This is a genomic window from Bradyrhizobium sp. IC4059 (genome assembly GCF_020193615.1).
Classification (GTDB): Bacteria; Pseudomonadota; Alphaproteobacteria; order Rhizobiales; family Xanthobacteraceae; genus Bradyrhizobium; species Bradyrhizobium yuanmingense.
The window spans coordinates 1-115,343 of record NZ_JADYVH010000017.1 but is presented as its reverse complement, the minus strand read 5'-3'; the positions used below and the strand labels follow the sequence as shown (position 1 = coordinate 115,343).

The 115,343-nt window shown below is 61.9% G+C and carries 97 protein-coding genes and 1 pseudogene; 54 read left to right on the top strand and 44 right to left on the bottom strand.

The genetic code is table 11. The features are described from left to right. The first annotated feature begins 1,855 nt into the window (after window positions 1–1,855). Window positions 1,856–2,800, top strand: coding sequence for an acyltransferase (locus I6F12_RS34440; RefSeq protein ID WP_225158300.1), 945 nt, complete (start codon window positions 1,856–1,858; stop codon window positions 2,798–2,800). Between the two features lie 239 nt (window positions 2,801–3,039). Beyond that, a complete protein-coding gene (locus I6F12_RS34435; protein ID WP_225158299.1) occupies window positions 3,040–4,389 on the top strand; it encodes an NAD(P)-binding protein in 1,350 nt (449 codons plus the stop codon). Window positions 4,390–4,875: 486 nt separating this feature from the next. Here I6F12_RS34435 and I6F12_RS34430 read toward each other — a convergent pair whose 3' ends face one another. The 8 genes from I6F12_RS34430 to I6F12_RS34395 all read right to left on the bottom strand — a co-directional run bounded on the left by I6F12_RS34430 (window position 4,876) and on the right by I6F12_RS34395 (window position 17,337). Further along, window positions 4,876–5,568 (bottom strand): sugar transferase, encoded by a 693-nt coding sequence (locus I6F12_RS34430; RefSeq protein WP_225158298.1) that lies wholly within the window; start codon window positions 5,566–5,568, stop codon window positions 4,876–4,878. A 223-nt stretch (window positions 5,569–5,791) separates the two neighbouring features. Then, complete coding sequence (locus I6F12_RS34425; protein WP_225158297.1) at window positions 5,792–8,011, bottom strand: AAA family ATPase; 2,220 nt, start codon at window positions 8,009–8,011, stop codon at window positions 5,792–5,794. A 153-nt stretch (window positions 8,012–8,164) separates the two neighbouring features. Then, window positions 8,165–9,322, bottom strand: coding sequence for a glycosyltransferase (locus tag I6F12_RS34420; RefSeq protein ID WP_225158296.1), 1,158 nt, complete (start codon window positions 9,320–9,322; stop codon window positions 8,165–8,167). Between the two features lie 72 nt (window positions 9,323–9,394). Then, window positions 9,395–10,270, bottom strand: a complete 876-nt coding sequence (locus tag I6F12_RS34415; protein WP_225128182.1) for a glycoside hydrolase family 16 protein — start codon at window positions 10,268–10,270, stop codon at window positions 9,395–9,397. Between the two features lie 37 nt (window positions 10,271–10,307). Then, a complete protein-coding gene (locus I6F12_RS34410; RefSeq protein WP_225158295.1) occupies window positions 10,308–11,729 on the bottom strand; it encodes an oligosaccharide flippase family protein in 1,422 nt (473 codons plus the stop codon). A 73-nt stretch (window positions 11,730–11,802) separates the two neighbouring features. Beyond that, window positions 11,803–13,854, bottom strand: a complete 2,052-nt coding sequence (locus tag I6F12_RS34405; protein ID WP_225158294.1) for a glycosyltransferase — start codon at window positions 13,852–13,854, stop codon at window positions 11,803–11,805. Then, complete coding sequence (locus I6F12_RS34400; RefSeq protein ID WP_225158293.1) at window positions 13,851–15,257, bottom strand: hypothetical protein; 1,407 nt, start codon at window positions 15,255–15,257, stop codon at window positions 13,851–13,853. Before I6F12_RS34400 ends, I6F12_RS34405 begins: the two co-directional genes overlap by 4 nt. A gap of 118 nt (window positions 15,258–15,375) precedes the next feature. After that, window positions 15,376–17,337: a hydrolase gene (locus I6F12_RS34395; RefSeq protein WP_225158292.1), complete on the bottom strand. Its 1,962-nt coding sequence runs from the start codon at window positions 17,335–17,337 to the stop codon at window positions 15,376–15,378. Between the two features lie 234 nt (window positions 17,338–17,571). On the opposite strand from I6F12_RS34395, the gene I6F12_RS34390 reads away from it, so the two are divergent. From I6F12_RS34390 to I6F12_RS34380, 3 genes are read left to right on the top strand one after another with little or no spacing between them, the layout of a single operon-like run. Further along, window positions 17,572–18,456, top strand: a complete 885-nt coding sequence (locus I6F12_RS34390; protein WP_345944203.1) for an FkbM family methyltransferase — start codon at window positions 17,572–17,574, stop codon at window positions 18,454–18,456. A gap of 60 nt (window positions 18,457–18,516) precedes the next feature. Next, window positions 18,517–19,767: a glycosyltransferase family 4 protein gene (locus tag I6F12_RS34385; RefSeq protein ID WP_225158291.1), complete on the top strand. Its 1,251-nt coding sequence runs from the start codon at window positions 18,517–18,519 to the stop codon at window positions 19,765–19,767. A gap of 58 nt (window positions 19,768–19,825) precedes the next feature. Continuing rightward, complete coding sequence (locus I6F12_RS34380) at window positions 19,826–20,518, top strand: class I SAM-dependent methyltransferase (RefSeq protein WP_225158290.1); 693 nt, start codon at window positions 19,826–19,828, stop codon at window positions 20,516–20,518. 57 nt (window positions 20,519–20,575) lie between these two features. Here the strand turns inward: I6F12_RS34380 and I6F12_RS34375 are convergent, their stop codons facing one another. Then, complete coding sequence (locus I6F12_RS34375; RefSeq protein WP_225158289.1) at window positions 20,576–20,887, bottom strand: hypothetical protein; 312 nt, start codon at window positions 20,885–20,887, stop codon at window positions 20,576–20,578. Window positions 20,888–21,379: 492 nt separating this feature from the next. Between I6F12_RS34375 and I6F12_RS34370 the strand changes: the two genes are divergently transcribed. Beyond that, entirely contained in the window at window positions 21,380–22,450 is a 1,071-nt protein-coding gene (locus I6F12_RS34370; RefSeq protein ID WP_225158288.1) for a glycosyltransferase family 4 protein, read from the top strand. Then, entirely contained in the window at window positions 22,437–23,510 is a 1,074-nt protein-coding gene (locus I6F12_RS34365; protein WP_225158287.1) for a glycosyltransferase family 2 protein, read from the top strand. The genes I6F12_RS34370 and I6F12_RS34365 overlap by 14 nt, the downstream gene beginning before the upstream one ends. A 102-nt stretch (window positions 23,511–23,612) precedes the next feature. Here I6F12_RS34365 and I6F12_RS34360 read toward each other — a convergent pair whose 3' ends face one another. From I6F12_RS34360 to I6F12_RS34345, 4 genes are all read right to left on the bottom strand, one after another. After that, window positions 23,613–25,682: a carbohydrate-binding domain-containing protein gene (locus I6F12_RS34360; RefSeq protein ID WP_225158286.1), complete on the bottom strand. Its 2,070-nt coding sequence runs from the start codon at window positions 25,680–25,682 to the stop codon at window positions 23,613–23,615. Between the two features lie 464 nt (window positions 25,683–26,146). After that, the gene (locus I6F12_RS34355; protein WP_225128170.1) at window positions 26,147–26,710 is read right to left on the bottom strand and encodes a transglutaminase-like cysteine peptidase; all 564 of its coding nucleotides are present in this window, start codon (window positions 26,708–26,710) and stop codon (window positions 26,147–26,149) included. 448 nt (window positions 26,711–27,158) lie between these two features. Next, window positions 27,159–27,518 (bottom strand): VanZ family protein, encoded by a 360-nt coding sequence (locus I6F12_RS34350; protein WP_225128168.1) that lies wholly within the window; start codon window positions 27,516–27,518, stop codon window positions 27,159–27,161. A 190-nt stretch (window positions 27,519–27,708) separates the two neighbouring features. Continuing rightward, window positions 27,709–28,041, bottom strand: a complete 333-nt coding sequence (locus I6F12_RS34345) for a hypothetical protein (RefSeq protein ID WP_225128166.1) — start codon at window positions 28,039–28,041, stop codon at window positions 27,709–27,711. A 235-nt stretch (window positions 28,042–28,276) separates the two neighbouring features. Between I6F12_RS34345 and I6F12_RS34340 the strand changes: the two genes are divergently transcribed. Together I6F12_RS34340 and I6F12_RS34335 are read left to right on the top strand one after the other, a co-directional pair. Beyond that, window positions 28,277–28,495 (top strand): hypothetical protein, encoded by a 219-nt coding sequence (locus I6F12_RS34340; RefSeq protein ID WP_225128165.1) that lies wholly within the window; start codon window positions 28,277–28,279, stop codon window positions 28,493–28,495. A 47-nt stretch (window positions 28,496–28,542) separates the two neighbouring features. Beyond that, a complete protein-coding gene (locus I6F12_RS34335; protein WP_225158285.1) occupies window positions 28,543–28,719 on the top strand; it encodes a hypothetical protein in 177 nt (58 codons plus the stop codon). A gap of 332 nt (window positions 28,720–29,051) precedes the next feature. On the opposite strand, the gene I6F12_RS34330 is transcribed toward I6F12_RS34335, so the two are convergent. Beyond that, window positions 29,052–29,564, bottom strand: coding sequence for a helix-turn-helix domain-containing protein (locus I6F12_RS34330; RefSeq protein WP_225128164.1), 513 nt, complete (start codon window positions 29,562–29,564; stop codon window positions 29,052–29,054). A 198-nt stretch (window positions 29,565–29,762) separates the two neighbouring features. Between I6F12_RS34330 and I6F12_RS34325 the strand changes: the two genes are divergently transcribed. From I6F12_RS34325 to I6F12_RS34285, 9 genes are all read left to right on the top strand, one after another. After that, window positions 29,763–30,401 carry a 2-hydroxychromene-2-carboxylate isomerase gene (locus I6F12_RS34325; RefSeq protein WP_225158284.1) on the top strand — a complete coding sequence of 213 codons (639 nt, stop codon included), beginning with the start codon at window positions 29,763–29,765 and terminating at the stop codon, window positions 30,399–30,401. An 88-nt stretch (window positions 30,402–30,489) separates the two neighbouring features. Beyond that, the gene (locus I6F12_RS34320; RefSeq protein ID WP_345944201.1) at window positions 30,490–32,010 is read left to right on the top strand and encodes an AMP-binding protein; all 1,521 of its coding nucleotides are present in this window, start codon (window positions 30,490–30,492) and stop codon (window positions 32,008–32,010) included. Between the two features lie 44 nt (window positions 32,011–32,054). Next, the gene (locus I6F12_RS34315) at window positions 32,055–32,792 is read left to right on the top strand and encodes an SDR family oxidoreductase (RefSeq protein ID WP_225158283.1); all 738 of its coding nucleotides are present in this window, start codon (window positions 32,055–32,057) and stop codon (window positions 32,790–32,792) included. A gap of 12 nt (window positions 32,793–32,804) precedes the next feature. Next, complete coding sequence (locus tag I6F12_RS34310) at window positions 32,805–33,986, top strand: acyl-CoA dehydrogenase family protein (RefSeq protein ID WP_225158282.1); 1,182 nt, start codon at window positions 32,805–32,807, stop codon at window positions 33,984–33,986. Between the two features lie 22 nt (window positions 33,987–34,008). Next, the gene (locus I6F12_RS34305) at window positions 34,009–35,139 is read left to right on the top strand and encodes an acyl-CoA dehydrogenase family protein (RefSeq protein ID WP_225128160.1); all 1,131 of its coding nucleotides are present in this window, start codon (window positions 34,009–34,011) and stop codon (window positions 35,137–35,139) included. A gap of 15 nt (window positions 35,140–35,154) precedes the next feature. Further along, window positions 35,155–36,342: an acetyl-CoA C-acyltransferase gene (locus tag I6F12_RS34300; RefSeq protein ID WP_225158281.1), complete on the top strand. Its 1,188-nt coding sequence runs from the start codon at window positions 35,155–35,157 to the stop codon at window positions 36,340–36,342. Window positions 36,343–36,365: 23 nt separating this feature from the next. After that, complete coding sequence (locus I6F12_RS34295) at window positions 36,366–37,376, top strand: nitronate monooxygenase family protein (RefSeq protein ID WP_225158280.1); 1,011 nt, start codon at window positions 36,366–36,368, stop codon at window positions 37,374–37,376. Between the two features lie 71 nt (window positions 37,377–37,447). Continuing rightward, on the top strand, window positions 37,448–38,149 hold the full coding sequence (locus tag I6F12_RS34290) for an SDR family NAD(P)-dependent oxidoreductase (RefSeq protein WP_225128156.1): 702 nt from the start codon (window positions 37,448–37,450) through the stop codon (window positions 38,147–38,149). A gap of 55 nt (window positions 38,150–38,204) precedes the next feature. Next, window positions 38,205–39,407: an ABC transporter substrate-binding protein gene (locus I6F12_RS34285; protein ID WP_225158279.1), complete on the top strand. Its 1,203-nt coding sequence runs from the start codon at window positions 38,205–38,207 to the stop codon at window positions 39,405–39,407. Between the two features lie 145 nt (window positions 39,408–39,552). Here I6F12_RS34285 and I6F12_RS34280 read toward each other — a convergent pair. Both I6F12_RS34280 and I6F12_RS34275 read right to left on the bottom strand, forming a co-directional pair. Continuing rightward, a pseudogene (locus tag I6F12_RS34280) lies at window positions 39,553–39,751 on the bottom strand (hypothetical protein); the annotation flags it as partial. 75 nt (window positions 39,752–39,826) lie between these two features. Continuing rightward, window positions 39,827–40,036, bottom strand: coding sequence for a hypothetical protein (locus tag I6F12_RS34275; protein WP_225158278.1), 210 nt, complete (start codon window positions 40,034–40,036; stop codon window positions 39,827–39,829). Window positions 40,037–40,722: 686 nt separating this feature from the next. Here I6F12_RS34275 and I6F12_RS34270 point away from each other — a divergent pair. Beyond that, window positions 40,723–41,001 (top strand): hypothetical protein, encoded by a 279-nt coding sequence (locus I6F12_RS34270; RefSeq protein ID WP_036013999.1) that lies wholly within the window; start codon window positions 40,723–40,725, stop codon window positions 40,999–41,001. A 66-nt stretch (window positions 41,002–41,067) separates the two neighbouring features. Here the strand turns inward: I6F12_RS34270 and I6F12_RS34265 are convergent, their stop codons facing one another. Further along, the gene (locus I6F12_RS34265) at window positions 41,068–41,805 is read right to left on the bottom strand and encodes a metallophosphoesterase (RefSeq protein ID WP_225128149.1); all 738 of its coding nucleotides are present in this window, start codon (window positions 41,803–41,805) and stop codon (window positions 41,068–41,070) included. A gap of 613 nt (window positions 41,806–42,418) precedes the next feature. Here I6F12_RS34265 and I6F12_RS34260 point away from each other — a divergent pair. After that, on the top strand, window positions 42,419–43,849 hold the full coding sequence (locus I6F12_RS34260) for an undecaprenyl-phosphate glucose phosphotransferase (RefSeq protein WP_225158277.1): 1,431 nt from the start codon (window positions 42,419–42,421) through the stop codon (window positions 43,847–43,849). A gap of 41 nt (window positions 43,850–43,890) precedes the next feature. Here I6F12_RS34260 and I6F12_RS34255 read toward each other — a convergent pair whose 3' ends face one another. From I6F12_RS34255 to I6F12_RS34245, 3 genes are all read right to left on the bottom strand, one after another. Next, on the bottom strand, window positions 43,891–44,178 hold the full coding sequence (locus tag I6F12_RS34255; protein ID WP_036013954.1) for a hypothetical protein: 288 nt from the start codon (window positions 44,176–44,178) through the stop codon (window positions 43,891–43,893). Between the two features lie 393 nt (window positions 44,179–44,571). Beyond that, window positions 44,572–46,803, bottom strand: a complete 2,232-nt coding sequence (locus I6F12_RS34250) for a Wzz/FepE/Etk N-terminal domain-containing protein (RefSeq protein ID WP_225158276.1) — start codon at window positions 46,801–46,803, stop codon at window positions 44,572–44,574. 31 nt (window positions 46,804–46,834) lie between these two features. Further along, window positions 46,835–47,347 (bottom strand): hypothetical protein, encoded by a 513-nt coding sequence (locus tag I6F12_RS34245; protein WP_225148852.1) that lies wholly within the window; start codon window positions 47,345–47,347, stop codon window positions 46,835–46,837. Between the two features lie 625 nt (window positions 47,348–47,972). Here I6F12_RS34245 and I6F12_RS34240 point away from each other — a divergent pair. The 4 genes from I6F12_RS34240 to I6F12_RS34225 are packed head-to-tail and all read left to right on the top strand — an operon-like array spanning window position 47,973 to window position 52,757. Next, window positions 47,973–49,208, top strand: a complete 1,236-nt coding sequence (locus I6F12_RS34240; RefSeq protein WP_225158275.1) for an acyltransferase — start codon at window positions 47,973–47,975, stop codon at window positions 49,206–49,208. 7 nt (window positions 49,209–49,215) lie between these two features. Further along, window positions 49,216–50,553 (top strand): hypothetical protein, encoded by a 1,338-nt coding sequence (locus tag I6F12_RS34235; RefSeq protein WP_225158274.1) that lies wholly within the window; start codon window positions 49,216–49,218, stop codon window positions 50,551–50,553. 9 nt (window positions 50,554–50,562) lie between these two features. Further along, window positions 50,563–51,669: an acyltransferase gene (locus tag I6F12_RS34230; protein ID WP_126260563.1), complete on the top strand. Its 1,107-nt coding sequence runs from the start codon at window positions 50,563–50,565 to the stop codon at window positions 51,667–51,669. After that, window positions 51,666–52,757, top strand: coding sequence for an acyltransferase (locus tag I6F12_RS34225; protein ID WP_225151646.1), 1,092 nt, complete (start codon window positions 51,666–51,668; stop codon window positions 52,755–52,757). Before I6F12_RS34230 ends, I6F12_RS34225 begins: the two co-directional genes overlap by 4 nt. Before the next feature lie 17 nt (window positions 52,758–52,774). On the opposite strand, the gene I6F12_RS34220 is transcribed toward I6F12_RS34225, so the two are convergent. After that, entirely contained in the window at window positions 52,775–53,890 is a 1,116-nt protein-coding gene (locus I6F12_RS34220; RefSeq protein ID WP_225158273.1) for a glycosyltransferase, read from the bottom strand. 1 nt (window position 53,891) lies between these two features. Beyond that, entirely contained in the window at window positions 53,892–54,725 is an 834-nt protein-coding gene (locus tag I6F12_RS34215) for a polysaccharide pyruvyl transferase family protein (RefSeq protein WP_157286757.1), read from the bottom strand. Between the two features lie 124 nt (window positions 54,726–54,849). Between I6F12_RS34215 and I6F12_RS34210 the strand changes: the two genes are divergently transcribed. Then, window positions 54,850–56,316: a lipopolysaccharide biosynthesis protein gene (locus tag I6F12_RS34210; RefSeq protein WP_051057156.1), complete on the top strand. Its 1,467-nt coding sequence runs from the start codon at window positions 54,850–54,852 to the stop codon at window positions 56,314–56,316. A gap of 25 nt (window positions 56,317–56,341) precedes the next feature. On the opposite strand, the gene I6F12_RS34205 is transcribed toward I6F12_RS34210, so the two are convergent. The 7 genes from I6F12_RS34205 to I6F12_RS34175 form a co-directional block, all read right to left on the bottom strand. Beyond that, window positions 56,342–57,553, bottom strand: a complete 1,212-nt coding sequence (locus I6F12_RS34205) for an acyltransferase (RefSeq protein WP_225158272.1) — start codon at window positions 57,551–57,553, stop codon at window positions 56,342–56,344. 163 nt (window positions 57,554–57,716) lie between these two features. Then, the gene (locus I6F12_RS34200; protein ID WP_225158271.1) at window positions 57,717–61,625 is read right to left on the bottom strand and encodes an RHS repeat protein; all 3,909 of its coding nucleotides are present in this window, start codon (window positions 61,623–61,625) and stop codon (window positions 57,717–57,719) included. 538 nt (window positions 61,626–62,163) lie between these two features. After that, a complete protein-coding gene (locus tag I6F12_RS34195) occupies window positions 62,164–63,555 on the bottom strand; it encodes a hypothetical protein (protein ID WP_225128136.1) in 1,392 nt (463 codons plus the stop codon). Further along, window positions 63,552–64,820: a glycosyltransferase family 4 protein gene (locus tag I6F12_RS34190; RefSeq protein ID WP_036013938.1), complete on the bottom strand. Its 1,269-nt coding sequence runs from the start codon at window positions 64,818–64,820 to the stop codon at window positions 63,552–63,554. The genes I6F12_RS34195 and I6F12_RS34190 overlap by 4 nt, the downstream gene beginning before the upstream one ends. A 30-nt stretch (window positions 64,821–64,850) precedes the next feature. After that, window positions 64,851–66,191 (bottom strand): hypothetical protein, encoded by a 1,341-nt coding sequence (locus tag I6F12_RS34185; protein ID WP_225158270.1) that lies wholly within the window; start codon window positions 66,189–66,191, stop codon window positions 64,851–64,853. Further along, window positions 66,191–67,330 carry a glycosyltransferase gene (locus I6F12_RS34180; RefSeq protein ID WP_225128132.1) on the bottom strand — a complete coding sequence of 380 codons (1,140 nt, stop codon included), beginning with the start codon at window positions 67,328–67,330 and terminating at the stop codon, window positions 66,191–66,193. Before I6F12_RS34180 ends, I6F12_RS34185 begins: the two co-directional genes overlap by 1 nt. A gap of 250 nt (window positions 67,331–67,580) precedes the next feature. Beyond that, the gene (locus tag I6F12_RS34175; RefSeq protein ID WP_225158302.1) at window positions 67,581–68,684 is read right to left on the bottom strand and encodes a glycosyltransferase family 1 protein; all 1,104 of its coding nucleotides are present in this window, start codon (window positions 68,682–68,684) and stop codon (window positions 67,581–67,583) included. Between the two features lie 181 nt (window positions 68,685–68,865). Here I6F12_RS34175 and I6F12_RS34170 point away from each other — a divergent pair, with 181 nt between their 5' ends. Next, window positions 68,866–69,753, top strand: coding sequence for an aldose 1-epimerase family protein (locus tag I6F12_RS34170; RefSeq protein WP_225158269.1), 888 nt, complete (start codon window positions 68,866–68,868; stop codon window positions 69,751–69,753). A gap of 125 nt (window positions 69,754–69,878) precedes the next feature. Here the strand turns inward: I6F12_RS34170 and I6F12_RS34165 are convergent, their stop codons facing one another. After that, window positions 69,879–70,610, bottom strand: coding sequence for an MBL fold metallo-hydrolase (locus I6F12_RS34165; protein WP_249787135.1), 732 nt, complete (start codon window positions 70,608–70,610; stop codon window positions 69,879–69,881). 361 nt (window positions 70,611–70,971) lie between these two features. On the opposite strand from I6F12_RS34165, the gene I6F12_RS34160 reads away from it, so the two are divergent. Beyond that, window positions 70,972–71,775: a response regulator transcription factor gene (locus I6F12_RS34160; RefSeq protein WP_225158267.1), complete on the top strand. Its 804-nt coding sequence runs from the start codon at window positions 70,972–70,974 to the stop codon at window positions 71,773–71,775. A 68-nt stretch (window positions 71,776–71,843) separates the two neighbouring features. Here the strand turns inward: I6F12_RS34160 and I6F12_RS34155 are convergent, their stop codons facing one another. Continuing rightward, window positions 71,844–72,614, bottom strand: a complete 771-nt coding sequence (locus I6F12_RS34155) for a transglycosylase SLT domain-containing protein (RefSeq protein ID WP_074448115.1) — start codon at window positions 72,612–72,614, stop codon at window positions 71,844–71,846. Between the two features lie 52 nt (window positions 72,615–72,666). Then, the gene (locus I6F12_RS34150) at window positions 72,667–73,803 is read right to left on the bottom strand and encodes a CocE/NonD family hydrolase (RefSeq protein WP_225158266.1); all 1,137 of its coding nucleotides are present in this window, start codon (window positions 73,801–73,803) and stop codon (window positions 72,667–72,669) included. A 164-nt stretch (window positions 73,804–73,967) separates the two neighbouring features. On the opposite strand from I6F12_RS34150, the gene pgm reads away from it, so the two are divergent. The 4 genes from pgm (at window position 73,968) to I6F12_RS34130 (ending at window position 78,607) form a co-directional block, all read left to right on the top strand. After that, entirely contained in the window at window positions 73,968–75,614 is a 1,647-nt protein-coding gene (pgm, locus tag I6F12_RS34145) for a phosphoglucomutase (alpha-D-glucose-1,6-bisphosphate-dependent) (protein ID WP_225158265.1), read from the top strand. Window positions 75,615–75,809: 195 nt separating this feature from the next. After that, window positions 75,810–76,859: an aromatic ring-hydroxylating dioxygenase subunit alpha gene (locus I6F12_RS34140; protein WP_109145038.1), complete on the top strand. Its 1,050-nt coding sequence runs from the start codon at window positions 75,810–75,812 to the stop codon at window positions 76,857–76,859. 3 nt (window positions 76,860–76,862) lie between these two features. Further along, a complete protein-coding gene (locus I6F12_RS34135; RefSeq protein ID WP_225138974.1) occupies window positions 76,863–77,615 on the top strand; it encodes a GntR family transcriptional regulator in 753 nt (250 codons plus the stop codon). A gap of 11 nt (window positions 77,616–77,626) precedes the next feature. Then, window positions 77,627–78,607 (top strand): PDR/VanB family oxidoreductase, encoded by a 981-nt coding sequence (locus I6F12_RS34130; RefSeq protein ID WP_225138973.1) that lies wholly within the window; start codon window positions 77,627–77,629, stop codon window positions 78,605–78,607. Between the two features lie 232 nt (window positions 78,608–78,839). Here I6F12_RS34130 and I6F12_RS34125 read toward each other — a convergent pair whose 3' ends face one another. From I6F12_RS34125 to I6F12_RS34115, 3 genes are all read right to left on the bottom strand, one after another. Continuing rightward, entirely contained in the window at window positions 78,840–80,801 is a 1,962-nt protein-coding gene (locus tag I6F12_RS34125) for an EAL domain-containing protein (RefSeq protein ID WP_225158264.1), read from the bottom strand. Between the two features lie 171 nt (window positions 80,802–80,972). Continuing rightward, complete coding sequence (locus I6F12_RS34120; protein WP_225128121.1) at window positions 80,973–81,833, bottom strand: EamA family transporter; 861 nt, start codon at window positions 81,831–81,833, stop codon at window positions 80,973–80,975. A 72-nt stretch (window positions 81,834–81,905) separates the two neighbouring features. Further along, window positions 81,906–82,520, bottom strand: a complete 615-nt coding sequence (locus tag I6F12_RS34115; protein WP_225112431.1) for a TetR/AcrR family transcriptional regulator — start codon at window positions 82,518–82,520, stop codon at window positions 81,906–81,908. A gap of 150 nt (window positions 82,521–82,670) precedes the next feature. Here I6F12_RS34115 and I6F12_RS34110 point away from each other — a divergent pair, with 150 nt between their 5' ends. Then, a complete protein-coding gene (locus I6F12_RS34110; protein ID WP_225158263.1) occupies window positions 82,671–83,681 on the top strand; it encodes a hypothetical protein in 1,011 nt (336 codons plus the stop codon). A gap of 12 nt (window positions 83,682–83,693) precedes the next feature. Here the strand turns inward: I6F12_RS34110 and I6F12_RS34105 are convergent, their stop codons facing one another. Further along, window positions 83,694–84,059 (bottom strand): nuclear transport factor 2 family protein, encoded by a 366-nt coding sequence (locus I6F12_RS34105; RefSeq protein WP_225158262.1) that lies wholly within the window; start codon window positions 84,057–84,059, stop codon window positions 83,694–83,696. Between the two features lie 101 nt (window positions 84,060–84,160). Between I6F12_RS34105 and I6F12_RS34100 the strand changes: the two genes are divergently transcribed. The 3 genes from I6F12_RS34100 to hemC are packed head-to-tail and all read left to right on the top strand — an operon-like array spanning window position 84,161 to window position 87,436. Beyond that, the gene (locus tag I6F12_RS34100; protein ID WP_225147046.1) at window positions 84,161–84,751 is read left to right on the top strand and encodes a TetR/AcrR family transcriptional regulator; all 591 of its coding nucleotides are present in this window, start codon (window positions 84,161–84,163) and stop codon (window positions 84,749–84,751) included. Window positions 84,752–84,804: 53 nt separating this feature from the next. Beyond that, window positions 84,805–86,430, top strand: a complete 1,626-nt coding sequence (locus tag I6F12_RS34095) for a choline dehydrogenase (RefSeq protein WP_225158261.1) — start codon at window positions 84,805–84,807, stop codon at window positions 86,428–86,430. 25 nt (window positions 86,431–86,455) lie between these two features. Continuing rightward, window positions 86,456–87,436 (top strand): hydroxymethylbilane synthase, encoded by a 981-nt coding sequence (hemC, locus tag I6F12_RS34090; RefSeq protein ID WP_036024752.1) that lies wholly within the window; start codon window positions 86,456–86,458, stop codon window positions 87,434–87,436. A gap of 264 nt (window positions 87,437–87,700) precedes the next feature. Here hemC and hemE read toward each other — a convergent pair whose 3' ends face one another. Further along, the gene (hemE, locus tag I6F12_RS34085; RefSeq protein WP_074448117.1) at window positions 87,701–88,735 is read right to left on the bottom strand and encodes a uroporphyrinogen decarboxylase; all 1,035 of its coding nucleotides are present in this window, start codon (window positions 88,733–88,735) and stop codon (window positions 87,701–87,703) included. 106 nt (window positions 88,736–88,841) lie between these two features. Here hemE and I6F12_RS34080 point away from each other — a divergent pair, with 106 nt between their 5' ends. Together I6F12_RS34080 and I6F12_RS34075 are read left to right on the top strand one after the other, a co-directional pair. Beyond that, entirely contained in the window at window positions 88,842–89,057 is a 216-nt protein-coding gene (locus I6F12_RS34080; protein WP_036013926.1) for a hypothetical protein, read from the top strand. A gap of 175 nt (window positions 89,058–89,232) precedes the next feature. Then, complete coding sequence (locus I6F12_RS34075) at window positions 89,233–91,134, top strand: diguanylate cyclase (RefSeq protein WP_225158260.1); 1,902 nt, start codon at window positions 89,233–89,235, stop codon at window positions 91,132–91,134. 6 nt (window positions 91,135–91,140) lie between these two features. On the opposite strand, the gene I6F12_RS34070 is transcribed toward I6F12_RS34075, so the two are convergent. After that, on the bottom strand, window positions 91,141–91,359 hold the full coding sequence (locus tag I6F12_RS34070; RefSeq protein WP_036024763.1) for a SlyX family protein: 219 nt from the start codon (window positions 91,357–91,359) through the stop codon (window positions 91,141–91,143). Then, window positions 91,349–92,116 (bottom strand): rhodanese-related sulfurtransferase, encoded by a 768-nt coding sequence (locus I6F12_RS34065; protein WP_225158259.1) that lies wholly within the window; start codon window positions 92,114–92,116, stop codon window positions 91,349–91,351. Before I6F12_RS34065 ends, I6F12_RS34070 begins: the two co-directional genes overlap by 11 nt. 196 nt (window positions 92,117–92,312) lie before the next feature. Here I6F12_RS34065 and ggt point away from each other — a divergent pair, with 196 nt between their 5' ends. The 5 genes from ggt (at window position 92,313) to I6F12_RS34040 (ending at window position 98,523) form a co-directional block, all read left to right on the top strand. Beyond that, window positions 92,313–93,899 (top strand): gamma-glutamyltransferase, encoded by a 1,587-nt coding sequence (ggt, locus tag I6F12_RS34060; protein ID WP_225158258.1) that lies wholly within the window; start codon window positions 92,313–92,315, stop codon window positions 93,897–93,899. A 167-nt stretch (window positions 93,900–94,066) separates the two neighbouring features. Then, window positions 94,067–94,681 carry a (2Fe-2S)-binding protein gene (locus I6F12_RS34055; protein ID WP_225158257.1) on the top strand — a complete coding sequence of 205 codons (615 nt, stop codon included), beginning with the start codon at window positions 94,067–94,069 and terminating at the stop codon, window positions 94,679–94,681. A 4-nt stretch (window positions 94,682–94,685) separates the two neighbouring features. Continuing rightward, window positions 94,686–95,702 (top strand): xanthine dehydrogenase family protein subunit M, encoded by a 1,017-nt coding sequence (locus I6F12_RS34050; protein WP_225158256.1) that lies wholly within the window; start codon window positions 94,686–94,688, stop codon window positions 95,700–95,702. A gap of 2 nt (window positions 95,703–95,704) precedes the next feature. After that, the gene (locus I6F12_RS34045) at window positions 95,705–97,996 is read left to right on the top strand and encodes a xanthine dehydrogenase family protein molybdopterin-binding subunit (protein WP_225158255.1); all 2,292 of its coding nucleotides are present in this window, start codon (window positions 95,705–95,707) and stop codon (window positions 97,994–97,996) included. Between the two features lie 62 nt (window positions 97,997–98,058). Beyond that, window positions 98,059–98,523: an FKBP-type peptidyl-prolyl cis-trans isomerase gene (locus tag I6F12_RS34040; protein ID WP_036024769.1), complete on the top strand. Its 465-nt coding sequence runs from the start codon at window positions 98,059–98,061 to the stop codon at window positions 98,521–98,523. Window positions 98,524–98,731: 208 nt separating this feature from the next. On the opposite strand, the gene I6F12_RS34035 is transcribed toward I6F12_RS34040, so the two are convergent. After that, window positions 98,732–98,950, bottom strand: a complete 219-nt coding sequence (locus I6F12_RS34035; protein ID WP_036013900.1) for a CsbD family protein — start codon at window positions 98,948–98,950, stop codon at window positions 98,732–98,734. A gap of 128 nt (window positions 98,951–99,078) precedes the next feature. On the opposite strand from I6F12_RS34035, the gene I6F12_RS34030 reads away from it, so the two are divergent. The 3 genes from I6F12_RS34030 (at window position 99,079) to I6F12_RS34020 (ending at window position 100,678) form a co-directional block, all read left to right on the top strand. Further along, a complete protein-coding gene (locus I6F12_RS34030) occupies window positions 99,079–99,597 on the top strand; it encodes a cupin domain-containing protein (RefSeq protein ID WP_225158254.1) in 519 nt (172 codons plus the stop codon). 129 nt (window positions 99,598–99,726) lie between these two features. Beyond that, entirely contained in the window at window positions 99,727–100,155 is a 429-nt protein-coding gene (locus I6F12_RS34025) for a VOC family protein (RefSeq protein WP_225112441.1), read from the top strand. 34 nt (window positions 100,156–100,189) lie between these two features. Then, window positions 100,190–100,678, top strand: coding sequence for a VOC family protein (locus I6F12_RS34020; RefSeq protein WP_225136298.1), 489 nt, complete (start codon window positions 100,190–100,192; stop codon window positions 100,676–100,678). Between the two features lie 145 nt (window positions 100,679–100,823). Here I6F12_RS34020 and I6F12_RS34015 read toward each other — a convergent pair whose 3' ends face one another. Both I6F12_RS34015 and I6F12_RS34010 read right to left on the bottom strand, forming a co-directional pair. After that, a complete protein-coding gene (locus I6F12_RS34015; RefSeq protein ID WP_192893325.1) occupies window positions 100,824–102,008 on the bottom strand; it encodes a hypothetical protein in 1,185 nt (394 codons plus the stop codon). Window positions 102,009–102,010: 2 nt separating this feature from the next. Next, window positions 102,011–102,712, bottom strand: a complete 702-nt coding sequence (locus tag I6F12_RS34010; protein ID WP_192893324.1) for a FecR domain-containing protein — start codon at window positions 102,710–102,712, stop codon at window positions 102,011–102,013. Between the two features lie 191 nt (window positions 102,713–102,903). Here I6F12_RS34010 and I6F12_RS34005 point away from each other — a divergent pair, with 191 nt between their 5' ends. Then, on the top strand, window positions 102,904–104,193 hold the full coding sequence (locus tag I6F12_RS34005) for a glycosyltransferase family 39 protein (protein ID WP_225158253.1): 1,290 nt from the start codon (window positions 102,904–102,906) through the stop codon (window positions 104,191–104,193). A gap of 55 nt (window positions 104,194–104,248) precedes the next feature. Here I6F12_RS34005 and I6F12_RS34000 read toward each other — a convergent pair whose 3' ends face one another. After that, entirely contained in the window at window positions 104,249–104,890 is a 642-nt protein-coding gene (locus tag I6F12_RS34000) for an OmpA family protein (RefSeq protein WP_225158252.1), read from the bottom strand. 372 nt (window positions 104,891–105,262) lie between these two features. On the opposite strand from I6F12_RS34000, the gene I6F12_RS33995 reads away from it, so the two are divergent. From I6F12_RS33995 to I6F12_RS33985, 3 genes are all read left to right on the top strand, one after another. Further along, the gene (locus tag I6F12_RS33995; RefSeq protein WP_036013890.1) at window positions 105,263–105,499 is read left to right on the top strand and encodes a hypothetical protein; all 237 of its coding nucleotides are present in this window, start codon (window positions 105,263–105,265) and stop codon (window positions 105,497–105,499) included. 118 nt (window positions 105,500–105,617) lie between these two features. Beyond that, the gene (locus I6F12_RS33990) at window positions 105,618–105,866 is read left to right on the top strand and encodes a hypothetical protein (protein WP_036013887.1); all 249 of its coding nucleotides are present in this window, start codon (window positions 105,618–105,620) and stop codon (window positions 105,864–105,866) included. Between the two features lie 111 nt (window positions 105,867–105,977). Further along, window positions 105,978–107,138, top strand: a complete 1,161-nt coding sequence (locus tag I6F12_RS33985) for a crosslink repair DNA glycosylase YcaQ family protein (RefSeq protein WP_225128112.1) — start codon at window positions 105,978–105,980, stop codon at window positions 107,136–107,138. Between the two features lie 83 nt (window positions 107,139–107,221). On the opposite strand, the gene I6F12_RS33980 is transcribed toward I6F12_RS33985, so the two are convergent. Beyond that, window positions 107,222–107,665, bottom strand: a complete 444-nt coding sequence (locus I6F12_RS33980) for a DUF2809 domain-containing protein (protein WP_225115082.1) — start codon at window positions 107,663–107,665, stop codon at window positions 107,222–107,224. Between the two features lie 79 nt (window positions 107,666–107,744). Here I6F12_RS33980 and I6F12_RS33975 point away from each other — a divergent pair, with 79 nt between their 5' ends. The 5 genes from I6F12_RS33975 to I6F12_RS33955 all read left to right on the top strand — a co-directional run bounded on the left by I6F12_RS33975 (window position 107,745) and on the right by I6F12_RS33955 (window position 115,194). Continuing rightward, the gene (locus tag I6F12_RS33975) at window positions 107,745–109,076 is read left to right on the top strand and encodes an MFS transporter (RefSeq protein ID WP_225158251.1); all 1,332 of its coding nucleotides are present in this window, start codon (window positions 107,745–107,747) and stop codon (window positions 109,074–109,076) included. 218 nt (window positions 109,077–109,294) lie between these two features. Beyond that, the gene (locus I6F12_RS33970; RefSeq protein ID WP_036024781.1) at window positions 109,295–110,401 is read left to right on the top strand and encodes an efflux RND transporter periplasmic adaptor subunit; all 1,107 of its coding nucleotides are present in this window, start codon (window positions 109,295–109,297) and stop codon (window positions 110,399–110,401) included. 222 nt (window positions 110,402–110,623) lie between these two features. After that, a complete protein-coding gene (locus tag I6F12_RS33965) occupies window positions 110,624–113,761 on the top strand; it encodes an efflux RND transporter permease subunit (protein ID WP_057026238.1) in 3,138 nt (1,045 codons plus the stop codon). Window positions 113,762–113,794: 33 nt separating this feature from the next. Beyond that, window positions 113,795–114,394, top strand: a complete 600-nt coding sequence (locus I6F12_RS33960) for a TetR/AcrR family transcriptional regulator (RefSeq protein WP_036013870.1) — start codon at window positions 113,795–113,797, stop codon at window positions 114,392–114,394. 176 nt (window positions 114,395–114,570) lie between these two features. After that, window positions 114,571–115,194 (top strand): flavin reductase family protein, encoded by a 624-nt coding sequence (locus I6F12_RS33955; protein ID WP_036024785.1) that lies wholly within the window; start codon window positions 114,571–114,573, stop codon window positions 115,192–115,194. Window positions 115,195–115,343 lie beyond the last annotated feature (149 nt).

Genomic DNA, 115,343 nt, shown 5'->3' with positions numbered 1-115,343 from the left:
ATTGCGGCCACAACTTCTCCGAGAGTGCAAGTTGACGCTGGAGGATGCTTTGCCGCTTCTTCCGGGAGTTTAGCCTGTCTGCATAATCTCATGGAGGGAGATCAGTCGATCTGAGCTACGTACTTTAGTAAAATTGCTCCGACGTGGCGCTTTGAGGCGAACGAGTTCAAATGGGATGGATATATCAGCCGCGAGGGACCACGCCCATTGATCGCCATGCCGATTGCGTCGTAGATCGGAGCGGGGTGGAGGCGAGCCGAAGGAACGGCTGATGCCAACTACTCTCCAAGAACAACTGGACCAGGTCGAACGCGACATAAAGTTATACATGGAGTTTGATGCAAACGAGAAAGGCCGTTTCAATCGCGAGTCTTACTTGTGGACTGCAGAGGATCGCATCGAGTGGCAGGAGATACAATCTGACAATGCTCAAAGACTCCGAGAACTGCTCGAGGAGCGTGACCATTTGCGCAGCCGGTTGGGCCTATGAAACGACGGTCAGATGATTGCCGTAGATCGCAAGTGCGAAAGATCGCAGCTGCTTCGACATTTCCTTCAAAAACTCAAATGCTCAGCTCGAAAATATCAGTTCGCCGAGACTGAAGAAGCGTCTATGACCGCGTTCACTCTCTTGGCAATTTGCTTAGCGACCGCGCCGTAACATGCATTCCCAAATAGCGGAACCATCTGGTTGGACACACTGAACCAATTGTTTTCATGACAGAAGCAATCCGCACCCGGGCGATATGGGAGGTTTGTAACCGCAAATGATCGCGGGCGAGTTCTTCGTCAAAAAACGGGTGGTGCGGGGTCATCGTTTATGCTGCCGTCAGTTTATCGAAGCCATCGTCGTAGCCGGGCAGCTTACCAAGCGGCCTAACCGGGCCTGATTGAATCCGAATATTAGGGCATGCCGATCGCTATCAAAAAGGCTTGGGGTGGAAATAGATTGCGGTCGTTTGGATCAGCAACGTAAATCTTATCAAAAGTAAGAAGTGCGCGCTTCAGTTCATGAGAGGAATTCGGGCATTCGGTAGGCGCTAAAAATGCATCGTAAATCATGTTGCAGCGTCCGTACTACGGGTCCGAAAGGCTTTAATATCGGTTCGCAAAATTCCCGGTCATTCTGACCTTCCGCAACCAAAAGTCGAACCCGGTCCGCTCCTCAGGGAACTTCGGTCAGCGTCCCTTCAAGTAGAGGCTTATCCGAACCTTTGACTTGGACGACGCCGAGAGCCAAGCCGAGCGGTTGAAAGGCCAAGCTGATAGAGCCGCCGCCGCACGGCGTTTTCAGTTCGGCAGAGGGTCGCGGCGATTTCTAGGATGGACTGGCCCTTGATGATTGCCGATCTCAGCGCGCTATCATCTTCCGGGGTCCACGTGCGACTTGAGTTTACGCTATTCATAACTGGGAATGTCTTTTTTGGTCCAAAGTGCGCAGCCAACCACAGCCTGAAATGACTGTCCACTCCCTCATCCCTTTCAGTGCGCAGTCGTTATGCGGTCGGAGCAAGAAGGAGGGCTGCTTGTTACGGGGGGCAGCAGCGTGGTGTCTGGACCACCGCAGAGGAGATGGTTCAATTTTGTGCGTGAGCGCCTACTATATCGCGTGGCCCCTTCGGGGGAGCGGATGCATACTGTCCGAGTTGAAGATGCCTTCTTGACCCCGACGTCGGGTCTCACGCTGCCTCGATTTTAATCGCTTAATTCCGTTAATTGACCGCGGGCGCGCATAGTCACGCAAAATACTTAGGTGTCGATTGACAGAAGAGAGGTTTGAAGTGCTAGACGCGCTTCGCGGCTTCGCCGCCATTGGCGTCCTGTTCTTTCACCTTTCAATCGTCGGTGCGCGCAGTTGGCACCTCATGGCTATCTGGCGGTGGATTTCTTCTTCATGCTTAGCGGGTTCGTACTTTCGCACTCGTATGCGATGCGTCTTCAGTCTGGCAGGCTAACAGTTGCCAAATTCCTGCAAATTCGCATGAAGAGGTTATTGCCGCTTAGTCTGTTGGGACTCTTATTGGGAACAGGGTATTTCTTACTCCGTTTGGCGCTTCAGAAACATTCGCAATACGCACTTTCTGACATCCTCGGCGGGACGGCCTTCAACGCGACTTTGCTGCCTAAGCCCTGGGTAAGTCAGGCTCCTACAGACACGACATTCCCCACCAACACCCCGATGTGGTCGTTGTCATTTGAAATCGCCGTCAACTTACTTTGGGCGGCGCTGATATTGCGGGTAGATACGAAGTGCGCCTGGGTGATCACCGCTGTCACTGGTGGACTCCTTGCCCTAACGATCCTTAAACACGGTACCGCCGATCTTGGGGCTACGTGGACTACTTTTTTCGGAGGTGCTGTTCGCACCCTGTTCGGCTTCTTTACCGGCGTTCTGGTTTGGCATTACCGCCCCAAACCATTCCTGCCCACACTTCTACTTTGGCCAATGATCCTTCTGCTCGCGACCGTCTTTTGCCTTCCGATCCGAAGCTCTGTTTTCGATGTTGTCTCGATCGTCCTTATCTTTCCACTCCTATTGTATCTGTCCGTCGCTTGCCATCTCCAGCAAAAGCAGCGTCTTCTTAGTGTGCTGGGCCGCCTTTATCCACTCTACATCGTTCACGTTCCAATCCTTGTGACGACGGTCGGTCTGCTAAAGGCAACTCATCTTGAGCAGGCACCCTCTTGTTACCTCTTTGCACTAGTACCAATTTGCATTCTGCTGGCGATCGGTCTGGACAAGTATTACGATTCCCCGATCACATCGGTTCTTGCAAAGCACAGGGTCAGGTCTCTGTAGCTTCAGAGCCTGCCAGCGCCACCGGGCAACCCGAAAGTGCGCGTCATATTCTAGGCACTCGCTGCACAAACCTAAGTCAGCTTCTCTGAGAACCTTTGTCGCGAAAACCGAGCGAGCTGCACTTGCGCCGAGCAGGCGGCACCAGGAGCTTCTGCTCGCGACGCGTCTAATTTGCTAGTCGCGCTTTCAGAAATGCGCTTCAATAATCCAATACATACCGGGTCACTGGATGGTCGCTGATGACGAACAGCCTTGACGAGGCGCGGTACGATGCAGTGGTGTTGGGCGCTGGAATCAGCGGCCTTGTGGCGACATCGATCTTGCTGCGCGACGGCGCGAGGAACGTCCTTGTCGTCGACGAGTACGCCTGGAGCGGTGGAAACCACATCGATTGCAAGGTCGGCGACTACACCTTCGATGTCGGCAGCTACATCTTTCAGGACGATTCGCCGTTATTGGCGCACTTTCCCGAGTTATTACCGCTCTATATTCAAATCTACCCGTCGTGGGGGCGTCTCACTCCGCAAGGCGCAGTAAGTCACTATCCGCTATCCATCAAGGACGATCTGCTTTCAGCCGGTCCGTTGGAATGGCTTTGGATGGTGAGCTCGATCATCTTTGCCCGAACCTTCCGCCGCAGGATCCGAAGTGCCAAGGACTTTGCAACTTTTTGGATTGGAAGGCGGTTACTGGAGCGCACAGGGCTCGGCCATTATCTGAGCCGGTTCTACGGATTTCCCGCCGATCAGGTCGACGTCAAGTTTGCAGAGAAAAGGATGCTTTGGATTAGGGAGCACGCGACGCTGCGAAACCTTGTTGGGCGGGCCTTTCGTCGTGCCCCCAATGTGGCTCCCAATCAACAACTCGTTCGACCGCGGGAGGGCTTCGGATTCCTGTATCGCAAGGCAATGGAGCGGCTCGAAGGCCAAGGCGCGGGCTTTGTGCTGGGGACCAAGATAGCTCGCGTTCAAAGGCAGAACGGTGAGTTTTCGATTGTCCTGGCGAACGACCGTGCGATCGTCGGCCGTCGCCTGGTCTCGACCATTCCCCTAGCACGCATCCAAGATCTGTGTGGTCTGCAAACGCATCGAGAGCTGAAAACCGTGACGTTGCTGACGTTGTTCTATAGCTTTTCCGGTGAGAGAGGCTTCAAGCAACCGATCCTGTACAATTTTTCAAGCGAAGGGGCGTGGAAGCGCCTCACGATTCATTCCGATTTTTACGGCAGGTGCCACGGCCGAGAATTCTTCTCCGTCGAAGTCAATGCTGAGCACGTGGCGCACGACATTAGTACGGCAGATAGCGATTTTAGAACTCACACCTGCGACAACAGGCTGTTTTTGGGCGACCTTCGGCTTGAGGGCGCGCATATGCTTGACAATGCCTACCCGATCTACACCGACCAGGCCGACGAACACGCGGCAAGCACGGTGGCCGCACTGCGCAAGTTAGGCATCGAATCGATTGGACGGCAAGGCAGATTTGACTATCAACCGACCGCTCGCGACTCCACCTTAAAAGCCGAAGCGGCGCTTCGTTCGGATCAGCCCGGTCAGACCTGGTCTAGATCAGATGCGAGCGCGCCCTAGACTTCATCAAGTAGATTGCAACACTTTGTACAGGGCCTGTTGAAGACGCGGTCAACGGGTGCTCGGGCAACAAAGGAGCCTTCGAAGTGGAAATTGGGCGTCACTCAGTGGCGGTCGAGCAGGGTGGGGGTGGAGGTGCGGGCGGGCTCATTCGCCATCTTCCTGACCGCGCCAATGAGGCCGCGCAAGCGACCGCAGTTCGTGCAAAAAACTGGCGTGTCATCGAGGGCTCCGTCAGCACACTGAAACGTAACCGCCAGGGTCGCGCAGTTCGAGCAAACGGATTCGAAAGCTGTGGCCTGGGTCGAGCTCGCTCTCATCATCATCCCTTAATGGTTCGATCGATCTCACAACTCGAGAGTGTCGCAACGGCTTAAAGTCGGATCCCATCGAGCGGTGATCAAATCTTCGGTTCGAATGGTTTTCTGTGCTCGCAGAGGTACCAGGCCTCCTGTCTTCAGAGATGTCTGGTCGGCGAGTCGACTTTCAATATGCTGCATCCTCGAATAGAGCCGGGATGGTAGCCAGCATGATCTTGGTGTCGAGTACCATGGACCAATTGCGCGCGTAGAATGCATCGCAGGCAACGCGCCGGCGGTAAGTGGTTGTACTGCGACCGCTCACCTGCCAAAGGCCGGTAATTCCAGGACGGCAGGCGAGGTAGGCGTCGACCTTGTACGCGTACCGCGCCAGTTCTTCTTCAGTGACCGGCCGAGGTCCGACTATGCTCATGTCACCGCGAATGACATTGAACAACTGAGGCAATTCGTCGAGGCTGGAGCGACGCAGCGCTGCGCCTAACAGCGTGACGCGAGGGTCTGCGCGTAACTTGCGAGTGGCCTTCCACTCGGCGGCGGCCGAAGGATCCGACTCCAACAACCGTTGCAGCCGCTCCGTTGCGTCAGGGGCCATGGTACGGAACTTCAGACAGTCGAAGGTCTGACCATTAAAGCCAACTCGTCTATGACGAAACAGCACCGGTCCTGGCGAGAACAAAATCAAGGCCGAGCAACAGAGCAACAGCAAAGGAGAGAGCAGCAGAATGCCAAAAGCCGCCAATACGAGATCAACCGATCTCTTTACGACTGTACCCACGGGACGCGGTGCTACGTGGGCGGGAGAACGTCTCTTTGCGGAAATGAAAGGCAACTCGCCGCGTGTATCGACCACATTGGCCATTGCGGGAACTCCATAAAACAAAACCTAAAAAGCCTTCGAACTCGTCCCCTCTTTTCTTGCGGTCTCATCGCCCCCAATGCGAGCACATTAAATTCTGACGCGGTGCAAAATTAATACAAGTTTAAAGTTTCGGCAGAGGCAGCGGATTTTTTCAGCGTTGTATCAATTGGGCTCGTGATGACTTGCGATTTGAAAAAGGCGGTAGCAGCGCCGTTACCTTCCTTCAGTTTTGATAATAGGAATAGCGCCGATCAGAATAACCCTCAAAGCGACGCATAAACGCTTCGTCGGTTTTGTTGAGCACGGTGCCAAGCAATCGCTCCGAAACAAGCGGCGATGACTGGATTGCCTTGAGGACCTCGTTGGTGGACGTGCCCCATTCGACCACCATCACAAAGGCGTCAAACAGGCTTGCGACCGCTCTGACGTCAGCTATCGGCAAGATCGGCGGCAAATCGCAAATGATGTAGTCGTAGTCCTCGCGAGCTCGCTCCAGTCCCAGCCTGACCGGTGGCGCACAAAGCACATCCGAGCTGTTCGAGGGCGGTGCCCCAGATGGCGAGGGGACGACATCGAAGTTGAAATTGAGGTCGTTGATGATCACGTCTTTGAGACGCAACCGGTCGACTACCATCCGTTGCAGCCCCAACCGGCGCTCGTAGCCAAGCATTTTGGATAAGGCCGGCTTACGCAAATCCGAATCAATCAGAAGCGTGCGGGCTCCGCTTCTCGCAAGAAATGCGGCAAGCGCCGCGGTGGCGGTTGTCTTCCCTTCACCGGGAAGCGCCGACGTGATGCCGATCACTTTTGGCTTCGCCGGATGCAGGTCGATAGCGACCTTGATGTAACGCAACGCCTCGGCCGTAGCCGAAAAAGGAGCGGCTTTGTTGATCTGCTGGAAGGCGCTGGCGTGACCGCCGCGCCATCGCGTCCGCAGCTTTGAAACAGCTGGGAAAGCGGCCAGGCAGGGCGTGCTCAACAGCTTCTCGAGCTGGTCACGTGTGTGGACCCTTCGGTACATGAATTGCTCTCGGGCTATTGCTGCGAGCGTGCCCAGGCCGAGCCCGCACATCGCTGCGAAAGCCAAGGCGATGGCGAGCTTGGGCGAGCTTGGCTTTGTAGGTGCCGACGCTTCCGTCACCACGCGGGCCTCGGTCGACGGAAACGACTGCTGTTGCACCGACTGGGTGAATCGAGACAGGAAAGCCTCGTAGATGCCACGATAGGTGTTTGCACCCGTTTCCAGCTCCCGCAGGTGAACCTGAGCTTGCCGCGTTGCCCCGGATTGCTGGAAGATCTCGATCATTCGCGTATCGATCGCCTCCTCCTGCGACTTCGCAATCTGGAGTTCGCTCTTATAGCTCTCCGCGATACGAGAGATTTCATCCCACATCGACCGTTGCAGCGCTGCCATTTCGGATCGCAGATTCCTGGCGGCCTCATGCTCGGCCCCATAGCGCGCGCTCCATTCGGCTTGCTTGTTTTGGTTCTCCAGGTATTTCTGACGTAGCTTGGTAATCACCGGACTGTTAAGCGCATCGGTGACAACCGGATCTGGGATCGTGAAGTTCTCCTTCTCAGGTCGTTGTTCGAGAATGCGTTGTATACGCTCGAGCTTGGCGCGAGCTTGGCTGGTGTCGGCGCGAGCTTTGGCCAGTGCGACGCCGAGCTGATCGAGCTCAACCTCGCTCGCCAATTTGCCTTCGACGCCAATGATAATGCCGTTTTCGGCCTTGAAGTCCTGCACGGCTTTGTAGGCATTGCTGGCCTGCTGGCGGAGTTCGCTGATCCGCTGTTCCAGCCAAACGCTGGCGCGTCGGGTAGCCTCGTACTTTGCCTGCAGCCGGTATTCGATATAGGCATCGGCGAAAGCATTGGCGATCCGTGCAGCCTTGTCCGGGTCAAGCGAGGTATAGGCGATCTGCTCGACGTAGCTGCGGCCCAAACGGGTAACGCGCAGATTGTCCTTGAGAACGCCAAGCGCGCGTCGCTCCAGCTCGGCAGACGAAGGCCTTTCTTCGGACGGTTTCGTTAGCCGCAACCATCGGGCCAAGCGGCTTGTGATTGCATTGCCCGAGGCGACGAACTCTGGATCATCCGTGAGACGCAACTTGTTTATGACCGCTTTGCCGACCTTTTCTGACCTAGTGGTCTCGATCTCACTCTCCACAACAGCGTCGTCTACGCCTTGATGTTCCTGGGAATTCTCACTTCGTGGCGAAGTGATTCCCTTGGTATCAACGAACATGTCAGCCTGCGCCGTGAACTTGCGAGGCGCCATCCCGACGTAGAGCGAGCCAAGCGCCAACGAGGCGGCCGTCATGAAGGCAATAAGACGCCATTCGCGACGTAAGAAGTCGCGTAGCAGAAGCAGAGATCTTGCCTGATCAGGGGCGGCTTCTGTCGCCGTCGCATAGGGCCGAAATTCGCCGGCGATGTTCATTCCACGCCCTCAACTCAACTCGTTTTATGAACGCGTACAGTCCAAAAGGAGCGGCTCGCATCTGCTCGCACAAACAAGAATTGGCATTTAAACAAAAAGCAGTATCGCCCATTAAATTGATGTTACAGAGCCCAAATGCCATGCAGGCTGTGCTCAAGAAACAGTCAATTGAGGGTTGAGCTCATGCCGAGCGCTTCCTTGCTTTGCTGTCTCCGATCTGGCGCGTTGGGCGAAAAGGGAATCGATATGCGAACGCATTTTGCGGATGAATGGCTCGCGGCCAAACTGCTGGGCGTGAGCAACGATAGCGTCGGGCTCAAAGGTCATTCGCTCGAATCGGGCAATGCTATTGCTGATGGCATCAATGGTCTGCTCGTCGAAGAAGAGACCAGTCAGGTCGTTTGCGACTGTTTCGGTGGCACCCCCCCGCCCGAAAGCGATCACCGGACGTCCGCTCGCCATGGCCTCTACCGGGACCATGCCGAAGTCTTCTTCTCCAGGGAAGATGAGCGCGCGACAGCGCGCGTAATGGTGCTTGAGTGCCTCGAACGGCTGCGGTCCGAGCACGGAAACGGTCGGGCCGGCGAGGCGGCGAATCTCGGATAACATCTCGCCGCCGCCGATGACTACCAGCTTCAGTTTCAATTCGTTAAACGCGCGTACCGCAAGGTCGGGCCGCTTGTAGGACACGAGTTCGCCGGCCATCAGATAGTAGTCGCCGAGTTCGGAGGAGGGGCACGGCGAGAATGCTGCAGTATCCACTGGAGGATGAATCACGTTGGCGTCGAGACCGTAGTAGCGGCGGATACGGCCGGCGACGGTTGCGGAATTGGCAACGAAGCTATCGACCCGTGCGGCGGAAGCGACATCCCACAGTCTTAGATAGTGCGCAAGCGAGGGCATGGCCAGCCGCGCGAGCGAACCGGCGCTGGCTCGGTAATCGTGAAACATATTCCAGATGTAGCGCATGGGTGTGTGGCAATAGCAGACGTGGAGGGCGTGAGGAGGAGCAATGACGCCTTTTGCCGGTCCGGATTCGCTGCTGAGAATCAGATCATAGTCGCGCAAATCTAGCTGCTCCAGAGCGAGCGGCATGAGCGGGAGATAGGTCTTGTACATGCGTGGAGCGCGCGGTAGCCGATTGATAAAGGTCGAAACAACGCGGTGTTTGCGAATAGTTTCGGAAACCACTTCTGGAACATAGACGTGCGTATAGATGTCCGCCTCGGGATACATCTCGCAAAGAGCTTCGAGGACTTTCTCGCCCCCGCGCATCCCCACAAGCCAATAGTGAATGATCGCGACTTTCATGCAGTCAATCCTTCGCGAATTGATCAAAGATGTGCTGTGATTGCGCATTGGGATCGCGCGGACATCTATGCTTCAGCGTGGTAGGACTTCAGGGGCAGGCGGACAGCCTTCGGCCGGACCAGGCCCGCGCCCGTACACGTGGACATAGTCGACCAACAGCGTGGAAGGATTGGGTGTCTGATCGATCGGCCAACCACCGCCGAGGGCAAGGTTCACAAGAGGGTAGAGTGGACCGTCGAGTTCAGGTGGGGTTGGTTGGCTCCAGACCGGGGTTCTGTCGAAGAAGAACACAACGGCCTGGGGCGAGATATCTACGCCGAAAGTGTGGAAGTCTTGCACGAGCGCATCGTTCGGTACCGTGACCTTCTGCCCCTCGCCCCGGGTCTTCTGCGGTTGTTGCTTGTACCAGATGTGCGTGGCGGCCTGATAAGCGGATGTGAACTGCCCATAATATTCGATGACATCAAGTTCGACGTTTCCTTCCGTCACCGTGGCGGGCTTCAGAGCGGCAAGCCAGAATGCGGGCCACGTTCCCGGACCGGGCGGCATCTTCATACGTGCTTCGAAATAGCCGTACCGGGTTCCGGTCCCGGCGCCGGAAGCATCGGCCGCAGCCAGAAGACCCGACGTCCACTTGCCGTTCCGATCCTTCGAAGCGGTGATGGTGAGAACTCCGTCTTCCACCTTGAATGGCCCCCGCGGTCCCGGATTGGCAAATGCAGCGTCGCCGAAATCGCCCGACCAAGGGGTGTGTGCGGTCCAACGGGCAGCGCCCAGGCGGGTCGCTGAGACACTGAGGTCGTTGAAGTCTTCAAGCAAGACGGGATGAAGTTCACAGGATGCAGGCTGCTCAGCTGCGATCGCAGAACTGAGTGAAATCCCGACCGTGAGCACGACCGACGTGGCTGCCCAGGTCGAGCGTTTTGTTGCATGCCCCTTCTCGGTCATCTCGCTCTCCTTGATCCTGCATCGTGCACTTCGACTATCACACCGCCCCTGCGCGGCTGGTGACCCGAACACCAAAGCCATACAGCGCGCCGACATACACACTGGCGCCGAACAGAGAGATCACTCCCAGTTCAAAAAAGGCAGCCAGATGGATTTCAGGCAGCTTGTATCGCAGGCCCATCACCAGAAGGGTCATCACCGCAGATGCGGCGGCGATTGGCCATAGATTGGCCGCCTCCGAGGCGACGCTTGTTCCGACCAATCGCCGGGCTCCCATCAAGGAGAGGACGAACATGATGAACGAAACCGCGGCCCGTGCCGCCACCACGCCTGCAAGCGAATAGAAGTAGAAACCCAAACACATAAGCAGGATCTTGGCGCACAGCTCGACCATTGTTAGGCGAAACACCAGATGGGTTCGATTGGTGGCCAGCGCCAACGAATGCAGAGGCTGATAGAACGCGCTGAGGACGGTCGATAATGCGAGCCACCGCAAGTAGATTGCAGCCTCGCCCCACTGCGGGCCGAGCAAGACCTCGGCGATCAAGTCCGAGGTCAATGACATTCCGATGCAAGCCGGCGCGGCAAGTGACATCGTAAGTCGGGACGCCTTCGAATAGGCGTGACGAAGCCGGTCCTGGTTTTGGTTGATCTGCGACAGTGCGGCCATGAGAGGCTGCATCGCCGGGCCTATCAGGCTCTGGGTTGGCATCACCGATAGATCGCTGGCGATGGTGTATTGACCCAATGTGGCCTTGCTCGATGAATAGCCAAGCAGGATTCGATCAAACTGCCAGCTCAGGGCGATGATGATCTGGGCGCCGCTGAGCCAACCGAGAAAGCCCGAGAACTCCCGAAACTTCGACAGCGAGAGGTTTGGTCTGTAAGGGGCCAACAGGTAAGACATTGATGTGGCCCCCGCGGACGCTGCGACGCCGCTGGCGACAATGGCCCAGTAGCCAGCGCCAAGTTCCACTGCTGTCGCGGCAATGATCGCCGCGGCGACCTTGCCAAAGATCTCGGCAACAAAGACCGGCCTGAAAGCCAGGCGGCGGGTGTATTCGACCATTCCCGGACTGTACAGGCTGCGAGCTGAGGGTCCGATGGCGCCTACGATGATCAAGCTGGCCAGGCGGGAATCCTGGTAAATCTGCGCAAACGGCCACGCCACCAGCAAAAGCACCAATGTCAAGACGAGGCCTCGGAGAGCGCTCAAGGTGAAGGCAGTATCCAAGTGTGACTTCGTTACGCTTGGCAAGCGCGTCAGGGCCTGCAGCGTTGGTACCTCCAGCACCATATCCGCGATGATCGTCACGGTCGCGGCGAGGGCGGTGAGGCCGAAGTCAGCGGGCGTCAGGATGCGTGCGAGGACCAAAAGCGTGACGAAATCGATAGCCCGGGCTGTTAGCCTGGACGATACAGTCCAAGCGGCGCCCAAGAGGGTTTTGCGGGCAAGCACGATTCAATGCCCGAACATTGCGACGAGGCATTGCCTGGTCGTCGATGCAGAAAGAGTGCCGGTTCGCGCGGCTTTATGAGGCAGTGGCGTCATCGCGAGTGCCTCTGCTTGGAGTTGCTGGTCGCGGGCCGGAGCTCTTGTCGTTCGGCATGATGGTTGCTGCGCGCTCGGGTTCAAGACGGCCCCTCAGAACGTCGGCGAAACCGAGCACGTTGCCGTGAAGTCGGCCCCGCCGATCGATGAAAGGTTCAGGTCTGGCGGCGCGCGCCAGGTTGATGGCGACGTTCCGAACGATCTGCATGGTTGCTTGCCGAGGCGTCATCGTGCCTTTGCGCAGCAAGTAGATTGGATTGACGACTTGGGAATAGCCCAGTCGGTCTCCGGCAACACGGCCCACCTTCTGGCCCATATGCACGCCGCGGGCGCGGGGAGATTTGATCAGGCGGCCGCCTCGCTTCGCAAGCGCCGCGCCAAAATCCCGGTCTTCCTGCCATCCATAGAGGACGAGCCGCTCATCAAAGGTTATGTTGCCGATCGCAGACATGCGGAAAGCCATGTTGCAGCCGTACGGACTGAATGGTTCGATGCGTGGTGCTTCGGGCGACAGCGTGCTTTCCGTCAAGATGCGCAGCGCTTCATCAAAGCTGAGACCCGGTCCGAGGATGCCGTCAGCATAGAGATAGCCAGTGAAGCCGACGACCTCTGGCTCGTCTCGAAACGTTTGCGCGGCCGCGGCCAACCAATCGGGATCCGCCAAAAAATCATCGTCAAAGAACACGATCACGTCGGCCTCATTACTGAGCGCGGCCAACGCGGTATTTCGCTGAGCCGGCAAGCCGCCCGGGCCGGTGACGAGCCGAACGCCGGACAGCTTGGCGGCATCGCCCGCATCCTCACGGTTGACGCAAGACACGATGACGGCGTCCGGCTTGAGGGTCTGGGTCTGCAGCAAGTGAGTCAGGGTAGCCGTCACCGTTTGGGGTCGTCCTCGTGTCGCGATTGCTACCGCCACTCTGGGCAGGCGTCCAACGGTGGTCTCACGCGCTCTCAGAGCCGATGTAGGCTCTCGCATCAGCTCGACATATCCAGCCGCAGTGCGCGCCCAGGAGAACATCTTAATGCGCTCGCGGCCACGCCCGACCAGTTCATCGCGCTGATCGCCGGATGTCGAGAGTTGCCGAATGCACTGCACCCATCGCCGTGGATTGTCGGGCGGAGCGAGCAAAGCGGCATCGCCGCACACTTCACTCATGCTGGCGCGATCCGAGGCAACGACAGGACAACCACGCGCCATGGCTTCGACGATTGGAAGCCCAAAGCCTTCTGTCCACGATGGAAAGATCAAGCACAAGGCGCGATCCATGAGATAGGCGAGATCGTCATCCGTGACGCGGCCGAGCAGGGTCAGGCCGCGAGCGTCCGTTAGACGTTCAGGCGAAAATATGTCCGCGCCGCCACCGGCGACGATCACGCCGATGTTCATTGCGGCGAGTTCCGGCGCGATGGTGCTAACCAGCTGCAGGTTCTTATGCGGAGCGCGCGATCCGAGCGCCAGCACGAACCGAGTGCCGGCCGCAACCTGGCAATCCTTGCGCGCAAGGCTGGGGTCCCAGGCCAAGGCGTGCTCGTGTCCATTTGGAAGCACGGCAATGTCCCCGTCGCGTAGCGGCAGGTGCCGGGCAAGTTGTCGGGCCGAATAGGCTGAAACGGTGGTGATTCTTGCAGCGCGCTTCGCCAACAGCGGTTGCAGGGTGCGATAGATCGCGCGAAACGCTGGTCGATAGCTCTCCGGTGCGTCGAACACGTTGGCGTCGTGGATACACACGACCTGATCCGGTTTGACGGCCGGCGCTGTGTTGCCAAGATTGAGCAACGGTCCGGGCCACCGCCCGGGAAGAACCAATTGCTCCCAGAGGTGTCCGCCGAGATGCCCCGCCGGGATAAGCGGCATAGCTTCAAGCCGAGGATCGGGAGCGGCCTTGGGGGCAATGATCGGAACGATTGCGCCAGACCCGACGAGTGCCTGGTTCATTGCCGCCGTGACGCACTGGGCGTAGCGCTGCACGCCGCTGGTGGGCTGAGTCAGATAGCGGCCATTGACCGCAAAACTGCTGGATGCATTCATGCTTTGGCTCCCGAGGGTTCGGACGGCGTGAGCAACACTCCTTCGAGGTGATCCCGCGGTGAAGCGCAAGCCAGCGCGGCGAGGGCGTAGAACAGCAGACCTTGCTCCACGGATGGAGCCGCCAACGTGTCGCCGATGATGAGAGCAAAACATGCATTGCGCGCTGCTAGGCGAGCGTCGGTCTCATAAGTACGCGGACCATTCAATGGTGCGAACAGGGCTGTTGCCGCGAAAAGGAGGTAGAAGGCAGTTCCCGGAATACCAACGTTGGCAAGCAGTGCGATCGGAAAACTCGATGTGCGGATAGTTCCGAGCCCAACGCCGAAACCAAAGGAGTCAAAGAAGTTCTGCAGGGCAGCCGCGTTCCACTGGCTGCGCTCGACGGCCGAGGTCGAAGAGGATTTGTTGAGAATCAACGTATCGACATAGCTACGCGCCGTTTCGCTGGCTCGCTCGTCGAGGAGCACGCCCAAGATCACGATGACCAAGAGGATCGGCGTACATAGCACGGCCGCGGAACTGAGCGGACGGTTCGGTTGAAAGCCCGATCGCCGCAGAAGGCCGGCGTAGAGGATCAAGCCGACCAGTGGAGCCCCAGCAAATCCTGTCGAGGAGGTTGACAGAACGACCAGCGCCAGCGATGCAAGCGCCATCGGGCCGGTGAGCATTGGCATCCTGCCGCTCAGAAAGAGGGTGCCGGTGAACGCGAACGCTCCGAGAGTGGCGCGCGCGAATGCGGAAGCTTCGGGAAATGAACCGACGATCCGCTTTACACCGTTGACCTGATCATCGGCGTGCATTGTGTACCGGGCGTTCCGCATGAAATCGAGGAGACTTTGGGTGCCCGTCGCATACGTTCCGATGTCCAGCACGGCGAGCAGGACGTTTCCGGCGCAATAGCCGAGTACTGCGGCGACAACGGCGCGAAAACCGGCATGAGTCGTTGCGATCGCGGCCGTGATCCCGAAGCAGGCAAGATCCGCTGCCATGTAGACGGACTGAGTAAAATTGCTGGACACGGGCCCAAGCGGGACGGTTGAGCCGGTGTCGGCGTATTCCGACGCGCCAAGAGGAACGATCTGCGTTGCGCCAGCCAGTAAGCGCGGCATCAGGACAGCAGAGCCGACGCCAAAGATAACCAAGCACAACAGCCAGAATCCGGGTTGGCCGAAGCTCATGGCTCGCATCGCAGCGGCAGCCTCGTGGCGCCGAGCGAGCACTGCCGCCATGGCAAAACTTAAGAACAGGTGTGCCGGTTGAATGTTTGCGCCGCCGACGAGGATGGCGGCGGCCGCGCCAAACAGGGCAGTGCCCATCAGCACGCCGAAAGTGGCGCGATAACCGAGCGGCAGGCAGAGCAACCCGAGTAGGATGGTCAAAATCCCGATCGGTTCTAGCGACATGGCGCACCGCCGGGGTTTGACTCGAGTACGCTGCGACACGTCATAGCCGGAGTCGCGGAGCCAGCGCGGCTGACCGGAGATGGCACGTGAAGTGCTGCTGGATTCGGCATCGGCATTTTCAATGCTGGCGAGCCATCATGCCCCTGATAGAATGTATGGAATCAAGCATCGGTAGCAGAGCGTGCTTAAGAATGGGGAATTGCCGAGCTATTGCGCCCTCACGCCAGAGTTCAAATCGCAGCGATGCCAGCCTGCTCAACACCGGCTGGGGTTGCTCGGCGCGCAATGCCTGCAGCACATCGGGTCTGCCAAAGTCGACGGATCGGCCCGGCACTTCGAGGCATCGCAATTCGCCGGCGGTAGGCCGCGTAATGGCCCGCTTGAGCCGAACCCAGGCGGCATCGGCATCGCGTAATGCCGCTGCCCCGCCGTCGATCGGAAGGCTGTCTACGTAACTGAGCGCGCCGGACAGCAATTCGTTTCCGAGGCTGGAATCGCTGATCCCAAACCGGATGTCGCCGCAATTGGCCGCGACATCCTCTCCCTCGTCGACAAAAGAAGTGACCGAGGGGATCCTTGGCTCGAACAGGCTCTCAATCAGATGCCAATACCGCAGGACTGAGGAACGGACGTCGAGCGGACTATAGCGATTGCGCTCAAGCAAGAGACCGAAAACCTGCTTGAAATGTTCTTCGCTGTGTCCCTTATAGTTTGATCGGGCAAACTGAATGGTTTCAATTTGTAGCGCCGGAAAGGCACTGGCCAATAGCCGCTGCGTGCTTCCGTAGAGACCGGTATCGCACAGCAGAATTCGGCGAGCATCGCCTCGGAGTTTGGCAAAGTGCCGCTCGAATAACGCGTTCTGCACGCGGATGTCAGACAAAACCGCCTTCGCGCGATCGTCGAACAACATGGTCAAGAATAGGTCTGCACGAAATGGCTGCTTCCATTCCTCTGACAGCTCGTAGCGTCCTCCACCAAGGGCACGAGCTACATCCAGAAACGAGCGGCCGCGAAACTCACGGGCAATCTCCTCGAGCGCGGAAGCGCTGCGAACCAACACCGCAGCGCGCGCCGCAACGAGGCGTGAGACCATGAAGTTCTGCCGTGGCATGCCGAGCGGCAGCGAAAGCCGAGCGATGACTCGTTCGAAGACTTCCCTTATTCCAACACCGCCCCGGGCGCAAAACAGCAAGGTCGCCTTGTCGCATGCGTTCACTTCGGCGGCGTATAGCCAAATCAGCAAACAAAACTGAGTGACGATGGGCCCAAGGACAACACGTCCAAACGCGTACGCATTTTCGGGTGGCTCCGCTGAGCATTTGCCGCGCTTTGGTCGCGACAATGCGGCCCGAGCAGCAACCAAACCGCCATTCGCCTTGCGCAAATAGCTGAACCAGACCGGCCGGGGTGTATGAATGACAGTTAATCCATGTGCCGAGGCGCGACGGACGTCGGCATGCGGATCATCGCCGATGTGCAGAATTCGTCCTAAGGACACCCCTTCTGCTTCGGCGACCAGGGCAAACAGGGCACCGTCACGCTTGGTGCATCTCTGATCGGCGCTGCTGTAGATCTGATCAACAATATCGTGCCCATGAAAATGCGAGATTAGTCCATCGAGGTCAGCAGACGACAGCATGGTGTCGCTGACGGCGACAACGCGGCTGCCCGCCGCTCGGCGTGCGCGCAGAAATCCGGCCAAGGTCCGGTTTGCAACGAGCGAGGTCTTCTCGATGTCGAGTTCAATTGCCAATCGCGCAACGCTCAAGGAATCCGGAAGACCCAGCAAGCGAAGTTGCCGATGGATCACGTCGGGCAGTCGGACTTCACCGGAACCGCGCACGGCGAGCGCTCGGAAGGCAATTCGCTCGGCTTCTTGTCTGGCTCTCGCCAGCAGAACAGGTTCGATTTGCCAACCGCGCGCCCGAAGAAGGTTGCTGAATAAATGCTCACCTTGCACAATACGTGAGCGAGCGGAGCGCACGGTTCGCAGCAGAAGCGTATCAAAGACGTCGACGGATATCAGATCGATTCCATCGGCGGCTCTGACGCGCTCGGCTAGCCTATGTGATTTCATAAATTACCAAACTCCAACGCACCGAATGACGCAAAACACGCGTAACGGTCGCAAATTGATTTGTGCTAGGCGGGCTCCGCAATTAGATGTTGCTCAGATCAATAAATTGCTTGTAGCATTTTGCGTGCCAACTCTGAGGGGCGTTCATATTTAAGAATTATATGGACCGGCGAATTACCAGCCGAATTCTCACGATCTCAGCTGACCGTTCCAGCGAGGGGTATTTAGAGAATAATGATGCGATCGCTTACTAAGCATGGGATTTCCGCGCTCGCTTCTGTTGCCTCCAGGGCCGCACAAAGCGCGTCGTTGCGCAGGATGATCTTCAATGGCATCCGCTTGCGGCGCCCTGAAGTGGAACGTTTTGGTCGGATGGACGAGATCCGCTTCTTGGCCTATTGCTTTCTGAATCGCGATCGATCGCGATCGCAAATACTTCAAGACCTGTGGGTCAGCTACGAGCTCGGAGAGAAGCAGGGCGGATTCTTTGTTGAGTTTGGTGCAACCAACGGCGTTACGAATAGCAACACCTGGCTATTGGAAAAGGAATACGGCTGGCAAGGAATTCTAGCTGAGCCGAATCCAATCTGGCACGACGCGCTCGCACAGAACCGGACTTCGCGCAAGGATCGTCGGTGCATCAGCTCTAGCTCAGGCAAGAAGGTGCGTTTCTTGGTAACGAACGAAGTGGATCCGGAGCTCAGCGGGGTAGCCGAGTTCGCTTCGGGTGACCACTTTGCAGCTGTGCGTTCTGCCGGCCAAGAGATCGAAGTTGAGACGGTTTCGCTGAACCAGCTTCTGGCGGACTGCAATGCCCCTCGCAGGATTGACTACATGTCGATCGATACCGAGGGGAGCGAGTACGACATTCTAAAGAGCTTCGATTTCTCCCGCTACAGCATCGATTTACTCAGCGTGGAGCAGAATCGGCAAACGGAAGCTGCGATTCAGGCGCTTCTTGCGACGCACGGATACAAGCGAGTCTTCGCGGAGTTCTCGCAGTGGGACGGTTGGTATGTCCATTCGGAGCGCATGACCACTCGGCGTGGCACGAATCTTGACCGGCGCTTTGGTGCAAGCCCCGTTCAGGTGACGTTGGTCGAGAAAACGAATGGCTGACCAAACCCGGACTGAGCTTTGAATGAAAGAGTTTTCAGCACGAGCAAGAATGCCGAACACATGTCATCGTTAGAGCCCGCGGCTGAAGCAAAGCGCATCAATGTCGCGATGCTGCTCAGCTGCAGTTCCTTCGAAGGGTTTTTTGGGTGGGTGCAGGGTCAGACGCGCGCCAGTTATCTCGAGCGCTATCGAAACGACTGGGCGTGGTACTATGCTCGCGGTTTGAGCCGAAACGGGATTAGGCCGATGCTCTATATCCCCTCGCTGCGGGAGTCAGGAAAATTCGCTACCGATGTTGGGATCGACGTTCGATTTCTGCCGCTCGAGAACTGGTACCAGCTGATCGAACAGGTGTGGGTCAAGCGCGTGTCGCGCCGTTCGCGCTGGTCCTTATATGCTGAGGAACGGCTGAACACGATTGCATTTATGCGGCCGCTTCGGAAAGCGCTGGCAGCGGACAAAATTGATCTGCTGTACGTTCAGGAATATTGGAGCGGCAGGTTCGATCACCTCGCAGGTCGAATTGATCTGCCAATCGTAGGTGCAGATCATGGTGGCCTATCGGATCGTGTCGTGAAGCTGTTCAAACGCGATAGCTTTTGCAGGGCGGCGTTGCTCTATGGTCAAACCGAGCAGGAGTGTCGCATCGTTAGTCGATATGGCGGTCGATCCCGTCTCCAGCCGAACGGCTGCGACGTATCGGAGTTCTTTCCAGACGCGGCCGCGAGCCGTTCCAAGACAATCCTGACGATCACGCGTTTGACCAACAGGCAAAAACGCACGACCGACCTAATTCGCGCGCTCGCCAACCTGCCAGAGGAATGGACGCTGGATATCGTTGGCACGGGGCCCGACAAGGACCTGATGCGGGGGCTCGTGGCCAAACTCGGCTTGTCGCATCGGGTGCGATTTCATGGATTTGTCGACCGGTCCGAGGTGCGCGCGTTGCTGTGCCGGTGCGGCGTATACGTGATGCCCTCGGCGAACGAGGCGGTGGCACTTGCTGTACTGGAGGCAATGGCTTGTGGTGCGGCGGTGGTTCTGAGCCGCATACGGGCGTTTGAGCAATTGGTCACGCACGGAGTTAATGGAGTGCTGTTTCCCGTCGGTGACGTCAGAGGTCTATCCGCTGCTATCCTAGATGCCTGGCGCGATCGCCAATCACTTGGCCGAGCAGCAAGCAAAACCGTCCACGAAAGCTACAATGCGGAGAAGTTGTACGCGGAGCTTGCAGATAGTTTGCGAAGATCCGCTCACCACACTGTAGCTACCACGGCGGAATCAAGCTTGAACTTGGAGGCTTTGTCTTAGCGGCATGAGGCGGGAAATTATAGGCGACGGCTCCCTCATCTTTGAGAAGGTTTGCGCAATGAAGGAATTATACGAGGGTGATGCTTACGGAAAGAACAATCCGACGTGGCACGAGGAGGATGCGCCGTGGAAGGCCAGTCACGTCGCGCAGATGATCCGGCGAAACAATATCCCAACCCAGCGCATATGCGAGATTGGCTGCGGGACTGGCGAGATCTTGTTGAACCTGGAAAGGACATTTCCGGATGCGCGGTTATCGGGGTACGAAATCTCGCCCGATGCGTTCAGGCGCGCAGCAGCAAAAAGTACTCAACGCACAAAGTTTCACCTAAGCAACCTTCTGGGCGAACACGATTTGGAATTTGATGTTATCCTCGCAATTGACGTGATCGAACACGTTGAGGACTATATTTCATTTATAAAGCAGTTGCGTCGGTTCGGAACATTTAAGATCTTTCACATCCCGTTGGATCTCTCCGCGCAATCCATCCTGCGGGCCTGGCCGATTGCCGACCTCAGACGCAATGTCGGACATATTCACTACTTCTTCAAACAGTCGGCGTTGGCCACGCTCGAGGATTGCGGCTACACGATTGTCGATCATTGTTACACCGCCAGCCGGTTGGAATTGCCCAATCAGGCATTCACAAGTCGTCTCATGCGACTGCCTCGCCGCTTGATGTTTGCGTTCAATGCGGATCTCGCGGTGCGCTTGCTAGGCGGCTACTCGCTGCTGGTCGTCGCAAAATGAGGACCGATCGGAAAGTCGGCTGGGAATGCGGTCATAGGCTGAGCCCGGTGATCGGCCTCAGTTGGAAGCGATCGATTCTGAATTGGACCTTCGCTTATCCGCTGCAGCCAGCTGGTCTGGCGCAATCAGCTTGCGCGGATAGGCGCGATACAGCGCGCGGATAGTGACCCCGACAAAGTAACCGCCTTGCAAGATGGCTTGGGTGGCCAGAACTGCAAGCACGGTTTCAAGCCCGCCGAGACGCTGATTAAGTGTCAGGAAGATCGTGACAAACAGGACAAGCAAGGCAAAGGGGAGCAATGCCCGAAATCGGAAGCGCAGCCCCAATACCGCTCCGAAAATTGCTAGTCCAATCGCCGCGTATTCCATTCCAATGCCCTGCGATGCGCGAAGTCCCTTCGGGAGAGCTGAGCTGAACCAACGTCCTTGCGAGCGGTTTCGTGCCCCTCACGCCGCTTGGGGCCGGAGTTCGATACCTTGCCTCGCTTCCACTGACGACCTGTTGCGAGAACGTAAACTCGTAGTGTGGCAAGATCTTGTGGCGGTGCAGCACTCACCGGGCGCCAAACCGGTTTGGTGCATTCGAACAATAACTTAGGCCTGCTTGTCAGGCCAAGCCCTGTGGAAGCCACCGACGAGCCAGAATAGCAAGCAGAGGAACCAGATCAAGTTGGAGGTTCCCCCCGTCAACGGATTTTTTCGCCACAGGGTTTGGTGTTTCGACCGATGGCACCTTGGCAGGGTATTTGCAGCGCAAGCACCGTTGTTTGTATTTTAGCTGAGGTCAATCATCCCGGTGAACGCGCTGGACCAAGGACTGGGGTCTGTTGCCTCTTCCCTGGCTATCTGCCGCAGGTGTGCATGCGTATTGTACAATTACTCAATCATACACGCCGGCTGAATGGTCATGTGCATGCGGCCGTGGACCTCGCCTGTGCGCAGGTGAAACTCGGCCATAAAGTCGCAATCGTGAGTGGCGGCGGCGATTTTGATGCCCTGCTCGCGGACAACAACGTCGAAACCATCCGCATCGGTTTGGAGCGTCGACCGAAGCAGCTGCTGCAGGCCACGCTGTCGCTCTATCGGCTTATGCGCGATTGGCGGGCGGAGGTGGTTCATGCCCATATGATGACCAGCGCCGTCATTGCCTGGCCAATTTGCAAGTTGCTCGGAATCCCGCTCATCACGACCGTTCACAATGAATTCGAGCGAAGCGCAGTCCTCATGGGCCTCGGAGCGAGAGTGATCGCGGTTAGTGCAGCCGTTGGCAAGTCAATGCGAAGACGAGGCATCCCACAGTCGAGGATCCGCGTGGTTCTGAATGGGACAATCGGTGCAGCGCGTTTCGAGCAAAAGGACCGCACGCCAGCCTCCCTTCAATCACCGGCGATCGTGTTCGTTGGCGGACTGCATCCGCGAAAAGGGCTATCGGACCTCTTTTCAGCGTTCGATATGGTTTACGCTGCGCTCGGAGCAGGACGCCTATATATTGTCGGAGACGGTCCGCACCGCGAGCAATATGCCGTCCAGGTCAGCTCGATGGCATGTGCGTCAGCGGTGACCTTCTTGGGCGCTCAAGATAATCCGTTTCCGTTCCTGTCAGGAGCGGACGTATTCGTGTTGCCCTCGCATGCTGATCCCGCTCCGCTGGTGCTGTCGGAAGCGCGGGAAGCTGGCTGCGCCATCGTGGCGACTGAGGTCGACGGAATTCCTGAATTGCTTGAACAGGGAAAAGCAGGCGTTCTCGTTCCCGTGGGCGACCCGCAAAGACTTGCTGAAGTATTGCGCTGTTTACTCCAGGACCGACAAGCCGTGCTGGAATGGAAAAAGAAAAGTCAGTTCAATGTAGAGTTTCTTACAATTGAGCGAGTCGCTCGGCAAACGCTCGCGATTTACGAAGAGGCGTCTGGTCACATTCATGCTCACGCCTGAAGCAAGCAATGTCAGTGACCCAGCTCCAGCGACGGCGTGCTCGAGAATAGAGGCAATCGATGCTCCTAAGCTCGCTGTCATCATCACCTGCTTCAATTACGAGGCTTACATTGAGCGAGCGATCAAGAGCGTCTTAGACCAGAACTGCGATGCCTGCGAACTCCTGGTGGTGGACGATGGCTCAACTGACGGCTCCTGGGAGACGATTACCCGCTGCGCGGTGACTGCATTCAAGATCGAAAACCGAGGGCAGCTAGGGGCGTGCCTGTTTGGGCTAGAAAAGACCCAAGCAAGATTCATCTTGTTCCTCGACGCCGACGATGAGCTCAAGCCAGGTTCACTGGCCAGAATCTTGGCGGAATTGGACGAGCGGGTTGCAAAACTTCAATTTGGTCTGACGCTCATCGATGCCGAAAGCAGGCCTATCGGATCGTTTTCGTCGCTCGAATCGTTTCGGGAGCGCGACCGATTGGTCAATGAGGTGCTCAAACGCGGCGTCTACAAGACGCCACCGACGTCTGGGAACGTATTTCGTCGGGATGTCTGCGAGCTGCTGCGCGAAGTGGATTATGACAAGGCCGTTGACGGGGTGGTTTTGTTTGTTGCTCCGTTCCTTGGGGACGTCGTCAGCCTTTCCGAAGAGCTGGGAAACTACCGCGTGCACGGCCTCAACGATTCGCAGCTCGGTCAGCTTCCAAGCGCTTCGTTGCTACAGCGCGATATCAAGAGGTTTGTGGCGCGTACAGAGCATTTGCGCACGATTCTCGCTCGAGTGGCTCCGGGCCGAAGATTGGTTGAGCCGCAGGGCGCCTTTTACTATCGCGAGCGCAGCTTCTGCCTCCAGATTGTATCGGGAAGCAGCTCACGCGCTTCGATGCTGCCGAAACTGATGGCCAGTGTTGGCTCTGAGCCTTTCCCAATCGTTCAAAAAATTGCACTGGTTGCTTTCTTTGCGCTTGCGGCCATGCTGCCTCGCGAACCAGCCAGAGCACTGATGGCCTACAGGTCTCGAAACCGGAGACGATCGGGACTTCTCCGATTGCTTCGCGGCGCTAGATAGGGCGCTGCTACTGGCCCGGTAGCGGCCCCCTCTCGATGCCGCTGTTTAGGGCGTCGGACCGGTTGCCGCCACGTGCCGAGCTATCGGTGTTCCACCCAACTATCAAACTAGATCATGGAAGCTGAAGAGTTGGCCGAGCACGTTTCCGATGGCGCCTTGCGGAAGGTTCGCTCCGTTGAAGCTGACGGAGTCCACGTAAAGATTGCGGTCGGTATTCGGGGTGCCATCCCAGCGGTCGTTGAGGAGGTGAACCAGGACAGTGTGATCGCCGGGTCCCCAATCCCCGTGCACGGCAATGGTGTCGGATTGACCGGCCGCATGCGATGCATGGGCGGTCAATGTCCCGCCGATCTGGTTGCCATCGACCGAGATGGTGTAGAGCGCGTCTCCAAGATAGGCATCTTCGCTGATCTCGAACACGAGTTGATCCGGACCGGCGCCGATGGATGTTGATGAGCCGTTTTGTGTTTTTGAAGGCGTGCCGGTTGAATTTGTCGGCGGTGGGGGCGTTATCACCGGCGTGGTCGGGTCGGCCGATGCAGCATCATGGAAGCTGAAGGTCTGTCCGAGCACGTTTCCGATGGCGCCTTGCGGAAGGTTCGCTCCGTTGAAGCTGACGGAGTCCACGTAAAGATTGCGGTCGGTATCCCAGGTGCCGTCCCAGCGGTCGTTAAGGAGGTGAACCAGGACAGTGTGATCGCCGGGTCCCCAATCCCCGTGCACGGCAATGGTGTCGGATTGACCGGCCGCATGCGATGCATGGGCGGTCAATATCCCGCCGATCTGGTTGCCATCGACCGAGATGGTGTAGAGCGCGTCTCCAAGATAGGCATCTTCGCTGATCTTGAAGATGAGTTGATCCGGACCGGCACCGATCGATAGTGATGAGCCGTTTTGTGGTTGTGAAGGCGTACCGGTCGAATTTGTCGGCGGTGGGGGCGTTATCACCGGCGTGGTCGGGTCGGCCGATGCAGCATCATGGAAGCTGAAGGTCTGTCCGAGTACGTTTCCGATGGCGCCTTGCGGAAGGTTCGCTCCGTTGAAGCTGACGGAGTCCACGTAAAGATTACGGTCGGTATTCGGGGTGCCATCCCAGCGGTCGTTAAGGAAGTGAACCAGGACGGTGTGATCGCCGGGTCCCCAATCCCCGTGCACGGCAACGATGTCGGACTGACCGGCCACATGCGATGCATGGGCCGTCAGTGTCCCGCCGACCTGGTTGCCATCGACTGAGATGGTGTAGAGCGCGTCTCCAAGATAGGCATCTTCGCTGATCTTGAAGACGAGTCGATCGGGACCGGCGCCGATCGATGTTGATGTCGGCGTTGCTTGGGGTGTGCTCGACGCAGTTACAGCACCGTAGGTCCCGGGATCATCACCCGCGGGAGATGAGACTGGCTCTAGAGAAACGGCTGTGGCCGACGGGTCGGCAGAATAAACGCGGATGTAATCGATCTTAATGGTGATAGGTACCTGCGCGAGGCTGGCGGGCTCTTGCGTAGCCAGATTCGCCAGAAGGTACATTGGTTGATGCATGTCGCTCGGCGTTGCGCGACTCCCAACCAGCTGGCCATCGACATAGAAACTGATCTGCTCATTCTGCCAATTCACGCCATAGGTATGATAGCCACCAGGATTTGGCAATTCGCTGTAGACCTGGAGCTGCGTCTGCCAGTTTTCATTCAGCACTGGGTCGGTTGTGTGAATGGTGCTGTATACCCCTTTGCTCCAGATGCCATAGTGCTCAACCACATCGAGTTCTTGCCACCGCCCGAGCCCGTTCGGGTCAGGAAGATTTTTCACGGGCAGCAGCCAAAATGCGTCCCAAGCACCCGGTGAGGACGAGAACTCTGCCCGTATCTCGAAGTAGCCGTACTGTTGCGAGAAACTTCCCTGGGTTGTTATCAGTCCGGACTCCCAGCTTCCCGGAACTCCGAATGGAGTACGATCCGGAACAGCGGTAATCGCAAGCGCTCCTTGGGAAACAGAGAAAGGATCGTATCCCGAGCTGGGGTCGACGAACGAGCTGGTGCCGAAGCCAACGTCGGACGCCGCATCGCCCCGCCATTCGGCTCTGGTGTCCGCCCACTTCGTGCCGACGCCAGTAAGTGAAATGCTCCTGGAATTGAATTCATCGTCGAAAGTCAGCTTGTAGCCGCTAAGATCGATCATCGAAAATCTCCGCGAGTAAAGCCCTGAGCGGTACGAACGAAATATCTACGCGAGAAACGAATGCTTCGAAGTTGCTGCGGTTAAACGTGCGAGAGACTTGATCGCGATGCGTTGTTCGTTCGACGGCTCGGAGTATCAAACTTGCGTCAGTACACAGTTCACACGAATCGGATCGTCAGTGTCGGCATGTGAGGGCCTGACATACCGCACGCCCTTCGAGAGCGAACTTAATGGACCGGATTCACCGCGATCTCTCTCGACTATACGCCCGTTAAGCCTGGAAGTGCATGGTGACGGAAGCGCATCCCTGCACCAATTTTAGGCGATTGCCCCGGCGCGGACGCTGACCACGCGGTACCATGTCAATCGTCTTGAATCGTCATAGACGCTGAGCAGTGGCTTGGGCCGAGTCAGTGAGCTGCGGCAGAACTCCGCCACGCTCCAAGTCAGGCAATTCCATGGAGCTACGATACGGTAAGCCTGCGTATCCAGAGTTGCGGGTCGTGGTTCGATTGTATGCGCAGAAAGGCGTATTGGTCGAAAGCTTCGTTGACGTTGAGAATGGCCGTACTCAGATTGTCGAGAACCAAAATAGCCCTGCCTTCTCGTACAAGCAGAACCAGGTGGTGTTCTCCGGTTGTCCGAATGCCAACCTCCGCAAGGAGAAGAGACGAACTTGGCCAACCTGCTCGCAGCAGAAGATGGCGCTTTGTCACAGCATAGTCCGCGCAGTTTCCCTCGCTGGGAAAGATCTGCCAGTCATGGTCATTCCGGCTTGCCGCTAACGCCTTCGGCATGATGCTTAAATTGACCATGGAATTGATCTGGTTGAGCTGTCGCCATCGCTGACTACGAGAACGGAAATCTGTGATGCGCAGATCGCCATGTTGCTGGCAATCTTCGGGATATCGGACGCAGAACAGCGCGAACGAAAGGGGAGCGGCGACTTGCTGTTCAAAACCGCAATAGGCCGGTTGGCCGCACATCCAATACATTATTGCAAGTGTGCTTGCAGCATATCGGATCATCACTTGGGTGCCTGACAGAAACGACTACACCATCGCTCCATATTGCAGGCGCAAAAATGGGAACGCCATATCAATTATGGGGCAACTGATGCCTAGCCTTGAAGCGTCGCTGCCGCAGCTGTTTGCCTAACCAACAACGCGGCGCTGGCGCGCGAACGTGGGGCGCAAGGACGCAATCACCGCTCCAGAGAAACGGGGCAGACTTCCCCCTGAAAAATTGGCTTCGCTGTCCAGAAACCTGCTTAGTGCACTGAGGGCGCCAGCGTGGTTTCGAGCAGCCGCCGGCCCAATTTGCGGTGCCCATCGCGGCGGTTGTTGGACCCGCATAATCAAGCCGAGCGACAACATAGCTGCGATTAGCCAGAGATCGTCATGACGGGCTAGCCTTGTTATTCGTGCCGCCTGAGCTTGTAGCGGTCGCTAGGAGCAGACGGTAGAGCCGAGCCGGTCATCCGCGTGATACGATCTTAGTCATTGCCTGAGTGATACCGACGCGCGCCAGAGTGACGACCGAGATCCCGCAGACACCTCCAGCCACTTTGACCAGCCCATCCATGAGGTCACCATGCCTATCAGCAGTCAGCAGCTGCAAGGCCTCCAGGATAACTGCGCTGCCGACGACGATTAGAGTTATGAGGATAGTGCGATTTGAGTAGGCCAGCACGAGCACGAGGCCGAGGATGAAGAATCCGGCAAAGCGCTCGAACTGAGGGGGCGCGATCATGGGACGATCGTGAATGGGAGCGAGCGTCACAAAAATCACGAGGGCGAGAGCCAACCATCCCGCCGCGAGATACAGTTTGGCCATGTCTGTTTTCTAGAGTTCGAGATCGGTGAATGAGCCGAGGTGCGAACATTTGGCCTTGTGTCGTGAGGATTATCAAGCTTGTTCGACGATCAAAAGATAAGCAGATCGCAGCACAGTCGGTCGGCAGAGCCTGCTGCTCCTGCTCATCATCCCGTCCTGCCGTTTATTGAAATAACCTAGCGGGGCCTCGTCAGTAAGACCTCTCCGTAGAAAGGTAGTTGTCGCCTGGCCGATTTGTGCGCCCACCAATATCGGAAAGCTTTGACATTCTCGACCGTCGAATGTTGCTGCTTTCCTTCAGCAACATCAAGCGCCGAAGTTGTGCTCCGTTCAGGAGCGGGTCGAACAGGACGAGGATCTCCCGCGCTTGGACGTACACCTCCATACTGATGGCGTGTTGATCGAAACCGTACGATCGAAGGCGGGCTTCGATGTCAAGCGCAGCAGCGCCGTCCAGTTGCCAATCCAGGGCGTTGTTGATGGTATAGATTTCGGCGACGTCCTGGAATTCTGGCGAAGCCAATGGAGTTCGGTACCCCCTCTTGAGGAGCCAACTTGCGCTCGCTCGCCCGCTCGGAACTCCGCTCGACTCCGAGGCTGATGCGGTAAATCGGATCGGCACAAGCATCGTCTTACGTATTAAAACAACTTTCAGATAGATGTACGCAAATATCCGTACGGCCAGAACAGTTATTGATCGCAGCGCCGATTGCGCCGAACCTTGACGCCGACTGGGGCCAAAGCCGAGGGAGCGGCTGATGCCAGAAACTCTCCAAGAGCAACTAGATCACGTTGAGCGCGAGATTGAACAGTACATTGAATTCGAAAAGGCAGAAAGAACTCGCTTCAATCATGAGTCTCCCTTATGGACCGCGGAGGATCGGATCGAATGGCAGGAGACACAATCTGACATTGCCCAAAGACTTCGCGAACTCTTCGAAATACGAGACGCATTGCGCGGCCAGCTAGACCAGTAAAGCCGCAGTCGGATGTTGCTCCAAAAAGGAACAAGAGAAAGCTTTGATTGAGAAACAACCTGTGGCTCGGTCGCATCCGCCAAGCCCGCCAGGACATGCTTATTGCATTGATGGAATGTCCGAATACGAGGCTGGCGAAGCGTCTTGCTGGATTGAAGCGCTATGAGAGACCGATTCCGGCCGCACAACGGCGGGTCCTGAAGCGCTGGCTGAAGCAGGAATGACAATGAGGGGGAAGGGCAACAGCAAACGTTGGCGTTTTGAGAGCTCGTCAAAGTCCAGCTCTGTCGGAGGAATCTTGCGGCTTTTCAGGTGGCCGTCGGAGCACATTGTCATCCGAGAGAAGCCAGGCAGTAGGCCAAGCCAAAAATTCTCCTACTAGTCGATCGATAGCTGCTCTTCTCGGGGCTCGCATGGCGGAGTCGGCTCACGTACCGGAAGCGGCCCGAGCAAGGCAAATGGACTAAGGCAGCCTGGACAGAAGCGGATGAGCCCACGCACGGATATCGCTGGGGCTACCGCGCTCGTCTAAGCCGACGTGGAGTCATGCCATGCCTCAAGCCCGCTCTCGACCGCTCTTGGTTCGTTGCTGTGCTTCTGCATGAACCGGTGAAGCTTGGCGGGCACCAGGTCCCGGATGCACATGCACAGCCTTGGCCGCCAGCGGTTCACCGCATTCAGAGCAGACCATCACGGGATCGAACATCCTCTTGCAGCTCTTGTGCTCGTGCAGCATCGGCCGTCCGCGCGAATCGACCATGTGCACGTTGCCCCAGTGCACGATCGACATGATGATTGGGTACAGATCCAGGCCCTTCTGCGTCAGGATGTATTCGTAACGCTTTGGTGCGTCCTGATAAGGAATTTTCCGCAGCACGCCGAAGCGCACCAGCTTCTTCAGCCTGTCGGCGAGCAGATGGCGGGTAATCCCTAGCGACGCCTGGAAGTCGTCAAACCGTCGGATGCGAAGAAAGCACTCGCGAAGGACAAGCAGACTCCAACGATCGCCGATCACAGCGACGGTGCGGGCCAGGGAGCACGGCTCCTCTTCAAGCGCATCCCATTTCATCAAATTCCTCCACTTTTCCGACTGCCGTAAAATAAATTCTAAAACAGAACTTATATGATTTCAATAGGATACCTTCTCGAGCGGTATTGGATGACGAATATCATATTGACAGTTCTATAACAGAACTTATCGTTCGGGGCCGGGTCAGAACGAGGCGGCAGTCGAACGAACCGCCAGTATCGAAGGGAAGAGCGCTCCATGGTTGCTGCGTTGAAGGCTGAGTTTCACTTCGATTTCGGGAGCCCAAACGCCTATCTGGCCGAGCTCGCATTGCCGGATATCGAGACGCGCACCGGGATCAGGTTTGACTATGTCCCGGTCCTTCTTGGCGGCGTCTACAAGGCGACGGGCAACATGTCTCCGGCGGACTCACTTCGCGGGATCAAGAACAAGCCGGAATACAATGCGCTCGAGACCGCGCGCTTCCTGCGCCGCCACAACGTCACGAAGTTCACGCCGAATCCGTTCTTTCCGGTGAACACGTTGAGCCTGATGCGCGGTGTCGTCGCGGCGGAATTTGAGGGCCTGTTCGAGCCCTATTTCCGCGCCGCCTATCATCATATGTGGGTGGAGCCGAAGAAGATGGACGACCCGCAGGTATTTCGCGCGGCTTTCCTGTCCTCCGGTCTCGATATTGACCGCATCATCGCGCGCGCCCAGCAGGATGACGTCAAGAAGAAGCTGATCGAGAACACCACGCGCGCCGTGCAGCGCGGCAGCTTCGGCTCTCCGACCTTCTTCGTCGGCGACGAAATCTATTTCGGCAAGGACAGTCTGCGCGACGTCGAAGAGGAAATCCTCGCGCAGCTCGCCAGCGCCCGGCGCAAGACGGCGTGATCATAACATCTAGGCAAAACTAACAGGCAAAAAGCCGTTTCTCAGGGAGGGTGCCGTGGTCTCATTGACCCAGGAGACAGTCGGGAGCGTGGACGGTCTGCCGAGCCGGATCCATCACGTGATGGCGCCGCATGTCGCAGCAACGCCGGATCGCGTGGCACTGGTCGACGACACGGCGACGCTGACCTATCGTGAACTTGATGCGGCGGTTCAGGCCACGGCTGACAAGCTGCGTGCGCTTGGCATCCGCGCCGGCGACCGCATGATGATCGTCAGCGAGAATTCGATTCCACTCGCCTGTCTGCTGCTCGCCGCGAGCTTGCTCGATGCCTGGGCGATCGTCGTCAATCCGCGGCTGTCCCCGCGCGAGGTCGACCAGATCCGGGATCACAGCGGCGCAAGGCGGGTGTTCTTCACTGCCGGGGTGTCGCAGGAAGCCGCCACCCATGCTGCACGGTGCGATGCGCCGGTGCAGGAGCTTGGGCCGCTGCGCGATATCGGCGTGACCGCGCTGAACACGGACACGGCGGCGGAGCCGGTTGACGCCGATGGCGCCAAACAAGTCGCAGTTCTCATCTATACCTCTGGCACTACGGGCACGCCCAAGGGCGTAATGCTGACCCACCGCAACCTCCTATTCAGTGCGCGCGGCACCGCCGCCTGGCGCAGGATGACCGCGGCTGACGTGCAATATTGCGTGCTGCCGATCTCGCACATCGTGGGCATCTCGCTACTCACCATGACCTTAATGGTCGGCGCCAGGGTGCGCCTGGTAGCAAAATACGATCCGGCAGCCCTGGTGAAGGCGATGGCGGAGGAGGGCATCACCATCCTCAACGGTGTGCCTGCGACCTATCAGCGCCTGCTGGAGTACCGCCGCAATGCTGGCCTGCCAAAGCTCGATCGCGGCGCCCTGCGCTTGATCGCGGTGGCCGGCGCGCCGCTTGACCTCGAACTCAAGTCGCGCGTCGAACAGGAGCTGGGCCTACCGCTACTGAATGGCTACGGGATCACGGAATGCTCACCGGGCATCTCGGGCGTGCGGAGCGAGTCGCCGAGGGCGGATCATGCGGTGGGGACCGTCCTGCCGGGCTTGGAGGCCAAGCTCGTGGGCCGCGACGGCAAACCAGTGGCGGCGGATGCGGTCGGTGAACTCCATGTCCGTGGGCCGAACGTGATGCGCGGCTATTATCGGGCACCGGATCTGACCGCGAAGGCGATCGATCCCGATGGCTGGTTCAACACCGGCGATCTGGCTCGCTTCGAAGGCGATGTTCTCTACATCGTTGGACGCACCAAGGAGATGATCATCCGGTCAGGATTCAACGTCTACCCGGCTGAGATCGAGGCCGTGCTGAGCACGCACGAGTCGGTGGTGCAATGTGCCGTCGTCGGCCGGCCGGTCGAGGGCAATGAGGAAGTTGTCGCCTTCGTCCAGCTCATCCAGGGTTCCAAGGCGACTGCGCAGGATCTGCTGGCCCACATTGCTCCGCAACTTACCTCATACAAGCGACCGTCGGAAATTATCCTGATCGACGCGCTGCCAGCGACGTCCACCGGCAAGATACTGAAGCACAAACTGGCTGAGTCCCTGCGCAGTCCAGGCTGACGCTCTGCCTCACAAAGAGGTCTCTCGCAACGAAGGAAAAGGCCATGCAGAAGAGAAACGCGACCGCAGCCGTGATCGGTGCAGGAGACTACATCGGTGCCGAGATCGCCAAGAAATTCGCCGCCGAGGGATTTTCGATCTATGCCGGCCGCCGCAACGGCGACAAGCTCGCGCCGCTGGTCAAGGACATCGAAGCCGCGGGCGGCGAAATTCACGCCCGTTCGCTCGATGCCCGCAAGGAGGAGGAGATCACCTCCTTCCTGAATGACGCCGACAAGCATGCGCCGCTCGAGGTCTGCATCTTCAACATCGGAGCCAACGTTAACTTCCCGATCCTCGACACCACCGAGCGGGTGTTCCGCAAGGTGTGGGAGATGGCCTGCTATTCCGGTTTCCTGGCGGGACGTGAGGCGGCGCGGCTGATGACGGCTCGCGGCGGCGGCAAGATCTTCTTCACCGGCGCGACCGCGTCCTTGCGCGGAGGCAGCGGTTATGCCGCCTTCGCCAGCGCAAAGTTTGGCCTGCGCGCGGTCGCGCAGGCGATGGCGCGCGAGCTGGGTCCGAAGAACATTCATGTTGCCCATCTCATCATCGATTCCGGTGTCGATACTGAGTGGGTGCGCCAGCGCCGCATCGAGGCGCTTGGCCCCAACGCGCTTGACAATCCCGACCTCTTGATGCCACCGGCAGCCGTCGCCGGCGCCTACTGGCAGCTCTACCAACAGCCTAAGACCGCATGGACGTTTGAGCTGGAGATCCGTCCATTCGGCGAGAAGTGGTAGGGAGCCGGTTCGATGGAGTTGGCATTATCGCCGGAAGATGCGGCGTTTCGCGACGAGGTTCGTGCATTCATCAGGGATCATTACCCCGAGGAAATGCGCGTTCCGAACCCCGAGACCGATCTGACCAAGGAACAGTCGCTGCTCTGGCATCGCATTCTCTACAAGAAGGGCTGGATCGCGCCGCTATGGCCGAAGGAATATGGCGGCCCCGGCTGGTCGATCACACAGCGCTTCATTTTCGAGCAGGAGACCTCTCGGGCCGGCACGCTTCCGCCGCTGGCCTTCAGCGTCACCATGGTCGGACCCGTCATCTACACCTTCGGCAACGAGGCGCAGAAGACAAAATTCCTGCCACGGATCCTGTCCGGCGAGGATTGGTGGTGCCAGGGCTATTCCGAGCCGGGCGCCGGCTCGGACCTTGCGACCGTCAGAACCAAGGCGGTGCGTGACGGCGACCATTATATCGTCAACGGTCACAAGACCTGGACGACGCTGGCGCAGCATGCGGACTGGATCTTCTGCCTTGTGCGCACCGATCCGAACGCGAAGCCGCAATCCGGCATCTCCTTCCTGCTGATCGACATGAAGTCGCCCGGCGTCACGGTGCGGCCGATCATCACGATCGACGGCAGTCACGAGGTCAATGACGTCTTCCTCGAGAACGTCCGCGTGCCGGTGGAAAATCTGGTCGGCGAGGAGAACAAGGGGTGGACTTACGCCAAATTCCTGCTCGGGAATGAGCGAACCAGCATGGCCGGCATCGGCCGGTCGACCCGTTATATCCAGAAGCTGAAGCAGATCGTAGAGGCCGAGATCCCGGCCGACGATCCAGCGCATCTCGAATTTCTGCGCGACATCGCCCGCGTCGAGCTCGACGTTTTGGCGCTGGAGGCGACCGAGCTGCGCGTCGTGGCACAGCTGGCGCGCGGCATTGATCCCGGCCCTGCGGCCTCGCTGTTCAAGATCCGCGGCACCGAGATTTTCCAGGACATTACGGAGCTCACGCACCGCGCCATCGGCAATTACGGCCTTGCCATCCGCGAACATCCGGTCAGCGCCAATCGCTTCATGCCGGGCCCCGACTACGGCCATACCGCCTCGGAGAAATATCTCAACGCGCGCAAGCTCAGCATCTACGGCGGATCCAACGAGATCCAGCGCAACATCATCGCCAAAGCCGTGCTCGGGCTCTAGCCACACGGATCGGGAGGAGCGGATGGATATTCAGTTCACGGAAGAGCAGGAATTGCTGCGGTCCAGCGTGCAGCGCCTGCTGCGCGACCAGTACGATTTCGAGGCGCGGCGCAAGATCGTGGCGAGCGAGGAAGGCTTCAGCCGCACGCAGTGGGACGCTTTCGCCGAACTCGGACTGCTCGCCGCGCCGTTCTCCGACAGCGCCGGTGGTCTGGGCGGCGGCCCATTAGCGACCATGATCATCATGCATGAGTTCGGCCGTCACCTCGTCGTCGAGCCTTTCGTCGAGACGGTGGTGCTGGCCGGCGGCCTGATCGAGCACGCCGGCACGCCCGAGCAGCAGCAGGCCTTCATCCCCGGCATCATCGACGGAAGCAAGATCTGGACACTGGCATGGACGGAGAAGGAATCCCGTTTCGACCTTGCCAAGGTGACCACAAGGGCGCGGCGCGAAGGGAGCGATTACGTTCTGACCGGCGCGAAGACCATGGTGATCGCGGCGCCCTGGGCCGACGATCTCATCGTCTCGGCACGGACCTCCGGCGACGACCGTGACCGCGGCGGAGTTAGCCTGTTCGTGGTCGACCGGCGCGCCGCTGGACTAGATCTCCAGAGCTTCAAGACGATCGACGGCCGCAGGGCCGCCGAGATCAGCCTGCGCGAGGTCCGCGGGCAATTGATCGGGCGCGAGGGCGACGGCGTCGCCTTGCTGGAAGCCGGTCGCGACCGCGCCATCGGCGCGCTCTGCGCGGAAGCCGTCGGCGCCATCGGCGAGCTGAACGCCGCGACACTGGATTATTCGAAGACCCGCAAGCAGTTCGGCACCACCATCGGCTCATTCCAGGTTCTGCAGCATCGCATGGTTGACATGTTCATTGCCCATCAGGAGGCGCTCTCCCTGATGCAGCATCTCAGCCTGAACCTCTCCGCCCGTGATCCCGGCCTGTCGCGGCTCGCCTCAGGCGCCAAATCAAAGATCGGCTATGCCGGCAAGTTCGTCGCCGATCAGGCCGTGCAGCTTCATGGCGGCATGGGAATGACCGACGAGCTCAACGTCGGGCATTATTTCAAGCGTATCTCCTCCATCAACATCCAGTTCGGCGATCCCGCGTTCCACGTGCTGCGCTATGCGCAGCTGGACGCGGCCGCGTAAACAGAAGAGGTCAGCATGACGATTGAGGCTGTCATCGTTTCCACCGCAAGGACCGCCGTCGGCAAAGCCTATCGCGGCGCCCTCAACAACACGGACGGCCCGACCATGGCCGGACACGTGATGGCCGAAGCGGTGAGGCGCGCGGGCATCGCGCCGGACGAGGTGGAAGACGTGGTCATGGGCTGCGCCATGCAGCAAGGGACCATGGTGATGAACGTGGCCCGCAAGGGCGCGATCCGCGCGGGCCTGGCGGTTACCGTTGCCGGCACTACGATCGACCGGCAATGCGCGTCTGGCCTGCAGGCCATCGCGGTGGCCGCACGGTCGGTCATGCTTGACGGGGTCGAGGTCGCGATTGGCGGCGGAATCGAGTCGATCAGCCTCGTGCAGAACGAGCACATGAACAAGTTCCACGCCATCGATGACGAGCTGATGGCGATGAAACCCGAAATGTACATGTCGATGCTGGATACGGCGGAGGTCGTCGCCGAGCGCTACAAGATCGATCGCGACAAGCAGGACGAATACAGCCTCGAGTGCCAGCGCCGGGTCGGCGCTGCGTTGCAGGCCGGCCGTTTCGACGACGAGATCGTGCCGTTCACGACCAAAATGGCGCTCCTCAACAAGGACACCAAGGAGGTGACCTACGAGCAGGTGACGCTCGCCAAGGACGAAGGCCCGCGGCCGGAAACCACCGCCGAAGCTCTCGCCAGGATCAAGCCGGTGTTCGAGGGCAAGACCATCAGCGCCGGCAACGCTAGTCAGCTCTCGGACGGCGCCTCGGCCTGCGTGATCATGAGCGACAAGATCGCAGCCAGGAAGGGGCTGAAGCCGCTCGGCATCTTCCGCGGCTTCGTCGCCGCCGGCGTCGAGCCGGACGAGATGGGTGTCGGCCCGGTTGCCGCGATACCGCGGCTGCTCAAGCGCCATAATCTGAAGATCGACGACATCGATCTCTGGGAGCTGAACGAAGCCTATGCGGTGCAGGTGATCTATTGCCGCGACAAGCTCGGCATCGATCCGGACAGGCTCAATGTCAATGGCGGCTCGATTGCGATCGGTCATCCCTACGGCATGACCGGCTCGCGCCTCACCGGCCACCTTCTGATCGAGGGCCGACGGCGCAAGGCGAAATACGGCGTCGTGACCATGTGCATCGGCGGCGGCATGGGCGCGGCCGGTCTGTTCGAAATCGTCCACTGAGCGGCAAAGGCGGGAGATCATTCGTGAAGACAGCAATCACTGAACTGTTTGGCATCCAGCATCCGATCATCCAGGGCGGCATGCACTATGTCGGCTTTGCCGAGCTCGCCGCTGCGGTATCCAATGCCGGCGGCCTTGGCATCATCACCGGCCTGACCCAGCGGACGCCGGAATTGCTGGCGAAGGAAATCGCGCGGTGTCGCGACATGACCGACAAGCCGTTCGGCGTGAACCTCACCTTCCTGCCGACCTTCTCGGCGCCGCCGTACCCCGAATATATCGCGGCGATCAGAGAGGGCGGCGTCAAGGCGGTCGAGACAGCTGGCCGCAGTCCGGAACAATACATGCCCGCGCTGAAAGCGGCGGGCATTAAGGTGATCCACAAATGCACGTCGGTTCGGCACTCGCTCAAGGCCGAGAAGATCGGCTGCGATGCCGTCAGCGTCGATGGTTTCGAGTGTGGCGGCCACCCCGGCGAGGATGACATCCCGAACATGATTCTTTTGCCGCGGGCCGCCGATGAGCTCAAAATCCCGTTCGTTGCCTCGGGTGGCATGGCCGATGCGCGCAGCCTCGTCGCTGCGCTCTCGATGGGCGCCTCGGGCATGAACATGGGCACCCGCTTCGTCGCCACCAAGGAAGCGCCGGTCCACGACAATGTGAAGCAGGCCATCGTCAAGGCCAGCGAGCTCGACACCGTGCTCGTCATGCGCGCGCTGCGCAATACCGAACGCGTCCTCAAGAACAAAGGGGTCGCCCAGCTCGTGGAAATCGAGCGCAGCAAAGGCGCCAGCCTGAAAATCGAGGACATCCACGATCAGGTCGCCGGCGTTTACGCCAAGGTGATGGTCGACGGCGACATGGACGCCGGCGCCTGGAGCTGCGGGATGGTGGTCGGCCTCATCGACGACATCCCGACGGTCAAGGAGCTGATCGATCGCATCATGAGGGAAGCGGAGACGATCATCCGTCAGCGGCTGACCGGCTTCCTCGACGGCGAGGTCGAGACGGAGAAGGCGCGCGCAGTCGCCTGATGCTGTGCCTCCGGGCACGGCATGGTCGCGAGCCGGTATGACGTGCCGGCCGAACATGGAGATCTGATCGCATGGGTGCACCTGTCTGTCTGATATCCGGCGTTGGGCCAGGCACGGGATCGGCGCTGGCAAGGCGATTCGCCGAGGGAGGATACCGCCTCGCGCTTCTCGCCAGGAATGAGGAGCGCATCGCCGCGCTGGCGCAGGAGCTACCGGGCGCAAAAGCGTATCGATGCGACGTGTCCGATGCCGCGCAAGTCGAGGACGCGGCAACCGCCGTCGAGCGAGATCTGGGCAGTCCCGGTGTCGTCATTCACAACGCGGTAGGTGGCGCGTTCGGCAGGTTCAGTGAGATCGATCCGCAAATTCTCAATCGGAACTTCCAGGTCAACACGATGGGGCTGCTCTATCTGGCGCGGCGGTTTGCCCCGACCATGACGCAGGCCGGCCATGGGGCCATCGTCGCGACCGGAAACACATCGGCGTTGCGGGGCAAGCCGGGCTTTGCCGGCTTCGCACCGACCAAGGCGGCACAACGCATCCTTGCCGAGGCAATCGCGCGTGATCTCGGACCACAAGGCGTCCACGTCGCCTATGTCGTCATCGACGCCGTGATCGACCTTGAATGGACGAGGAAGCGTTGGCCGGACCGGCCGGACGACTTCTTCATCAAGCCGCGGGCAATCGCGGATGAGATCTGGCATGTCGTTCACCAGGACCGCAGTGCCTGGTCGTTCAATGTGGAGATCAGGCCGTTCGGTGAAGCCTGGTAGTTGGTAAGTCAGCAGACCGCCGCTCAAATCATAACAAGCTCAGGAGGGAATTTAGATGTTAATGAGGAAACTCGCGCTTTCCATGGCCGCGCTTGCGGCATTTGTCGCGATGCCGGTTCATGCCGACACGCCCGGTGTGACGGAATCGGAAATCAAGGTCGGGGCGACTTTCCCATTCAGCGGTCCCGCGTCTCCGCTCAGCAACACCGGCAAGAGCCTCATCGCCTACGTTCGTTCGATCAACGACCGTGGCGGCGTCAATGGCCGTAACATCAACCTCATGACCTATGATGATGCCTACAGCCCGCCGAAGGCCGTCGAGCAGACCAGGAAGCTGATCGAGGGTGACGAGGTGGCATTGCTGTTCAGCCCGCTCGGGACACCCGGTCTCAGTGCGACCGTGAAATATGTGAACGGCAAGATGGTGCCACACCTTTTCGTCGTCAGCGGGGCGACCAAGTTTGCCAATTTCACCGACTTTCCGATGACGACCACGGGACTGCCGAGCTACAACACGGAAGGCAAGATCTACGCGAAGTACATTAGCGAGACCAAGCCCGACGCAAAGATTGCGATCCTGTACCAGAACGATGACCTCGGCCGGGATTTCGTCGCGGCGTTCAAGGAGGCGCTGAAAGCCGATTTCGACCGGAAGGTGGTCGCCTCGCCCTACGATGTTACCGAACCCACCATCGAATCTCATGTGGTGTCGCTCAAGGCCTCGGGGGCCCAGGCCTTCGTGATCGCGGGCACGCCGAAATTCACCGCTCAGGCAATCAAGAAGGCGAGCGAGATCGGCTGGTCGCCGCTGACCATCATCAACTATGTCTCGAGCTCGGTCTCCGCTACCATTGTGCCTGCCGGAGCGGACAAGGCGGTCGGGGTTATTGCAGCGACTGTAACAAAGGATCCGAACGACAAGCGGTGGGCCGACGACCCGGGTATGAAGTGGTATCGCGAACACTTCGAGAAATATCTTTCCGGCTCCGACATCGGCGACAACAACTACCTGTTCGGGACTCAGCAAGGTCAAATCCTGGAGCAGGTGCTCAAGCAATGCGGCAACGATCTGTCGCGCGAGAACATTCTGAAACAGGCGCGCAGCATCAAAGGACTCGTGCTTCCGACGCTGATGCCTGGTATTGCGATCAACACCGGCCCGAGCAACAGTATGGCGTACACGCAGCTTCAGCTGCAACGCTGGACCGGAAGTTCCTGGGAGCAGTTCGGCAGTGTTCTGAGTGCCGACCAGAACTAATCAGCACTAGGGCGCCCGTGATGCCGGGCTCTCCGTATCGGAGTTGGGGGGCCTGGAGATTGATTTTCTACCTCAAAGACTCCGCTTCGACACGGTCGGCTGACCAATTTCAGCCGAGCATTCTCGGACATCCAGAAATCGCGGATTAGTCAGTGCAGTCGAGGTTGATGGCATCACAGGCGCAAAATGGAAGCTCCAATTGTTTTCTTTCACGCATGAAGCGCCTAATCAGCTTCAGCGGATCAGCTCCGAGTGCCTCGGCAATGCTCGATGACGTCAAGGCGCCGATCGCCACCTTCGTACTTGGCTACGAAAGATTGCGGTTTGCGGAGTTTCTGGACAAGCGAAAACCGCCGCCAGCGGTTGCCCACATGGCGGCGGTTCACTGAACGAAGCTCGGCTCCGACCGCTACGGCGCGTTACCGCACGTACCAATATCCCCACCAGCGCTGGGACACCGGCCGTGCCTGTGCCTTCATCGCTGCGACTTCCCCGACCGGGCGCAGCTGCGGGCCATAGACCGCCGGCGGGTAGACGTCGTCCCAGAACACAAGTCCGCCCTGGGCGGCGGCCGCCCGGTGTGACGGAGCAAGTGCGAGCTCGGCGGCCGGCGCCATGGATGTCGCCAAAGTGAGGCCGAGGGCGGCCAGGGCAATGGATGGAATAAGGGGCCGGAAGTTCATTGGATTGAATCCCTCATCAAATGCGATGGGTGATAATGCGACGGGTTCCGGATGGTTGCAAGGGCACGTGCTGGCCGGTTTGACGCCGAATTTCCGGTTGCGGGGCGCACAGTCTCGCCGAGGCGAGTCGGCCCGATCGCGACGGGCCTTGATGCGTCGGTGCGAGAACGTCTCTTAGATATGTCGTCGCCATATATAGAGTGTTCGAGGACCTCCTCCGGCCGAGACGAGATCAGCCCGAGGCCGGCAGCGTTGCCGCGCGCGCGGCATGCATGCAAAGGAGACCGAACCTTGAACATTTTTTCGGCGCTCGTGAATCCTCGAGAACCATGATGTCGACACACTGCTCACTCTTGATAGGACGCGCACGATCCAGGACGACTCCCAGGACGACTCTCATGACTTCTGCGTTTGTCTCTGCTTCCATTTTCGGCGCTGGTCTCATTCTCGGATACGCGCTACGCGCCTGGCGCGTCCAACGAAGAGCCGTGAGCTCATCCAGCAGCGCCTCGCGCCGGGCCTCGCGGCCCGCTCCGACCTCGACGTTCGGCCACGCCCGGCGAGCCTTTTAGGCATCATCCCATTCGATGACGGTATCCAGCTTCACACTGAACCCGGTGGGACATGACGACATGAGTGAGCCCAAGAAGGATGCGCCGCGACGCTACATCGTGGATGGCGCCGGACAGCGCGTGCTTGTCGGTCTGACGATCTCGGAAACGATCGAGTTCGAAGCGCTGGACAAGCCGGACACCCGTCCCGGCGCCGAGCTGCTCGGGGAGGCGGCGCGCGTCCGAGAGGCCAGGCATGGCGAACGTTGGGTGGAGCTCTACGTCAAGCACGAGCGAGCCTGGAGCGACTGGATGGCCCAGACGCGTGCGCGGCCGGCGCAGCCGACGTTGCTCAACTAGAAATCGCGAACGTCCATTCCCTCCCTGAGACGGTCTCGCGCATCGGTGGCAGGAGGCTGAAGCTCATCACACCGCGAGCATTCGGCTTCCCTGGATGCTCATCAGGGTGAGGTTACCGGTCGCATAGGCGCCGGTGTCGATATTGGCGCGGTTGGCCAGTAGTTCGGCGCTGCGGACCGGCGTATGGCCGTGGACGATATATTTGCCGAACTGCTCCTCGCTCTGCAGGAATTCCTCGCGAATCCAGAGCAGATCGCGCTCGGTCTGCTCGGCGAGCGGCACGCCCGGGCGAACGCCGGCGTGGACGAAGAAGAAGTCTCCGCAGCTGAAGCTCAACCGCAGATTGTCCAGGAATTCCAGATGCTCGGTCGGCATGGCGCGAATCAAGTCGCGCAGGATCGATGCTGGCTCGTCGCGCTTGAGATCGGGGGGAGCAAGCCCGTAGGACATCAATGTCTGGGTCCCGCCGAAGGCAATCCAGTCCTCGAATAGGGAAGGATCTTCGAACACCCTCACCAAAAAGGCCTCGTGGTTGCCCTTGAGGAAGACCGCATTCCCCCGCCGGCTCCGCTCGACCAGGATGTCGAGGGTTGACCGCGTATCCGGGCCGCGATCGATGTAATCGCCCATAAAGACTTCGATGGCATAGCGCGGCCGGCTCCGCGCAACGTCGGCGTCGATCACCCGCAGCATGGGCTCGAGCAGATGCGCGCAGCCGTGAATATCCGAGATCGCATAGATGCGGACGCCGTCCGGCAATTGCGGTTTGGGAAGCGACGGCTGGGATCGCGAGAAAGATTTCATGGCGCTCATCGATCGGGTGGTCGGAAAAATATCCCCAAGTCACCGGCACCGGAGAGCGTCCATCCAACGCGAACAACGCGAGTTCCGTGGGGCCGCAGCTCGTTGTCGGTGCCGATCACGCCAAAAGAAGGGCACGGCATTTTTTGCCGACTTGTTTCATGGACTTCAGGAACGAGAGGGGTCCGCAGGAATTGCATCGCTGGCTCGAAGCATGCAGCAAGTCTGCATGACTCGTTGCAGATTCTCGCATACATCCGCAGATAGAAATCCCTGGAAACTCTCGCAAGTGATCCGATGTTTGCGTTCGTCGGCAGCAAGCAGCGCCTCAAACTTCAGCGAACAGCGGCCCGTGCAACGATGGCGTCGCATTGGATGCGGAACTTGATTCAAAATAGGGCAGTTCGCTCGCTCGTATGTCAGCACTGTGACGACATTTTCAGCGCACCGAATTTCGCCGCGCATCTCAACGCGACACATCGTCCGTGCGCCGCAAAAGTTTCGCGTGCAGCGCCACAATGTCGCTGCGATCGACCAACACTTTCCGTGCGGGGAATTGACGAGTCTTCAGCATCACGATGAGCGTCAGGCACTCTCTCGATACGCAGAGGTTCGAATGGCTGTTGCAACTTACGGTTCTGAAAGCGCTCATGCGCTGTCATCTGCGCGCGGCAGTGCGCTTCAGAGGCCCTTTCAGGTCGTCGTCATCGCTGCTGATTTTCTGTTGATCCTGCTGAGTTACGCGGCGGGGGCTTCGCTGTATGGCGTGGCGGTCGCGTCGCCGCCCGAGGGTGCATCGGTGGGAGCCGGATTGTTCGTCGGTGTGGTGTTCGTCGGGATCGCCTATTTCCGGGACGTCTATTCCACGCACCGCTTGCTCAATCTGGTTTGGCAGCTTCGAATGGCGGCGTTTATCTGGTTGACGTCGCTCACGATCCTCGCCGTTGCGGCCTTCCTGCTGAAATCGACGGACAATCTGTCGCGCGGCACCGTCATCGTCTTCGCCGTGATCGGCGGGCTCGGCCTGATCAGCCTGCGCTTCGTTTGGCAGGCCGTGTTCGGCACGAGCTTTGCCAGAAGCCGCCTGGTCGACCGCAAGGTGATCCTGCTCAGCCTGAAGCCGCTCGACTTCACCTCGAGCCGCTTCAAGGATTTGCGCAGGAACGGCTTCGACGTCATGCGCCATTTCGTGCTCGGAGAGGATCGGGATGACGGCCAATGGGAGCGGCAGATTCGCGACGTCATCCGTCAGTCGCGCGCGGCCAATGTCGACGAATATCTGCTCGCGATCGACTGGAACGAATTGCCGATGCTGCGCAAGCTCGGGCCATATTTGCGCGCCGTTCCGCAGCCCATTCGCCTGCTGCCGGACGATTCCGTTGCCGACCTCGTGACCCGTCCGTTCCTGCCGGTCAGCGGAACCGTCGCGGTCGAGATCCAGCGGCCGCCGCTCACCATTCTCGAGCGGCTGCAGAAGCGCTGTCTCGACGTCGGCGTCGCTCTGTTCGCGCTCGTGCTGCTGACGCCGCTGCTGCTGACGGTAGCCGTGCTGATCAAGCTGGATTCGCCGGGAAGCGTCATATTCCGGCAGTCGCGCCGCGGCTTCAACGGCAAGCCGTTCGAGATCTGGAAGTTCCGCACCATGACGGTGTCCGAGAACGGCGAGACGGTGACCCAGGCGACCAAGGGGGATGCCCGGGTCACCAAGATCGGGCGCTTCCTGCGCATGACCAGCATCGACGAGCTGCCGCAGCTCTGGAACGTGCTGCGTGGGGACATGTCGCTGGTGGGACCGCGTCCACACGCGCTCGCCCATGACAATTACTACGACGAGCTGATCAGCAAGTATGTCTACCGCCATCACATGAAGCCGGGCCTGACGGGCTGGGCTCAGGTGAACGGATTCAGGGGCGAAACGCCAACGATCGATCTGATGGAAAAGCGGGTCGAGTACGACGTCTGGTACGTCAGCAATTGGAGCATCTGGCTCGACCTGAAGATCATGGCCCGCACCGCGTCCGCCGTGATGTTCCAGGAGGCCTATTAGCCGCTCGATCTCTCAATCGCCGGAAACCTCCGTCCCGGGGCTCAGGTTCCATTTCGCGGCGGCCTGCGGAAGAGCCGCATGATCGCATCGCGCAGCGCGAGCAGCGGCGGCACGAGCACGAAGAAGGCTCCCATTGCGACGGAGACGATGACATGGCGGATCGAGAAAGGCTCGTCCTGCTCGATCTGGCGCCGGCTCGGGTCGATGGGCGCGGGTGAGAGCGTCGTCGCCATGGGGTGGCGGAGCGGCTTGCGTGGAGGGACCACGATCAACACGAACAGGATGTTGAGCAGGACCCAAATAGTCAAAATCGTCAGGACGATCAGCATCCGAGCCTACCGGAAAAATAACTGCGAGTAATGAGCCGAGATTAGCCCCGGGGAACGGAGAAAGAAAGATGCCTAAAGTTTCGGCATTTTCAGGCCTCAAGGCTCGGATTGTCTCGTCTTATCGATGGACGATGGCCCAAAAGCGCACTCTCTTGGCGACCACCGTATCCGTCAATCCTTGCTTTTGGCTAGAGCAATAACTGCAAGTTGTGGATTCCGGACGAATACGGAGCCCGCGAGCAGGTCCGGAGCGCTCGCCGCATCTCGGTCCGTGCGCGAGGGCGCACGGGATGCCCTTCAAGCGACCGCCAAGCACGAATAAGGCCCGCTGCCAATCGGCAACGGGCCCGAGCTCATTCCAGTTGTTCAGTGGGAGCGGCGCCTCGCCTCCGCCTAGGCGTGCTCGACGTAATAGCTGTTGTGGTGCTTGCCCTTGTAGGCCTCGATGCGCTTGAGCATCTTCGGGTTCGCGCGGTTGAGCACGGCGCCGATCAGCTTCTTCTGGAGGACTTCCGAACCCGAAACCGACTCCTGCAGAGCGGTTCGCGTGGTCTGGCCCCATTCGATCACGTAGACCATGGCGTCGATCAGGAAGCTAACGGCCTTGGAATCGGCCACCGGCATCACCGGGGCGAGATCGATCACGATGTACTCGTAGTGCTCCCTCAGCACCTTGAGCAGCTCGGCCATTGCCTTGGATCCGATGACGTCGGCCGAATTGACCATGCGCGAGGCCACTACGGAGGGCAGGAAATCCAGTCCCGTCTCCTTGCTTCGCTGCACGTGGTAGCCGAGGTTCGCGGGATCGTTGAGAGCCTCCACGAGGCCGGTCTTGGCGTTGGGCGCGAGCTCCCGCGTCAGCGAGCGCGTGTGCAGATCGCCGTCGATCAGAACCGTGCGATGCCCGGTGAGGGCGATCAGCTGCGCGAAATTGGCGGCCACCGTCGTCTTGCCCTCCTTTGGAAGCGAGGAGACGATGCCGATCACCTTGATCTCGCGGGTCAGACGCGCGACGTCGATCGAAACCTTGATGTTGCGCAAGGTCTCGGCAAAGCGTGAGAACGGATGATCGACGACGTAGCGGGAGAGATCGGGAGGGCCGGTCTTCGCTGACGTCGAGAGCAACGCGCCGGCCTTCGTCGGCGGACGTATGTCCGGCAGCACGCCGAGGCATTTCACGCCGAGCTCATCCTCGACCTCGCCGGGGGTCCGCAGCACGTCGCTCAGCAGTTCACGCGCAAATGCCGCGCCGAAGCCGAGGCAGAGGCCGCCGACCAGGCCGCCCACGAGGGCGAGGACCGTTCGCGGCGAGCTCTTGCGGTCCGGCTTGGTGGCGGTGCTGATGAGGCGGGCCTCGCTGAGGGGAAAGCTCTGGTTCTGCGTCGCGCTCTGCAGCTTTTCCAGGAAGTTGTTGTAGAGATTGCGGTAGGTGTCGGCGGCACTTTCGAGATCGCGCAGCTTGACCTCGGCCTGGCCCTTGTTGCCGGCCTGGGCGACGAGCTCCTTCACGTTCTTCTCGAGCGAGGCCTCCCGGCTCTTCGCGATCTCGTAGTCGCTGCGATAGGCGTCTGCGATCCGACGCAGTTCGTCGGCGATGTTCTTGCGCAGCTCCTCCATCTTGTTGGCCAGATTGACCGCCGCAAGGTGGGACTTGCCGTAGCGCCTGGACCAGTCGGCATATTGCGCCTGGAGGTCGAGATATTGAGCGCGCAGACGGGTGATCACCGAGTTGTTGAGGGCGTCCGTCACGGTTGATTGCGCAACATCCTGATCGGAGATCGTGTCGATCCGGTCAAGCCGGGCCTTGGCTTCGGCGGTCGCAGCCCGCGCCTGAACTAGCTGCGTGTTGAGGTCCGACAATTGCTGCTCGGACATCAGGCCGCGGCTGGTTCCGACGATGTTGTTCTCGGCCTTGAAGGTCTGGACGGCGCGATCGCTGGCCGATGCCTGCTCGCTCAGCTCGAGGCTGCGCTGCTGCAGCCATTCGGTGGCCCGCTTGGTGGACTGATATTTGGCCTCCAGGGCGCCGACGAGATAGGCATTGGCGATCGCGTTGGCGATCTTGGCGGCTTTGTCGGGGCTCCGCGCTTTATAGCTCAGCGACAGCACATATGTCGTCAGCACGCGCTCCGTACGCAGATTCTTCTGAATCTGCTGGACGACTGCATGTTCGATTCGCTCCTGGCTTGCTGGTTCGCCGGAGCCGAATAGCGAAGTCAGCTTGCCGATGATGATAGAGAGCAGGCCGGGCTTGGAGCCGTTGAACTCCGGGTCTTCTGTCAGCTTCAGGCGGCGGACGACGGACAGAATGAGGTCGTCCGAGTTGATGATCTCCACCTGGCTGTCGACGTAGCCCGTGTCGATCAGCGCGCTGCTGGCGTTGCTGTCCTTGTCCAGAACTTGCGTCTGCCGCGTATCCATCATGATACGGGCATTTGCCGTATACATGGGCTGCGCCATGGCCAGGTAGACGATCACCAGGGCCAGCGAAGCTCCCGTACAGACCGCGATGATCGGCCATTGGCGGCGAAGGACGTCGGCCACGCGCTCGAAGCTGAGGACCGCCCCGCCGAATTCGATGCCGAATCGGTGCCCCGACTGGAAATGTTCCCTAGGCTGGTACATGTGCTAATTCGCTGCCTTTGACGATCATGGATCAATTCGGAAGGGGGACGGGCTTGAATGGATTGGCCAGCTTGGTCCTCCACTCGCCTTCGAGCAGTGCTCCGCCACGGCCCGGCTGCGGCGAGGTCTTGATTTGCGATTGGGCCTGGACGCCGGAGCCGTCCTCTCCGGCGCCGGAATAACCGGCCTGCACGTTGAGATCGCCGATCCGCTGCACGAAATCCCTGATCTTGCGCGCGGCGTCCGGCTTGGTGGACGTGCAACGTGCTTCGGCAAGGCGCAGCGCAGCGCCGATGGACGAGCGATCGGCCGAAGCCGACGCCGAGATGAGCGTCTGGACGGACGGCAGCACCGACGGACTCGTCGCGACATAGCGCGCGAGCCAATACCGCAACTTCTCCTTGTCATTGCGCAGCCGCTCGAGGAGCGAGGACGGCGACTTCACGAAGGTGTCGAGTTCGAGTTGCGAGGCGCGGTCCGAGAATTCGACGCACTGCGCGCGGCAAGCAGCAGCGCTCGACACGATCAGCGCAGAACCAATCAAGACAATCGCTAGCCATCGCGGCTGCGCATGACGACGTGTTAGTCCGCGGCCCATCCGTGTTCCTTGCTTCTGTTGCAATAAGAGAACAGGCGAAACTTGACAGGTAACTGTGTCATCTTTTTGTGCGACGCAAAAGCTGGTGCAAAGCTGGCGACAAAACAAACGCGAGCCCGCTTGTTCGCCGGTTGCAAAAACAAGTTCTACAATGCCTGCGAGATCGGCAAATCACGCCCATGAATGTTGCAACCTGAAAACATATCGGGCACTCGCGCAGCCGCTCGTCGCAAAACCGACACACAAGTCACGACGCGCGTTTATTGTTCCCCATTGGCGAAAGATTTTTTCGCGCGACATTGGCACGCAGCAATCAATGTGCTGCAAGGGCCTCGATCGCAACAGTGCCGAATTTCGCGCACACTTTGCGCGCAAATACTCGCAATCATCCCATGTCGATTGGCTTGCGCGCCGAAGCAGGCGCACGTCGGATGAAAAGTGGCATGAACTTGGCGCTCGCATGTCCGAATGATCTGCAAGCTTTGAAATTATTGTCGGTCGTCATGCATCGAATGCGGCTCCGCGATTGCAGAGATTGATCACGCGTTGAGACCTGATACACACTGCTGCGGTGCAACAGCTACGGAATGTTGATGTGACGGAGTTGGTTCATCGTGAGAAGGCGCACGTCCTGCCGCTCGACAGCATCCGGGGGATCGCCGCGACTTCCGTGGTGATCCACCATCTGCTGCTGATGCCAACCTTTCTCGCGGCATTCCCGCACAACGCCTGGATCAACTGCTCCTTCTTCAGGAGTGCATGGCTGCTGGTCGATCTGTTCTTCGTTCTCAGCGGAATGGTCATGGCGCTCAGCTATGTCGAGAACGACTTCACGCGCTTCTCGCTGCGCGAATTTATGGTACGGCGCCTGGCGCGAGTCTACCCGCTGCATATCGTCATGCTGCTGGCAAACCTCGTCTTTCGCCTGCTGCGCATCGGCCTGGTCATGGCGGGGGTGGTCGTCGCCGCGCCTGCGGCGTTCGAAGTGAACAATGCCTATTCCTTCGGCCTCAACGTCCTGCTTCTCCACTCGATGGGGTTCATCGACTATCTCAGCTGGAATGCGCCGAGCTGGAGCATCAGCGTTGAGTTCTACACCTACCTGGTGTTTGGTCTGATCGTTCTCATTGCCCTGCGCATGCGCTCGCTGGCGTGGTTCTATGTCCTCTCCGGGCTGCTCGCGGTCGGAAGTCTCGTCTTCATCATCTTCGTGCTCGAAAAGAAGAGCATCGAGCTTCAGACGGATTTCGGCTTGCTACGCTGCTTCGTCGGCTTTTTCCTGGGCGTCTTGATGGTGAGGATCGTCGATCGCCTGCCGGCCAAGCCGGGGCCTGCCGTGCAGGGCGCATTGCAATTCGTCGCCATGATCGCGAGCATCGTCCTGGTGTCCCTGGCGGAGGCCAATCCTGCCGCGACCTTCCTCGCGCCAGTGATGTTCGCGATCTTCCTCGGCAGCCTGCTGGCCTTTCCGGATGCGCTGCTGGTGCCGCGGATCCTGGTGGCCAAGCCGCTGATCTGGTTGGGGCGTCGTTCGTACTCGATCTATATGGTGCACGCGATCGTGGTGCTGCTGGCTGAATACTTCGTGCGGGGCGTGGGGGCGGGGCGAATCGCCGCCCTGGATTCGATCTGGGCAGGCCTGCCGGCGACGCTGAATCTCGTCGTTTCACTGGCCGCCGTGCTCGCGGTTTCGCACCTCACCTATCTCTATGTCGAAATTCCCGGCGGCAGGCTCCTGCGAAATGCATTCGGAAGCCCCCCGGATTTTGCGCCATCCCCCGCCCGATCGGCGCGGCTGAGCAGCTGAGCCGCGCATGAGCACCTTCGCGCTGCAACCCCGCAGGATGATGCTGATCAGCCTCAATATCGAGGCGATCGCGCTCGCAGCCTATCTGGTCCGGGATGCCTTCGGCGGTATGATGCGGTACTACACCAGCATCATGCATTTGGACGCGCTTTGGTTCGTGCCGGATGGCATTGCGCTTCTGTGCCTGGTCCAGTTCATCGTGCATTGCATCTTGCGCAATCGCAGTATCATGGCTGCAGTTGTCCTCGTGCAGATCATGCTGTCGCTGGTGCTCGGCTACTTCATGCTGGGGACGGTCAACGCGGCGATGTCGTCGTTTAAGATGATGCTCCCGGTGTTCGTCGGATTTTGTTTCTGCGACACCAGTCTGGGCTCCTACAAGAAGTTGCTGTCGGTCATCGCCGCGACGTTCTACCTCTCGCTGATCGGCGTGCTGCTGACGAAATTCTACTTCATGCCCTGGGTCGGATACAAATATGAGTCCTTCGGCGCCGTTCGTGAGGCGGGTCGCTTATGGTGGGCCTATGGCGGTGACGATCAGCGTCTCACGGGCTTTGCTGCCGAAAGTACCATGGCGGCCTTCTTCATACTCGTGTCCTTCGCAATTACGTCGATCCGTAAGAGCACGATTTGGTGCCTTCTGTACGGCTCCCTTGCGGTCTACATCATCCGTCTGACGACCAGCAAGACGACCATGATCGTCCTCGTGCTCTACTTGATTCTGCTGGTGTTCGTGCGGATGCTCCCGGAGAAGTCGCGCTTCACCGCGATACGGAACATTGCATTGTGGTCGTTTGCCGCGATCCTGGTGCCGTTCTTCATGATCGTGCTCGCTTCGGGTACCGCCGCGGTGCCGCACACGACCCTGTTCAGCATCGTCGACCGCATCAACAACAGCTGGCAACTGCCGTTCGTCTACCTGAGCCAGCTCATGCCCGTTGGTCTCGTGACCGGCTGCGGCGTGGGCTGCTTCAACTATCCGCAGAAGCTGTTCTCGCCGCTCGCCGCCTTCTGGGTTCCCGTCGACAATTTCTACATCGGCACGTATCTGATGTTCGGACTCCCGTTCGTCGCATTCATGGTGATGGTATTCCGGGCGACGTTCGGCACGACCGACGTCTACAAGCTGACGCTGATCTTCGTCGTCAACTTGTTCACGATCACCGTTCTGAATTACGGCCCGGCGTCCGGCCTGCTGATCATCGCGTTGAGCTTCAGCGAGGTGTTCTCGCGGCGCGCGACCACCGCGCGGGCGGGCGACACCGTGCCAATCATCGTACGGCCACCGATGCCGTCATTAGAAGGCTTCCGCCCGGATGTACCGGCGGCGAGCGGAAGCAGGTGAGAACGAACAATGCATAAACGGCTCGCATTCATCGACACGCTGCGCGGCATTGCCGTGCTGGCCGTCCTGGTCCAGCACGTATTCGAGGTCATCCTGGAAAAGCACCCGACGGGTGTCTATTACGGGCCCCTCCACGACATATTCGGCTACTACATGAACTTTGGCCGGTTCGGGGTCGTGTTGTTCTTCTTCGTGAGCGGCTTCGTCATTCCGTTCAGCTTCCCGGACAGCGCCACGCCTGTGCGCGATTTTACGATCAGCCGCTTCTTCCGGCTCTATCCGGCTTATTGGACTTCGATCGTTGTCGGGCTCGTGTCGGTGCAGCTGCTGGATTCGAAGAGTTTTCCGCTGGGGCAGATCGCCGCTAACGTGACGATGTTGCAGACTTTCGTGAACGTCCCGAATCTCTGGGTGTTCTATTGGACGCTGGCGATCGAACTCTTGTTCTACGTCGGATGCACCATTCTCTTTGCGATGGGGCTGCTCAACCGGCGCTTCACGGCGGTGACCATCGTCGTTGCCGCCGCGCTGGTGGGAACCACAGCTGCACTTTTCGTTGAGAGCAGGGCAGTCTCCTCGGTGATGGAGGTCGGCTTGAACCTCTCGGCGATGTTCCTGGGCAAGATCATCCGCGACACCGTCATTGGCGGCAAGCTGCGGTGGACGCATGTGACCGTCTGCACGCTTCTGTATGCGGTCTTCGCCGCCACCCTGTCCGACCGGCGGTTCGGCGGCGTGTATCACGAGAATTTCTTCTACAGTTATTCGATCGGATCGGCCTATATCTGCGCGGCGCTTGTCTTCATCGGCTTTGCCGTGTTCGGCGAACGGATGGCCTGGCGCCCGATGGCATTCGTCGGCGTGATCAGCTATTCGGTCTACCTGATGTCGCCGTTCGTGATCGTCTACGTCCACCGCCTGGTATGGTTCGGCGACGGACCCCTCGGATGGTCGATCTTCCTGGTCGTCATCCTGGCATTGTCGATCCTCGTCAGTTGGATGACATACACGTTCATCGAGAAGCCCAGCATTTCCTTCGGGCAAAGATTCCGCTCCGCGCGAAGAAAGCCTGTCGTCCTCGAGCCAGTGCTCAGCACCCAGGGTGCCGCAGAGTGATCAAGGCACCTCACCAGCCGGGCGCCGCCTATGATGGATCGTTCCTTCCTTCGGTCCAGGGCCTTCGTGCCATCGCGGCGCTGAGCGTGCTGATGGATCATTTCTACGACATGCCGAAGGCAGGCATGTACGACATCCCGAATCCCGGTTTTCTGCCGCCGCTCTGGCCCTGGCTGCAGTCGGTGATCAATGTCGGCGGGCACGGTGTCGAACTGTTCTTCATGATCAGCGGCTTCCTGATCCCGGCCAGTCTGATACGCCACGGTTCGCTATCGCGGTTCTTCTTCGACCGCGTCCTGCGCATCATGCCGGTGTTCGTCGTGCTGCATCTTGCGCTGTTCGCGATCGGGCCGATCGTGGCCTACAAGTTCTTCCGCGGGATCGATCTCACCAGCTATCTCGGGATCTTTGCGGCCAACCTGTTCTTCGTGCAGGACGCGCTCGGCCTGCCCATTGCCCAGCAGAATGCGTGGACGTTGACCTATGAGTGGGCATTCTACATCTGGTTTGCGCTGACATTCTCGATGTGGCGCGCCGGCGGCAGGCTGCTGGCTGCGCCTCTGATCCTGCTGGGCGTGGCCTGCCTGATGCGCTGGCCGATCACCGCGTTCTTCTGCATCGGGATGCTGTTCAGCGCGACGGGATTTCGCATTTCCATTCCCGGACGGCTCGGTCTGGTCGCAGGGCTCGTCTGCGGGGCCGCGCTGTATGCGAGCCTGGTGCTGTTTCATCCGTTCGTGGGCCTCATTCCCGGATTTCTGCTGTTCGCCATGGTGCTCGCCCCGGAATCAGGCCTCGGGAAGGCCCTGAGCACGCCGGCGCTCCAATATATCGGCAAGATCAGCTACAGCCTCTATCTCGTGCACCCCTTCGTGCTCTTCCCCTTGCAAGTGGTTGGCCTGAAGCTGGTTGCCGCCGGCGTCGACCGCTGGTTGCTATGGGCGGCTTTCATCGGACTCGGGCTGGTGATGTCACTGGCTGCAAGTGCGATCAGCTATGAACTGATCGAGGTCCGGCTGAGGCGCTTGCTGGACGGCGCGTTCCGCAGCACGTTCTTTCGACCGCTGAAAGTGGGGCAATCGGCTTGAGAAAGCGCGTGTCGCGCTCACTTCACGCTACGACCTGCGAGCCTGTGATAGGATCCAAGCAACCGTTCGGCAATGTGGTCCCAGTTCAGAGGGCCGGCCGCGGTCTGCCGCGCGCCGTCAGCCAACGTTGTGGCGAGTGAATTCGACGTCAGCACGCGCTCGAGTGCATCGGCGAGCGCAGTGGCATCGCCGGGAGGGACCAGGAGACCATTGACGCCGTCCGTCACGACGTCGGGAATGCCACCGGTGGCGCTGGCGACGACGGGACGCGCATTCCCATAGGCGGATGCGAGCACCCCGCTTTGTGATGCATCCTTGTAGGGCAAGGCAACCACCGTAGCAGATTGAAATAGACGTCCGGTATCCGCAGGCGAAATGTAGGCATTGATGGTCTTGACCGTCGGCATTGCCTCCATCCGGGCGCCGAGCCGTGTCATCTCGGGGCCGCGCCCGGCGACGATCGCTTCATGCGCGACGCCGCGCTGGGCCAACATGTCGATCGCGTCGATGAAAACGTCGAGGCCCTTGTAAGCCCACATCCGTCCAAAAAACAGGATGCGTCCGGATTCGGGCTCGGTGAACGAGCTTTTGGCCGGCGGAACCATCAGCACGCCGTGCATGCTGGAAACCGTCTCGCCCTTGAAGTCGGGCGAGGCGCGATGAAAATCTGCAATGCAGCTCTCGCCGTGCGTCGTGACGATCGAGGCGGCCGCACGCATGCGTCCGCGCCAGGCATCTTCACGGGGCGAGGTGCCGGAGCCGCCCTCCGAGTGCGGGATAGCATCGTGAACGGTCAGTACCAAGGGAATGCCGAGCGGACGCAGGAGCTGAATCAGCTTGGACGTGTAGATCTCGGGAACTTCGTGACAATGGATCACGTCCGGGCGGAAGGAAATTATGTCGATGAACGAGGCAGGGATGCCGATTGCGCCGCCGCGCCGCAGACTGAGGTCGCGAATCCGTGTCTCGAACGGCGCCGTCACAGCGATATCGGCAAGCTCCCATTGCTGGTTCGCGTCTTTGCGGTTGAGCACAAGCCGAACGTCGCAATGATGCGCCAGTCCCGATGCGAGCCGGTAGGAATATTCCGCAAAATGCGGCGCGTAGATGGCCACGCGAAGGCGCTTGGCCATGTTAGTTCTTTCCGCTCCAGAGGTCGATCGGGAATGCACTCATCAAGGCACGATGATCAAAGTTGAGGCGCGCAGCTCCCCCCATCTCGCGACCTTCGTCAATACTCGTCGCAAACTCGACGGCGAACCGGCCGGTGCCCTCATAATAGTCATGATACTTGAACTCGGCCTCTCCGCTGCTCAGCCGTACGTATCGAGCCGGTATCCCGAATGCCTCGGCGACGATGATGCCGTGGAGCGAGCTGGCCAGAACCAGTTCAGCTTCGAGAATGGCGTCAATTCGCCGGTTCCAGGATCCCAGCGGTGAGACCACCGTATCGGCGGCAGGGTCGACGAGACTCAAATCGTGCAAATTCGGAACAAACACCCACGGCTTCTTGGCAGTAGGGCGAAAACGATTTGGAAACAGCTGCGGAAGCAGCAACGCCGGGTCTCCGAACACTTCGGGAACCGCGATGCCCCGGCGCTGCAGAACTTCCCGGGTGCGGGGGCCGCGCACCGCTCGCACGTCCAAATTCTGCACGCGGTGGTTGAGGTCACCTTGGCCGGGGCGTCCGTTTACGCCGCTTCCCCAGATCACATCGCCATTTCGCGCGTAGTGGAGCACGGAGCCGATCGCGAACAAGCGCGCTTGCCGCGGCACCTCATCGGCGAGCGTATAGCCGAATTGCCGCAAGAGATGGTCAACGACAACGATCGAAAGATGATCACCGAAATTGATCGTTCCGTCGTCGGGACGCCAGAAGAACAAGTCCACGTGCGGATAGGGCAGTTGATGAATAAAGTCGCAGCCGACCTCGTTGATCAGCCGTCGTAGATTGCCTCGAAAATTCATGCTGCCTCGGATGTAGCTGCTTTCTTGCCGTAGTGTCCTCGTAAACAAGGCGACTATTGGACCATGGCAGCCAATGGCTCATCGACGAATGTCGACCTAACCCCGAATTGTGACAGGCTTCCAATTGCGCCACGAGATTATCAAGCCGCGCTCGATCGTTTCGGGCGTCATTTGGTCGGCGCTCGATTCCGCGGTCGGGCAGGCGCTCACGCTCGCAATCTACATGATCATGGCGCGGCTGCTGTCGCCGCAGATTCTCGGCATCGTGGCAACGGGAGCGCTGGCGCTCGAGTTCTGCCGGGCAGTCCTGATCGAGAGCATCGCGATTGCCGTCCAGGCGCGTCCCGATCCGAAGGATGAGGATTACACTGCCTCGTTTTGGCTCATCGCGGGCCTCTCCTTGTTTGCAGCACTCGCACTGTTCGCCTCGAGCGGCGCCATCGAACGATTCTCCGGTCTTTCGGATCTTGCCATCGTTCTCAAAGGATTTTGCATCGTGGTGGCCGTGCAAGGCCTGTCACGGACGCACGAAGCCTGGCTGACGCGCAATCAACTCTTTCGATCCCTCGCCATCCGTTCGCTTTCTTCAATCTCTATCGGCGGGGCGGTAGGGATCGCGCTGGCGATACAGGGATACGGGGTCGTTGCGCTGGTCGGACAGCTCGTCTCGACTTCGTTGATCTCGCTGGTCAGCCTTTGGATCCTGACGCCCTGGCGCCCTCGGCTCCGGGTCAGCCGGCAGGCTGTTATCGATCTGCTGAGCTATGCGCGCTACGTAGCGCTGACGGGAATCACGAACTTTGCCAATGCCAATTCCGATCTGATTTTCGTCACTTGGTATACCGGCGCCGCCGGCGCGGGCTTCTACAGCCTTGCCAAGCGCCTGGTCAACGCCGTGAGTACCGTGATCGGGAATGCGTTGAACCGAGTGTTCTTTTCGACCATCGCTGGCCTCCAGCATGACCGGGAAGCATCGCGTTCGACGCTGGTCGACTTCGTCAAATACACGTCACTGCTGACAGCCCCGCTTTTCGCGGGGATAGCGGCTCTGGCGCCGGATCTCATCGTCGGTTTCTTCGGATCCAAGTGGGGCGAGGCCGCCCCTCTACTCGCGATCATGTCGATCACCGGGTTCTTGACCACAATCGGCCTCTACAATCACTCGGTGATCCTGGCATTCGGCAAACCGCACTGGCAGACTTGGCTGACGCTGATATACGCGGTTTCGAACATAGCGATCTTCATCGTCGCTGCGCCATTTGGCCTTATCGCGATCGCTGTCGGCTACGTCGTTCGCGCCTTGTTGCTGTATCCACTGTCCGCCGGAGCCTCGATGCGGATCTTGGCGCTCGGCATCAGGCCCTATGCCGCGGCGCTGATGCCGGCACTTGCGGGCTCCGCGGTGATGGCGTGCGCGGTGGTTGCTGCCTCCATTACCATGCCGGCCACGTCGCCATGGCTGCGTCTCTCCGCGCTCGTGCTGCTTGGTTCTTCGGTCTATCTTGCCGTTGTCATGGCGGTCGCCCGGCCGGCCGTGGTGCGGATATGCCAGGAAGTCTGGGGTCGTGTGCGGCGATCGTCTAAGACCTAGCCAGAATTCGGCCTGCACGCACCAGTTAGCTTGCGTTGGCCGCCTGTCTGGCCTCGGCAAGATCGAGCGGCTCGGGCTTCGGGACGCGGGCTGATCTTGCCCCGCCAGGCGCAAGCCGGTTGATCAATCTTCTAGCGGGATCTTCGACGTAGCGATATGTCACGTCGGCAACGACTGTCAGAACGATGCAGCAGACCAATGCAAACACCGGAAACATGCTTGGCTGAAGTCCGAAATAGTGCCAGGCCGGCTTGAAGAGCAGGATCAACAGCACTTCGTGCATCATGTAGATGGCATATGACGTGTTGCCGAGGCGGCCGAGCCAATCTGAGCCGGGAAACCGCGCGAAGGCGCTTTCTCCCGTGGCTGTGACGAGGATCGCGAGAGAGAACAGTATGATTGCAAGGTCGGGCTTGGCAAAGAAGTTGAGAACCAGAACCGAGACGGCAAACAGCGCTATTCCGGCGAATGCAACCGGCTTCTTGCGATAGTCGCTCGAGAGCCTGAACAGGACGGTTAGGAGAATCCCGTTCAGGAAGCTCGGAAGCGCCCGTAACATCCCGAAATCGAAAGTTGCCCCGTACATCTGAGAGCGTTCCTGCCAGATCGGCAGGTGAGCATGGGCAAGGATGCCGTAAGAGAGCGCGACGATGATCGCCAGCATCAGCGGCGAGATCCTCCCGGCCAGCAGCATGAACAATGGGAATAATAGGTAACAGAACAGCTCGGCGCTGATGGACCAAGCCGGCGAGTTGAAGCTGAGATGATCTGTAATACCCCACGCCTGCACGAGGAAGAGGTTTTGAATGAAATCCGTCAAGCTCGCGTGCGAGGTCGGACCGGATATGCCCATGAGAGCAAGGACCGCGAATATCAACAATGTGAGCAGATGCAAGGGGTAGATTCGCGCGATCCGCCTAATGAGGAAGCGCGCATAGGAGCGCGGGCCTGTCGAGGTTGAAGGATAGGAGTAGGAAATCACGAACCCGGACAGGATGAAGAACATGTCCACGAACAGGCCATAGGACCCGTTCCAGGCCGGTGAGATGCCCTTGTCGATCAGCTTCAGGTGGAAGATGAAGACCCCGAGCGCGGCGACGAAGCGGTAGAAGTCGAGAACGACAAAACGTCTTGCTTCACTGACTTCCATCGGGGCTCGGTTTCCTTGCACGTTTCGTCGCTCTTCTAGAGACGAATTGTGACGCAAGTTCGCAAGCGCGGCGGCCGATGGCGGCACAACCCGACGATCCCTCCGAATTCATGGGGCTCATCCAATTGCGGATGGCAGAGAGCCCTTTGCTCATCGATGAGGCAGGCGCCCGACCAACGAGCGATCAGGGGCCGGGACATGGTCCCGGCCCCCAGCGACGTTGGCGCCCGTTTGGGCAGGTCTCACTGGCTCAAACGAACACGAAGTCGTGGCTCGTCAGGCTGGAGACGTAGACGTTCTTCAGCAGAATCGAGTCGGTCGCCGAGAACGTGATGAGCGCGTTCGTGCCGGACTGCGTGATCTGGAGCTGGCTGTAGTCCTCCGCCAGCAGTTTCGAGATCGCGATCGTGTCGTGCGTCGTCCCGCTGCCGGCCTGGAAGTTGAGGATCTGGTCCTGGCCGTGGTCGTACGCGATGGTCGTCGAGTTCGGCGCCGCCGAGAACACGTCATTGCCGGCCCCGCCCTGGATCGTCACGCCGCTGGCGACGGCCGTGACGTTATGGGTGCCATCGGACTTGGTCTGATCGATGAACTCGAGCGCCTTGGCGGTGTTGTAGCTCTCGTGCTGCGTGACGCCGGCCTGTCCGTTGAAGTTGAACAAGAAGACGTCCCTCGAGCCGTCGGCGTGGCTGGCGATCTCCTGGGTCTTGATGCCGGCACTGTTATAGATGTCGGTCAGCTTGCTGCCGTCATTGTTGATGACCTGGGTATAGTCCAGAGTGCCGTCGGCGTGGGTCCTTGTGATCTCGACGATCTTGCCCGAGGCATCGAGGTGCTGGTGCTGCGTCGTGTAGGACTGGCCTGTGATGTTGTAGTTCCAGTTGTCCGACGTGCCGTCGGCGTTCTTGATATAGGCAGCGGTCTTGATACCGCCGGTGTAGACCGTGGTGGAACTGTAGCCGTCGCTCTTGGTCGTCACCTCGCTGGTGATAATTCCTTTGGCGTCATACCAGCCCGAGGTCTTGGTGCCGTCGGCGCTCTGCACAAGGGTGAATGCCAGGCTGTCGTCGGCGTGGGTCCGCACGATGTGCGTAAGGAAACCGGTGGTATCGTAGGTATCGTGCTCTTTCGTGTAGTTCTGACCGATGACGTTGAAGAGATAGACATCCCTCGAGCCGTCGGAGTGATAGTCGGTTTGTGTCTTCTTGAGGCCTGAAGCGTCGTAATTGGTCACGACGCTGCCACCGTCGCTGCCGACGACCTGGGTATAGTCGAGCGTGCCGTCGGCGTGCCAGCGGGTCACCTCCGTCGTTTTGCCGGTCGGATCGAGATGCTGGTGCTGCGTGGCATAGCTCTGACCGGTGATGTTGTAGGTGTAATTGTCTTGGCTCAGGTCGGCATTGGTGATGTAGGCCGCAGTTTTCAGGCCGTTGGTATAGACCGTTGTCGAGCTGTAACCGTCGGCCTTCGTGATCACCTCGCTGGTGAGGACCCCCTTGGCATCGTACCAGTCCGTTGTCTTGGTTCCGTCCTTGCTCTGCACCAGCTTGAACGCCATGCTGCCGTCCGCGTGCTTCCGGATCAGCGTCGTGAGGAAGCCGGTTGCATCGTAGACATTGTGTTCGGTCGTGTAGTTCTGGCCGCTGATGTTGTAGAGGAAGACGTCCTTGCTGCCATCAGCGTGGTACTCGGATTGTTTCGTCCGTACTCCCGTCGAGTCATAGATGGTGACGACGCTGCTCCCGTCGTTGTTGACGACCTGGGTATAGTCGAGCGTGCCATCCGCGTGCTTGCGGGTGACGGACGTGACCTTGCCGGACGGATCGATGTGCTGGATCAGCGTGGTGTAGCTCTGGCCGGTGATGCCATAGGCATAATTGTCCAGACTACCGTCGGCGTTCTTGATGTAAACTTTCGTCTTGACGCCGTTGCTGTAGAGGGTTGTCGAGGCGAAGCCGTCGGCCTTTTGGACCACCTCGCTGGTGAGGCTGCCGGCGGCATTGTACCAGTTGGTCGTCTTGGTGCCGTCGGCGGTCTGCATCAGCTCGAAGGCCAGGCTGCCGTCGGCATGCAGGCGCGTCAGGGTCGTGAGGAATCCGGTCGAATCGTAGACGTCGTGCTGGGTCGTATAGTTCTGGCCCTTGATGTTGTACGTCCAGACATCCTTGCTGCGATCGGCATGGTAGGCGGTCTCGACCTGTTTCACTCCCGTGGCGCTGTACAACGTGATCACGCTGCTGCCGTCACTATTGTAGACCTGGGTCGAGTCCAGCGAGCCGTCGGCATGGCTGCGGATCACCGAAGTGACCTTCCCCGACGCGTCGAGATGCTGCACCTGGGTGGTGAAGCTCTTGCCCGTGATGTTGTAGGTATAGTTGTCCTGCGAGCCGTCCGCGTTCTTGACGTAGGCGGCTGTCTTCACGCCGTTCGTGTAGAGCGTGGTGGAGTAATAGCCGTCGGACTTCTGGACGACTTCGCTCAGCAGGGTGCCGGCCGTGTTGTAGGTGTCGGTTGTCCGGGTTGCGTCGGTTCCGACATGAACGAACTTCGTCTGCACGCCGCCGGTGTAGCTGATCACGTCCTTGGAGCCGTCGCTGTGGACGATGGTGGTCGAGGTCGGCTGTCCGCTTGAATTGAGGCCGGTGTCGGATTTCGAGAGCAGCTTGCCGCTCGAATCGTAAGTCCTCGTGCTGGTCCAGGTCGCCGCCGAGTTCGTCACCGAGAACGAATATCCGCCCTGGATCTTCGAGAGCGCGTTGCCGTAATGGGCGATCATGTAGTCCATGGTCGCCTTCGACGCGACCTGCAGGACGTGGGAGTCGGTCAGGGTGATTGTCTGCAGCGCCGTCGAGTCGCTCAGATCGGACAGTTGCGGTACGATCTCCGCAGCCGTTCCGGTGACGCTGGTCCTTGTGTCCGGGGCGGGCGGCGTGGTCGGGGGCGCGTCGATCTCGATGATCACAGGGTGATCGCTGACCGGAATGGTGATGGTGCTGACGTCGGTGTAGCTGGCGATCGCTGTGGTGCCGGTCAGCGTGTCGTACACCTTCACGGTATGATGGACGGCGCCGAGGTTCACCGTCACCGTCTGGGCCGCATTGGACAGCTCGGTATCGGTGGCATCATTCCAGAGCTTCGGCTCGGCCCAGACGACGAGTTCGTAGGCGCCATTGCTCTTGCCGAGCACCATGCTGTTGCCGGTGGCCGGCATGTTGCTCAACGTGTAGTTCAATGGGTCAGTCGGCTGCAGGCCGCCCTTGCCGTCGTCGGCCAGAATGGTCGTCAGGTTGTGAATCGCCGTCGCGGCGAGCTTGGGCGTGCCGTCGGAATTGAACAATCCGAAATTGGCTTCCGGATTGGTGTTGGCTGCAGACGAGTCGCGGTCGAACAGCTCGTAGAGGTAAGTTGCACTCACGCCGGCCTTGTAGGCGACGACAAGCGTGTTCAGGATCGATTTGGCCTGCACCGTCTCGTTGGCGCCGAGATACTGGGTGTTGTTTTGCGTGGTGTAGCCGGTTTCCGTGATGACGACAGGCTTTCCCGGAGCCGCGGCCATGACGGCGCTCAGCGTCGCCGCAATGGAGCTGCTCGGATTGAGGCCGGTGCTGACATAAGCGTGGGCGTTGGCATAGTCGACCGAGCCCGACATGTTGCCGAGCTGGCTGTAGCCTTGCGGATCGTTGTAGGCCAGTGACAGATTGTAGACGGGGATGCTGGCGAGCGTCGCGTTGGCATTGACGGCCTGATAGAGCGCACTCTGGAACTGGGCCGCGGCCGAAAGGCTGGAGCTGCCATTGTAGCTGAAGGGCTGGTGATTGGCCTCGTTGAGCCCCTCGATGGCGGTGATGCTACCCGAATAGCTCGTCGCGAATTTTTGGAGCGAGGCGATGTAGTTCTGCAACCCGACCGTACCGGACTGGGGCAGCGCAGACGATACCAGAAAGTCGAACTTGTAGCCGGCGGCGGCCAGGCCCTCGACGACCGGCTGCGCAGCGGGGTTCGTGCCCATCGCGTCGCGGAGATGGGTGACGCCGATATATTCGAGGCTGTCGGCCATCAGCGCGAGGTTGTTGTAGCCGGTCCATCCGAAACCGGCGTGCGTGTTGACGCCGATGGAGTTGATGAAGCCGCTGGCGGACAGGATGGTTTGATCAGGCATTGCAAACTCGGGTTTCAGCGCGAACGAAATTGCTCGCAGGGATTTGCGTCGAAGCTTCTCTGTCGAGTGTGAATTTCAGATAAAAATCGAAGCTACAAATCGCGAGTGAAATGCGGTTCCTTGTGCAGGAACAGCTCGACTCGTGTTGCAGCAGAATGCTGATGCGATGCCCGTGCAGGATGGCGTGAGAATGGCGCTTTCAAGATTTCCACGATTCACGCTGCTAAATATATGCGCAAGCCGTGCGAGTTCGATCCAACGCTTCGGCTTGAGAGCGTGTCATACGAACGCGGCGGTGGGGTGCGACTCTTTCGTCTGCGTCATCGGATGGCACAGGGAGTCGGCAGATGCCATTTTCATGGGCGATCAATCTGAAAGATTTTATCGCACTGGTTGTATCCGTATTTTCCCGGATATGACCGCTTGGTTTGATCGGGGAGGCGCAATGGTTCCGTCCAGGACCTGAATTTGAGCCGTGGCCCAACGGCTCAGTTGCTCGCCCGCTGTGTCCGATCCGTGCCGGATGCGGCGAATTGGGCTAGCCGCGACGGGCCAGCATCAGAAAGTCACCGCGCCATCCGACGATCGCCGTTGCGAGCGCGGCGATCACGATCTTGCCGGCAAGCCATGTCGCGGGCTCGGTCGGCATCGCGCCGAGTGATCCGATCAGGACGGCGGCCACCAGCGCCTGCGCGACCAGTGACCAGCGCGGGAATGCCTCGAACCGCAGTGTCGGACCGAGCGCAAACAGAATCGCTGCCAGCGTGGCGAGGCAAGCGCAGCCGACCGCCTGTTGCGGCGACAGGCCGGCCCATGCCGCGGCCAGCGCGACGGCAGCGACGATCGCGAGCTGGCCGGCCGCAACGATCACGAGCCTCGTTGCGAGCTTCTCCAGGTGCGGAACGACCGCGACGGTCGCTTGGAGATGCGTGTGCAGGAAATAGAAGACGGCCACAACAGGTGCCGTCGTCAGGAAGCCATCAAGGCTCTCCCGCGGCACCAGGATACGGGCTGCATCCGGAATGAAGCCGACGAGACCGCCGAGCAGCACGAGGGTCGTGCAGACCATGAACTCGAACATTCGCCGCGTCGATTGCACCGACTTCATGACGGTTCCGTGCTCGAAATCCTTCACGACATCGGGATAGCTCACGGTGTGGATCGCTGCATTGAGGACCCAGAACGGGCGTTGCAGCAGGTCGAGCGCAATCGAGAATCCGGCGCCGGCGCCCGTCGCGCCCAGCCGGCCGATGATGATGAAGCGGAGCAGCACCGGCACCGAGAGATGGATGACGGACGCACCCGCCGCCAGCATGCCGTAGCGGGAGAAATCCTTCCAGTCGGCCAGCATCGTCCGCAGCGGAACGCGCTCCAGGGGGGTGCGATAGGCCACCAGCCCCGCGAGCAGGCCCAGGGCGTGGCCCGCACTGACGCCGAGCAGCGCCGCTTCCGCCGTTCCCCAAATCGCCGCACCCGCGGCGGCTCCGGTCAGAAGGGCGGTAGCGCGAAACGCCAGGAGAGAGGAGGCGACACCCAGCCGGTCGGACAGGCGGACCGACAGCAAATAGAGGTCGGTCAGGCCCTGAAGCACGGATATGCCGAGGCCCAGCGCGATGATCCCGGCCGGGAGTACGCTGGCCAGAGATGCGCAGCCGCCGACCACGACGAGCGCGCCTGCGCTCGACAGGCCCGCGGCAAAGAGCGACCACCTCAGCCGCGCCGCCTCGTTCTCCCCGGCTGCTGCCAGAAAACGCAATCCGGCGAGTTGCAGCCACTCGAACATCAGGACGCAGAGCAACTGGCTCGAGGCCAGTGCCAGCGAGAAATTGGTGTAGTCGGAGGCGGGCAACAGATGACTGATCGCGAAGATCAGGATGATCGCCGCGGCGCTCTGATAGAGGTAGCCCGCCATCGCGAAGAGGCGTGTCATCTCGGAATGAGGCGCTCCTTGCCGACGGCCCGCGGCGCTTCAGTCGTTGCTGCGCGCACGCGCGACATGCGCTGCTCGCGCAATTGCTCATACAGATTCTTGTAGGATGACAGCACGTCGGCAAATACCCATTTGTTGGTATCTGCGATCAGGCGCCGGCTGATCTCGTCGATCTTGTGCGGATCAGACGCGACTGCAAGCATGCTGTCGGCCAGGGATTGGGGATCGGCTTCGGTCAGCCAACCCGTCACGCCGTGCTCGATGACCTCGGGCATGCCGCCAAAGCGCGTTCCGAGCAGCGGCCTGCCGGCCGCCTTGGCATCTGCGACGACGAGTGGACCGGGGTCGTGCCAGATCGAGGGCGCGACCACCACGTCGACCTGCCTGTAGAAATCGTCCGGCGCCACGAAGCCCATGAACTCGATGCGCGCATCCGGCGCGAGCGCCTTGAGGCGGCGCTGCTCCTCCTCGCTGACCCGGCCGGCGATCATCATTCGGATGCGGTCGGGGGGCAGCATGGCAAGGGCATGCATCAGGTTGTCGATGCCCTTCTCCTCAGTGAGGCGGCCGATGAACCCGAACGTCACTTCCGTGGTGCAGACCGGGCGAGGGTAGGGCTCGCGCGGCGGCTCGGTCGAGGCGTTGCGGATCACGGTTCGGATCGGCGTCTCCGCGAACATGCCCATGTCGGTATGGATCGACAGCACGCGCTCGCTCACGCCGACCACGGCGCTCAGCCAGTGCGTCGCCCGCTTGCGATGGAAGGTCAGGATCCCGCAGCTCGTGCAGGTGTGCTCGCAAGAGCGTCCCTTGTCGAAGCGCGAGCAGCGCGGGCAGGTCAGATAATAATCGTGAAGCGTATGCAGCACCGGCACGCCGAGCTGGGCGGCGACGCGCCAGATCGCGGTGGTGAGACCCGACAAATTGTTGGAGTGCAGCACGTCCGGCTTGAAGGCCCGGATGCGTTCCGCTATCAGCGGCGCCTGCATCTGCCAGTCGTCGACCGCATGCCAGATGCTGCGCTTTACGATGTTCTTCGGCAGCGAGAAGGGCAGATGGAAGTTGCGCACCGGCGCAGAATAGACGTTGATGCCGTTGCAGCTTTCACGAGCCTGCTCGGGCGCGGATGCGCTGCGGATCACCTCGACCTCGTCTCCGCGCTGCACCAGGCCTTCGGCGAAGCGCCGCGCGAAGATCTCCGCACCGCCGACGATCTTGGGGGCCTGAGGCGTCGGATAAAGCGTGGACGTCAAAAGAACTTTCATCACTGAACCTCATGTCTTGCAAAATCGCGCTTACCGCGCCGGCCTTATCTCCAAAGCGGGCATGGCACCGTTGCTCGCTGCAATGAGAACCGGCGTGGTCGAAACCGGAATCCAGGCACCGGACGTAGGTCTTGCGGCCGAGTCGCACGGCATCGCAAAGGTTGCGCCGTCCTGATCGCCCTTGATCCGGACCTCGTAACGCCGCTCGGGAGTCTCGGACCACACCGCAACTCTGGCGCCGGACGTAGTCGTTGCATTGATCGACACGACGCCGCTGGCGAGCTCGCGTTTCTCGGCGCTCAGGCTGGAGCGGATGAAAGCCCAGGCGCCCTGAACCGCGCAGGCGACGGGCTTCGGCGAATTGTCGAAACGGTAGAGCCCGAAATTGTGCTCCAGATCCGATGCGTCCTTTCCACTGTCCTTGAGTTCGTAGAACCACATTCCTTTGAGCCAGCGCGCCGCGGTTGATGCCCACAAGATGAGCTGCGCACTATTGTCGGACTGGGCTTGTTCGCTGACGCCGCATTTATTGGTGGCAGCCGTGGTCCACCCCGTCTCGGTGACATAGATCGGAAAATCGGGGTTTCCGCTCGCCTGGCCGACCAGGCGGTGAAACGCCGTCAGCCTGTCGATGATTTCGGCCGAGGTGCGTTTGCTCGGGCCCATGCAGAAATTGTAGAGATGGATCGATGCGCCGTCCGCATATTGAAGAATGCCCGTCCGCAGCATCTTCTCGGTCCATGTCCAGCCCAGATCGTCGCCGAGGGCGCCGACCAGGAAGGGTGCATTCGGCGCCACCCGCTTGACTACCGGCCGCGTGACCTCGGCAAGCGCCCGATAGTTTTCCGGCGAGAACGCAGCATCTTTCTTCGCCGCCAGGTTCCATTCGTTCCAAAGCTCGAACAGCGGATGCTGCGCCACCACCGATTGCGCGGCCGCCGCCGCATAATCGGCGAACCGCTGCCGCGCCTCGTCCGTCGTCGGTGGCGAGGAATTCGGAACGAGATGATGGCCGAAGGCGAGGATCAGGAGAGGGCGCGCGACGCCGGACTTGACTTGCGCTTCGAGCCTGCCAAGTCGGGGTGTGAAGCCCATCCGGCGTCCCCCAACCTCGAACTCGGACCAGGGAAAATCATCGCGAAAGGAATTGAGACCGAGTTGCTTGATCTGGGCGACGTTTTCCGAAGGCACGTATCCGCGCGCGCTCACCGGGCCGCCCAGCCCCTGATGCGTGCCGACCCCGAGCAGAAATCGGACATCGAGCGGTTGCGCCTGCTGTGCGCAGACCGAGACCGGAAGGAGAATGGATGCGATGAGGCTCGCGAGGCGGAGACTGTCGCGAACCAAGGTGCGTGGGAGCGGTGCAGCCATCAGAAATTCTTGGAGAGATCCGACTGCAGCGCCGCCTTCGTTGCGACGGGCGTCCGGTCGTCCTGAAGCAGCTCGACATAGACCTGCTGCAATTGCGCATGCGTCTTCTCGACGTCATAGAGCTGCTTGAAGCGGTCGTAGCCGCGCTGTCCCAGCACCTTGAGATCGAGGTCGAGTGCGCGCCGGAAACCATCCACGAGCGGCTGGACCGCGACGGGCTCGCAAAGCACGCCGGTCACGCCATCGACGACGATCTCGGGCAAAGCTCCGCTACGGAACGCAAGGATGGGCTTGGCCGCGCGCATCGCTTCCAGGGCAACGAGGCCGAAGGCTTCCCAACGTGACGGGATCACGACGAGGTCGGCGGCCTCGAGCTGGGTCTCGATGATCGGGCGGTCGAGCCAGCCCAGCAGGGACACGTTGGACGGGACGGTCGGACCTTCGTACTTGTTGACGACGGAGGCGCCGATCATGCGGACGTCCAGCACATCCTCGAGCGCGCGTGCCGCTTCGATCAGCAGATCGAACCCCTTCTGCCGGTCCAGGCGTCCGATGAACAGCACCTTGACCTTTTTGGAGGTCCAGTCAGCCGCGACGGGCTGCGGCGTGCGGCTCTTCGAGATGCCGTTGTGGACCACGGTGAGGCGGTCGGCAGGAATTCCCGCGCGCACCGCCTCGTTATACTCGTCGCTCGAGATGCAGATGATTCGGTCGGAGGTGCGCGCAAGCAGGTTCTCCGCGGACTTGGTCAGCAAATGACTGAAGCGGCCGGTCTCGCGCGAAAATGCCCAGCCGTGCGGACAATAGACGACGCGCGGTCCGCCTGAGCGGGCTGCCAGCGCGGGCCGGAGCACGAGCCCCGCCAAGGAAGAATGCAGGTGCACCACGTCCGGTCTGAAGGCATCCAGCGCTTGCATGCTCGCACGCAGCATCTGGAATAGGCCGGCGACGCTCCGGCCGGATCGTTCGAATGTTGTAATCTGGTTGTCATCGATTGCGCCAAGGTCGCCCCGATGATCCGACGGCACGACATAATGTACGTTCTCGGCACCGAAGCTGGCCTGTTGTTGAGGATGCAACTCGTTCAGATAGCTCGCGATCCCGCCACGGATCGTTTCGGCGATGTGCAGCACTTTCATCGTTTGCCTTGCGTAGGGCCGCGTTGGAGAGCCGGACATCTGTATCCCTGTTCTGTGTTCGCTAGTGCGAAACACAGTTCCTCGAATACGTAGCGATATTGGGGCAGCGATGTGGTCATGTTGCGCCAAGGCGCTCGCGCTTGCGATCATCGCAAGAACGAAGAAGAGTCATGGAACCAGGCAAAGAGCTGCGAGTTGCAAACTGTTTGTGCAAAAACCGTTGCGCGCGATAGGCGAACCGTGCCGCGTTTCACGCAGCGCTGGCGACGTTCGCCGGCGCTGCGAGGTGATCGAGCAACGCCTTCGCCGATTTCTTCCACGAATAGAATGCAAGGCGATCCTGTTGCCGCCGGCGTTCCTGGTCAGAGATCGCGCCGATTGCCAGTCTTTCGAGCATGAGCTGCTTCAGCGCCTCGAAATCCGTGGCGTCAAAATACGCAGCCGCGTCGCCGCACGTCTCCACGACGGCGTCGGCCCTCGAGGCGATGACCGGGCAGCCGAAGATCATGGCTTCGAGCGGCGGCACGCCGAACCCCTCGTAGAGCGAGGGAAACACGAAGGCCGATGCGTGCGCATAGAGCGCGGCAATCTCGCTGTCGGTCAGACGGCCGGCCAGCACCAGGCCGGAAGCCCCTTCGCCCGAATTATCCTGAAAGACCTTGCTGTTGTCGCCGCCGACGATGACCAGGGGAACGTCGGCCCGGTCGAGCAGCTGGATGGCGCGGATCGCGACGGACAGGTTCTTGTTCTTGGTTTTCGAGCCCACGAAGAGGAAGAACTTCTGCGGCTGAACGCCAAGTCGGGCCAGGATGCCGGGATCGGGCTGCGTGGCTGCAAAGTGCTCGGCGCTGTTGGGGAAGACGGGAATGCGCGATGCCGAGAGATTCAGCACGTCCGCAAGCTCCTTGCGGGAAAAACCCGACACCGTTGCAATGCTTGCGTGCCGCGCGAGCATCCGCCCCATCGTGCGATGGACGGTCAGATAGCGCCAGTTGAAGAAGTCGGGCCTGCGAAAGACCTGGGCGTCGTGAATCACGACGATATGGTCGCGATGGAAGACGGGCCCGGAATTGGCCAGGCTGATCAAGCGGCCTCCGGCGGCAGCCCGGGCGAGATCGATTTGATCCCACGCGTGCCCATGCAGCCGGCCGACAGCGCGAATCTTGATCCGGTCGAGATCAAGTTCCTCGCTTGCATCCGCGGGCTTCAACAATTGCCAGTCTGCGTTGCGCAGCGAGGTCGGAATCTGCTCCGACGCGAGCAGCACGTCGATCGCCTTGACCATTTCAGCGGCATAACGCTGCACGCCCGTGAGCTTTTGCGACAGAAAGCGGCCGTTAATGAAGAATTTCAATTGACTACCACGATGGTTCATGGAGTTCCGGCCGGGTTCGCGGGGAGCTCGCGGTGGAGGAGCCGCACGTGAGCAATCGTTAGGTACAGAAATATGACGCAGCCCGGCATGGCTTGGAGGCGCCGCCTGCATGGCCCGGCGTCGCCTTGCTGCGTGCCAGGCCGGGGTGTAGAGGTCGGCCATGACCGATGATACCCACTCCTTCCGCTGCGGCTCGCTCACCGCGACCGTCAAGGCGCACGGCGCCGAGCTCTGCTCGCTGAAGGGCGGCGGCACCGAATTCCTTTGGCAGGCGGGGCCGGAATGGCCGCGTCACGCGCCGCTGCTGTTTCCGATCGTCGGGCGCCTTGCCAACGACGAATTGCGGCATCAGGGCAGGACGTATCGGATGACGCAGCACGGCTTCGCCCGCGACAGCCGCTTCGTGTGGGCAGAACGCGGCGAGAGCCGCTGCACCCTGGTGCTCGATGATAATGAGACGACGCGCGCGCTCTATCCGTTCCCGTTCCGGCTGACGGCGGCCTATGCGATCGATGAGTCCGGCCTCGATCTGACGCTCACGATCGCCAACACCGGCAAGGAGACGTTGCCGGCCTCGCTCGGCGGTCATCCCGCCTTCAATTGGCCGCTGCAGCTCGGCGCGGCGAAGGAGAGCCATGCCCTGACTTTCGCGAGCGCCGAACCGGCTCCGGTCCGCCGTCTCGAAGGTGGATTGCTGCGGCCGGCAGCGGAGCCGAGCCCGGTCAAAGGCACCTCGCTTCCCTTGTCGGACTCCCTGTTCGTCGACGACGCCATCATCTTCGACCGCATCGAGAGCACTTCGGTCCGCTATGCCGCGGCGGGCGGTGCATCGACCGGGCCATGGCTGAAAATGTCCTGGCGCGGATTTCGCGAGCTCGGCGTCTGGTCGAAACCGTCAGGCGCGCCGTTCCTCTGCATCGAGCCCTGGCGCGGCTACGCAAGTCCCGCCGGCTTTCAAGGCGAGTTTACCGACAAGCCGGGGCTGATGCACATCGCAGCCGGCGCGGAAGAGCAATTGTCGTTCCGCATCGAGGTCGGATCGTCCTGAGGCCGGCGAGCTGATCGATGATGCCTAGAGCATGATCCGGAAAAGTGTGAAGCGGTTTTCCGAAAAGATCATGCTCAAACAACAACCTAAAGCGCGATGACGATTCATCCTAATCGCATCGGGCTTTAGACCTCGATGCGCGTGAGATCCTCGCCGAGCACGACCGGTCCTGCATAGTCCCGCCTGACGTCATCAAGCAATGCGTTCAGCATGGCATCGTCGGTGCGCGGACGGTGATGGGTCAGCGCGAGCTTCTTGACGCCGGCTCTGGCCGCGATCTTCCCGACGGTGTCGCCGCAGGCGATCGTGTATTTCGCGAGCCGGCGCAAATGCTCGTTGTTGATCTCCGGCGTGGCGAGGAAGCAGCACTGCACCAGCAGGTCGGCTCCCTCGGCCAGCCGCTCGAGCCCGGGGCAGGGGACGGTGTCGCCGGAAATAGCAATGACCTTGCCTTCCGCTTCGAAGCGATAGCCGAGACACATCCAGCGCGCCAGAAAGGCCGGCGACATGTCGAGGCCGTCGCCATGCGAGACCAGTTCGGCACTGATCTTCGAGCGACCGGTGTCGAGCACGGGGCCTGGAATGATGTCCGTTGCGGCGACAGGCTTCCAGCCGCCGAAGCTCGGCTCGCCCTGGTCGCGCCAGGCGATGTCCTTGTCGTAGACCTGCGTGACGAGCGTGTTGACGAGGCGTTCGGTGTCCGGCGGGCCGTAGACGCGCAACTCGTCCTTGCGCCCGTGCATCCACGAATTCAACATCACATCGTAGAGATCGCCGATGTGGTCGAAATGGTGATGGGTGAGGAAGACCGTGTTGATGGCGCCGAGCGGCACGCCCGCCTTGTGAAGCTGCACCATGACGCCACGACGGCGTCGAACAGGATGTTCTCCTCGCCAAGCCTGATCAGCGTGGTCGTCGCCATGCGGCGCGGGTCCGGGCGCGGGCCGCCGGTGCCGAGCAGTATGACCTCCATGCGCCACCTCCGAGTGCAGGCTTTTGGAGGTACAGTAGATGCGAAGCTCACAGGGGAGCAAGCCGCAGGCGGCCGCTCGAAGTACGATCTGATTGTCCGAATCGAGAGACTGTCGGCGCGACGGTGCGCCGAATGAGAATTGTGGGCCAATTCATACTTAATGTGCCAAGAGCATGACCAATATTGTTTGCGCATCACAACGCGCCTAGTATCGCGGCAGGCAATTTCGGGGGCTCGAACAGGCTGTGAATGCCCGTTCACATGACGGCGCGTTGCGCGGCGACTTGAATCTGCAGGTCGGGACGCAGGCACATGGGACCGCCAGGACGGCGGTAGCTTCCGCTCGTCCGCCCGGCCGCGAGCGGCTGATCGTCGTCGAGGACGATCCGGTGATGCGGACCATGCTGGTCGACTATTTCAGCGACAACAATTTCGACGTGGTCGGCGCCGGCACCTGCACGGAGTGCCGTCAGGCGCTGCGCGCGCGCACCGATCTCGTCTTCCTCGACGTGCAACTGCCTGACGGGGACGGCTTCGAGCTCGCCAAGGAGATCCAGGCCACCAGCAACGCGGGCATCATCTTCGTGACGCGGCGCGACACCGACGTCGACCGCATCCTCGGCCTCGAGGTCGCCGGCGACCATTACGTCACCAAGCCGATCAACCTGCGCGATCTGCTCGCGCGTGCGCGCAGCGTGCTGCGGCGTCGCTCGATCGACCGCAAGGCGGCGCGCAACCACAATTCGATCGCGTTCGGCGACTGGATCATCGACCTGACCCGGCGCGAATTGCTCGGCAACGACGGCAAGCCGGTGGCGCTGACGCGCGCCGAATTCGACCTGCTGGCGGCGCTCGTCGGCGCCGACGGCAGGCCGCTCAGCCGCGACTATCTGATCGAGGTGGTCAGCAACCGCCAGGCCGAAGTCGACATCCGCACCGTCGATGCGCTGGTGGCGCGGCTGCGCCGCAAGCTCGTCGGCAGCGGCACGCCCGTGATCGCGACCGTCACCGGCGTCGGCTACAAGCTCGCGCTCAGCGAGCGGCTGTAGCGCAAGATCCGGAAAAGCGTGCAGCGGTTTTCCGGCAAGATCATGCTCAGACAATAGCAACATCGCCGTCAGCGCGATGCGACGCGCTTCCAACGTGCTTCGATGCGCGCCTTGATCCGGCTGACCCTGGCCTCATGGGCCGCCCAATAGGCGCGGCTGGCGGCCGCGGTGCCTTGACGATAGCGGGCATAGACCGCCTTCGGCTGCACCGGCATCTTCGGGCGGCTCGCCGGTTTCACGGGCGCCGCAGCCGCAACCGCAACGGCAGCTGCAACCGTGGACGCCGGATCCGGAGCAGCCGCAGCTTCGCGCTCTCCCGGCATCGCGCTCATCGCGACAAGCCGGTTGCGGGCCCGGTTGCAATAGACCTGCGACCGCGCGCTCATCTCCACTTCGCCATGACCCGCCCGGTATTTCATCAGCGCGCGGCAGAGGTCCCCGCCCGAAAGCCGCCAGGCTTGGCTGAGATAGAGCACCCCGTAATGGATGTTGACGTCGGGTTCGGCCAGCTCCGCGCTGCTGCCGCGGAAGCCCAGCATCGCCGCGGTCTCGGGGCGCACCTGCATCAGGCCGATTTCGCCCGCGCTGCCGATGACCGCCGGGTTGTAGCCGCTTTCGACGAAGACGACCGCCTCGGCGATATCGGCCGGCAGATTGGTGCTCTTGGTTTCCCTCTCGATGATCTTCCGGATCGTGGTCCGCGACGACGGCGTTTCGCCGGCGCCGAGCTCGCTGCTGCCGTCAGCCGCATGTGCGCCGATCGGAGCCGACACGAGCAGGACGACCGCGACGTGCCTCCACGTCGCGCCGAGAATGAAGCGTGCCCAATCCCGCAGCATGGGCTTGTCATAGAGCGCCGGAGTTAACAAACCGGCCTCAGGCGTGTGTGCGTCACGGTCGCGCGCGGGCGCTCTGGTCGGTGGATCTGGCCTGCGACGGCTCCTCCAGCTGGTCATCGACCGCATAGAGCGTGCAGCTGGGCGACCATTTCATGCAGGCTGCCAGCGAGTCGCGCCGGGCCTCCTCGGTCGTCGCCCGTCCGGCGCGCCAGCCGTAACCGCCGTTCGGCGACACCGCAAAGGCCTTGTGCGGCAGCAGGCTGGCGAGGTAGCGCGCGAACTCGGCCCGCGCGGCCTCGTTCAGCTGGCGTGGCGGTGGCAGCGGATCGGGCAGGCTCAGGAGGTCATGGCCGAGCCCGCGCTCGCGCAGGAAGGCGTCGAGATACGGTGTCCATTGCGGCCGGCCCGCGACCGAATAGAGATAATGCCCGTCGTCGCCGTAAGCCGGTGCCGCGACGAAGCTCGCATTGCCGCCGCCCGCGCGAAACCCGTCATGGAGCCGGCGCGCGAGGTCGGGACCGAAATAGGAATCGTTGCTCGCATAGACCCACAGCATGGGCACGTGCGAGGTCTTGCCGAAGGTGGCGAAGGCCTGCACCAGCCCATCCGGATTGCAGACATCGTCGTCGTTGCGCGAGCCGCGGCCGCCGGCAAAATTGATTGCGGCGACGAGGCCCGCCGGCGCCTGTGCGCTCAGCGCCACCGTTGCAAGGCCGCCTGCGGAATGGCCGGCCGCGATCATGCCCGATGTCGTCACGTCGCCCCGGTGCGCCATCGCATCGATCGCGGCGCGCAGATCGGCAACCGCGACGGCGGCCGCCGGCAGGTACGCGGCCTTTGCGCAACCGCCGACGCTGTCGACGCGCCCGCCCGGCGAGGTGCCGTAGCCGCGCCGCATCACCACCAGCGCCGCAAAGCCGCGCCGGGCGTATTCCAGCGCGATGCCATAATATTTGTGCGCCGACATGGTCGCGCGGTCCTCGAACTTGCGCGGCGAGCCGTGGCTGAGCAGCGCCAGCGGATAGCGCTTGGTCCCGACTGGTCGGACCAGAAAGGCCTCCAGCCCCTGCGGTCCGGCCTCCGCCATCGGGATGCGCAGGTCCTCGGTGTAGAACTCCGCGGCGCGCGCCGGTGCACCGGCCAGGGCGAGGCCGGCGATCAGCACGAGCAGCTTGCGCGAAGGGATCATGAGACGATTCGAAAGGGCGGTGCTGCCGAGCATAGCACGAAGGCTGCTCATGGGGACTGCAGCGCCTCCAAGGAACGCCTTCCCCGTCGCGCGTGTTGTGCCCTTGGCGGGGGCTTGGCCGATGCTATGGTGTCCCGCACTCACGACAGGACGAGGGTATTCCAGTGGCTGATGTTCATCCCGCGGCGGGCAAGCAGGCCTCGCCGGACGCGCTCACCAATATTCCGCGGCTGGTGACGGCCTATTTCGCCGGCAAGCCGGATGCGTCCGATCCGGCACAGCGCGTGGCGTTCGGCACGTCGGGCCATCGCGGCACCTCGTTCAAGAACACCTTCAACGAAGGCCACATCCTCGCGACCACGCAGGCGATTTGTGATTACCGCAAGGAGAAGGGCCTGACCGGCCCGCTCTTCATCGGCATCGATACCCATGCGCTGGCCGAGCCGGCGTTGGTCAGCGCCATCGAGGTGTTCGCAGCCAACGGCGTCGAGGTCATGATCGACAAGGATGGCGGCTACACGCCGACGCCCGTCATCTCGCATGCGATCCTCACCTATAACAAGGGCCGCACCTCTGGTCTTGCTGACGGCGTCGTCATCACGCCGTCACACAATCCCCCCGAGGACGGCGGCTACAAGTACAATCCGCCTCATGGCGGCCCGGCCGATACGGACGTGACCGCTGCCGTCGAGAAGTGCGCCAACGCCTATCTCGCCGGCGAGCTCGAGGACGTGAAGCGCATCGACTATTCGAGGGCGCGCAAGGCCGCGAATGTCCACGCCTACGACTTCGTCACGCCTTACGTCGCCGATCTCGGCAATGTCGTCGATCTGGACCTCGTCAAATCCGCCGGCGTCAAGATCGGCATCGATCCGCTCGGCGGCGCCGCCGTGCATTACTGGCATCCGATCATCGAGCGCTATGGCCTCAATGCCACGGTCGTGAACGAGGCGATCGATCCGACCTTCCGTTTCATGACGGTGGACTGGGACGGCAAGATCCGCATGGACTGCTCCTCGCCCTACGCGATGGCGAGCCTGATCGGCATGCGCGACCGCTTCGACGTCGCCTTTGCCAACGACACCGACGCCGACCGCCACGGCATCGTCACGCGCACCGGCGGGTTGATGAATCCGAACCATTACCTGGCGACCGCGATCTCCTACCTGTTCGCGCACCGACCTGATTGGGGCAGGGATGCCGCGATCGGCAAGACCGTGGTGTCGAGCTCGATCATCGACCGCGTCGCCAAGAAGCTCGGCCGCAAGCTGGTGGAGACGCCGGTCGGCTTCAAATGGTTCGTCGACGGCCTCGTCACCGGCGGCTTCGGCTTCGGCGGCGAGGAGAGTGCAGGGGCCTCGTTCCTGCGCCGAGACGGCGCGGTGTGGACCACCGACAAGGACGGCGTCATCCTCGGCCTGCTCGCTGCCGAGATCATGGCCAAGACCGGCCGCGATCCCAGCCAGATCTTCAATGATCTCACCGCCGAATTCGGCATGCCGCATTACGCGCGCATCGACGTTGCCGCCACCGGGCCGCAGAAGAACATCCTGAAGTCCCTCACGCCAGAGCAGCTCGGCCTCAAGGACCTCGCTGGCGATCCGGTTCGTGCGACGCTGAGCAAGGCGCCCGGCAACGGCCAGCCCTTCGGCGGCATCAAGGTCGAAACCGATTTCGGCTGGTTCGCCGCGCGGCCGTCCGGCACCGAGGACGTCTACAAGATCTACGCCGAAAGCTTCCGCAGCCCCGAGCACCTGAAACGGATCCAGGAGGAAGCCCAGGCGGGCCTAGCCAAGGTGTTCGCGGCGTAAGTTGTTCCGAGAGGTCGCCGCTGTCTTACCCTCCCCAGGGGAGGGTAAGCGGAGCCGGAGTCGGACGCGGTCATTCCCCCGTTATGTATACAATCACGATGATAAAGGTATTAAGGTAGAGCTTATTCCATCTTGAACAATTCCATCCCTCAGTTATTGTATACATAACGTATTCATAAGCCGTGGGAGTGAGACATGACAAAACCCTTCCCCATGAACGCCTGGTACGCCGCGGCGTGGGACGCCGACGTCAAGGCTGCGCTGCTGCCGCGGACCATCTGCGGCAAGCATGTCGTGATGTATCGCAAGGCCGACGGCGCGGTGACCGCGCTGGAGGACGCCTGCTGGCATCGCCTGGTGCCGCTGTCCAAGGGCCGGCTTGAAGGCGACACTGTCGTCTGCGGCTATCATGGCCTCAAATACAACGCGCAGGGGCGCTGCACCTTCATGCCCTCGCAGGAGACCATCAACCCCTCCGCCTGCGTGCGCGCCTATCCCGTGGTCGAGCGTCACCGCTACGTCTGGCTCTGGATGGGCGATCCCGCACTCGCCGATCCCGCGCTCGTCCCCGACATGCACTGGAATCACGACCCGGCCTGGGCCGGCGACGGCAAGACCATCCACGTCAATTGCGACTACCGCCTCGTGCTCGACAATCTCATGGATCTCACCCACGAGACCTTCGTGCACGGCTCCTCCATCGGCAATGATGCCGTCGCCGAGGCGCCGTTCGACGTCACCCATGGCGAGAAGACGGTGACGGTGACGCGCTGGATGCGGGGCATCGAGCCGCCGCCGTTCTGGGCCAAGCAGCTCGGCAAGCCCGGCCTCGTCGACCGCTGGCAGATCATCCGCTTCGAGGCGCCGTGCACCATCGCGATCGACGTCGGCGTCGCGCCGACGGGCACCGGTGCGCCGGAAGGCGACCGCTCGCAGGGCGTCAACGGCTTCGTGCTCAACACCATCACGCCGGAGACCGAGAAGACCTGTCATTACTTCTGGTCCTTCGTCCGCAATTATCGGATCAGTGAGCAGCGCCTCACCACCGAGATCCGCGAGGGCGTCTCCGGCATCTTCCGCGAGGACGAGCTGATCCTCGAAGCGCAGCAGCGCGCGATGGACGAAAACCCCGATCGCATCTTCTACAACCTCAACATCGACGCCGGCGCGATGTGGTCGCGCAAGCTGATCGATCGGATGGTGGCGAAGGAAAACGCCCCAAAGCACCTTCAGGCCGCGGAGTAGAACATGGCCGAGCGTGAGGTCGACCGCTCCATCTCGCAGACCGTGAAGGCGCAGCTCGCGCTGCGCGACCAGATCCTGTCGGGCGCCTTGCGGCCGGGCGAGCGCATCTCCGAGCTGCAGGCGGTGGAGACCACAGGCGCCTCGCGCACGCCGGTGCGCATGGCGCTGGTGCGGCTGGAGGAGGAGGGGCTGTTGGAGGCGATCCCCTCCGGCGGCTTCATGGTGAAGGCGTTTTCCGAGCGCGACATCTCCGATTCCATCGAGCTGCGCGGCACGCTGGAAGGCCTGGCGGCGCGCTTTGCCGCCGAGCGCGGCGTCTCTGCGCGCGAGCTCGAGCCGCTGAAGGAGTGCCTTGCTGCGATCGACGAGCTGCTGCGGCAGGTCCCGATCTCGGTCGATGCTTTCTCGGCCTACGTCGCGCTGAATGCGCGCTTCCACGCCCAGCTCACGGAGCTGTCGCGCAGCCCGCCGCTGATCCGGCAGATCGACCGCGCCTCGGCGCTGCCGTTTGCCTCGCCGAGCGGCTTCGTGATGGCGCAATCGGCGTTGCCGGAGGCGCAGCAGATCCTGATCATCGCCCAGGAGCACCATCGCGTCGTGATCGACGCCATCGAGAACCGCGAAGGCGCGCGCGCCGAGGCCGTCATGCGCGAGCATGCCCGGCTGGCGGTGCGAAACCTGCGGCTCGCGCTGCGCAACCGCACCCATCTCGACCTCTTGCCGGCGCTCGCGCTGATCAAGACCGCAACCGATTGAGGGCAGTCACCATGCGCTTCATCGAGACCTGGACCCCGGCAACGCTCGTCGCCACCCGCGATCTCACCCCGAACGTCCGCGAATTCCTGATCAAGCCGGATCAGTTCGAGGCCGCGGCCTATCCGGTCGGCAGCCACATCAATGTCAGCGTCACCATCGACGGCCTGCCGGAGACGCGGTCCTATTCGCTGGTTGGCGAGGCCTCGTCGCACGGCCTCCGAATTGCTGTGCGCCGCGCGGAGGATTCCCGTGGCGGCTCCCGCTACATGTGGTCCTTGCAGCCGGGCGCGCGGCTCGACATCACCCAGCCCGCCTCGCTGCTCGCGGTGGACTGGACTCGCGAGAATTATTGCCTGATTGCCGGCGGCATCGGCATCACCCCGATCCTCGGCGCCGCGCAGGCGCTGGCGCGGCGCGGGGCGGATGTCACGCTGCATTATGCCGTACGCTCGCGCCGCGAGGCCGCCTATCTCGACGATCTCGCCGCGATGCTTGGCGATCGCCTCGTCGTTCATGCCAGCGAGGAAGGCAGCCGGCTCGATATGGACGCGCTGTTCGCCTCATTGCCGCAAGGCACGCTAGCGCTGTTCTGCGGCCCGATGCGCATGCTCGACGCCGCACGCCATGCCTGGATCGGCGCCGGCCATCCGCTCCCCGATCTTCGCTACGAGACGTTCGGCTCCAGCGGCACGCTGCCCACCGAAACGTTCAGGGTGCGCCTGAAAGACTCCGGTGTCGAGCTCGAGATCCCGCGCGAGCGCTCGATGCTCGACGTGCTCAATGCCAGCGGCTTTGAGGTGATATCCGATTGCAAGCGCGGCGAATGCGGCCTCTGTGCCATCGACGTGGTCAATGTCGACGGCGAGATCGACCATCGCGACGTCTTCTTCAGCGACCACGAGAAGAAGAGCAACCACAAGATCTGCACCTGCGTCTCCCGCGCCCGCGGCACGATCACGGTGGATACGTTGCTGCGCGCGGATGCGGTTTGAAGGAGGCCGGAGCGGGACTCTCCTAGGAGCAAGTAGACGGCGCCGCGGGCTCCACCTCTCCCGCTTGCGGGAGAGGTCGCGCCGAAGGCGCGGGTGAGGGTTCTCTCCTCTGGGGGAATCCCTGTAGCCCGGATGGAGCGGAGCGAAATCCGGGGCGGTGTTGCTCCGGCGCACACTCGTCCCGGATTGCGCTCCGCTCCATCCGGGCTACGAAGGACCAATCGGTAGAGCCCTACGCCGCGTAAATCGCCCGGTACTTCTTCGTCTCCAGCAGCGCCATCACCCCGTCCGCGGCCACCGGCCGGCTGATCAGATAGCCCTGCACCTCGTCGCAACTGATCTGCCTGAGATATTCGAGCTGGTCGGCGGACTCGACCCCCTCCGCCACGACGCCGATCCGCAAATCGCGCGCAAGCGAGATCACCGATTTCACGATGGCCGCGCAGTCCGGCTGCACCAGCATGTCGCGGATGAAGGACTGGTCGATCTTGATGCGGCTGAACGGCAGCTTGCGCAGGTAAGTCAGCGAGGAGAAGCCGGTGCCGAAATCGTCGAGCGCGAGGGTGACGCCGAGCTCCAGCAGTGCGTTCAGGACCGTCGCGGCCGAACCGTACTTCGCCAGCAGCATCGATTCCGTGATCTCGATCTCGAGCCGTTGCGGGGCGATCCTGGCGTCGGCGAGCGCCTGCACGATGGTCTGGAGGATGGCCGTGTTGTGAAATTGCGCGGCCGAGAAATTCACGGCAACCCTGATGTCTTCGGGCCAGTCCGCCAGCGTCGCGCAGGCGCGGCGGATGACCCATTCGCCGATCTCGTGGATCAGCCCAGTCTCCTCGGCGACTGGTATGAATTCACTCGGCGGCACCAGCCCCCGCGAAGGATGCTGCCAGCGCAATAGCGCCTCGAAGCCGGTGATCCGGTTGGTGCCGAGATCGAGGAACGGCTGGAACACCAGGAACAGCTCGTTGCGCGCAATCGCGCCTGCGAGGTCCGCTTGCAGCGCCTTGCGCTCGCGGGAGGACCTGTCGTCGGCCTGTTCGAAGAAGCAGACCGTGCCCGGCCCCGCCTTCTTGGCGCGGTAGAGCGCGGCGTCGGCATTCTTCATGAGGTCGAGCGGTGTGTTGCCGTCGCGTGGCGCCAGCACGATGCCGACGCTCGTCGCGCCGACGATCTGGCGACCCTCGATCTGGAACGGCTCGCTGAAGGCCGCGACGAAGCGTTCGGCGATCTCGAGCGCATCCTCGGGCCGTGTCAGATTGGCCATCACCAGCGCGAACTCGTCGCCGCCGATCCGCGCGACGTGCTCGGCGGCGCGCGTGCAGCGTTGCAGGCGGCTGGCGACCTGGACCAGGAATTCGTCGCCGGCGGGATGGCCGAACTGGTCGTTGACCTCCTTGAAGCGGTCGAGATCGAGCAGGAGCACCGCGAATTCCTCGCCCGATAGCGCCAGCCGCTTGAGCGCGGCATCGAGCGTTTCGTTGAAGGCGACGCGGTTGGGCAGGTGGGTCAGGGGATCGAGCCGCACCGTGCGCTCGGCCTCGATCTGCCGCATCATGCGCCGGGCGAACGAGAACGAATTGACGAACACGCCGCGCAAAAGGACGCTGCCGTAGACCACGACGAGAAAGGCGATGAGGAGAAAGGCGAGATCGCCGTTCTGGCCGAGGCAGATGGCGATGCCGAGGAAGATCGGCGCCGTGAAGGCGATCGCCGCGATCGGAATGGTGGCGAAGGCGAGCGCGCCGCCGGCCAGCATGCCCGCGCACAGGCAGGTAATGACGAGCTGGCCGCCGCTGGAAGCGTCGGCGAAGAAGGCGACCGGGACGATGCCCCAGGCGGCGCCGAGGATGAAGGCGTTGCGCACCAGCCGGTACATCGCGCGACGCGAGACGAATTGCGGCTTGGTGATGCGGCGCGCGACGTGGGATTGCAGGCCAAATCCGATCGCGGCGGCGGCGACAGCCGCCGCCCAGATCAGGGCGGGCATCCTGTCCGGCGACTGCCACAGCGCGATGGCGAGCACGATGGCGTTGCAGGCATTGGCCAGCATGATGCCGACCGAATAGCCGAGCACCAGCGACATCTGCTCGGCGCGGATATGCCCGGCCACGGCCTCGTCCGTTGCGGGACCGCCAAAGGCCGACAGATCGCCGGCGAACAGCCGTGCGACATAGCTGGTCGTTTGAGTCCGCATTCAATAGCCTAGCAGCACGGGCCGTTCTTTTCGGCTCGATCCGGAGAATTCGCCGTAAACCTTTGACGAACTATGAATTATCCCCGCTTGCCGCGCCGGCCGCGACCACTACTGCGTGCTCTTCACGCAGTATCGATAACAAATCGATACAAATGCCCGACAGGCCGGACATCAAACGGGGCGGGGGCGCGGTCTCAGCTGGGTGATGGCGACCCCGGAGATCGCGAGCAGTCCGCCGACGATCAGCTTGGGCGTAAGCCGGTCGCCGAGAAACAGTACGCTCGAAAGCAAGGCAAACACCGGAAGTAGCAGACCGAAGGGCGCGACGCGCACCATCGAGCAACGGGCGATCAGCCAGAACCAGAGGCCAAACCCGACAATTCCCCCGGCGAAGATCGTGTAGGCGAGCGCCAGCCAGCCAAGTTCGCCCGCCGTCACAAGGCTCGCCGCTTGTCCATGTTCAAGGAGCAGCGACATCAACATGACCTGCGGTACCGTGAGCAGCGAGGACCACCCCATCAACATCAAGGGATCGAAGGGGCCATAACGCTTCGTCAAGACGTTGGACACCGCGAAGGCGAAAGCTGCTCCGACTACAAGCAGCAGCGGAAGCGGGTTGGCGGACTGGTCAGGCTCCGCTGCCAACACGGTCACGCCGACGAAAGCAAGCATCACTCCGGCGCAGGTGGCGAGTGACGGTCTCTCCGCGAGCAGCAGCCATGCGAGCAGAACCGTGAAGGGCGTGGCGAGTTGGTATGCGAGGGCCGACGTGCTTCCCGAGCCGAGCCCGAGGCCAACGTAGAAGAGCCCGAAATTCAGTCCGCCCAGGAAAAGCGAAATGGCTGCGACAGGGCCGAGCTGTTGACGCGTGGGCCTGTCCACGAACGGAACAAGCAGCAGCGCAATGGCCAGAAAGCGCAGTGCGAGGAAGAAGAGCGGTGGAAACTCCGCAACGCCCACTTTGATGGCCACGAACTGATAACCCCAGATCAGGGGAACGGCGATCGCGCAGACGATCTGGATGGCAGACATGGCGGATGTCCTTTTTTAAGACCGATCAGTCCAAATATGGGCGCGCCATCAGCGGAGGCGTCACGGGGTTGCTTACCTGACGAAACGACCGATGAGAGCGTCGACGGCCGCTTGCGATGTGGTCCGTGCCGGTGCCGTCTTGCCGACCACGCGCAGCCCTTCAACGAAACAGACGAGAACCCGGGCGGCCGTTGCGGGCTCAACACCATCGGCCAACCTGCCCGCCGCTTTCGCGCGGGACAGTGCATCGGTCACTTTGGCCTCCATCGCCTTGAAGAAGCCCGCAACTCGTCGACCGACGTCGGCATCCCCGCCAGCCAATTCCATGGCCGTGGCCACCAGGAGGCATCCACGCCGACCGTTGCTCCCGCTGGTGCGCTCGACGTAACCGGCGAGGTAGGCCTGCAGACCCTCGACCGGATCGTTTCGGGGGTCGAATTCGACATCCATCCGCGCCAAGGCATCTGCGATGTAACGATCGAGCGCCCGCAAGAACAGCGAATGCTTGTCACCGAAAGCGGCGTAGAGGCTGCCCCGCGACAGCCTGGTCGCGCGCAGGAGATCGGGCAGCGCCGTGGCGTGATAGCCGCGCGACCAGAACACATCCATCGCGCGTTCGACGGCGGCGTCCACGTCGAAACTTCGCGGCCGGCCACGGGGCATCGGCGTTGCAGTATTTTGTCTCATGCCGATATATAGACCGATCAGTCATTAAATGACAAGCCCAAGCTCCGGGGGATCATCAGCCTCCTATCCGGACCTCAACACCGGAATCTGCGCTGATGTTTTCTTCTCGTCAGCGGATCGAGACGCCCCCTCGATCGCGTGATACGTTTCGTGGACCGGCAGGCCACCGTGCGCCGCGTCGGCACCGGATGCGTTCGAAATTCCGAGGGCCTGTCCATGAGCGAGCCTTCAGCCGACGTGTCGGCAATTGTCGAATACACGATGGACAAATGGCGGATGGACCGGGTCCCCTGGGCCATGTGGACCTGCGTCGCCGGCCTTGCGATCGCGCTGCACGCCGAGAGCCGCGGCCAGAATGGAGCCGTTTTGGCCCTTGTCTATTTGGCTCTGCTGGGGCTGGCATTTGCAGGCTATGCCCTGACGCGCCTGATCGGACGGTCCGGCCTGCCCTTGCTGCTTGAATTGTTGATCGGTGTCCTTGTCCTGATCATCGTCTCCGGCGTGATCGGTGTGATCAGCGTGTTGGTCGGCGGGCCAAGCGGCCGCTCCAGCTATGTCGGCACCATGCGCAGTCTCTATTGGAGCCATCTCGTGAACCCGTCGCTGAATGTTTTCGGCTGGATGATGCTCTATCTGGGTTTGGGATGGATCGCGTTTTCAGCTTACCGGCACTTCTATTCGGATCGGGCGGTCGTCTCCCTGTCTGCCGCGGGCATCCACTTCCACAGGCCATGGCTCAAGGGTCTCTTCATTCCCTGGCAGGAGGTGCGCGGGGTGGGCCATCTCGTCGTTCCCGGCATCTCGGGGGTGCCGTATGTCAGTCCATACGCTGCGGCCGTCACGGTCGGTCAGGATTTCTACGAGCAGCATATCGCCGCGAAGCGCAGCTTCTTCTCGCCACCGGGGGCCGAGGCCATGTTCCAGCCGAAAGGCGAGATGATGCAGGTGGTGCTGAGCAGCGCCGACATGGCGGTCAAGCCGGAAGATTTTCTCGGGCCTGCCGAGGCGCGGTGGAAGGCATTTGGGGATCAACCGGCGTCGCCATCCCAACGCGGGGGCACCGTCTTCTATGGACGGTGGTCGATCGATGGCTCTCGGTGGCAGGCCGTTCAGTTTCTTACGCCTCTCGTCGGCCTGGCCGTGGTCGTGCTGTACCGATAGGGGAATTCCTGCTCAGCGGCCGAGTTGCTTCGGATCGTAGAAGAAGCGCTCCTCGATGATCTCATTGCCGCGCCAGGTCTGCCACGCGATCTCCTCCAGTGTCCGCGTCGCGCCGTCGGCGCCCGTGAAGGAGAATTTCCAGCGGCTGGCGACGACGTCGCCATCGATCAGGCTCGGGCCGAGGCGCACGGCAGTGACCGTCTTGAACGCCGCCAGCACGCCGCGCTCCTTGTCCGCGAGCTTGTCGCGCCCGACCACGGGCGCGGCGAGGTTCTCATAGGTCGCGGTATCAGGAGTGTAGTAGTCGAGGATCGCGCCGACGAAGTCGCCATCCTCCAACCGCTTCGCAAAGGCTTCGACGATCTCACGGCTCGGCATGGCGACCTCACAATTTAAAACCGACTGATAGTCGGTAATTACCGACCGATAGTCGAAAAGTCAACTGGCCGGCTCTCGCGAATTCGACTAGACGAGAGCTTATGGCCAAACAGGCGGAGCGGCGGGCGGCGACATCGGAGGCGATCCTGACGGCGGCGCGGCGCCTGTTCGGGACGCAAGGCTTTGCCGCGACCACTATGGACGACATTGCCGAAGGCGCTTCGGTCGCCAAGGGCGCGGTCTATCATCACTTCAAGACCAAGGAGGCGGTGTTCGAGGCTGTGTTCGACCAGGTGTCGCGCGACCTCGTTGCCGAGATCGACCGCACGGCACGCGCCGAGAAGGACGTGCTCGCCGCCATGGTCGCCGGCACCCAGCATTACTTTGCCGCGACCGCGAAGGGGCCGACCGGCCAGATCATTCTGCGTGACGGCCCCGCCGTGCTCGGCTGGGAGCGCTGGCGCGAGATCGACGCGCAGCACTTTGGCGGCAAGATGCCGCGCGCGCTCTCCGCCGCGATGGAGGTCGGCCTGATCGCGCGTCAGCCGGTCGAGCCGCTGGCGCGCCTCCTGCTCGGCGCGGTGACGGAGGCCGCAGTCGCCTGCGCCGGACGCGCCGATATCGCAAGGGCGGGCGCGGAATATGCCCGTGCGTTCAAGTCGCTGGTGGAAGCGCTGCGTCTGCCCGCATGATTGTGGTAGTGACGAACCGGAAACGCCCACGCCAACAAGAAGAATAGTAGCGCATGAACGCAACTTCCTCTCTCGCACCCACCGATCCCGAATTCGACTACATCATCGTCGGCGCCGGCTCCGCCGGCTGCGTGCTCGCCAACAGGCTCTCGGCGAACGGCAAGCACAGCGTGCTGCTGCTCGAGGCCGGCCCGAAGGATTCCAACATCTGGATCCACGTCCCGCTCGGCTACGGCAAGCTGTTCAAGGAGAAGAGCGTCAACTGGATGTACCAGACCGAGCCGGAGCCGGAGCTGAAGGGTCGCCAGGTGTTCCAGCCGCGCGGCAAGACGCTGGGCGGATCGAGCTCGATCAACGGCCTGCTCTATGTCCGCGGCCAGCACGAGGACTACGACCGCTGGCGCCAGCTCGGCAACACCGGCTGGGGCTATGACGACGTGCTGCCCTATTTCAAGAAGGCCGAGAACCAGTCGCGCGGCGCCGACCAGTATCACGGCACGGGCGGGCCGCTGCCGGTGTCCAACATGATCGTGACCGATCCGCTGTCGAAGGCCTTCATCGACGCTGCCGTCGAGAGCGGTCTGCCCTACAATCCTGATTTCAACGGCGCGACCCAAGAAGGCGTCGGCCTGTTTCAGACCACGACGCGCAACGGCCGGCGCGCCTCGACGTCGGTGGCCTATCTCGGTCCCGCGAAGGCGCGCAGCAATCTGAAGATCGAGACCTCCGCCCACGCTCAGCGCATCCTGTTCGAAGGGCGCCGAGCCGCAGGCGTCGAATACCGGCAAGGCGCCACCTTGCGCCGCGCCCGCGCGCGGCGGGAAGTCGTCGTGTCGAGCGGCGCCTACAACTCGCCGCAGCTGCTTCAGCTCTCCGGCGTCGGGCCCGGCGATCTCCTGCGCAAGCATGGCATCGAGGTGGTGCTCGATGCTGCCGGCGTGGGGCATGATCTGCAGGATCACATGCAGGTCCGCATCGTCATGCGCTGCTCGCAGAAGATCACGCTCAATGACACCATCAATCATCCGCTTCGCCGCACCATGGCCGGCGCACGCTATGCGCTGTTTCGCAAGGGATGGCTGACGATCGCAGCCGGCACGGCGGGCGCCTTCTTCAAGACCAGTCCGCGCCTCGCCTCGCCCGACATCCAGGTTCATTTCCTGCCGTTCTCGACCGACAAGATGGGCGAGAAGCTGCACGATTTCTCCGGCTTCACCGCTTCGGTTTGCCAGCTCCGTCCTGAAAGTCGCGGTTCCCTCCGCATCAAGAGTGCCGACCCGGCCGTGCCGCCGGAAATCCGCATCAACTACATGTCGACCGAGACCGATCGCACCACCAACGTCGAGGGCATCAAGATCTTGCGCAAGATCCTGAACGCTCCGGCGCTGAAACCGTTCGTGGTCAGCGAGTACGACCCCGGCGCGAAAGTATCTTCGGATGCCGAGATCCTGGATTACTGCCGCGAACGCGGCAGCACCATCTATCATCCGACCTCGACCTGTCGTATGGGCAATGACGCGCTCGCGGTGGTCGATCAGCGGCTGAAGGTGAGGGGACTCGAAGCCTTGCGTGTCGTCGACGGCTCGATCATGCCCGATCTGGTGTCAGGGAACACCAATGCGCCAATCATCATGATCGCCGAAAAGGCCTCCGACATGATATTGGAGGATGCGCGTTAGTTTCGCGCTTTGAAAGGATCCGGACTTGGCTACGCGACTGAAGATCGGCACACGCAAGAGCGCCATGGCGCTGGCACAGACGGAAGAGATTGCGCGCCGCCTGACCGCCGCGGTGCCCGGTCTCGACGTCGAGATCGTGAAATTCGATACCACGGGCGATCTCGACCAGACCAGCAAGCTGCTGCCGCATGGCGGCAAAGGCGGCGCCTTCGTGGCGCAGATCCGCGCCGCCGTGCTGTCGGGTGAGCTCCAGGCGGCGATGCATTCGTTAAAGGACATGCCTGGTAACGAGGACACGCCGGGTCTCGTCATCGGTGCCACGCTGTCGCGCGATCCGCCTGGTGATGCGCTGGTGCTGCGCGAGGATGTGACGCTGGAGGCGCTGCGGCAGTCCCGCGGCAAGGGTTTCAAGATCGGCACCAACGCGGTGCGCCGTGCAGCCTATGCGCGGCGGCTGTTCCCTGATGTCGAGGTGATCCACTTCCGTGGCGCCGCCGACACGCGCGTGCGCAAGCTCGACAATGGCGAGAAACAGCGCCTGCCGGATGGCGGCGCTGTGGGGCCCGCCGATGCGCTGATCATGGCGCGCTCGGGCCTCGATCGCGTCGGCCTGTCCCACCGCATCGCCTACGAATTCACAGCAGTGGAGATGTTGCCGGCGGCAGGGCAGGGCATCGTCGCGGTCGAATGCGCCGCGCAGGATTGGCAGACGCGGCAGATCCTGTCGTCGATCGACGACTCCGCTGCGCACGCCTCCGCCGACGCCGAGCGCGAGGTGCTGTGGGTGCTCAACGGCCACTGCAATTCACCGGTAGCGGGCTTCTCGACCATCACGGGCGATCGGATGTCGCTCACCGCCTCGGTGCTCGATCTCTCCGGCAACACCATCATCGAAGCCTCGCATACGGGGCCGGCCAACCGTCCGCGCGAGCTCGGCCGCGCGGTGGGATTGGACCTGCTGACGAAGGGTGCGGCGGAGATCATCGAGCGCAGCCGGCCGCGGTAAGCATGCCGAAATCACGATCTCTGATGATGTCATTTTGCACCTGTTTTGCCCGACAAGTCAAAACGCACGGGCGAGTCATGCCCGCCTAATATTTTCAACGACTTGCCTACTGTGCATGGGGTTGTTTTTCGCACTTTTTGCAAGACCCGATCACAACGGCTCGTCATGCCCGGGCTTGTCCCGGGCATCCACGTTCTTCGCGTCGCATGGCAAGGCGTGCATGGCCGGGACAAGCCCGGCCATGACGACGTGGATAGACGGCCCTCACCCCCGCACGCGCCGGATCATCTGCTCGACATGGGCGATCGGCGTCTCCGGCTGGATGCCGTGGCCGAGGTTGAAGATCAGCCGCCCGGCAGCAAAATTGGCCAGCACGTTGTCGACCGCGCCATCGAGCGCGGCGCCGCCCGTGATCAGCACCAGTGGATCGAGGTTGCCCTGCACCGCGACCTTGCTCTGCACCCGCTCGCGGATGAAGGCGGGCTCCGCGGTCCAGTCGATGCTGACGGCATTGACGCCGGTCGCTTCGACATAGCCGGGCAGTTGCGCGCCCGCACCGCGCGGGAAGCCGATGATCTTCGCGTCCGGCACTTTGGCCCTTACGCCCTCGACGATGCGCCGCGTCGGCTCGACCGACCAGCGCGCGAACTCGGTCGGCGGCAGCACGCCGGCCCAGGTGTCGAAGATCTGCAACGCGTCGGCCCCGGCGTCGAGCTGTGCCAGCAGATACTGAATCGAGTTGTCGACCAGGACGTCGATGATCTGCGAGAAGGCTTCCGGATGCCGGTAGGCCATCATCCGGGCCGGCGCCTGGTCCGGCGTGCCGTGGCCTGCGACCATGTAGGTCGCCACCGTCCACGGTGCGCCGCAGAAGCCGATCAGCGCGGTCCTGGGATCGAGCGCGCCGCGCACGATCTTCAACGCGTCGAACACCGGCTCGAGCTTGCCGAAATCTGCGTGCGGCGCCAGCGTCGCCACCTTGGCCGGATCGTCCAGCGGCTCGAGCCGCGGGCCCTCGCCGACCTCGAACCGCACCGAACGTCCGAGCGCATAGGGAATCACCAGGATGTCGGAGAAGATGATCGCCGCATCGAAACCGAACCTTCGGATCGGCTGCAGCGTCACCTCGGCGGCAAGCTCCGGGTTGAAGCAGAGATCGAGGAAGCCGCCCGCCTTGGCGCGCACCTCGCGATATTCCGGCAGGTAGCGCCCGGCCTGGCGCATCATCCACATGGGCGGGACAGCTTGGTGCTGGCCGGAGAGGACGTCGATGAAGGGTTTCGTCGAAGACTGGGGCACGAATGGTCCTGAAGCAGGTTGTGCCTCCTGATACACCGCCGCGGCCCGCAGCGGAACAGGGGAACCTGGATGATCGGGCCGCGTTGACCAGGCAATGGAGGAGATCATGGCTGAGACATTCAATCCCGCGCCGCACGACAAGCACGCCGAGGACCTGCGCGAGGCGCTCGCTGCCGATCGGCAGTCCAAGCTCGACGACGGGCTGAGGGACACGTTCCCAGCGTCCGACCCCGTGAGCGTGGCGCAGCCGACGCCCTCGAAGGCCGACGCCGATGCCGAGCATCCTTCGCTCTGGGCCAAGGTCAAGGCCATCTTCAGCTAGCGGCGGCGGGCGCCGGATTCCGATCGGCCCGCTAATGTCTTGTTAGCGATGCACCGATCGCCGCGTCCGTAAGACTACTGGAAAGGGCGGAAACCGCCGCGTAGTCCGGTAGCGATTTCAGAATTAAATAACAGAAGCGGCAGAGGTTTTCCGAACGATCGGAGAACCCTGCCACATGAGCGCTACCCAACGAGCCGGATGGAGCCGCCTGCCGCTGCGCGCGGCGGCCTTCGTGGCGCTGACCTGCGCGACGATCCTCGGCGTCAGCGGTTGGCGTGAATGGACGGCACGCGATGCGGTGCTCAAGGCCGCCGAGATGGAGATGGCGAACGTGGCCCGTTCGCTGACCCAGCATGCCGAAGACAGCCTCGATCTCCTGGATTCTGGTGTCGTCGGCGTGGTCAGCCGGTTGGAGATGGACGGCACCGCACCGGTCACGATCGCGAAGCTGCGCACCTTGCTGGATGTGCGCAAGAAGGCGATCGCGCGCATTCACAGCCTCGCCATCATCGACGATCAGGGCAACTGGCTGACCTCACCCGGTACGATCGGCACGACCTTCAGCGACGATGCCTTCTTCCGACATCACCAGCTCTCGCCGAAGCGCGAGGCCCATGTCGGCCGTCCCGTGAAGAGCCTGCTGGACGGCGAATGGGTCGTCACCCTGTCACGCCGCTTCAGCAAGCAGGACGGCAGCTTCGGCGGCGTGGTGCTCGCGACCATCAGCTCGAACTATCTGTCGCACTTCTACAAGCAGTTCGAGATCGGCCGCAACAGCTCCGTGTCACTGGCGCATGGCGACGGACTGATCGTCGCGCGCAATCCCAGCAACGAGACATTCGTCGGGCGCAGCGTCGCCGACAAGCCGTTGTTCCGCGAGCCGAGCCTGCAACGGCCGAGCGGCGCCCATCATTTCACCTCGTCGCTGGACGGTGTCGAACGCGTCAGCTTCTTCAATCGCAGCGGTCGGTTCCCGCTCCTCCTGCTCGCCACCGTCGACAAGGACGAGCTGCTCGCGCCGTGGCGCGCGGCGGCGATCTCCCGCATGCTCTACGTGTTCGCGCTGGTGATGCTGATCGCAGTCATCGGCGGCGTGCTGGTGCGGCAGTTGCAGCGCGGCCAGCGCATGGCTGTCGCGCTGACCGAGACGGAGGCGCATTTCCGCCTGCTCGCCGAAGGCTCCAGCGACATGGTGACGCGGATCGGCCTCGATGAGCGACTGCGTTATGTCTCGCCCTCGTCGGTCCGCATCGTCGGCTGGCGTCCCAATCAACTGGTCGGTTCGCCGGCCCTCGCGGGTATCAATCCGGAGGACCTGCCGGAAGTCCAGGCGATCGTCGACGCGATGAAGCGCGGTGAGAAGGAGGAGGCGCGTCTCACCTACCGCAACTCGCATCGGCAGAACGGCGAGATCTGGCTCGAATCGACCATGCGGGTGACGCGCAAGGACAATGGCCAGGTCGATGGCGTGGTCGCGATCTCCCGCGACATCACCGAGCACAAGAGGCTGGAAACCAGGCTCGAGACGCTTGCGATCGAGGACAGCCTCACCGGCCTTGCCAATCGCCGCCGCTTCGACGAGCGCCTGAAGGAGGAATGGGCGCGTGCCTATCGCGACCGCTCCAGCCTTGCTTTGCTGATGATTGATGTCGACCACTTCAAGGCCTACAACGACGAATATGGCCATCCCGCGGGCGATGCCTGCCTGCGCCTGATCGCCAAGATCATCGCGGCCGAAGCGCAGCGCGCCGGCGATCTGGCGGCGCGTTACGGCGGTGAGGAATTCGCCATGCTGCTGCCGAACATCGATGCCGCCGGCTGCGCCCGGATCGGCGAACGGATCCGCAACGCCATTCACGAGGCCGGCCTCGCGCATGGCAGCAATGAGGCGGCTGGATGCGTCACCGCTTCGCTTGGCGGCGCAGCCTGCCGGCCGGCGTTCGAACGAACCGCGGGGGTCGCTGCGCTGGTCGAAGCTGCCGACCGGGCGCTCTATGCCGCCAAGGCCGCAGGCCGCAACCGCCTGGTAATGTCCGGCGAGGTCATGGATCTGCTGCCCAAGGCGTCCGGCCAGTAACACCGTTCAATAATGCGGCGGAGGCTCGTTGGCAGGCCCTGGCGCATTTGCCTCGGCGTCCTGCAGCCGAGCATTGAGCTCGGTGATCTGCCGCGTCAGCCTGTCGATCTGCTTCCACTGCGCGGTGATGGTCTGGTTCAACGTCTCGATCGTATCGTCCTGATAGGCGAGGCGCGTCTCCAGCGTGTCGATGCGCTCGCTCAGCGTCTTGATCTCATTCGTCACGCGTTACGTCCTTGTTTCGCTCGCGCAAGCCGTGGCCGAGCGCCACGCGCTCGTCGAACACGAAGCATTCGCCGCGCCAGCGGCTCTCCGCCTCCGGCACCTCTTCCAGATATCTCAGGATGCCGCCCTTGAGGTGATAGACCTCGCCAAAGCCGCGCGCGAGCAGATGCGCGCTCGCCTTCTCGCAGCGGATGCCGCCGGTGCAGAACATCGCGATCCTGCGGTGCCGTGCCGGATCGAGCCGCTCGGCGGCAAAGTCCTTGAACTGGCCGAAGCTCTTGATGCCGGGATCGAGCGCGCCCTCGAACGTGCCCATCGCGACCTCGAAGGCGTTGCGGGTGTCGAGCACGAGGGTATCGGGTGCTGCAATCAGCGCGTTCCATTCGTGCGGATCGACATAGGTGCCGACCTGACGCGTCGGATCGGCGGCCGCATCGCCCAGGGTGACGATCTCCTTCTTCAGCCGCACCTTCAGCCGTCCGAACGGCATCGCCTCCGCGGCGGAGAATTTCAATTCGAGATTGTCGAGCCTGCCGCCGAACATGTCGCCGCGTGCGAGCTCGTGAGCGAAGGCCTCGATCGCCTCCGGTGCGCCGGCGACCGTGCCGTTGATGCCCTCCTGCGCCAGCAACACGCTGCCCTTCAGCCCAAGGCCGGCGCAGCAGGCGCGCAGCGGCTCGCGCAGCTCGCGGTAATCCGGGAGGGCGACGAATTGATAGAAGGCGCAGACCTTGTAAGGCGTATTGCTGGACGTCATGGCCGCTCGTTTAGCAGGCGGCTCGCGCCCGGAAAACCCGCATCGCAAGAGCCTGCAAAAGGTCCATACGCCCAGCGGATAGCAGCCATTTTCCTGGTATGCCAGCATTGCCCCGCGGGGCGGGAATGTGCCATGTAGACGCGGTTTTCGAGATGGCGCGCCAACCGCGCCGACGGCCAAGAGAGCAAGACATTCGATGAGAAACTTCCATTTCCCCGGCAGGTCCACGGTCCACGCCACCAACGCGATGGTGGCGACCTCGCATCCGCAGGCCTCGCTCGCCGCGATCGAGGTGCTGCGCGAGGGCGGCACCGCGGTGGACGCGGCGGTTGCCGGCTCGGCCCTGCTCGGCGTGATCGAGCCGCAATCGACCGGCATCGGCGGTGATTGCTTTGCGCTGATCCAGCCGCGGGGCGAGGGCAAGATCGTCGCCTATAACGGCTCCGGCCGCGCGCCAAAGGCGGCGAATGCCGACTGGTATCTCGAACGCAAGATCAATTCCGTGCCGCTCACCTCGGCGCATGCGGTCTCGATCCCTGGCGTGATCGATGCCTTCGCGACCGTCTTGCGCGATCACGGCAAGTTCGGTTTCGACCGGCTGCTCCAGCCCGCGATCAAGGCGGCCGAGGAAGGCTATGTCGTCGCGCCCCGCATCGCCTTCGACTGGAAGAACCAGTTCGAGAAGTTGAAGAACGGTACCAACACCGTGCGCTATTTGTTGCCGGGCGGCCAGCCGCCGGTCGCCGGCGACGTCATTCGCCAGGCCGAGCTCGGCAAGACGCTGCGCGCGATCGCCAAGGACGGCCGCGACGCGTTCTACAAGGGCGAGATCGCGGAGGACATGGTCGAGACCCTCAGGGGCATCGGCGGCCTGCACACGCTCGACGATTTCGCCGCGCACACGACCGAAGTGACCACGCCGATCGGCACCATGTACAAGGGCTATGACGTCTGGCAGTGCCCGCCGAACGGCCCGGGCGTCACCGCGCTGTTGATGCTCAACATCCTGTCGCGGTTCGATCTGACCAAGTACGCGCCCGTGAGCGTCGAGCGCTTCCATCTCGAAGCGGAAGCGGCACGCATCGCCTACATGAACCGCGAGATGCATGTCGCCTCTCCCGAGCACATGAAGATCAACGTCGCCGAGATGCTCGAGAAGGGCTTTGCCGACGAGTACATCAGCAAGATCCGCCTGGACGGCATGCTCGACCTGCCGAACGTCGCGCCGCCGATGAATCCCTCGACCATCTACATCACGGTCGTGGACAAGGACCGCAACGTCTGCTCGTTCATCAATTCGGTTGCGCATTCCTTCGGCTCGGCGATTGTCTCGAACAAGACCGGTGTCCTGTTCCAGAATCGCGCCGGCGGCTTCCGCATCCAGCCGGGCCATCCCAATTGCATCGAAGGCGGCAAGCGCCCGCTGCACACGATCATGCCGGGCCTGCTCACCAAGGGCGGCCGTTCCACGATGTCGTTCGCGGTCATGGGCGGCCAGTACCAGCCGACGGGCCAGACTCATCTCCTGACCAACATCCTCGACTACGGCTGCGACGTGCAGGAGGCGATCGACATGCCGCGCGGCCTGCACTACGAGGGACAGTATCAGCTCGAGGACAGCGTGCCGGCGGCCGTCGTCGAGGGCCTGAAGAAGCTCGGCCACAAGACCACCAGCGTGGTCGGCCCGCTCGGCGGTGCCCAGGCGATCTGGATCGATTGGGACAAGGGCACGCTCACCGGCGGCTCCGATCCGCGCAAGGACGGCTGCGCGCTGGGTTATTGATCGCCGGCGCAGTTCCCCACGCGAGATCAGGAAAAGTTGACGAAGGGCGGCGCGGCATTTGCTGCGCCGCCCTTCTCTCATCCGGAACTGCGCCCATTGCTCCAGGTTAAGGGGCGATGAGCGGTGCAGGCGTGCGCTGCTTTGCAGATCAGCGGCGGAGGCCTGCCATGCCCGACAAACCAGGTTCCAGATCATCCGGATTCGACCGGCGCGCCTTCATGACCGGCGCGGCGGGCAGCGCGCTGATCCCGATCACGGCGCGCGCGGCGTCGGAGGATGCCCGGGCGCCGGCCGCGCAGGATCCGTCGCTTCCCGTCGAGGTCACGCTGCGCGTCAACGGCAAGGACAAGCGCCTGACCATCGATGCGCGCACCACGGTGCTCGATGCCTTACGCGAACATCTCAAGCTCACCGGCAGCAAGAAGGGCTGCGACCACGGCCAGTGCGGCGCCTGCACGGTGCTGATCGACGATCGCCGTGTGCTATCGTGCCTGACGCTGGCACTCGCCGCCGAGGACCAGGAGATCACGACGATCGAGGGCCTCGCCACCGACGACCGCCTGCATCCGATGCAGCAGGCCTTCATCGATAACGATGCGTTCCAGTGCGGCTATTGCACGCCCGGTCAGATCATGTCGGCGATCGCGTGCGTGAAGGAGGGCCATGCCGGCAGCGAGGCCGACATCCGCGAATACATGAGCGGCAACATCTGCCGCTGTGCCGCCTATCCCAATATCGTCGCTGCCGTGAAGCAGGCCGCGCCCGAGATCATGAAAGGCTAGGCGCATGCGACCGTTTTCGTATCAAAGGGCATCAGACCCCGACATGGCCGTGCAGGCGCTCGGCACCGCCGCGGCCGCCAACGATCCGCTGACGAAGGCGGCGGCGCAGCCGCTTGCCGGGGGCACCACGCTGATCGATCTGATGAAGCTCGACGTGATGCGGCCCACCGCAATCGTCGATATCAGTCCTCTGGCCCGCGCCTGGTCTGCGATCGCGCCAAGCGGCGACGGCTTGCGCCTCGGCGCGCTCGCCAAGATGTCCGACGTCGCCGCGCACGCCGAGATCCAGCGCAGCTATCCCGTGATCGCGGATTCGCTGAAGCTCGCCGCGAGCGCCCAGCTGCGCAACATGGCAACGCTCGGCGGCAACGTGATGCAGCGGACGCGCTGCAACTACTTCCGCGATGTCTCCTATGAGAACTGCAACAAGCGCAATCCAGGCTCCGGCTGTGCCGCAATGGACGGCGTCAATCGCATTCATGCGGTGCTCGGGACCTCCGATCAGTGCATCGCGACGTATCCTGGCGATTTCGCGCAGGCGCTGATCGCGCTCGATGCCATGATCGAGATCACCGGCAAGGCCGGTACGCGCAGCATGCCGTTCGCGCAGCTTCACAGGGCACCAGGCAGCACGCCCGACATCGAGACTGCGCTTCAGCCCGGCGAGCTGATCTCGGCGTTCTCGATCTCCGGCCGCTGGCCACGCTCCGTGTATCTGAAGGCCCGCGACCGGCAATCCTACGAATTCGCGCTGTCGTCAGCCGCCATCGCGCTCGACGTCCAGGACGGCACGATCCGCGACGCGCGCGTCGCGCTTGGCGGCGTCGCCACCGTGCCGTGGCGGGCGCGTGAGGCCGAGGCGCTGTTGAAGGGACAGAGGTTCGACGAAGCTCTGGCACAGCGCGTCGCCGATGCAGCTTTCGCAGACGCCCGCGGGCGCCGGCACAACAGCTTCAAGATTGCGCTCGGCAAGCGTATCGTGGCACGCGCGCTCCAGCAGGCCGTAACGATGGAGATCTGACCATGACCGCTGCAGCTCCCGGGCCAAGGACGAATATGGGGCAGCCCGTGCCGCGCTATGATGCGGCCGCCAAGGTGACGGGGCGGGCGACCTATGCCTCGGACATGCCGCTGGACAATCCAGCCTACGCGTTCCTGGTCACCAGCGCCATCGCCAAGGGCCGCATCGACCGCTTCGACCTCGACGATGCCAAGCGCGTCCGCGGCGTGATCGACATCGTCACGCACGAGAACGCCCCGAAGCTGAAGGAGTCGAAACTGTACAGCAATGGCGGCTATGCCGGCACCACGATCCAGCCGTTGAAATCGGCCGAGATCGCCCATGACGGCCAGATCATCGCCGTGGTGGTGGCGGAGAGTTACGAGGCCGCGCGCGAAGCGGCCAACCGCGTCAAGGTCAGCTATAGCGCTGCTGCGCCCACCGCGACTTTCGATTCGCCGGGGACGACGACGGCCGCCGCGAAAGGACAAAACTCGCAGTTCAAGGAAGACCCGAAGGTCGGGGATTTCGCCAAGGCGTTCGACGCGGCCGAGGTCAAGCTGACCGCCTCCTACGAGACGCCGACGCAGCATCACAATCCGCTGGAGCTGTTCACGACCAGCTGCACCTGGATGGGCGACAATCTCGTCATCTACGAGGGCAGCCAGTATGTCCATGGCCTGAAGCACGGCGTGGCCGAGCAGCTCGGCATCGACGCCGACAAGGTGCGCGTGGTCAATCCCTATGTCGGCGGCGGATTCGGCTCGCGAGGTTCGATGACACCGCGCACCGCCATCATCGCCGCCATGGCCAGGCGCCTGAACCGTCCGATCAAGCTGGTCCCGACCCGCGACCAGGGCTTCACCATTACCACTCATCGAGCCGAGACCCGTCACGAGATCAAGCTTGGTGCGAGCCGCGACGGCAGGCTGGTCGCCTTGAGGCATGAGGGGGCCGAAGTCTCCTCGCGCCCCGACGCCTATTGCGTCGGCGGCACCAAGACCACGACCCGCCTCTATGCCTGCCCGAACGTGGATAGTCTGGTCTCGATCGTGCGTGCCGATCGCAACACGCCGGGCTTCATGCGCTCGCCCCCCGAGGTGCCGTACCTGTTCGCGCTGGAGAGCGCGCTGGACGAGCTCGCCGTGAAGCTGAACATGGATCCGGTGGAGCTTCGCCGCATCAACGACGCCACCAGGGATCCCATCGATGGCAAGCCCTACACGTCGCGATCGCTCATGGCGTGCTTCGACGAAGCCGCCAAGGCGTTCGGCTGGTCGCAGCGCTCGCCACAGCCGAAATCGATGTCGGATGGCGACTGGTTGATCGGCTACGGCTGCGCCGCCACGTGCTATCCGACGCTGGCGGGACCGTCCGCCGCGCGCGTGCGCCTGCAGCGCGACGGCCGCACGCGCGTCGAGATCGCTGGCCATGAGATCGGGACCGGCGCCTACACCGTCATCGCCCAGACGGCTGCCGAGCGGCTCGGCGTGCCCCTTGAGAAGGTGGCGGTCTTCATGGGCGACAGCGACCTGCCGCCTGCGCCGGTTGCCGGCGGCTCCAATTCCACCGCCAGCACCTGCTCGGCCGTGATGATGGTGTGCGATCAGATCCGACAGCGGTTGTTCAAGGCGCTGATGCCCAGCGACAGCCTTGCCGACAAGGCCAAGGAGACCGTCGGCATCAGCCCGGCTCCCTCGACCCAGGCGGCCAAGGGCGATCGCTCGCTCGACATCGAGAAGGCGTTCGATGCGCTCGGCGTCGGCGTGGTCGAAGAATATGGCGAGTGGAAGCCGGAGGGCGCGCCGATGGACTCCTTCCGCGCCATGCACAGCGGGCAGGTCCGGCTGATCGGCGGCCATCAAATGAAGGACCAGATCGCCTATGCCTTCGGCGCCGAGTTCGTCGAGGTCCGCGTCAATCGCTTCACGCACGAGATCCGCTGCCCCCGCCTGATCGGCGCGTTCGCGGCGGGCAGGATCATGAATCCGCGCACCGCGCGCAGCCAGCTCATGGGCGGCCTGATCTGGGGCATGTCCTCGGCGCTGCTCGAGGCCACCGAGATCGACGAGCGCAATGCGCGCTACGTCAACGACAATCTTGCCGATTACCTCGTGCCCGTGAATGCCGATGTGCCCGGTGTCGAGGTGATCATGCTGTCCGAGGAGGATGATCGCATCAACCCCGTCGGCGTGAAGGGCCTCGGTGAGCTTGGCAATGTCGGCACCAATGCTGCGATCTGCAATGCTGTCTACCATGCCACGGGACAGCGTATCCGCAGGCTGCCGGTTCGGCTCGAAGATATCGAGCTCTAAAGGGGGTGGAAACGGCGACCGCCTTGGGTTAGACACCTCTCGCCTCAAACGGAAGGTGTTTTATGCAGCGTTTCCAGCGCGCGCTCCTCGCCCTGATGTCGGCACTCGCGATCACCGTGATCGCCAACGTGTCGCATTTCGTTTCCACAACGGCCTCGGCCCAGACCGCAGGAAAGACCATGACCACAGCTTCAGGCTTGCAGATCATCGACTCCACCGTCGGCACCGGCGCCTCGCCGCAGCCCGGCCAGATCTGCGTGATGCACTACACCGGCTGGCTCTATGAGAACGGCCAGAAGGGCAAGAAATTCGACAGCTCCGTCGATCGCAAGGAGCCGTTCGAGTTTCCGATCGGCAAGGGCCGCGTCATCGCCGGCTGGGACGAGGGCGTTGCCTCGATGAAGGTCGGCGGCAAGCGCACGCTGATCATCCCGCCGCAGCTCGGCTACGGCGCCCGCGGCGCCGGCGGCGTGATACCGCCGAATGCGACGCTGATGTTCGACGTGGAATTGCTCGCGGTGAAGTGACTGACGTCTCTACATCATCATGCCCGCCATCGTCCCGCCTGCGCGGCCGAAGCCGCTTCGGCGACGTGAAGGCCCGGGCATCCGCGATCTTCGTGCCGCGCGGTCAAGACGTGGATGGCCGGGTCAAGCCCGGCCATAACGGATGAAATCGATACAAGCAAAAAGACCGGCCTTGGGGCCGGTCTTTTCATTTTCAATCTTACGCGCGTCACTCCGCCGCGCGGCGAGCCGCAGCGGCGGCGCGATCCATCGCGTCCTTCGCGGCGTCCTTGGCATCGCCCATGGCCTGCTGGCCCTTGCCCTTCACTTCCTGCACCACGCCCTCGCCTTTCATGCGATCGGATCCGGTGGCTTCACCGACGCCCTGCTTGGCCTTGCCGATCGCCTCGTTGGCGGTGCCCTTGATCTTGTCGGTCGTGCTGCCCACGAAAATCTCCTTTCGATTTGCTTGGAATGACAACGCCTGATGGCTACGAGGGTTCCGATTTTGGTATGGCTTGCGGCTGCGGCTTTGGGTTAGTTTGCCGCGCACGGAACCAACAGAAAGCAAGTCCCATGACCGGCCATGACCATTCGCATTCCCACCATGACCATGGTCATCATCATGATGACCGCTGGAAACATGACGGCGTGCGCGTCATTCCCGGCAATCAGCTCGATACCAACGTGCCGTCGACAGCGGGCATGGACCGTGCGGCCGCGATCAATTTCGCCCGCGTCGGCGCCCAGAAATTGTGGGCGGGCACCGTCAGCATCAAGCCGGATGCCAAGACCGGCGCGCATCACCACGGCCATCTCGAAAGCGTCATCTATGTCGTGAAGGGCAAGGCGCGCATGCGCTGGGGCGAGCGCCTGCAATTCACCGCGGAAGCCGGCCCTGGCGACTTCATTTTCGTCCCGCCCTACGTGCCGCACCAGGAGATCAACGCCAGCGCCGACGAGGTGCTGGAATGCGTGCTGGTGCGCAGCGACGGCGAGGCGGTGGCCATCAACCTCGACATTGAGCCGGTCGAGAAGCCCGAGACCGTGCTGTGGATCGACCCGGTGCACCGGGATCCCAACGAGAAGAAGTAAGTCTCTTCAGGGGCGCGGAGAGCGGCGCGACAGGGCCCCGCAGTCGGGGTCCGAAAAATTTGTCTGAAGTCGTGTCGGATGGCGGCCTGGCCATCCGTCCTTGGCCAGAACCCCGCCAAGGAGCTTCCGATGCCCAAGATGATCTTCGTCAACCTGCCGGTGACCGACCTCAAGCGCGCGACTGCCTTCTATGAGGCGGTCGGCGCGGTCAAGAACCCGCAATTCAGCGACGAGACCGCGAGCTGCATGGTCTTTTCCGAGACCATCTTCGCCATGCTGCTGACCCACGACAAATTCCGCCAGTTCACGCCGAAGCCGATCGCGGACGCCAGGACCTCGAACCAAGCGTTGTTCTGCCTGTCCGCGGACAGCCGCAGCGAGGTCGATGACATCGTTGGCAGGGCGGAGGCTGCAGGAGGCGTTGCCGATCCCAGCCCGAAGGACGAATACGGCTTCATGTACGGCCGCAGCTTCGAGGATCCGGACGGCCACATGTGGGGCGTGAACTGGATGGACCTTTCAGCCGCCCCTCTGCAGCCCGACCTGGCGAACGCCTGAGCCGAAACAGCAGACCTCAAGAGGAGCATTCACCATGTCCAAGCTCGTGCCCTGCATGTGGTTCAACGGCGATGCCGAGGACGCTGCAAAATTCTACGTCTCGCTGGTCCCGAATTCGGCGATCACACACGTTCAGCGCAACGTTTCGGACGGCCCCTCCGGCAAGGAAGGCTCCGTGCTCGTCGTCGAGTTCACCGTGGCCGGACAGAAGCTGGTCGCGCTCAATGGCGGCATGAAGATGGAATACACCCACGCCATTTCGCTGATGATTCATTGCGACGACCAGGCCGAGGTCGACAGTGTCTGGAACGCGTTCCTCGCCCATGGCGGCAAGGCGGAGCAGTGCGGCTGGCTGAGAGATCGCTGGGGCGTGGCCTGGCAGATCGTGCCAAAGGTGATGTTCGAGTTCCTGTCGAGCCCGGACAAGGCCGCAGCCGCGCGCGCGATGCAGGCGATGATGAAGATGGTCAAGCTTGACGTCGAGGTGTTGCGGCGGGCGTTCGAGGGCAAGTCGGCGGCGTGAGGGCGGGTCGCTCTCGCCACATACTCATTGTCATCGCCCGGCTTGACCGGGCGATCCAGTACTCCGAGGCAGTTGTGATTGAATCGATAGGCCGCGGCGTACTGGATTCCCCGCCTGCGCGGGGAATGACAGCCGTGCTCGCCGGCTAATAATTAATCCGCAGCCCCACGCCGCCATGGATGGTGTTGCCGACCGGCTGCGGGCCCAGCGTGCCGTTGGCGAAGAGGTCCACGATCCAGCCCTTCTGCACGCGGAAGCCGAGGCGGCCGCCATATTCGAACCAGCCCTGGTTGCCCATGGTCGGCACCACCGTGCCCTGGCCGGTCACTGTGGCGACGATGCCGCTGTGGCTGGCGAAGGACTGCACCCAGCCGCCATTGATGTTGGTCTCGATGCTGCTGCCGAACAGATGCGTCCACTGGCCGCCGATCTTGACGAGGCTGGTGCGGTCGGTGCCATCAGCGATGCTGGCGTCGAACGGATTGAACGCCACCGCGCTGTCGCGATAGCCGGAGACGCGTTGCCAGAGCTGCCAGACCTCGATCGAGGCCGCGACCTCGTCGCGCGGCGAGAGGCGGCTCATCCAGCCGGCGCGGCCGTAAACGGCGTAGTTGGACGCGTTGGTCGAGCTCGTCACGGTCACCGGCCCGAGGCTGGTGTCGTAGCTGCGCGTGTAGCGCGCCTTCTCCCATGGGGTCAGGATCGCGCCGACGTCGAAGAACGGGCGCGACGAGCCCCAATCGGTGAAGTCGTAGCGAAGCGCGAAAGCGCCGATCGGTGCGCTCGTGATCTCGTAGCCGCGCCCTTCGTAGTGCGTATAGGCGATGCCGGCGAGCAGCGAGAGATTGTTGGTCAGCGCCTTGCGACCATGGATGCCGGCCGAGAACGAGCCGGCCGAGCCGAACGCGCTGATGCAGTCGCCGCAATTGATCTGCTCGTTGACGCCGAGCAGCACGGTGCCGAGCACCCGGTTGGTGATCATCTGATTGAAGCGCTGATTGGCAAGGCCGCCGATCGAATTGCCGCTGGAATCCGCGCCCGTCGGTCCCGACGGCGACGGAGCCGGGCTCGGTGAAGGCGACGGATAGGGGCTGGGCGATGGGGAGGGGGTCGGCGTGGGCGAGGGATTCGGCGACGGGGAATAGGTCGGGGACGGATATGGCGACGGCGAATAGGTTGGGGACGGAGTGGGCTCTGGTTCACCGCACTCGGACCCGCACTCCGAGGCCTGTGCAGCCGCCGGGCGGGCATCGAACGTGACGAGCGCAAACGCCGCAGATGCGGCCAGCGCAGCGGCAAGGATGAGGCGCCGAACGGTGAATTTCGCCATCGTCAGCGCCCGCACAGCATGGCGTCGTCCTCGACGGCAGGCGTGATGGTCGGCGAGGCGCCGGCATACTGGTTGACTGCGCACAACCCGGCGCTCGCGGCGCAATTGGCGGCGAAGGTCCAGGGCGGCGTGTTGCTCTTGGTGATGCTCACCTTGCCGCCAGTCGAGGTGATGATGGCGGTGTCGCCGGGCTGGGTGAGTTGCACGCACTGGGCGCTCCTCGTGCACACGCTGGCCGCGCCGTCCTGAAGCACAACGACGGAGCGCCCGCGCTGCGAGAGAATGTCGAGCGTGGTGCCGCGCACGCCGATGGTGGCGAGCGGTGTCGTGATCTTGTAGGCGGCCTTGTCGGAGCGTCCGGTGACGAAGCGGAAGGCGCCGGTGGTCATGCGGATCGCGACGTCACGATAGCTGTGCTCGTCGTTGAAGACGGTGCGGTCGAGCTTCAGCGTGGCGCTCGGCCCCAGTGATAGATTGGTGCTGTCGGCCATCACGAAACGCGCCGCGCTGTCGGCGCCGGTTCGCACGGTCTCGTCGCGCAGCATGCTGTCGCCAACATTGATCGGCGTCGTGGTCGCGGCGACGCGCACCACTTCGTTCTGAATGACGACAGCCTGGCCGACGCGCGTCTGCGCTTCGGCGCCGGATGCCGCACAGATTGCGGCCGTGAGCAGTGTGGAGAAAAGGCAAAAACGCAAATTCATTTCGCAACCGATCGATGTGTCCCTGATCGTACCGGATCGCGCGCGCTTCTGATGTGGCGGAATTATCACAAGCGGCGCAGGACCTGCGTCATGCTTAGTGACAGTTGCGGCAGAATGCGTTCAATGACGGGAAGCAGTTTATTTTTCTCCGCGGTGAAGCCAATTTGCCACGCAAGACAGCCCCAGAAAAGATGCGCGAATTGCCTGCGGTTCCTGAGGTGTCGCGGAGTGCAGTGATTGCTGTCGCGATCTTCCTGATCGCGCATCTGGCGCTGTTGATCGGCGTCGTCACGCCGGAAAGATTCGTGTTCGATGAGGTGCATTACGTGCCGGCGGCGCGCCAGATGCTGACGCCCGCGATGTCGCAGCCGATGCTCAATCCGATGCATCCGCCGCTGGCCAAGGAGATGATCGCGGCATCGATCGCAACGTTCGGCGACAACGCGCTTGGATGGCGTTATCCCGCGACCTTGTTCGGCGCGCTCGCGATCGTCGCGATCTATCTGTGCGGACTCGCGTTGTTCGCCGCGCAGGGGCCGGCGATCGCCGCCGCGCTGATCGCAGCCTTCAACCAGATGCTGTACGTCCAGGCGCGCATCGCGATGCTCGATGTCTTTGCGCTCGGCTTCGGCCTGCTCGCCACCGCCGCCTTCATGCATGGGTTTCGCAGAGAGCGGCCGCAAGCGCTGTTCGCGGTGGCGGGCAGCCTGTTCGGCCTTGCGGCCGCGTGTAAATGGAGCGGCCTGTTCCCGCTCGGCGTCTGCATCGTCATTGTTGCGGTGATCCGCCTGATGCAGGGCTGGCATACGCTGTTCGCCGACGCGAAGCCGGACGACTGGTATCGGCCGGAGCTTTGGCCCGGCCTGAAGCTGCATCATGTCGCGCTCTGCTTCGCCGTCCTGCCGGCATTGGCTTATCTTGCCGCCTTCGTTCCGCTCTACGGATTGTCGCTCCCGGACTTGATCGAGGCGCAGCGGCGGATCTTTGCCGACAACACCACGACGGCCATCGCCGGCCACACCTATATGAGCGCATGGCCGTCCTGGCCGCTGCTCGCGCGCCCGGTCTGGTTCCTGTTCGACAAGACCGCGGAGGACCACATCGCCGCGATCGTCTTCCTCGGCAATCCGCTCGTGCTGTGGCCGGCTCTGCCTGCACTCGCCATGGTGCTGCGCGATTTCATCGTGGCGCGGCGCTGGGATGCATTCCTGATCGCCACATTCTATTTCGGTCCCTGGCTCGCCTGGGCGTTGCTGCCGCGCACGCTGAGCTTCATCTATTACTATCTGCCGGCCGCGACCGCGGCGTCCCTGGCACTGGTCTATGTGCTGCGCCGCGAGGGTCTGCCGCGCTGGCTGTTGTGGGCTTATGTCGGCGTCGCGGCGGCCGGCTTTGCGGTGATGCTGCCGATTTCCGCGGCCTTCGTCGGCACCTCGATGGGAGGCTTCAACCGGCTGATGCTGTTCCAAAGCTGGATATGAGTTCGCCGCCCGCCGGGCTGCGGCAGGCGGCGTGTTTTACTCCAGGAGCCGAGAATCATTTCGCTGCGGTCTTGGTGTCCATGTTCACGACCTGGACCCGGCGGTTCATGGCGTCAGTGCCGTTGGCGGCATCCTTCAGCTTGGTCTCGCCGTAGCCGACGGTGACGAGATCGTTGCCGTTGAGGCCGTAATTCTGCATCAGGTACTTCTTGATGGTGTCGGCGCGCCGTTCGGAGAGACCTTGATTGTATGCTTCGCCACCGGTCGCGTCGGTGTGGCCGGCGACCACGAAGGTCGAGCCCTTCAGCGCTGGATCGGACAGCGCCTTGCCGAGCGCCTGCACCGAGGCCATCGAGGTCTTGGCGATGTCGGCCGAGTTGTAGTCGAACTGGATCTCCAGATCGATCTTCGGCTTGGTGGCAGCGAGCTCGGCGATCTGCTCGCGCTCGCCTGTCGAGAGCGACCGGGTCGAGCGGTTGCGCACGGTGTTCAGGAAGGTCGCTTCCTTGGCCTGCACGGTCGTATCGGTCTGGGGGCCAACGGACAGGCCGCGGGTCGCCGGCTTCGGCTTCAGCGCATCGACGATCTGGCCGGCGGAGATGTTGTTGTCGCCAGCCAGCGCAAGGCCGGCCGTCATCAACAGGACGGCTGTCAGGGTGATCGCCGTCAGTCCAAAAGACTTATTGAAATGGGTCATGGTGGTATCCTCGCTGTTACGCCTGATGGCGATTTGATGCTGCGAGCGTAGGGCAGGTTCAACGGCTCTGATGTGATCTTGGTCACATTGGAAGCGGCGAGCCGAGGGCACTGTGGTCCGGTTCGATCATTCACAGTTTGCTTAGAGCCGGCCGTACTGGGTTCCGGGAAACCCGAACGTCGCAAAGGCGTCGCCTCACCGCCCGCCCGCGAACAAGAATTCGTCCAGATGTTCGCCTAACACACTTCAATCATTCGATAATTTGACGCGAGGGGAGCCGAGTTCCGTCCTGTGCCGAGGCCAAGTGACTATCAGCGCGACTATCAATTCCATCGCAGCGGCCCGCCGGATCGGACAGTGACCCTGAACGCAATGCCCATCTATATCGGTGCGGCGATGATCGCGGTGGCCATCCTGCTCTCGACACTGATCACCGGGATGACCTCCCGCTATGTCGGGCTCGAAGGGCCGACCGACGAGAACGTCTGGCTGGTCGATCGCCTCACCGGCAGTGTCTATCGCTGCCAGGCAGAAGGACGTGGCAAGGCCATCTGCGACCCGGAGGTCGCCACCGGCAGCGTCGGGGAGCGCCCAAAAGCCGCACGCTGAAAAGCGGGTATCACTGCAGCGCAGCAACGAAATTGTCTTTTCCCTGCAAACTTGTGGCTGAAGAATGGCGGTGCGTTGGCCGGCATCAGGCCGGCTGCCTACTCGAGGAGAGAACTTGATGAAGACCCTGTTGCTCGCGACGGCATTCGCCGCACTTGCTCTGTCCCCCGCATCCGCCGCCAAGATGGCGTGCACCAGTGCAAACATGGCAAAGCTCGTTGCCGGCATGGGCGGCGAAGACACGCCCGCCAAGATCGCGGCGAGGAAGTCGATGGCCGCGGCCAATTCCGACATGAGCAAGGGCAACATGCGTGGAGCATGCAAGCACTATATGAACGCCGAGAAGTCGATGGCGATGAAGAAGTAGGCTTCCGCCTGATCCCCACACGTCATGGCCGCGCTGGCAGCAGATGGCAGCGCGGCCTTTTCGTGTCCCGCTTCTTTCCTCGCGGCGAATCCCGCTACATTGCACGCTGCAATGCCCCGCACGTCCAAACCGCTTCCGCTCTCGACGACACAGGCCCGGCAGATCTGGCTGCATGCCCAGCGGCTGACCGACCGCGCTCCGTTCGGCGAAGGCGCAGAGGCCGTCTCGGCCGCTGTCGCCCATCTCGGCTATGTGCAGATCGACACCATCAACGTCATCGAGCGTTGCCATCACCACATCCTGTTCAGCCGGATCCCGACCTACCGCCGCGCCGATCTGCGCCAGGCCCAGAGCATCGATAAGACCGTGTTCGAGTACTGGACGCACGCGCTCTCCTACGTGCCGGCGAACGACTTCCGCTTCTTCCTGCCGGCGATGCGCGAGCACCGCCGCGAGGGGCACAAATGGTTCGCCGCGGTGAAGCCGGCCGACACGCGCAAGGTGATGCGGCTGCTGCGCGGCGGGCCGCTGACGATCCGTGACATCGACGACGACGTGCTCGTCGAGAAGGAGCATCTGTGGCAGAGCCGCAAGCCATCGAAGCGGGCGCTGCAGCTCGCGTTCTATACCGGGGCGGTCACCATCAGCGCGCGCCAAGGCATGCTCAAGACCTACGAGCTGACGACGCGTCATTTCGGCTGGGACAGGCTGCCGAAGCCGGCGCCGGCAAGCGAGATCACGGCCTATCTGCTCGACCGCGCGTTGCGCTCGCAGGGCGTGGTCAGCCTCGATTCGGTCTGCCATCTCGATGCGCCCAGCAAGAAGCCGGTCGCGCGCCTGATCGCCTCGCGCGTCCGCCGCGGCGAGCTCGTGCCCGTCGCGATCGAGGGCGCCGGTAAGCAGGAGCACTGGGCTTCGCCCGCAGCGCTTGAGCCGCATGAGGTGTCGCCCGATCTCGTCCACATCCTCTCGCCGTTCGATCCCCTGATCATCCAGCGCAAGCGCACCAACCTCATCTTCGGCTACAACCACCTGTTCGAAGCTTATGTGCCGAAAGCCAAGCGCAAGCTCGGCTATTTCGCGCTGCCCGTGCTGGTCGGAGACGAGATCGTCGCCGCGCTCGATCTCAAGACCGATCGGCAGAACAAGAAGCTGTTGATGCAGAAATGGACCTGGGTCGGGCAGGGCAGGAAGACGGCGGGCCGCAAGGAGCTGAAGCGCGTGATCGAGGAGGAGCTCGACCGTTTCGAACGGTTTCAGCTCGCGGAGTGAGGCTCCGACGGCAGCCTTGTAGGGTGGGCAAAGCGAAGCGTGCCCACGTTTTGCCTATTCGATGACGAGACGTGGGCACGGCGCTACGGCGCCTTTGCCCACCCTACGGGACCGCGCATGGCAACGCGATCGATCCACATGCCAAACGCAATCCCAACCGCATAGGCCAGCAAATTCCAAAGCGAGAAGATGCGGCCGAGCAGCAACGCGCCGGCGGTGGTGAGGCGGAACGCATCGAGCCAGGGAGTATGCATCAGGCGGGAGAACTCGACGACTGCCGCGATCACTATCGCGATGGCTGCGAGCTGGCTCCGTGTCAGCCGCGGCAGCACGACTCCTGCCAGCAGAAACACCATCGTCGCCCACAGCAGCGAGCCGCCGTACTTCACGATGAACGCAGGCAGGCCGAGCGGGAAGCCGTACCAGCGAAGGGACAGCCCACAGGCAATCACTGCGAGCGCGAAAGCAGCGCGGATCAGTGAGGTCCGTAGAGGCGCAACAGGCGTGCCCGGCTGCGTCTCGTGCATTGCTTGCTCCATTGACTCTTTGCTCGCGATGCTGAAAACGGCCGCAGACCCGAAAAAAGCAACAACCCCGGGGGAAGCCATGAGCCAGACCACGACCTATGCCGGTTCCACCGGTGCCACCAAGTCGGACATCGAAACCTCGACCATCCGCGCCATCTCCTGGCGCCTGATTCCGTTCCTGGTGCTGGCCTACTTCTTCTCCTATCTCGACCGCGTCAATCTTGGCTTCGCCGCGCTCACCATGAATGCGGACCTGAAGTTCACCCCGCTGATCTACTCCTGGGGCGCCGGCATCTTCTTCATCGGCTATTTCATCTTCGAAGTGCCGAGCAACCTCGCGCTGGAGAAATTCGGCGCGAGCCGCTGGATCGCCCGCATCATGGTGACCTGGGGCATCATCTCGGCGCTGATGGCGGTGGTCAGCGGCGTCACCAGCTTCTACGTCCTGCGCTTCCTGCTCGGCGTCGCCGAGGCCGGCTTCTTCCCCGGCATCATCCTCTATCTCACCTATTGGTATCCGGCCGAATATCGCGCCCGCTTCCTTGCGGCCTTCGCCGTCGCGGTGCCGGTCTCGACCGTGATCGGCGCGCCGATCTCGGGCCTGTTGCTCGGGCTCGACGGCATGATGGGGCTGAAAGGCTGGCAATGGCTGTTCATCATCGAGGGCATCCCATCGGTGCTGCTCGGCATCGTCACCTGGTTCTATCTCACCGACAAGCCGGAGAAGGCGGACTGGCTGTCGGCCGAGCAGAAGGCATGGTTGAAAGCCAAGCTCGATTCGGAGATCGCGGCCAAGCAGGCGGTGAAGCATTTCTCGCTCGGCGAGGCGCTGTCTTCACCGAAGGTGATCGCGCTCAGCCTGGTCTATTTCGGCTTCGTCGGCGCGCTCTATGGCATGCAGTTCTGGCTGCCGCAGATCGTCAAGGCGTTCGGCCTCACCAACGCCCAAACCGGATTCGTCACTGCGGTCCCGTATCTGTTCGGCACCATCGCCATGATCCTGTGGGCGAGGCATTCGGATGCGAGCCGCGAGCGCGTCATGCATGTCGGCGCGCCGCTGCTGCTCACCGCAGTCGCGCTCGGCATCTCCTCCTATCTCACCGATCCCACGCTGACGATGGTGGCGCTGACAGTGGCCGCGATCGGCGTGTTCTGCTGCTTCGGTGTGTTCTGGACCCTGCCGACCGCCTGGCTGTCCGGCACGGCGGCCGCAGGCGCCATCGCGCTGATCAACTCGATCGGCAACCTCGCTGGCTTCGGCGGGCCGTACCTGATCGGCTGGGTCAAGGAGGCGACGGGCCAGACCTCGACGGGCCTCTTGGTGCTCGCCGTGCTGCCGTTGATCGCGGGCATCCTGGTGTTCGTCGGCGGACACGACAGCAAGCACGAATTCGCCGACCTGGGGCGGTGAGGGGGCACGCACGTCGCGCGCTGTACCCACCATCTTCGCCGCAGAGCGGTTCTGGTGGGCACGCTCCGCTTTGCCCACCCTACAATAACACCTCGCGGCCAAGCCTATCCCTCCTTACCACTCCTTCACGATCACGCATTCCTGATGACTGACGATTATTGACTTTTATCAGTGAACAGTCGACATTCCTCTCGGTCGAGATGCAGGAGTGTCCTTCGATGTTCGTCCGGTCGATTTTGTCGAGCTATTCCAAGCTTTTCGCAGGAGCCGCGCTCGCCCTGATGGCCGTTTCGCTGGCAGGGTGCAATGATACCGTCGCCGAGAAGGCCGAGCCGCCGCGGCCGGTTCTGGTGGCAACCGCCCATTACGCTGCCGAGACCCCGGAGCGCAGCTTCGTCGGCACTATCCGTCCCAGGATCGAGAGCGATCTCGGCTTCCGCGTCGCCGGCAAGGTTGCCAAACGCCTCGTCGAAGTGGGCCAGACAGTCGAAGTCGGCCAGCCGCTCGCCACCCTCGACGAGGTCGACCTGAAGCTCCAGGCCGAGCAGGCCGTTGCCGAGCAGACCGCCGCAACCGGCGTGCTGGCCCAGGCCGCCGCCGCCGAGCAGCGCGCCAAGGACCTCAAGGCCAAGGGCTGGACCACGGACGCCCAGCTCGACCAGAGCCGCGCCGCCGCCGATGAAGCCCGTGCGCGCTTGAACCGCGCCGAGCGCTCGGTCGAGTTGACCAAGAATTCCCTTTCCTACGCGACGCTCAACGCCGACGCCCGCGGCGTCGTCACCGCAACGCTGATCGAGCCCGGCCAGGTGGTTGCCGCGGGCCAGGCTTCGATCCGTGTCGCCCGCTTTGCCGAGAAGGAAGCGGTCGTCGCGATCCCTGAGACGCTGGTCGGACGCGCCAAGTCGGGCGTCGCCAGCGTCACTCTCTGGTCCGAGCCGAACAAGAAATACACGGCCAAGCTGCGCGAGATCGCGCCGGCAGCCGATCCCGCCACGCGCACCTATCTGGCAAAGTTCTCGCTGCCCGAGGCCGACGACAAGGTCGCGCTCGGCATGACGGCGACGCTGACGCTGTCGGATGCCGCGACCGAGCGCGTCGCGCGGTTGCCGCTGTCGGCGCTCTTCAACGAAGGCGGCAAGCCCTCCTTCTACGTTGTCGACGACAACGGTGGCGTCACGCTCAAGCCGGTCACGGTGAAGTCCTACGAGAGCAAGGACGTCGTCATCACCGGCGGCGTGGAGGAGGGTGCCAAGATCGTCGCCCTCGGCGTGCAGAAGCTCGATCCCGGCCAGCGGGTGCGGATCGTGTCGTCCTTGTCGTTCTGATCCGTCGTTTGAAAGTCTGGTCCTTCGGACCATCCCGGAATGACAAGAGAAGTGAGTTACGTCGTGTGAGGTGAGTTTCGGCCTTTGTCCCTAAGCAAAGGCTGAAGCGGCGAAGCGATCCAGAACCTGCCCAGCCCCCTGGATTGCTTCGCTGCCTCGCGACGACTGTTTGAACAGAGCGGCTGTCGTTGTTTGCAACTGGATCGTCTTTCGGAGAGTGCGATGAAGCGCTTCAACCTTTCGGCCTGGGCCGTCAGCCATCCGACGCTGGTGCTCTTCCTGATGATCATTCTCGGCGTCGCCGGCTTCTTCTCCTATGAGAAGCTCGGCCGTGCCGAGGATCCGTTCTTCACGGTGAAGGTGGTCAACGTCTCCGTGATCTGGCCCGGCGCGACCGCGCAGGAAATGCAGACCCAGGTTGCCGATCCCATCGAGAAAAAGATCCAGGAGCTGCCCTATTTCGAGAAGGTGCAGACCTATTCCAAGCCCGCCTTCACCGCGCTCCAGGTCACCTTCCGTGACAACACGCCGCCGAAGGACGTGCCCTACCTCTTCTATCTCCTGCGCAAGAAGCTGGTCGACGTGCAGGGCCAGCTGCCGTCCGGCATTCTCGGGCCCGTCGTCAACGACGAGTTCTCCGACGTCGATTCCATCCTCTACATGATGACCGGCGACGGCGCCGATTATGCGCAGCTCAAGAAGGTCTCCGAAGGTTTTCGCCAGCGCCTGCTCAAGGTGCCCGGCGTGACCAAGGTCGACGTCTACGGCAACCAGGATGAGCGCATTTTCGTCGAGTTCAGCCACGCCAAGCTCGCCACGCTCGGCATCACGCCGCAGGCGCTGTTCGATTCGCTCGCCAAGCAGAACAACGTGACGCCGGCCGGCACGGTCGAGACCTCCTCGCAGCGCGTGCCGCTGCGCGTCACCGGCGCGCTCGACGGTGCCAAGGCCGTCGCCGAAACGCCGGTCGAGAGCAACGGCCGCGTGTTCCGTCTCGGCGATATCGCCACCGTCACCCACGGCTATGTCGATCCGCCGAGCTTCGTCGTGCGCCAGGAAGGCAAGCCCGCCATCGGCATCGGCGTCGTCACCGCCAAGGGCGCCAACATCCTGGATCTCGGCAAGGAGGTCGAGAAGGCGACGGCCGACTTCATGAAGGCCGTGCCGCAGGGCGTCGACGTCAAGCTGATTGCCGATCAGCCCAAGGTGGTCGAGCACGCCGTCGGCGAGTTCGTGCACTCCTTCATGGAAGCGCTCGTCATCGTGCTGTTCGTCTCGTTCCTGGCGCTCGGCTGGCGCACCGGCATCGTGGTCGCGCTGTCGGTGCCCCTGGTGCTCGGCATCGTCTTCATCGTCATGAACACGATGTCGCTCGACCTGCACCGCATCACGCTCGGCGCGCTGATCATCGCGCTCGGCCTGCTCGTCGACGACGCCATCATCGCGGTCGAGATGATGGTGGTGAAGATGGAGCAGGGCTGGGACCGCATGCGTGCGGCGTCCTTTGCCTGGGAATCTACTGCGTTTCCGATGCTCACGGGAACGCTGGTCACGGCCGCTGGCTTCCTCCCCATCGGCTTTGCCAATTCCGCGGTCGGCGAATATGCCGGCAGCATATTCTGGATCGTGGCAATCGCGCTGGTTGCCTCCTGGTTCGTGGCGGTGATCTTCACGCCCTATATCGGCGTCAAGCTGCTGCCCGAGATGAAGGCGCACCACAACCATGATCCGCATGCGGTCTACGAGACCCGCATGTACCGCGGCCTGCGCGCCATCGTGAAATGGTGCGTCAACCACCGCATCACCGTGGTGGTCGCGACCGTCGGCGTCTTCGCCGCCTCGATCGTCGGCTTCGGCCAGGTCCAGCAGCAGTTCTTCCCGCTCTCGGAGCGCCCCGAGCTGTTCCTGCAGCTGCGCCTTCCGGAAGGCACCGCCTTCAACGTTACCGAGAAGGCGGTGAAGAAGGCTGAGACGCTGCTCAAGGACGACAAGGACATCGAGACCTATACCGCCTATGTCGGCCAGGGCTCGCCGCGCTTCTGGCTCGGCCTCAACCCGCAGCTTCCGAACGAGGCCTTTGCCGAGATCGTCATCGTTGCCAAGGGAGTCGAGGCGCGCGAGCGCATCAAGGCCAAGATCGAGACCGCGGCCGCCGAGGGCTTCCTGACCGAGGCACGCGTGCGCGTCGACCGCTTCAATTTCGGTCCGCCGGTCGGCTTCCCCGTGCAGTTCCGCGTGATCGGCCCGGACGCCAACAAGGTCCGCGAGATCGCCTACCAGGTCCGCGACGTCATGCGGGAGAACAAGAGCGTCAAGGACGTCCAGCTCGACTGGAACGAGCAGTCGCCCTACCTCAAGCTCGTCGTCGACCAGGACCGCGCCCGCGCCATGGGCCTGACCCCGCAGGACGTCTCGCAGGCGCTGGCGATGCTGATCTCGGGCTCGCAGGTCACAACCGTGCGCGACGGCATCGAGAAGGTCGGCGTGGTCGCCCGCGCGATCCCGTCCGAGCGCCTCGACCTCGGCGGCGTCGGCGATCTCACCATCACCTCGCGCAACGGCGTCGCCGTGCCGCTGCAGCAGATCGCTCGAATTGAATATGCCCATGAGGAGCCGATCATGTGGCGGCGCAACCGCGACATGGCGATCACCGTGCGCTCCGACGTTGTCGACGGCGTGCAGGCCCCTGATGTCACCAACCAGATCACGCCGAAGCTGAAGGCGATCAAGGATCACCTCGAGCCGGCCTACCGGATCGAGCCGGGCGGCGCGTTCGAGGAATCCGCCAAGGGCAACGCCTCGATCTTCATCCTCTTCCCGGTGATGGTCATGGTGATGCTGACGCTGCTGATGATCCAGCTGCAGAGCTTCTCACGCCTGATCCTAGTGTTCCTGACCGCGCCGCTCGGCATCGTCGGTGCCTCGCTTGGCCTCAACGTCGCCAATGCCCCGTTCGGCTTCGTGGCGCTGCTCGGCCTAATCGCGCTCGCCGGCATGATCATGCGCAACACGGTCATCCTGGTCGACCAGATCGAGACCGACGTCAGCCACGGCCTGACCCGGCGCGAGGCGATCGTCGAGGCGACCGTCCGCCGTGCCCGGCCGGTGGTGCTGACGGCGCTCGCCGCCATTCTCGCCATGATCCCGCTGACGCGCTCGGCCTTCTGGGGCCCGATGGCGATCACCATCATGGGCGGCCTGTTCGTCGCGACCTTCCTGACGCTGCTGTACCTGCCGGGCCTCTACGCCCTGTGGTTCCGCAAGAGCCTGGACGAGGCCGGAACGCCCGAGCAGCCGGCCGCGCCGCAGCATGGGAGCGATGACCCGCACGCAATTCCGCTTGCCGAAGCGGCTGAATAGATGAGAAGACTGTTGACCAGCGAGTCCTGACTGATGGCCCTTGTTTCGGAACATATCGAAGTCGACACCCGGGATCGCATCCTCGAGGTGGCCGAGCGGCTGTTCCGCCAGATCGGCTACCAGAAGACGACCGTCGGCGACATCGCCAAGGAGCTCAGGATGAGCCCCGCCAACGTGTATCGCTTCTTCGAATCGAAGAAGGCGATCCATCAGGCGGTGGCCCGCTCGCTGATGGGCGAGGTCGAGCTGGAGGCGCAGCGGATCGTGGCAAGGCCCGGTCCGGTGCTGCCGCGCTTCCGCGAGCTGCTCATCACCATCAATCGCATGAACACCGAGCGCTATGTCGGCGACAACAAGCTGCACGAGATGGTCGCGATCGCGATGGAGGAGGACTGGGAGGTCTGCGTCGCCCATATGGAGTGCATCGCCGGCGTCATCGGCCAGATGATCGCGCAAGGCGTCGCCTCCGGCGAGTTCGAGGCCCCGGACCTGCAACTGGCCTCGCTGTGCGCCTGCACCGCGATGATCCGCTTCTTCCACCCCCAGATGATCGCCCAGTGCGCCACCAAGCCGGGCCCGACCATCGACCAGATGATCGATTTCGTCATCGCGGGTCTGTCGCCGCGCCACTGACGGGCGGGGCGTTTTCTCCTATAAGCAGACTGATCGCCCCGGCACGACCGCCGGAGGCGGACCGGGACGGACCCACAAACTCCGTCATTGCGAGCGCAGCGAAGCAATCCAGACCGTCTCCGCGGAGGGATTCTGGATTGCTTCGCTGCGCTCGCAATGACGAAAGGAAGCAGCGCGTGACCGACAAAGACCTGTACTTCTACGAACCCTCCAAGGGCCACGGACTCAAGCACGACCCCTTCAACGCCATCATCGCGCCGCGGCCGATCGGCTGGATCTCCTCGCGCGACGCCAGGGGCCACGTCAACCTCGCGCCCTACAGCTTCTTCAACGCGTTCTGCTACGTGCCGCCGATCATCGGCTTCTCCTCGACCAACTGGAAGGACACGGTGGAGAACATGCAGCAGACCGGCGAGTTCGTCTGGAATCTCACGACGATGGATCTCGCCAAGCACATGAACGCGACCGCGGCGCATGTCGCCCCTGAGGTCGACGAGTTCGAGGTCGCGGGCCTCACCGCCGTGCCCGGCAAGCTCGTCAATGTCCCGCGCGTCGGCGAGAGCCCCGTCGCCTTCGAGTGCAAGGTGTCCGACATCGTCCGCCTCAAGGGCGCCAATGGCAAGGAGGCCGACGCCTGGCTGACGCTCGGCGAAGTCGTCGCCGTCCACATCGACAAGGCCTTGATCAAGGACGGCGTTTACCAGACCGCCGCCGCCCGCCCCATCGTCCGCGCCGGCCGGCGCGGCGATTATTTCGAGATTAAGCCGGAGAACATGTTCGAGATGGTGCGGCCGGACTAGGCCACTTCCGTCATTCCGGGGCGACGCGCAGCGTCGAGCCCGGAATCCATTCATCGACCAACGCTGCGGCACGATGGATTCCGGGCTCACGCTTCGCGTGCCCCGGAATGACAGTGGAGAGACATTCAGCCCCCACCCCCTCCCGGAAC

Bases quoted from the DNA above. Each gene is read 5' to 3' on its own strand.
- I6F12_RS34435 (WP_225158299.1), top strand. From the start codon at position 3,040: ATGACGAACAGCCTTGACGAGGCGCGGTACGATGCAGTGGTGTTGGGC.
- I6F12_RS34430 (WP_225158298.1), bottom strand. From the start codon at position 5,568: ATGGCCAATGTGGTCGATACACGCGGCGAGTTGCCTTTCATTTCCGCA.
- I6F12_RS34425 (WP_225158297.1), bottom strand. From the start codon at position 8,011: ATGAACATCGCCGGCGAATTTCGGCCCTATGCGACGGCGACAGAAGCC.
- I6F12_RS34420 (WP_225158296.1), bottom strand. From the start codon at position 9,322: ATGAAAGTCGCGATCATTCACTATTGGCTTGTGGGGATGCGCGGGGGC.
- I6F12_RS34415 (WP_225128182.1), bottom strand. From the start codon at position 10,270: ATGACCGAGAAGGGGCATGCAACAAAACGCTCGACCTGGGCAGCCACG.
- I6F12_RS34405 (WP_225158294.1), bottom strand. From the start codon at position 13,854: ATGAATGCATCCAGCAGTTTTGCGGTCAATGGCCGCTATCTGACTCAG.
- I6F12_RS34400 (WP_225158293.1), bottom strand. From the start codon at position 15,257: ATGTCGCTAGAACCGATCGGGATTTTGACCATCCTACTCGGGTTGCTC.
- I6F12_RS34395 (WP_225158292.1), bottom strand. From the start codon at position 17,337: ATGAAATCACATAGGCTAGCCGAGCGCGTCAGAGCCGCCGATGGAATC.
- I6F12_RS34390 (WP_345944203.1), top strand. From the start codon at position 17,572: ATGATGCGATCGCTTACTAAGCATGGGATTTCCGCGCTCGCTTCTGTT.
- I6F12_RS34385 (WP_225158291.1), top strand. From the start codon at position 18,517: ATGTCATCGTTAGAGCCCGCGGCTGAAGCAAAGCGCATCAATGTCGCG.
- I6F12_RS34380 (WP_225158290.1), top strand. From the start codon at position 19,826: ATGAAGGAATTATACGAGGGTGATGCTTACGGAAAGAACAATCCGACG.
- I6F12_RS34375 (WP_225158289.1), bottom strand. From the start codon at position 20,887: ATGGAATACGCGGCGATTGGACTAGCAATTTTCGGAGCGGTATTGGGG.
- I6F12_RS34370 (WP_225158288.1), top strand. From the start codon at position 21,380: ATGCGTATTGTACAATTACTCAATCATACACGCCGGCTGAATGGTCAT.
- I6F12_RS34365 (WP_225158287.1), top strand. From the start codon at position 22,437: ATGCTCACGCCTGAAGCAAGCAATGTCAGTGACCCAGCTCCAGCGACG.
- I6F12_RS34360 (WP_225158286.1), bottom strand. From the start codon at position 25,682: ATGATCGATCTTAGCGGCTACAAGCTGACTTTCGACGATGAATTCAAT.
- I6F12_RS34355 (WP_225128170.1), bottom strand. From the start codon at position 26,710: ATGATCCGATATGCTGCAAGCACACTTGCAATAATGTATTGGATGTGC.
- I6F12_RS34350 (WP_225128168.1), bottom strand. From the start codon at position 27,518: ATGGCCAAACTGTATCTCGCGGCGGGATGGTTGGCTCTCGCCCTCGTG.
- I6F12_RS34340 (WP_225128165.1), top strand. From the start codon at position 28,277: ATGCCAGAAACTCTCCAAGAGCAACTAGATCACGTTGAGCGCGAGATT.
- I6F12_RS34330 (WP_225128164.1), bottom strand. From the start codon at position 29,564: ATGAAATGGGATGCGCTTGAAGAGGAGCCGTGCTCCCTGGCCCGCACC.
- I6F12_RS34325 (WP_225158284.1), top strand. From the start codon at position 29,763: ATGGTTGCTGCGTTGAAGGCTGAGTTTCACTTCGATTTCGGGAGCCCA.
- I6F12_RS34315 (WP_225158283.1), top strand. From the start codon at position 32,055: ATGCAGAAGAGAAACGCGACCGCAGCCGTGATCGGTGCAGGAGACTAC.
- I6F12_RS34310 (WP_225158282.1), top strand. From the start codon at position 32,805: ATGGAGTTGGCATTATCGCCGGAAGATGCGGCGTTTCGCGACGAGGTT.
- I6F12_RS34305 (WP_225128160.1), top strand. From the start codon at position 34,009: ATGGATATTCAGTTCACGGAAGAGCAGGAATTGCTGCGGTCCAGCGTG.
- I6F12_RS34300 (WP_225158281.1), top strand. From the start codon at position 35,155: ATGACGATTGAGGCTGTCATCGTTTCCACCGCAAGGACCGCCGTCGGC.
- I6F12_RS34290 (WP_225128156.1), top strand. From the start codon at position 37,448: ATGGGTGCACCTGTCTGTCTGATATCCGGCGTTGGGCCAGGCACGGGA.
- I6F12_RS34285 (WP_225158279.1), top strand. From the start codon at position 38,205: ATGTTAATGAGGAAACTCGCGCTTTCCATGGCCGCGCTTGCGGCATTT.
- I6F12_RS34270 (WP_036013999.1), top strand. From the start codon at position 40,723: ATGAGTGAGCCCAAGAAGGATGCGCCGCGACGCTACATCGTGGATGGC.
- I6F12_RS34265 (WP_225128149.1), bottom strand. From the start codon at position 41,805: ATGAAATCTTTCTCGCGATCCCAGCCGTCGCTTCCCAAACCGCAATTG.
- I6F12_RS34260 (WP_225158277.1), top strand. From the start codon at position 42,419: ATGGCTGTTGCAACTTACGGTTCTGAAAGCGCTCATGCGCTGTCATCT.
- I6F12_RS34255 (WP_036013954.1), bottom strand. From the start codon at position 44,178: ATGCTGATCGTCCTGACGATTTTGACTATTTGGGTCCTGCTCAACATC.
- I6F12_RS34250 (WP_225158276.1), bottom strand. From the start codon at position 46,803: ATGTACCAGCCTAGGGAACATTTCCAGTCGGGGCACCGATTCGGCATC.
- I6F12_RS34235 (WP_225158274.1), top strand. From the start codon at position 49,216: ATGAGCACCTTCGCGCTGCAACCCCGCAGGATGATGCTGATCAGCCTC.
- I6F12_RS34230 (WP_126260563.1), top strand. From the start codon at position 50,563: ATGCATAAACGGCTCGCATTCATCGACACGCTGCGCGGCATTGCCGTG.
- I6F12_RS34220 (WP_225158273.1), bottom strand. From the start codon at position 53,890: ATGGCCAAGCGCCTTCGCGTGGCCATCTACGCGCCGCATTTTGCGGAA.
- I6F12_RS34215 (WP_157286757.1), bottom strand. From the start codon at position 54,725: ATGAATTTTCGAGGCAATCTACGACGGCTGATCAACGAGGTCGGCTGC.
- I6F12_RS34200 (WP_225158271.1), bottom strand. From the start codon at position 61,625: ATGCCTGATCAAACCATCCTGTCCGCCAGCGGCTTCATCAACTCCATC.
- I6F12_RS34195 (WP_225128136.1), bottom strand. From the start codon at position 63,555: ATGACACGCCTCTTCGCGATGGCGGGCTACCTCTATCAGAGCGCCGCG.
- I6F12_RS34190 (WP_036013938.1), bottom strand. From the start codon at position 64,820: ATGAAAGTTCTTTTGACGTCCACGCTTTATCCGACGCCTCAGGCCCCC.
- I6F12_RS34185 (WP_225158270.1), bottom strand. From the start codon at position 66,191: ATGGCTGCACCGCTCCCACGCACCTTGGTTCGCGACAGTCTCCGCCTC.
- I6F12_RS34180 (WP_225128132.1), bottom strand. From the start codon at position 67,330: ATGAAAGTGCTGCACATCGCCGAAACGATCCGTGGCGGGATCGCGAGC.
- I6F12_RS34170 (WP_225158269.1), top strand. From the start codon at position 68,866: ATGACCGATGATACCCACTCCTTCCGCTGCGGCTCGCTCACCGCGACC.
- I6F12_RS34165 (WP_249787135.1), bottom strand. From the start codon at position 70,610: ATGGTGCAGCTTCACAAGGCGGGCGTGCCGCTCGGCGCCATCAACACG.
- I6F12_RS34155 (WP_074448115.1), bottom strand. From the start codon at position 72,614: ATGCTGCGGGATTGGGCACGCTTCATTCTCGGCGCGACGTGGAGGCAC.
- I6F12_RS34150 (WP_225158266.1), bottom strand. From the start codon at position 73,803: ATGATCCCTTCGCGCAAGCTGCTCGTGCTGATCGCCGGCCTCGCCCTG.
- I6F12_RS34140 (WP_109145038.1), top strand. From the start codon at position 75,810: ATGACAAAACCCTTCCCCATGAACGCCTGGTACGCCGCGGCGTGGGAC.
- I6F12_RS34135 (WP_225138974.1), top strand. From the start codon at position 76,863: ATGGCCGAGCGTGAGGTCGACCGCTCCATCTCGCAGACCGTGAAGGCG.
- I6F12_RS34130 (WP_225138973.1), top strand. From the start codon at position 77,627: ATGCGCTTCATCGAGACCTGGACCCCGGCAACGCTCGTCGCCACCCGC.
- I6F12_RS34125 (WP_225158264.1), bottom strand. From the start codon at position 80,801: ATGCGGACTCAAACGACCAGCTATGTCGCACGGCTGTTCGCCGGCGAT.
- I6F12_RS34120 (WP_225128121.1), bottom strand. From the start codon at position 81,833: ATGTCTGCCATCCAGATCGTCTGCGCGATCGCCGTTCCCCTGATCTGG.
- I6F12_RS34115 (WP_225112431.1), bottom strand. From the start codon at position 82,520: ATGAGACAAAATACTGCAACGCCGATGCCCCGTGGCCGGCCGCGAAGT.
- I6F12_RS34105 (WP_225158262.1), bottom strand. From the start codon at position 84,059: ATGCCGAGCCGTGAGATCGTCGAAGCCTTTGCGAAGCGGTTGGAGGAT.
- I6F12_RS34100 (WP_225147046.1), top strand. From the start codon at position 84,161: ATGGCCAAACAGGCGGAGCGGCGGGCGGCGACATCGGAGGCGATCCTG.
- I6F12_RS34095 (WP_225158261.1), top strand. From the start codon at position 84,805: ATGAACGCAACTTCCTCTCTCGCACCCACCGATCCCGAATTCGACTAC.
- I6F12_RS34080 (WP_036013926.1), top strand. From the start codon at position 88,842: ATGGCTGAGACATTCAATCCCGCGCCGCACGACAAGCACGCCGAGGAC.
- I6F12_RS34075 (WP_225158260.1), top strand. From the start codon at position 89,233: ATGAGCGCTACCCAACGAGCCGGATGGAGCCGCCTGCCGCTGCGCGCG.
- I6F12_RS34065 (WP_225158259.1), bottom strand. From the start codon at position 92,116: ATGACGTCCAGCAATACGCCTTACAAGGTCTGCGCCTTCTATCAATTC.
- ggt (WP_225158258.1), top strand. From the start codon at position 92,313: ATGAGAAACTTCCATTTCCCCGGCAGGTCCACGGTCCACGCCACCAAC.
- I6F12_RS34055 (WP_225158257.1), top strand. From the start codon at position 94,067: ATGCCCGACAAACCAGGTTCCAGATCATCCGGATTCGACCGGCGCGCC.
- I6F12_RS34050 (WP_225158256.1), top strand. From the start codon at position 94,686: ATGCGACCGTTTTCGTATCAAAGGGCATCAGACCCCGACATGGCCGTG.
- I6F12_RS34045 (WP_225158255.1), top strand. From the start codon at position 95,705: ATGACCGCTGCAGCTCCCGGGCCAAGGACGAATATGGGGCAGCCCGTG.
- I6F12_RS34040 (WP_036024769.1), top strand. From the start codon at position 98,059: ATGCAGCGTTTCCAGCGCGCGCTCCTCGCCCTGATGTCGGCACTCGCG.
- I6F12_RS34030 (WP_225158254.1), top strand. From the start codon at position 99,079: ATGACCGGCCATGACCATTCGCATTCCCACCATGACCATGGTCATCAT.
- I6F12_RS34025 (WP_225112441.1), top strand. From the start codon at position 99,727: ATGCCCAAGATGATCTTCGTCAACCTGCCGGTGACCGACCTCAAGCGC.
- I6F12_RS34020 (WP_225136298.1), top strand. From the start codon at position 100,190: ATGTCCAAGCTCGTGCCCTGCATGTGGTTCAACGGCGATGCCGAGGAC.
- I6F12_RS34015 (WP_192893325.1), bottom strand. From the start codon at position 102,008: ATGGCGAAATTCACCGTTCGGCGCCTCATCCTTGCCGCTGCGCTGGCC.
- I6F12_RS34010 (WP_192893324.1), bottom strand. From the start codon at position 102,712: ATGAATTTGCGTTTTTGCCTTTTCTCCACACTGCTCACGGCCGCAATC.
- I6F12_RS34005 (WP_225158253.1), top strand. From the start codon at position 102,904: ATGCGCGAATTGCCTGCGGTTCCTGAGGTGTCGCGGAGTGCAGTGATT.
- I6F12_RS34000 (WP_225158252.1), bottom strand. From the start codon at position 104,890: ATGACCCATTTCAATAAGTCTTTTGGACTGACGGCGATCACCCTGACA.
- I6F12_RS33995 (WP_036013890.1), top strand. From the start codon at position 105,263: ATGCCCATCTATATCGGTGCGGCGATGATCGCGGTGGCCATCCTGCTC.
- I6F12_RS33990 (WP_036013887.1), top strand. From the start codon at position 105,618: ATGAAGACCCTGTTGCTCGCGACGGCATTCGCCGCACTTGCTCTGTCC.
- I6F12_RS33985 (WP_225128112.1), top strand. From the start codon at position 105,978: ATGCCCCGCACGTCCAAACCGCTTCCGCTCTCGACGACACAGGCCCGG.
- I6F12_RS33980 (WP_225115082.1), bottom strand. From the start codon at position 107,665: ATGCACGAGACGCAGCCGGGCACGCCTGTTGCGCCTCTACGGACCTCA.
- I6F12_RS33975 (WP_225158251.1), top strand. From the start codon at position 107,745: ATGAGCCAGACCACGACCTATGCCGGTTCCACCGGTGCCACCAAGTCG.
- I6F12_RS33970 (WP_036024781.1), top strand. From the start codon at position 109,295: ATGTTCGTCCGGTCGATTTTGTCGAGCTATTCCAAGCTTTTCGCAGGA.
- I6F12_RS33965 (WP_057026238.1), top strand. From the start codon at position 110,624: ATGAAGCGCTTCAACCTTTCGGCCTGGGCCGTCAGCCATCCGACGCTG.
- I6F12_RS33960 (WP_036013870.1), top strand. From the start codon at position 113,795: ATGGCCCTTGTTTCGGAACATATCGAAGTCGACACCCGGGATCGCATC.